This is a genomic window from Comamonas testosteroni (assembly GCF_000761245.1).
GTDB classification, from domain to species: Bacteria; Pseudomonadota; Gammaproteobacteria; order Burkholderiales; family Burkholderiaceae_C; genus Comamonas; species Comamonas testosteroni_C.
Map to the genome: position 1 here is coordinate 1 of NZ_AWOR01000048.1, position 112,621 is coordinate 112,621.

General features: G+C 62.1%; 105 protein-coding genes, 1 pseudogene and 1 riboswitch. Of the genes and pseudogenes, 47 read left to right on the top strand and 59 right to left on the bottom strand.

Annotated features, from left to right (window positions below; translation table 11 throughout):
- Nucleotides 1-194: hypothetical protein (locus tag P353_RS29925; RefSeq protein ID WP_232776501.1), on the top strand; the 194-nt coding region annotated here is incomplete at its 5' end.
- A 599-nt stretch (nt 195-793) separates the two neighbouring features.
- On the opposite strand, the gene P353_RS13885 is transcribed toward P353_RS29925, so the two are convergent.
- On the bottom strand, nt 794-1,012 hold the full coding sequence (locus P353_RS13885; protein WP_003052696.1) for a hypothetical protein: 219 nt from the start codon (nt 1,010-1,012) through the stop codon (nt 794-796).
- A 199-nt stretch (nt 1,013-1,211) separates the two neighbouring features.
- Here P353_RS13885 and P353_RS13890 point away from each other — a divergent pair, with 199 nt between their 5' ends.
- Nucleotides 1,212-1,601: a CidA/LrgA family protein gene (locus P353_RS13890; RefSeq protein ID WP_034370325.1), complete on the top strand. Its 390-nt coding sequence runs from the start codon at nt 1,212-1,214 to the stop codon at nt 1,599-1,601.
- Complete coding sequence (locus P353_RS13895) at nt 1,598-2,338, top strand: LrgB family protein (protein ID WP_034370327.1); 741 nt, start codon at nt 1,598-1,600, stop codon at nt 2,336-2,338. The genes P353_RS13890 and P353_RS13895 overlap by 4 nt, the downstream gene beginning before the upstream one ends.
- Before the next feature lie 49 nt (nt 2,339-2,387).
- Here P353_RS13895 and P353_RS13900 read toward each other — a convergent pair whose 3' ends face one another.
- Nucleotides 2,388-3,329, bottom strand: a complete 942-nt coding sequence (locus P353_RS13900) for a DMT family transporter (RefSeq protein ID WP_232776503.1) — start codon at nt 3,327-3,329, stop codon at nt 2,388-2,390.
- Nucleotides 3,330-3,416: 87 nt separating this feature from the next.
- Here P353_RS13900 and P353_RS13905 point away from each other — a divergent pair, with 87 nt between their 5' ends.
- Nucleotides 3,417-4,361 (top strand): LysR family transcriptional regulator, encoded by a 945-nt coding sequence (locus P353_RS13905; protein WP_034370330.1) that lies wholly within the window; start codon nt 3,417-3,419, stop codon nt 4,359-4,361.
- Between the two features lie 116 nt (nt 4,362-4,477).
- On the opposite strand, the gene P353_RS29930 is transcribed toward P353_RS13905, so the two are convergent.
- Together P353_RS29930 and tenA are read right to left on the bottom strand one after the other, a co-directional pair.
- Nucleotides 4,478-4,681: a hypothetical protein gene (locus P353_RS29930; RefSeq protein ID WP_232776505.1), complete on the bottom strand. Its 204-nt coding sequence runs from the start codon at nt 4,679-4,681 to the stop codon at nt 4,478-4,480.
- Nucleotides 4,682-5,224: 543 nt separating this feature from the next.
- Nucleotides 5,225-5,896 carry a thiaminase II gene (gene tenA / locus P353_RS13920; protein WP_034370336.1) on the bottom strand — a complete coding sequence of 224 codons (672 nt, stop codon included), beginning with the start codon at nt 5,894-5,896 and terminating at the stop codon, nt 5,225-5,227.
- A 315-nt stretch (nt 5,897-6,211) separates the two neighbouring features.
- On the opposite strand from tenA, the gene P353_RS13925 reads away from it, so the two are divergent.
- The 4 genes from P353_RS13925 (at nt 6,212) to P353_RS13935 (ending at nt 8,925) form a co-directional block, all read left to right on the top strand.
- On the top strand, nt 6,212-7,399 hold the full coding sequence (locus P353_RS13925; protein ID WP_034370339.1) for an aromatic ring-hydroxylating oxygenase subunit alpha: 1,188 nt from the start codon (nt 6,212-6,214) through the stop codon (nt 7,397-7,399).
- Nucleotides 7,400-7,543: 144 nt separating this feature from the next.
- Entirely contained in the window at nt 7,544-7,756 is a 213-nt protein-coding gene (locus P353_RS28130) for an AMP-binding protein (protein ID WP_269799965.1), read from the top strand.
- Nucleotides 7,749-8,048 carry a hypothetical protein gene (locus tag P353_RS13930; protein ID WP_034370342.1) on the top strand — a complete coding sequence of 100 codons (300 nt, stop codon included), beginning with the start codon at nt 7,749-7,751 and terminating at the stop codon, nt 8,046-8,048. Before P353_RS28130 ends, P353_RS13930 begins: the two co-directional genes overlap by 8 nt.
- A gap of 40 nt (nt 8,049-8,088) precedes the next feature.
- On the top strand, nt 8,089-8,925 hold the full coding sequence (locus P353_RS13935; RefSeq protein WP_157839594.1) for a TetR/AcrR family transcriptional regulator: 837 nt from the start codon (nt 8,089-8,091) through the stop codon (nt 8,923-8,925).
- A 14-nt stretch (nt 8,926-8,939) separates the two neighbouring features.
- On the opposite strand, the gene P353_RS13940 is transcribed toward P353_RS13935, so the two are convergent.
- A complete protein-coding gene (locus tag P353_RS13940; RefSeq protein WP_034370348.1) occupies nt 8,940-9,896 on the bottom strand; it encodes a LysR family transcriptional regulator in 957 nt (318 codons plus the stop codon).
- A gap of 197 nt (nt 9,897-10,093) precedes the next feature.
- Here P353_RS13940 and P353_RS13945 point away from each other — a divergent pair, with 197 nt between their 5' ends.
- From P353_RS13945 to P353_RS13955, 3 genes are all read left to right on the top strand, one after another.
- The gene (locus tag P353_RS13945; protein ID WP_034370583.1) at nt 10,094-11,287 is read left to right on the top strand and encodes an acyl-CoA dehydrogenase; all 1,194 of its coding nucleotides are present in this window, start codon (nt 10,094-10,096) and stop codon (nt 11,285-11,287) included.
- A gap of 259 nt (nt 11,288-11,546) precedes the next feature.
- The gene (locus tag P353_RS13950) at nt 11,547-12,809 is read left to right on the top strand and encodes a CaiB/BaiF CoA transferase family protein (RefSeq protein WP_034370351.1); all 1,263 of its coding nucleotides are present in this window, start codon (nt 11,547-11,549) and stop codon (nt 12,807-12,809) included.
- Nucleotides 12,810-12,921: 112 nt separating this feature from the next.
- Nucleotides 12,922-13,890: a tripartite tricarboxylate transporter substrate binding protein BugE gene (locus P353_RS13955; protein WP_034370354.1), complete on the top strand. Its 969-nt coding sequence runs from the start codon at nt 12,922-12,924 to the stop codon at nt 13,888-13,890.
- A gap of 118 nt (nt 13,891-14,008) precedes the next feature.
- Here the strand turns inward: P353_RS13955 and P353_RS13960 are convergent, their stop codons facing one another.
- The 4 genes from P353_RS13960 to P353_RS13975 form a co-directional block, all read right to left on the bottom strand.
- Nucleotides 14,009-15,058 (bottom strand): porin, encoded by a 1,050-nt coding sequence (locus P353_RS13960; protein WP_034370357.1) that lies wholly within the window; start codon nt 15,056-15,058, stop codon nt 14,009-14,011.
- 71 nt (nt 15,059-15,129) lie between these two features.
- Nucleotides 15,130-16,350, bottom strand: coding sequence for a sugar transporter (locus P353_RS13965; protein WP_034370360.1), 1,221 nt, complete (start codon nt 16,348-16,350; stop codon nt 15,130-15,132).
- Between the two features lie 77 nt (nt 16,351-16,427).
- Entirely contained in the window at nt 16,428-16,919 is a 492-nt protein-coding gene (locus P353_RS13970; protein WP_034370362.1) for a DUF2127 domain-containing protein, read from the bottom strand.
- Between the two features lie 160 nt (nt 16,920-17,079).
- On the bottom strand, nt 17,080-17,739 hold the full coding sequence (locus P353_RS13975; protein ID WP_034370365.1) for an NAD(P)-dependent oxidoreductase: 660 nt from the start codon (nt 17,737-17,739) through the stop codon (nt 17,080-17,082).
- Nucleotides 17,740-17,847: 108 nt separating this feature from the next.
- Here P353_RS13975 and P353_RS13980 point away from each other — a divergent pair, with 108 nt between their 5' ends.
- Nucleotides 17,848-18,759, top strand: coding sequence for a LysR family transcriptional regulator (locus P353_RS13980; RefSeq protein ID WP_034370368.1), 912 nt, complete (start codon nt 17,848-17,850; stop codon nt 18,757-18,759).
- A 144-nt stretch (nt 18,760-18,903) separates the two neighbouring features.
- Here P353_RS13980 and P353_RS13985 read toward each other — a convergent pair whose 3' ends face one another.
- On the bottom strand, nt 18,904-20,040 hold the full coding sequence (locus P353_RS13985) for a branched-chain amino acid ABC transporter substrate-binding protein (protein WP_034370370.1): 1,137 nt from the start codon (nt 20,038-20,040) through the stop codon (nt 18,904-18,906).
- Nucleotides 20,041-20,280: 240 nt separating this feature from the next.
- The gene (locus P353_RS13990; RefSeq protein WP_034370373.1) at nt 20,281-20,823 is read right to left on the bottom strand and encodes a 6,7-dimethyl-8-ribityllumazine synthase; all 543 of its coding nucleotides are present in this window, start codon (nt 20,821-20,823) and stop codon (nt 20,281-20,283) included.
- Nucleotides 20,824-20,913: 90 nt separating this feature from the next.
- Nucleotides 20,914-21,082: riboswitch (FMN riboswitch) on the bottom strand.
- Between the two features lie 246 nt (nt 21,083-21,328).
- On the opposite strand from P353_RS13990, the gene P353_RS13995 reads away from it, so the two are divergent.
- Entirely contained in the window at nt 21,329-21,964 is a 636-nt protein-coding gene (locus P353_RS13995) for a hypothetical protein (RefSeq protein WP_034370375.1), read from the top strand.
- Nucleotides 21,965-22,051: 87 nt separating this feature from the next.
- Nucleotides 22,052-22,735 carry a DUF4124 domain-containing protein gene (locus P353_RS14000; RefSeq protein WP_034370378.1) on the top strand — a complete coding sequence of 228 codons (684 nt, stop codon included), beginning with the start codon at nt 22,052-22,054 and terminating at the stop codon, nt 22,733-22,735.
- A 118-nt stretch (nt 22,736-22,853) separates the two neighbouring features.
- Here the strand turns inward: P353_RS14000 and P353_RS14005 are convergent, their stop codons facing one another.
- Nucleotides 22,854-23,801, bottom strand: a complete 948-nt coding sequence (locus P353_RS14005; RefSeq protein ID WP_034370381.1) for an NAD-dependent epimerase/dehydratase family protein — start codon at nt 23,799-23,801, stop codon at nt 22,854-22,856.
- A gap of 109 nt (nt 23,802-23,910) precedes the next feature.
- Between P353_RS14005 and P353_RS14010 the strand changes: the two genes are divergently transcribed.
- The gene (locus P353_RS14010) at nt 23,911-24,957 is read left to right on the top strand and encodes a CDP-6-deoxy-delta-3,4-glucoseen reductase (protein ID WP_034370385.1); all 1,047 of its coding nucleotides are present in this window, start codon (nt 23,911-23,913) and stop codon (nt 24,955-24,957) included.
- 120 nt (nt 24,958-25,077) lie between these two features.
- On the top strand, nt 25,078-26,046 hold the full coding sequence (locus P353_RS14015; RefSeq protein ID WP_034370388.1) for a Bug family tripartite tricarboxylate transporter substrate binding protein: 969 nt from the start codon (nt 25,078-25,080) through the stop codon (nt 26,044-26,046).
- A 126-nt stretch (nt 26,047-26,172) separates the two neighbouring features.
- Here the strand turns inward: P353_RS14015 and folK are convergent, their stop codons facing one another.
- Genes folK through hda form a run of 4 tightly spaced genes read right to left on the bottom strand, consistent with a single transcriptional unit; the run spans nt 26,173 to nt 29,688 of the window.
- Entirely contained in the window at nt 26,173-26,676 is a 504-nt protein-coding gene (gene folK / locus P353_RS14020) for a 2-amino-4-hydroxy-6-hydroxymethyldihydropteridine diphosphokinase (protein ID WP_034370586.1), read from the bottom strand.
- The gene (pcnB, locus tag P353_RS14025; protein ID WP_034370390.1) at nt 26,669-28,234 is read right to left on the bottom strand and encodes a polynucleotide adenylyltransferase PcnB; all 1,566 of its coding nucleotides are present in this window, start codon (nt 28,232-28,234) and stop codon (nt 26,669-26,671) included. Before pcnB ends, folK begins: the two co-directional genes overlap by 8 nt.
- Nucleotides 28,231-28,932: an HAD family hydrolase gene (locus P353_RS14030; RefSeq protein ID WP_034370393.1), complete on the bottom strand. Its 702-nt coding sequence runs from the start codon at nt 28,930-28,932 to the stop codon at nt 28,231-28,233. The genes pcnB and P353_RS14030 overlap by 4 nt, the downstream gene beginning before the upstream one ends.
- A gap of 57 nt (nt 28,933-28,989) precedes the next feature.
- Nucleotides 28,990-29,688, bottom strand: coding sequence for a DnaA regulatory inactivator Hda (gene hda, locus P353_RS14035; RefSeq protein WP_003070849.1), 699 nt, complete (start codon nt 29,686-29,688; stop codon nt 28,990-28,992).
- Nucleotides 29,689-30,045: 357 nt separating this feature from the next.
- On the opposite strand from hda, the gene purM reads away from it, so the two are divergent.
- Nucleotides 30,046-31,098: a phosphoribosylformylglycinamidine cyclo-ligase gene (gene purM / locus P353_RS14040; RefSeq protein ID WP_034370396.1), complete on the top strand. Its 1,053-nt coding sequence runs from the start codon at nt 30,046-30,048 to the stop codon at nt 31,096-31,098.
- A gap of 37 nt (nt 31,099-31,135) precedes the next feature.
- Nucleotides 31,136-32,194 (top strand): AI-2E family transporter, encoded by a 1,059-nt coding sequence (locus tag P353_RS14045; protein ID WP_034370400.1) that lies wholly within the window; start codon nt 31,136-31,138, stop codon nt 32,192-32,194.
- A 24-nt stretch (nt 32,195-32,218) separates the two neighbouring features.
- On the opposite strand, the gene P353_RS14050 is transcribed toward P353_RS14045, so the two are convergent.
- Together P353_RS14050 and murJ are read right to left on the bottom strand one after the other, a co-directional pair.
- Complete coding sequence (locus P353_RS14050; RefSeq protein ID WP_034370403.1) at nt 32,219-33,067, bottom strand: SirB1 family protein; 849 nt, start codon at nt 33,065-33,067, stop codon at nt 32,219-32,221.
- Between the two features lie 104 nt (nt 33,068-33,171).
- Nucleotides 33,172-34,737 carry a murein biosynthesis integral membrane protein MurJ gene (gene murJ / locus P353_RS14055; protein ID WP_034370405.1) on the bottom strand — a complete coding sequence of 522 codons (1,566 nt, stop codon included), beginning with the start codon at nt 34,735-34,737 and terminating at the stop codon, nt 33,172-33,174.
- A gap of 233 nt (nt 34,738-34,970) precedes the next feature.
- Between murJ and rpsT the strand changes: the two genes are divergently transcribed.
- The 3 genes from rpsT (at nt 34,971) to P353_RS14070 (ending at nt 38,770) form a co-directional block, all read left to right on the top strand.
- Nucleotides 34,971-35,264: a 30S ribosomal protein S20 gene (gene rpsT, locus P353_RS14060; RefSeq protein WP_003052598.1), complete on the top strand. Its 294-nt coding sequence runs from the start codon at nt 34,971-34,973 to the stop codon at nt 35,262-35,264.
- A 325-nt stretch (nt 35,265-35,589) separates the two neighbouring features.
- Entirely contained in the window at nt 35,590-37,284 is a 1,695-nt protein-coding gene (mqo, locus tag P353_RS14065) for a malate dehydrogenase (quinone) (protein WP_034370408.1), read from the top strand.
- 109 nt (nt 37,285-37,393) lie between these two features.
- Entirely contained in the window at nt 37,394-38,770 is a 1,377-nt protein-coding gene (locus tag P353_RS14070) for an MATE family efflux transporter (protein WP_232776511.1), read from the top strand.
- A gap of 79 nt (nt 38,771-38,849) precedes the next feature.
- Here P353_RS14070 and P353_RS14075 read toward each other — a convergent pair whose 3' ends face one another.
- Nucleotides 38,850-39,176 (bottom strand): DUF3579 domain-containing protein, encoded by a 327-nt coding sequence (locus P353_RS14075; protein WP_003052588.1) that lies wholly within the window; start codon nt 39,174-39,176, stop codon nt 38,850-38,852.
- 236 nt (nt 39,177-39,412) lie between these two features.
- On the opposite strand from P353_RS14075, the gene P353_RS14080 reads away from it, so the two are divergent.
- The 4 genes from P353_RS14080 to P353_RS14095 all read left to right on the top strand — a co-directional run bounded on the left by P353_RS14080 (nt 39,413) and on the right by P353_RS14095 (nt 42,511).
- A complete protein-coding gene (locus P353_RS14080) occupies nt 39,413-40,609 on the top strand; it encodes an aspartate aminotransferase family protein (RefSeq protein ID WP_034370413.1) in 1,197 nt (398 codons plus the stop codon).
- 17 nt (nt 40,610-40,626) lie between these two features.
- The gene (argF, locus tag P353_RS14085; RefSeq protein WP_034370417.1) at nt 40,627-41,547 is read left to right on the top strand and encodes an ornithine carbamoyltransferase; all 921 of its coding nucleotides are present in this window, start codon (nt 40,627-40,629) and stop codon (nt 41,545-41,547) included.
- Nucleotides 41,548-41,761: 214 nt separating this feature from the next.
- Nucleotides 41,762-42,025: a hypothetical protein gene (locus tag P353_RS14090; RefSeq protein ID WP_003067103.1), complete on the top strand. Its 264-nt coding sequence runs from the start codon at nt 41,762-41,764 to the stop codon at nt 42,023-42,025.
- A 120-nt stretch (nt 42,026-42,145) separates the two neighbouring features.
- Nucleotides 42,146-42,511: a YkgJ family cysteine cluster protein gene (locus tag P353_RS14095; RefSeq protein WP_034370419.1), complete on the top strand. Its 366-nt coding sequence runs from the start codon at nt 42,146-42,148 to the stop codon at nt 42,509-42,511.
- 143 nt (nt 42,512-42,654) lie between these two features.
- Here P353_RS14095 and P353_RS14100 read toward each other — a convergent pair whose 3' ends face one another.
- From P353_RS14100 to P353_RS14110, 3 genes are read right to left on the bottom strand one after another with little or no spacing between them, the layout of a single operon-like run.
- A complete protein-coding gene (locus tag P353_RS14100; RefSeq protein ID WP_003067100.1) occupies nt 42,655-42,849 on the bottom strand; it encodes a hypothetical protein in 195 nt (64 codons plus the stop codon).
- A gap of 13 nt (nt 42,850-42,862) precedes the next feature.
- On the bottom strand, nt 42,863-44,797 hold the full coding sequence (feoB, locus tag P353_RS14105; RefSeq protein WP_034370422.1) for a ferrous iron transporter B: 1,935 nt from the start codon (nt 44,795-44,797) through the stop codon (nt 42,863-42,865).
- Complete coding sequence (locus P353_RS14110; protein ID WP_034370425.1) at nt 44,794-45,135, bottom strand: FeoA family protein; 342 nt, start codon at nt 45,133-45,135, stop codon at nt 44,794-44,796. The genes feoB and P353_RS14110 overlap by 4 nt, the downstream gene beginning before the upstream one ends.
- 257 nt (nt 45,136-45,392) lie before the next feature.
- Between P353_RS14110 and P353_RS14115 the strand changes: the two genes are divergently transcribed.
- A complete protein-coding gene (locus P353_RS14115) occupies nt 45,393-45,713 on the top strand; it encodes a YkgJ family cysteine cluster protein (protein ID WP_034370429.1) in 321 nt (106 codons plus the stop codon).
- A gap of 35 nt (nt 45,714-45,748) precedes the next feature.
- On the opposite strand, the gene P353_RS14120 is transcribed toward P353_RS14115, so the two are convergent.
- The gene (locus P353_RS14120) at nt 45,749-46,480 is read right to left on the bottom strand and encodes a Stp1/IreP family PP2C-type Ser/Thr phosphatase (protein ID WP_034370432.1); all 732 of its coding nucleotides are present in this window, start codon (nt 46,478-46,480) and stop codon (nt 45,749-45,751) included.
- Between the two features lie 228 nt (nt 46,481-46,708).
- Here P353_RS14120 and P353_RS14125 point away from each other — a divergent pair, with 228 nt between their 5' ends.
- The 5 genes from P353_RS14125 to kynU all read left to right on the top strand — a co-directional run bounded on the left by P353_RS14125 (nt 46,709) and on the right by kynU (nt 51,853).
- The gene (locus tag P353_RS14125) at nt 46,709-47,335 is read left to right on the top strand and encodes a LysE family translocator (protein ID WP_034370434.1); all 627 of its coding nucleotides are present in this window, start codon (nt 46,709-46,711) and stop codon (nt 47,333-47,335) included.
- A 10-nt stretch (nt 47,336-47,345) separates the two neighbouring features.
- Nucleotides 47,346-48,146, top strand: coding sequence for an AraC family transcriptional regulator (locus P353_RS14130; RefSeq protein WP_034370437.1), 801 nt, complete (start codon nt 47,346-47,348; stop codon nt 48,144-48,146).
- A 101-nt stretch (nt 48,147-48,247) separates the two neighbouring features.
- Nucleotides 48,248-49,627: an amino acid permease gene (locus tag P353_RS14135; protein WP_034370439.1), complete on the top strand. Its 1,380-nt coding sequence runs from the start codon at nt 48,248-48,250 to the stop codon at nt 49,625-49,627.
- 121 nt (nt 49,628-49,748) lie between these two features.
- Nucleotides 49,749-50,381 (top strand): arylformamidase, encoded by a 633-nt coding sequence (kynB, locus tag P353_RS14140; protein ID WP_034370441.1) that lies wholly within the window; start codon nt 49,749-49,751, stop codon nt 50,379-50,381.
- A 164-nt stretch (nt 50,382-50,545) separates the two neighbouring features.
- The gene (kynU, locus tag P353_RS14145; RefSeq protein ID WP_034370444.1) at nt 50,546-51,853 is read left to right on the top strand and encodes a kynureninase; all 1,308 of its coding nucleotides are present in this window, start codon (nt 50,546-50,548) and stop codon (nt 51,851-51,853) included.
- A gap of 40 nt (nt 51,854-51,893) precedes the next feature.
- On the opposite strand, the gene P353_RS14150 is transcribed toward kynU, so the two are convergent.
- Nucleotides 51,894-53,303 (bottom strand): SLC13 family permease, encoded by a 1,410-nt coding sequence (locus P353_RS14150; protein ID WP_034370448.1) that lies wholly within the window; start codon nt 53,301-53,303, stop codon nt 51,894-51,896.
- Nucleotides 53,304-53,400: 97 nt separating this feature from the next.
- Here P353_RS14150 and P353_RS14155 point away from each other — a divergent pair, with 97 nt between their 5' ends.
- Nucleotides 53,401-53,976, top strand: a complete 576-nt coding sequence (locus P353_RS14155) for a helix-turn-helix domain-containing protein (protein ID WP_034370450.1) — start codon at nt 53,401-53,403, stop codon at nt 53,974-53,976.
- Between the two features lie 56 nt (nt 53,977-54,032).
- Here P353_RS14155 and P353_RS14160 read toward each other — a convergent pair whose 3' ends face one another.
- On the bottom strand, nt 54,033-55,022 hold the full coding sequence (locus P353_RS14160; RefSeq protein ID WP_034370453.1) for a DNA-3-methyladenine glycosylase family protein: 990 nt from the start codon (nt 55,020-55,022) through the stop codon (nt 54,033-54,035).
- A 93-nt stretch (nt 55,023-55,115) separates the two neighbouring features.
- Nucleotides 55,116-55,994, bottom strand: a complete 879-nt coding sequence (gene ada / locus P353_RS14165) for a bifunctional DNA-binding transcriptional regulator/O6-methylguanine-DNA methyltransferase Ada (RefSeq protein ID WP_080750540.1) — start codon at nt 55,992-55,994, stop codon at nt 55,116-55,118.
- A 155-nt stretch (nt 55,995-56,149) separates the two neighbouring features.
- Between ada and kynA the strand changes: the two genes are divergently transcribed.
- The gene (gene kynA / locus P353_RS14170; protein WP_034370592.1) at nt 56,150-57,025 is read left to right on the top strand and encodes a tryptophan 2,3-dioxygenase; all 876 of its coding nucleotides are present in this window, start codon (nt 56,150-56,152) and stop codon (nt 57,023-57,025) included.
- A 114-nt stretch (nt 57,026-57,139) separates the two neighbouring features.
- A complete protein-coding gene (locus P353_RS14175; RefSeq protein ID WP_034370456.1) occupies nt 57,140-58,405 on the top strand; it encodes an MFS transporter in 1,266 nt (421 codons plus the stop codon).
- Nucleotides 58,406-58,466: 61 nt separating this feature from the next.
- On the opposite strand, the gene P353_RS14180 is transcribed toward P353_RS14175, so the two are convergent.
- From P353_RS14180 to P353_RS29230, 3 genes are all read right to left on the bottom strand, one after another.
- Nucleotides 58,467-59,657: an FAD-dependent monooxygenase gene (locus tag P353_RS14180; protein WP_034370459.1), complete on the bottom strand. Its 1,191-nt coding sequence runs from the start codon at nt 59,655-59,657 to the stop codon at nt 58,467-58,469.
- A gap of 123 nt (nt 59,658-59,780) precedes the next feature.
- Complete coding sequence (locus tag P353_RS14185) at nt 59,781-60,071, bottom strand: H-NS family nucleoid-associated regulatory protein (RefSeq protein WP_003078576.1); 291 nt, start codon at nt 60,069-60,071, stop codon at nt 59,781-59,783.
- A gap of 926 nt (nt 60,072-60,997) precedes the next feature.
- Complete coding sequence (locus P353_RS29230) at nt 60,998-61,441, bottom strand: hypothetical protein (protein ID WP_157839595.1); 444 nt, start codon at nt 61,439-61,441, stop codon at nt 60,998-61,000.
- Nucleotides 61,442-61,516: 75 nt separating this feature from the next.
- On the opposite strand from P353_RS29230, the gene P353_RS14195 reads away from it, so the two are divergent.
- Nucleotides 61,517-62,371 carry a symmetrical bis(5'-nucleosyl)-tetraphosphatase gene (locus tag P353_RS14195; protein ID WP_034370465.1) on the top strand — a complete coding sequence of 285 codons (855 nt, stop codon included), beginning with the start codon at nt 61,517-61,519 and terminating at the stop codon, nt 62,369-62,371.
- A 56-nt stretch (nt 62,372-62,427) separates the two neighbouring features.
- Here the strand turns inward: P353_RS14195 and P353_RS14200 are convergent, their stop codons facing one another.
- From P353_RS14200 to P353_RS14210, 3 genes are all read right to left on the bottom strand, one after another.
- Nucleotides 62,428-63,849, bottom strand: coding sequence for a DEAD/DEAH box helicase (locus tag P353_RS14200; protein ID WP_034370468.1), 1,422 nt, complete (start codon nt 63,847-63,849; stop codon nt 62,428-62,430).
- 211 nt (nt 63,850-64,060) lie between these two features.
- Entirely contained in the window at nt 64,061-64,933 is an 873-nt protein-coding gene (locus tag P353_RS14205) for a neutral zinc metallopeptidase (protein ID WP_034370471.1), read from the bottom strand.
- Between the two features lie 143 nt (nt 64,934-65,076).
- Entirely contained in the window at nt 65,077-65,406 is a 330-nt protein-coding gene (locus P353_RS14210) for a hypothetical protein (protein WP_034370474.1), read from the bottom strand.
- Between the two features lie 158 nt (nt 65,407-65,564).
- On the opposite strand from P353_RS14210, the gene P353_RS14215 reads away from it, so the two are divergent.
- The 3 genes from P353_RS14215 (at nt 65,565) to nadB (ending at nt 69,413) form a co-directional block, all read left to right on the top strand.
- Complete coding sequence (locus tag P353_RS14215) at nt 65,565-66,524, top strand: delta(1)-pyrroline-2-carboxylate reductase family protein (protein WP_034370477.1); 960 nt, start codon at nt 65,565-65,567, stop codon at nt 66,522-66,524.
- A 213-nt stretch (nt 66,525-66,737) separates the two neighbouring features.
- Nucleotides 66,738-67,871: a quinolinate synthase NadA gene (gene nadA / locus P353_RS14220; RefSeq protein ID WP_034370595.1), complete on the top strand. Its 1,134-nt coding sequence runs from the start codon at nt 66,738-66,740 to the stop codon at nt 67,869-67,871.
- A 15-nt stretch (nt 67,872-67,886) separates the two neighbouring features.
- A complete protein-coding gene (gene nadB / locus P353_RS14225) occupies nt 67,887-69,413 on the top strand; it encodes an L-aspartate oxidase (protein ID WP_034370480.1) in 1,527 nt (508 codons plus the stop codon).
- A 76-nt stretch (nt 69,414-69,489) separates the two neighbouring features.
- On the opposite strand, the gene dcd is transcribed toward nadB, so the two are convergent.
- The 3 genes from dcd to P353_RS14240 all read right to left on the bottom strand — a co-directional run bounded on the left by dcd (nt 69,490) and on the right by P353_RS14240 (nt 72,549).
- Nucleotides 69,490-70,056 (bottom strand): dCTP deaminase, encoded by a 567-nt coding sequence (dcd, locus tag P353_RS14230; protein ID WP_034370483.1) that lies wholly within the window; start codon nt 70,054-70,056, stop codon nt 69,490-69,492.
- Nucleotides 70,057-70,119: 63 nt separating this feature from the next.
- Nucleotides 70,120-71,412: a guanine deaminase gene (gene guaD, locus P353_RS14235; protein WP_034370485.1), complete on the bottom strand. Its 1,293-nt coding sequence runs from the start codon at nt 71,410-71,412 to the stop codon at nt 70,120-70,122.
- Between the two features lie 240 nt (nt 71,413-71,652).
- Nucleotides 71,653-72,549, bottom strand: a complete 897-nt coding sequence (locus tag P353_RS14240; RefSeq protein WP_034370488.1) for a LysR family transcriptional regulator — start codon at nt 72,547-72,549, stop codon at nt 71,653-71,655.
- Nucleotides 72,550-72,654: 105 nt separating this feature from the next.
- Between P353_RS14240 and glaH the strand changes: the two genes are divergently transcribed.
- From glaH to P353_RS14255, 3 genes are all read left to right on the top strand, one after another.
- Complete coding sequence (gene glaH / locus P353_RS14245) at nt 72,655-73,578, top strand: glutarate dioxygenase GlaH (RefSeq protein ID WP_034370491.1); 924 nt, start codon at nt 72,655-72,657, stop codon at nt 73,576-73,578.
- Between the two features lie 100 nt (nt 73,579-73,678).
- A complete protein-coding gene (locus tag P353_RS14250) occupies nt 73,679-74,920 on the top strand; it encodes an alpha-hydroxy acid oxidase (RefSeq protein WP_034370494.1) in 1,242 nt (413 codons plus the stop codon).
- A gap of 52 nt (nt 74,921-74,972) precedes the next feature.
- Nucleotides 74,973-75,413, top strand: a complete 441-nt coding sequence (locus P353_RS14255) for an HIT family protein (RefSeq protein ID WP_034370498.1) — start codon at nt 74,973-74,975, stop codon at nt 75,411-75,413.
- Between the two features lie 76 nt (nt 75,414-75,489).
- On the opposite strand, the gene P353_RS14260 is transcribed toward P353_RS14255, so the two are convergent.
- From P353_RS14260 to P353_RS14270, 3 genes are read right to left on the bottom strand one after another with little or no spacing between them, the layout of a single operon-like run.
- Nucleotides 75,490-76,785: a cytochrome c gene (locus P353_RS14260; protein ID WP_052084866.1), complete on the bottom strand. Its 1,296-nt coding sequence runs from the start codon at nt 76,783-76,785 to the stop codon at nt 75,490-75,492.
- The gene (locus P353_RS14265) at nt 76,778-77,347 is read right to left on the bottom strand and encodes a (2Fe-2S)-binding protein (protein ID WP_034370505.1); all 570 of its coding nucleotides are present in this window, start codon (nt 77,345-77,347) and stop codon (nt 76,778-76,780) included. Before P353_RS14265 ends, P353_RS14260 begins: the two co-directional genes overlap by 8 nt.
- Nucleotides 77,347-80,157 (bottom strand): xanthine dehydrogenase family protein molybdopterin-binding subunit, encoded by a 2,811-nt coding sequence (locus tag P353_RS14270; protein WP_034370509.1) that lies wholly within the window; start codon nt 80,155-80,157, stop codon nt 77,347-77,349. The genes P353_RS14265 and P353_RS14270 overlap by 1 nt, the downstream gene beginning before the upstream one ends.
- Before the next feature lie 306 nt (nt 80,158-80,463).
- Here P353_RS14270 and P353_RS14275 point away from each other — a divergent pair, with 306 nt between their 5' ends.
- Entirely contained in the window at nt 80,464-81,495 is a 1,032-nt protein-coding gene (locus P353_RS14275) for a LacI family DNA-binding transcriptional regulator (protein ID WP_034370513.1), read from the top strand.
- A gap of 86 nt (nt 81,496-81,581) precedes the next feature.
- On the opposite strand, the gene P353_RS14280 is transcribed toward P353_RS14275, so the two are convergent.
- From P353_RS14280 to P353_RS14375, 20 genes are all read right to left on the bottom strand, one after another.
- Nucleotides 81,582-82,628 carry an adenosine deaminase gene (locus P353_RS14280; RefSeq protein WP_034370516.1) on the bottom strand — a complete coding sequence of 349 codons (1,047 nt, stop codon included), beginning with the start codon at nt 82,626-82,628 and terminating at the stop codon, nt 81,582-81,584.
- A gap of 186 nt (nt 82,629-82,814) precedes the next feature.
- Nucleotides 82,815-83,789, bottom strand: coding sequence for an aromatic ring-hydroxylating oxygenase subunit alpha (locus tag P353_RS14285; RefSeq protein WP_034370519.1), 975 nt, complete (start codon nt 83,787-83,789; stop codon nt 82,815-82,817).
- A gap of 183 nt (nt 83,790-83,972) precedes the next feature.
- On the bottom strand, nt 83,973-85,130 hold the full coding sequence (locus P353_RS14290) for a BMP family ABC transporter substrate-binding protein (RefSeq protein ID WP_034370522.1): 1,158 nt from the start codon (nt 85,128-85,130) through the stop codon (nt 83,973-83,975).
- Between the two features lie 194 nt (nt 85,131-85,324).
- Entirely contained in the window at nt 85,325-86,470 is a 1,146-nt protein-coding gene (locus tag P353_RS14295; RefSeq protein ID WP_003073334.1) for a BMP family ABC transporter substrate-binding protein, read from the bottom strand.
- Between the two features lie 52 nt (nt 86,471-86,522).
- Complete coding sequence (locus tag P353_RS14300) at nt 86,523-87,443, bottom strand: ABC transporter permease (protein WP_003073332.1); 921 nt, start codon at nt 87,441-87,443, stop codon at nt 86,523-86,525.
- 3 nt (nt 87,444-87,446) lie between these two features.
- Nucleotides 87,447-88,541: an ABC transporter permease gene (locus tag P353_RS14305; RefSeq protein ID WP_034370526.1), complete on the bottom strand. Its 1,095-nt coding sequence runs from the start codon at nt 88,539-88,541 to the stop codon at nt 87,447-87,449.
- Nucleotides 88,534-90,093, bottom strand: a complete 1,560-nt coding sequence (locus P353_RS14310) for an ABC transporter ATP-binding protein (RefSeq protein ID WP_034370529.1) — start codon at nt 90,091-90,093, stop codon at nt 88,534-88,536. Before P353_RS14310 ends, P353_RS14305 begins: the two co-directional genes overlap by 8 nt.
- A gap of 76 nt (nt 90,094-90,169) precedes the next feature.
- Nucleotides 90,170-91,102 (bottom strand): LysR family transcriptional regulator, encoded by a 933-nt coding sequence (locus P353_RS14315; RefSeq protein ID WP_034370532.1) that lies wholly within the window; start codon nt 91,100-91,102, stop codon nt 90,170-90,172.
- 154 nt (nt 91,103-91,256) lie between these two features.
- Nucleotides 91,257-93,305 (bottom strand): sensor domain-containing diguanylate cyclase, encoded by a 2,049-nt coding sequence (locus P353_RS14320; RefSeq protein ID WP_232776514.1) that lies wholly within the window; start codon nt 93,303-93,305, stop codon nt 91,257-91,259.
- Between the two features lie 275 nt (nt 93,306-93,580).
- On the bottom strand, nt 93,581-94,219 hold the full coding sequence (locus P353_RS14325) for a Crp/Fnr family transcriptional regulator (RefSeq protein WP_034370538.1): 639 nt from the start codon (nt 94,217-94,219) through the stop codon (nt 93,581-93,583).
- A gap of 398 nt (nt 94,220-94,617) precedes the next feature.
- Nucleotides 94,618-97,035, bottom strand: a complete 2,418-nt coding sequence (locus tag P353_RS14330) for a TonB-dependent siderophore receptor (RefSeq protein WP_232776515.1) — start codon at nt 97,033-97,035, stop codon at nt 94,618-94,620.
- A gap of 266 nt (nt 97,036-97,301) precedes the next feature.
- Nucleotides 97,302-98,255 (bottom strand): FecR domain-containing protein, encoded by a 954-nt coding sequence (locus P353_RS14335; protein WP_034370545.1) that lies wholly within the window; start codon nt 98,253-98,255, stop codon nt 97,302-97,304.
- A gap of 1 nt (nt 98,256) precedes the next feature.
- On the bottom strand, nt 98,257-98,736 hold the full coding sequence (locus P353_RS14340) for a sigma-70 family RNA polymerase sigma factor (protein WP_034370598.1): 480 nt from the start codon (nt 98,734-98,736) through the stop codon (nt 98,257-98,259).
- Between the two features lie 329 nt (nt 98,737-99,065).
- Complete coding sequence (locus P353_RS14345; protein WP_034370548.1) at nt 99,066-101,270, bottom strand: TonB-dependent receptor; 2,205 nt, start codon at nt 101,268-101,270, stop codon at nt 99,066-99,068.
- A gap of 99 nt (nt 101,271-101,369) precedes the next feature.
- Nucleotides 101,370-102,311: a siderophore ABC transporter substrate-binding protein gene (locus P353_RS14350; protein WP_034370551.1), complete on the bottom strand. Its 942-nt coding sequence runs from the start codon at nt 102,309-102,311 to the stop codon at nt 101,370-101,372.
- A complete protein-coding gene (locus P353_RS14355; protein WP_034370552.1) occupies nt 102,308-103,084 on the bottom strand; it encodes an ABC transporter ATP-binding protein in 777 nt (258 codons plus the stop codon). The genes P353_RS14350 and P353_RS14355 overlap by 4 nt, the downstream gene beginning before the upstream one ends.
- On the bottom strand, nt 103,081-104,037 hold the full coding sequence (locus P353_RS14360) for an iron chelate uptake ABC transporter family permease subunit (protein WP_034370555.1): 957 nt from the start codon (nt 104,035-104,037) through the stop codon (nt 103,081-103,083). Before P353_RS14360 ends, P353_RS14355 begins: the two co-directional genes overlap by 4 nt.
- Nucleotides 104,037-104,978 (bottom strand): ABC transporter permease, encoded by a 942-nt coding sequence (locus P353_RS14365; protein WP_034370559.1) that lies wholly within the window; start codon nt 104,976-104,978, stop codon nt 104,037-104,039. The genes P353_RS14360 and P353_RS14365 overlap by 1 nt, the downstream gene beginning before the upstream one ends.
- Nucleotides 104,978-106,747 (bottom strand): ABC transporter ATP-binding protein, encoded by a 1,770-nt coding sequence (locus P353_RS14370; protein ID WP_034370562.1) that lies wholly within the window; start codon nt 106,745-106,747, stop codon nt 104,978-104,980. Before P353_RS14370 ends, P353_RS14365 begins: the two co-directional genes overlap by 1 nt.
- Nucleotides 106,741-108,435, bottom strand: coding sequence for an ABC transporter ATP-binding protein (locus P353_RS14375; RefSeq protein ID WP_420093388.1), 1,695 nt, complete (start codon nt 108,433-108,435; stop codon nt 106,741-106,743). Before P353_RS14375 ends, P353_RS14370 begins: the two co-directional genes overlap by 7 nt.
- A gap of 243 nt (nt 108,436-108,678) precedes the next feature.
- Between P353_RS14375 and P353_RS14380 the strand changes: the two genes are divergently transcribed.
- Nucleotides 108,679-109,320 carry a TetR/AcrR family transcriptional regulator gene (locus P353_RS14380; protein WP_034370568.1) on the top strand — a complete coding sequence of 214 codons (642 nt, stop codon included), beginning with the start codon at nt 108,679-108,681 and terminating at the stop codon, nt 109,318-109,320.
- Between the two features lie 67 nt (nt 109,321-109,387).
- On the opposite strand, the gene P353_RS14385 is transcribed toward P353_RS14380, so the two are convergent.
- Nucleotides 109,388-110,155, bottom strand: coding sequence for an MSMEG_1061 family FMN-dependent PPOX-type flavoprotein (locus P353_RS14385; protein WP_080750541.1), 768 nt, complete (start codon nt 110,153-110,155; stop codon nt 109,388-109,390).
- On the opposite strand from P353_RS14385, the gene P353_RS14390 reads away from it, so the two are divergent.
- From P353_RS14390 to P353_RS14405, 4 genes and pseudogenes are all read left to right on the top strand, one after another.
- Nucleotides 110,154-110,951 (top strand): AraC family transcriptional regulator, encoded by a 798-nt coding sequence (locus P353_RS14390; RefSeq protein WP_034370570.1) that lies wholly within the window; start codon nt 110,154-110,156, stop codon nt 110,949-110,951. The two genes, P353_RS14385 and P353_RS14390, sit on opposite strands and share 2 nt — an antisense overlap.
- 130 nt (nt 110,952-111,081) lie before the next feature.
- Nucleotides 111,082-111,516, top strand: a pseudogene (locus P353_RS14395) (tyrosine-type recombinase/integrase); the annotation flags it as partial.
- Nucleotides 111,517-111,752: 236 nt separating this feature from the next.
- Nucleotides 111,753-112,076 carry an ArsR/SmtB family transcription factor gene (locus P353_RS14400; protein ID WP_034370573.1) on the top strand — a complete coding sequence of 108 codons (324 nt, stop codon included), beginning with the start codon at nt 111,753-111,755 and terminating at the stop codon, nt 112,074-112,076.
- Nucleotides 112,077-112,122: 46 nt separating this feature from the next.
- On the top strand, nt 112,123-112,621 hold a 499-nt coding region (locus tag P353_RS14405; protein ID WP_034370576.1), incomplete at its 3' end, for an arsenate reductase ArsC.

Sequence of the window (112,621 nt, forward strand, 5' to 3'; positions counted from 1 at the left end):
GCTCTTCAAATACGCAGCCACTCAGCACTGATAGACACCAAGCAGAGTACCTGCTGACAAAGCGACTCAGCTTCGCCCCCCATGTCGACATCGTGGGCGCAACGCGTTTTGTTCCAAAGGAACGCCACGACAGTTTTTTGCGCCTAAATATCGAATACAATCCGCATCCCTCCAGGGTGAGAGCTGGGAATTGAAATCCCCCACAGCAGGGCGTTCCGGTCCAATCCGGCACTACATACCCAAGCCGAGAAGGCAGCTTCGCTCCATCCAGCCTTCCGTTCTCCACGCGAAAAGCAGGCGCATCAATTACGCCACAGCCGCATGCCTTTCCCTTGCCGGGATAAGGCAGGATCTCTCTTGCTCGCTCATTTTTTCGAAGTTGCACAGTCACTGTGCATAACTTTGCACAATCTGGTGCGGACCTATGTCTTGCAATGCCATGCTTGGCATCGAGAGCATCGCCCCATCTGGCAAACATCCATTCGCTTCAATCCTTTAGCACATAGCAGGTCACCAGGGTCATTTCTCTCTGAGAAATGCCTTTTGAGCATCGCTGTGCTTGTACTGTCAACGAGATCCTTTGCTGTCAATCCGAGCAACCCAGGCTTGAGTCAAGCCACAAAAAAAGCGCTGTCCATGACAGCGCCTTTTTCCACAGATCATGTGGACATTATTGTGGATATCCGGTGAAATCCTGGTGATAACAGCACACAAGCCCTTGTACTTATGGGTTGAAAGGTAGGTTGCCTCCAAATCAGGCAATTGCAACCAAAGGGTTAACCCTTGATGATTTTCAGAGCTGACGCCGGATCACTAGTCGCCCCGACTCGGTGATATGCCAGTGCTTTTCTGCGTCCTGCTCCACCAGCCCCCGCTCCAGCAGGCGCCTGGAGAGATACTCCTTGGCGGCCGACCACAGGGAGACATCCTCGCCCAGCTCCAGCTTCTTGAGCGTTTCCAATTCATCGACCGTAGGTTCATACACAGGTGCGCGATAGACTGCGGTTTGCATGGTGACTTCTCCTAAGCTCGTGCGATGACTGGCCGCTTCGGCTACGAAGCGCCTGAGATCCAAGATAAACCTGTCATCAGCGACACGCAATAGTTACCTGCCTGCTTTACCTTTATTCACCCGAGCTATACCCCACCCTCACAGAGTTGGCAGCCTGGCAACAGGCTGCCAACTCATTATTCAGGAGCTGACCACCTTTATGCTGTATGCGCTTGCTGTACTTTTCGCCTTCCAGCTACTGGGTGAGTTCCTGGCCCGCTTTACGGGCTTGCCTCTGCCCGGTGCGCTGATCGGCACCCTGCTTTTGCTGCTGGGCCTGCTGTTTTACAAACGTCTACCCAAGACACTGGAAGACACGGCTCAGGTGCTGTTGCAGAACATGATGCTGCTTTTCATCCCCGTCATTGCGGGCGTGATGCTGGAATTCGACCATCTGCGCCGCGAATGGCTGCCGTTTGTGCTGGCCTGCATTGCCGGCGCGGCCATCACATTCACCGCAACCGCCCTCACCTTCCGCCTCTGCCTGCAGCGCCAGCGCACTCGCAAGCCGGATGAGGAGTCCGCCGCAAAGCAGGAGGCCAACGTATGAGCACCTCACTGCTTGAGCGTCTGCACACCACCTGGCTGAGCCTTGCCGAAGGCTCGCCCCTGCCCTGGCTGGTGCTGACTATGCTGGTCTATATGGCGGCCATGGCCGTCTACAGAAAAAGCGGTAACCGCCCCCTGTTGATACCGGTGTTTACGGGCGTGGTGGTCATCGTCGCCATTCTGATGATCACGGGCACGCCTTATGCCACCTACCGCAGCGGCGTATCCCTGCTGGGCCTGATGATAGGGCCGGCCACCGTGGCACTGGCCATCCCGCTGTACGCCCAGCGCGAACGCATCAGCCAGCTGTGGCTGCCCATCAGCGTGGCACTGCTGGTGGGCTGTCTGGTCGCACTGTTTTCAGCTCTGGGCATTGCCTGGGCTTTCGGCGGCTCCCAAGCCACGCTGATCGCCGTGGCCCCCAAGTCGGCCACCATTCCCATCGCCCTGCCCATGGCCGAGCGCTTCGGCGGAACACCCTCGCTAGCTGCCGTAGCGGTGGCCATTACCGGCATCAGCGGCACCATGATGGCGCCGCTGCTGTGCCGCGTACTGCGTCTCAAGGATCCGGCGGTGCAGGGCTTTGCCATCGGACTCACGGCCCATGCAATTGGCACGGCACGCGCCATTCAGCTCAACCCCACAGCCGCTGCGTTCTCCGCCCTGGCCATGGGCTTGAACGGCGTGGCCACGGCTGTGCTGATGCCTCTGGTGCTGGCGATTACTCCCTGGATCTAAAACAATAGCTGCTAGTACTTGATTCATAAACGCTGGCAGCTATTTTTGACTAACTTTTACGCTCGCTACGCCTGTAGGCTGCAAGCGCCCCCAGAACCAGTACCATCCCCAGCCACTGCACCGGCTGCGGCTTGGCACCAAACCAGAGCAAGTCCACCAGCAAAGCCATGACGGGGTAAATAAAGGACAGACCGGCGATCGCCTGTGCCTGCAATCTTTGAAATGCCGTGTACATCAGCGTGTACATCCAGGCCGTATGCACCAGGCCCAGCACCAGCACCGCACTCCAGGCCTTGGGACTGAAGAGTGCCTGGGCGCGCAGCTCCCACACCCAGGGCAGCAAGCTCAGCGCCCCCACCAGCATCTGCAGCATCGCGATCTGCGCCGGCGCAAGCCGCCTGAGCCGCTGGGTGGCCAGGGTGGCCATGGCATAAAGACCGGCTGCCAACAGTGCCAGCACAATGCCCAAGGATTGCCCTTGCGACGCCTGCTGCTCAGACAGCCCGACCAGGCCGCTGCTCAAGCCCACGCCGATCAGCGCCAGTACCAGCCAGGGCAGCCGGCTGAGCGGCAGAGGCTCGCCCTGCAACAGAGCGGCCAGCAGCAACAGCAAGAAGGGCTGCACGTGATAGACCACCGTGGCGATGGCAATGCCGCTGTATTCATAGGCACGAAACAGGCACAGCCAATTGACGATGAGCGCCACCGCCCCCAGCAGCAGCCAGCCGCTCTCGCGCCAGCTCGGCCTGGACCACTGGCCCGACCAAAGCACCCAGGCTGCCAGCCCGAGGCCGCCGAGCAGACAACGCAACCACACCACCCACAGCACGGGCAGGCCGCTCTCCAACACCAGCAGGCCGATGGTTCCGGAAAGCGCCATGGCCAGCACCATGCGCCAGTTGCCGCCAGCTGCTGCATTGGATGGCGAGGTGGCGGCCACAACCGGCTTGGAAGCCAGCGCCTGCAAAGAAGAAGAGGTCTGAGAAGTCATGATGGCATCGTCCATCAATCACATTCATGCATCAATAAAGCTTTATTCCACTTACTATTACCCAGAGATCAACAATCAAACTGAACCATGAGCACAGAGCCCGGCCTGCTTCCTGAAATGCTGGTTTTCGCCAAGGTGGTGGATCTGCGCAGCTTTGCCGCCGCCGCGCGGCAACTGGATCTGACCACCTCGGCCGTCAGCCGCAGCGTGGGCCGACTGGAAGCCCATTGGGGCGTGCGGCTGCTGCATCGCACGACCCGCTCCCTGTCCCTGACCGAGCTGGGTGCCGAGATCTATGCCGCCTGCAGCCAGCTGGCTCAGACCGCCAGCGATATCCACGCCATTGCCGGCCATTACAGCGGCGTGCCGCGCGGCACGGTGCGACTGACGGCGCCGACCATCTTTGGGGAAATCTGGCTCAGCGCACAGCTGCCCGCCCTGCGCCGCCAATGGCCCGAGCTCGAGGTCGCCGTCAGCCTCAGCGATCAGATGCAGGACCTGGCTCAGCAAGGCCTGGACCTGGCCATTCGCCTGACCCGGCCCGAACAGCTGCCGCCGCATATGGTGGCGCGCGAGCTGCGCCAAGTGCGCTACATCGCCGTGGCCTCGCCGGCCTACCTCAAGGGCCTGATCAAGCCCCCCAAGCACCCGCAGGAGCTGGGCCGCGAGCATGGCGTGGCATGCATCACGTTGGGCTATGGCGACTTCCAGAACCGGCTGCAATGGGTACACGGCCAAGATCGCAGCTCGGTGCCTGTCGCGACCGAAGTCGCCGTTCACTCTCCTTTGTCCATGGACAGCAGCACCGGAATCATCAATCTGGCGCTGCAGCACCAGGGCATAGGCCTGGTGGCAGACTTTGCCGCCCAGGCTGTGTTGCACAGTGGCGCGCTGGTACAGGTTCTGCCCGACTGGCAACTGACGGGCAATTACGCGCCGCGCACCGCTTATGCACTGTATATGCCCTCGCGCCACCTGCCGCTCAAGGTGAGGGCGCTGATTGATCACCTGGTCGAAGCAGGCAAGCATTAAACCCATGACTCAAACTGACCCAGCCGCAGCGGCCTGATGGCCAGCCGTATCGACAGTCGCTGCGGCGGCTTCCGGCCAGAAAAGAGCACGCACTTCAGCACAGGCATAAGGCAGGATTAAGGCAGGATCAGTGCCATACCGCTCAACATGCTGCCCGCATCAGCGAAGGCGCGGCCCAGCCCCGATTGCAAAACCGGCCCCGTGAAGCAGGAGAGCGCCACGCCGGTCAGTGCTGCAGAAATGGCAAGACTCGGCGCCCAGTTCCTGAAGAACAGCTGGCCGTAAAAAGAGACCCATGCGATCACCGTCAGCACTGCCATGGCCTACCATAGCCCGGGCGGGTAGCGGCTGCTGCCACCGAAGTGCGCCGTGCTGTCATGAATCGACTTCAGACTCGCCGGGAGCAGCGTGAAATAGGAATCCAAGTACAGGCCCATCACAGGAATCGCCATGGAGGCAAGAACTATGGCCCGGTATGTCGACTTTTCAATTTCCTCCCTTTCGCTGGTTGCGCCGCACATCGCATCGGGATATCCCCATTCGACCACGACAAGCTTGTGGACAAAGTCAAGCACTCAACGGGATAAGCCAGTCAAGCCATTGTTCTCAAAAGACTTTTGAAAGCATGCTTAAATTTTAAGCAAATCACACCCCGGGTCGCTCAAAACCTGCCAAATCTGCATTTCATAGCAGCTCAGGCAGGCCTGAATTGGGCTGCAGAGCAGTTCTCCCCAGTAAATCGCTACAAGCTTGTGGACAAACCCCGGCAACGCCTTGAATAAGCGAGCTAAGTCCTTGTCAGCGCAGGACAATCGGGGAGCTGATTATTTTTTAATCAACACCCCATCGGAGCCACCAAGCTCTCAGCGCAGTGGCCCTTGCCAATCGGCCAGGCGATAGGCACTGTCCCAGAACTGCCATTCCAGCCGGGCCGCATCCTTGTAGGCTGCATGCATGGCCGTGCGCGTGGTCTCGGTGGCCTCCTCGGCCAGGCGATCCACCGTGGCGCAGACGCCGCGCACCGCCGCATGAAACTCCTCGCTGGCATAGGTGTCCACCCAGGCCTGATAAGGATTGTCTTTGGCCGAGCGCGCATGAATGTCGCGCCCCACCTCGGCATAGATCCAGAAGCAGGGCAGCAGCGCGGCCACGGCCACCGGGTAAGTGGCGCTCCAGGCCGTGGCCAGCAGATAGCTGGTGTAGTGATGGCAGGCCGGCGTCAGCGGCGTGGCTGCAAACTGCTCGGGCGTCACGCCGAATTCACGCATGAAGCCGCCATGCAAGGCGCGCTCCACCACCACGGCCTCATTGGCAGCATTGGCAAACTGCACCACGCCTTCGGCGTTATCGGATTTGGCCGCCGTCACGGCCAGCGCGCGGCCATACGCAACGAGGTAGTGCGCATCCTGAATCATGTAGTGGCAAAAGCGCTCCCGGCTCAGCGTGCCGGCCGCCAGCTCCTGGTTGAAGGGCAGCTCCAAGGTACTTTGAAACAGCGCCTGGTTGGCATTCCACAGACTTTGGCTGAATGACATGATTCGACTCTCCACTGCAAAAATTCATAGCAGCCAGCGCTTTGCTGGCTGCTCTAGAAGCTGTTTTTACCTGAAATAAGCCATTTGCTATTCATACCGCTACGGCTTTGAGGTCAAAGCTGTATTGCAGCTGATGCGCTCCATTCGCCCCGAACTTGTCCGTTGATTCATACGAGCGCCAAACCAACAGACAGGGCCGAGGAAACCATAGGCTCCAAAGACCTCATTAGCCCCATTGACTGACTGATCAGTCGGTTCATAGACTTGCATCAAGGAATCACCCAAACATCACATGGATTGGAAGGAGCCAGAGGAATGAATACCAATTTTGCAAACGAGCTTCACCGCCGCGCCACACGTGCCATGCAAACCGGACTGGCCGACGCCGACACACAGGGCGGGCAGGTCGCAGTCTCCCAATACACCAGCGACGAGCAGACCACGCAGGAGCTGCGCCTGTTGCGCCAGTTTCCCCAGCCCGTGGCCGGTAGCTCATCCATTCCCACGCCCGGCGCCTGGCTGTCGCTGACTCCATTTGATGTTCCGCTGCTGTTGGTCAGGCAATCCGACGGAGCCGTCCACGCTTTCTTGAACGTCTGTCGCCACCGCGGCGCACGCGTTGTGGCCGAGGGCAGCGGCACCGAAGCACGAGCCTTCATCTGTCCCTACCACGCATGGACTTACCAGCCCGATGGCGACTTGCGAGGTGTTCCCGACTCCTTTGGCTTCCCACGCCTGAAGAAAGAGACGTCCGGTCTCAAAAGGCTGGCTGCCGTAGAGCGAGGCGGCGTCATCTGGGTGGTGCTGGACCCCACATCACCCATCAGAGATATCGGCACACACCTGGGCCCACTCATGGAGAACCTGGAGTCGCTGGACGGGCTCCACTCCCCCGTGTCCTATGCACAGCGCTCGCTCGAAGTCAACGCCAACTGGAAGCTGCTGACAGATGGCATCTTTGAAGCCTATCACTTCAAGGTTGCGCACCGCCAGACCATTGCCCACATGTTCATGAACAACCTGCAACTGGTGGACGAATTTGACCTGCACCGACGCTTGTACCTCATCAAGTCCCGCTTTCCAAAAGAGCAACCCGAGGCAAACGGCTTCGAGCCGCGCAAGTACGGCAACCTGACTTACTACTTCTTTCCCAACACGATGATCCTGGTCCAGCCCGACCACGGGCAGCTCAGCTACCTGGAGCCGCTCAGCGCCTCTCGCACCCGGATTCATGAAATCACGCTGATTCCGTCCGAGCCCGCTACGGACAAGGCTGCGGCGTACTGGAACGCCAACGTGGACCTGTACCGCCGGACTCTGGCCGAAGACTACGCCCTCGCAGAGTCCATACAGGCCGGCTTGGCCTCAGGCGCCAATGACAGTCTCACCTTTGGCTCTTTCGAGTACAGCGCGCCCCGCTTTCACACACAGCTCAAACAACAGCTGGACTCGCTCCAGCCCAGCCCTCAGACCCACAAGCCTGTGAAGACCACCACTAGCTGACCCCTTTTCTCTGCATGTGCCGCTGCGTTAGGTTGAGCCACGACCACCTGCTGAGACCCACACAGCATTTCACGAGGCAAGCCATGAGCGCCCAGAATCTGATCGACTGCTTAATGCAGCAAAGAGCAATCCCTGCAAACCGCCCTGGTCACTGCCGGCCTCCGAGCTATCAGCTTTGCGGAGATGAACCGCCAGACCAACCAGTTGGCGAATGCGCTGAAATCACTGGGGGTGGGATCGCAGGACCGGGTTGCTTTGCTGAGCAAGAGCCAGATTGATTTTGCTCAGCTGATTCTTGCCTGCGTGAAGATCGGCTCCGTTGGCATGCCGATCAGCTGGTCGCTTCAGCGTGGATGAGCTGCGCTTTGTGCTTGAAGATTCAGACGCCCGCGTGCTGATCATCGACACGCAGTTTCTGGACCGTATCGGCGCTCGCAGTACTTCGTCAGGACTGCGCATCTCGACGACAGATGGTGCCGATCCCGAACACCAACGGCTGTCCGAGCAGTCGATCTCGCATGTACTCCCGGCACTTGCCATGATCAGCTTCCTGCTGACCCAGCCAGCCTGCCTGCCAATACTGACCTTGATTTCAGCCAGCTCAAACTCATCGCTTATGGAGCCCCCCATCACCGAACCCGTGCTGTAAGCAGCCATGCAGCGATTTAACTGCGATTTTTCACAGATCTGTGGACCGACTGAAGTTGCAGGCGTCGTCACCAACCTCCCCCGAAGGCCACCGCAAAGCAGATGGACTACCGCGCACGGAATCAGGCAAGCTGCTCAAGCGCCAACTACGCGCACCGTACTGGGCGGGACAAGAGCAGGCCATCAACTCAACGAGCCACAGCACACGCGCCGCCCTCCGGCCTGTGCCCTCCCATTTCTATAATCACCGGATGCCCTGCAAACCGCTCTCTCGTAAAGAACTGATTCTGGATCGTGCCGAACAGCATTTCGCCGACCACGGATTTCAGGGGGCATCACTATCGGCCATTGCGCGGGACTGCCAGATTGGCAACCCCGGCCTTCTACACCACTTTCCCAGCAAGGAAGTGCTGTATCGCACCGTGCTCGAGGCTCAGGCACACGAGCTGATGCAGCGCATGGAGCAAGGCGTCCAGTCCGAGGATCTGCTGCAGCAGCGCTTGCAGGCCTTCATCTTGCTGCAGATCGAATGGATGCAGGCCCGCCCTGCAGGCTTCAAACTCATTACTCGCGAGCTGTTGGATAACTCCGAGCGCATTGAACAGGCTCATACCCGGCCGCTAGAGATCTTTTTGCTTCAGAGCGTGGCCTTGATTGAGGAAGGTCAGGCCGCGGGATTGCTACGTCAAGACATCGCTGCCGTTGCTTTGCTGACCATTATTCTGGGCAGCCTCAATTACGCACAGATTGTGCGCCCCACCTTCGGCAGAGCCTTTACCGAGCCAGCCCTCAAGAGCAGCGACCACTGGATGCGGCGCATCGCTGCCGATGTACTACTACTCATCAGCGCTTCAAGCTTCGCCTTAAAAAAGGCATGACGCAGCCAGTTCACTCACTCTGTTTTTCCACCACGAACATCCTGTGCGCGGCCCTGCAGCCACTGGCTGAACACGCGTAGCGCCGGCGACGGTTGTGCCTCGGTCGCCAGCGCAGGCGTGACCAGGTAATAGGCGCGGTTGCCGCGCAGCGGCTGGGGGCAGGCGACGATGAGATCGCCACGCGCAATCTCCTGCTCGATCAGCATGGGCGGGATCAGCGCCACGCCCAGACCCTGGCTGGCAGCCACGGCCAGCATGGAAAACAGTTCGAGCCGCATGCCGTCGAGCGCCCGCGGCGCATCGACATGCATCGCGTCGAACCACTGGCGCCAGCCCTGGGGGCGCGTGCTTTGCTGCAGCAGCGGCAGGCGCGCAATCACCTCGGGGCCCACCGGCAGCCAAGCGCGGCCCGGATCACGCTGCTGGGCCGTGGCCAGCAGTTGCGGGCTGCACACGGGAACGACCTCTTCGTCCATCAGCCACTGCGCCTGCACGCCGGGCCAGCGCGCCACCTGCTCGGGCGTGCCCGCATACAGGGCCGCGTCAAACACGGTGTCGGCAAACAGAAACGGCCGGGTCTGCACATCGATGTGCACTGTGATGTCAGGATGCTGCTGGGCCAGCTGCGGCAGACGTGGCAGCAACCAGCGTGTGGCAAAGGTGGGGACGGCCGCCAGATTGATGGGGCCCCCCTCGCCCTGATGGCTCATCAGATCCAGCGTGTCACGCTCCAGCCCCTGCAGCCAGCGTCCCACCTGCTTGGCGTAATGCAGGCCCGCATCGGTGAGCAGCACGCCGTGGCGCGTGCGCTTGAACAGGGCCACGCCCACAAACTCCTCCAGCGCAATGATCTGGCGCGAGACGGCACTTTGCGTCAGCGACAGCTCCTGTGCAGCCTTGGTGTAGCTGATATGGCGGGCGGCCGATTCAAAGCAGGCTAGGGCCTGGGTGGAAGGGAGAACTCTGCGCATATCTCTTGTGCTTAGAACGCATCAATCAATCTAAAAACAATGGGAAAACCCTGAATAATTCATTTATACATGCGTTTTACTCATCCGTAGATGATTATTCATCGTTTGCCAGCCCCTGTTCTGCAAACCTAATATGTGTGCAAGCACTCAGGCGGAAATGCGCCTGCAACCCGACACCTTGCATTCAGGAGATGAACATGGCCAATGGCTACCAGTGGGACGACTGCTTCCAGCTCGACCAGCAACTGACCGAAGACGAGCGCATGATCCGCGACGCAGCGCGCGATTACTGCCAGGACAAGCTCAAGCCCCGCGTGCAAGCCATGTTCCGCAATGAGTCGGTGGACATCAGCATCTTCCGCGAGATGGGCGAGTTGGGCCTGCTGGGTCCCACCATCCCCACGCAATACGGTGGCGCGGGCTTGAACTATGTGAGCTACGGTCTGGTGGCGCGCGAGATCGAGCGTGTTGATTCGGGCTATCGTTCCATGGCCTCCGTGCAATCGTCTCTGGTGATGGTACCCATCAACGAGTTCGGCACCGAAGCGCAGAAGATGAAATACCTGCCCAAGCTGGCTTCGGGCGAGTTCATCGGCTGCTTCGGCCTGACCGAGCCCGACCACGGCTCCGACCCTGGCTCCATGGCCACACGCGCCTACAAGGTCGACGGCGGCTATCGCCTCAAGGGCAACAAGATGTGGATCACCAACAGCCCCGTGGCCGACGTGTTCGTGGTCTGGGCCAAGGAAGTCTCCGAGGACGGCACTGTGGGCCAGATCCGCGGCTTTGTGCTGGAAAAGGGCATGAAGGGTCTGTCCGCCCCCGCCATCCACGGCAAGGTGGGCCTGCGCGCCTCCATCACCGGTGAAATCGTGATGGACGATGTGTTCTGCCCCGAAGAAAACGCCTTCCCCGAGGTGCGCGGCCTCAAGGGCCCGTTCACCTGCCTGAACAGCGCCCGCTTCGGCATTGCCTGGGGCGCACTGGGTGCGGCAGAAGACTGCTGGCACACCGCCCGTCAGTACACGCTGGACCGCAAGCAGTTCGGCCGCCCCCTGGCCGCCAACCAGCTGATCCAGAAGAAGCTGGCCGATATGCAGACCGAAATCACGCTGGGCCTGCAAGCCGCGCTGCGCGTGGGCCGCATGAAGGACGAGCACCAGAACGTGATCGAGATCACCTCTCTGGTCAAGCGCAACAACTGCGGCAAGTCGCTGGACATCGCCCGCATGGCGCGCGACATGCTGGGCGGCAACGGCATCAGCGACGAGTTCGGTGTGGCCCGCCACCTGGTGAACCTGGAGGTGGTCAACACCTACGAAGGCACGCACGATGTGCATGCGCTGATCCTGGGCCGTGCCCAGACCGGTATTGCGGCGTTTGCTAATTAACTCCCCCTGAGCGGCTATGCCGCTTCCCCCTCTCTGGCGCTTCGCGCCGGAGGGGGACGGGAACCTCGCTGCGGGACGGCCCTTGCTCGTTCCCCCTTGCGAAAGGGGCGGTGCCGGCCTCCAGCAATAAAAACCCTTCCGCTATCTATTTGTTAGCTTCTACCGCTTGATTCGCATGGGTTGTGAATAGTTTTTCGATCAAAGCCCATGCCAATACAGCGCAAGCAGCTTCTGTTTTCATAGTTCTTAGATTCCCCACATGAACGCATCCGCATCCACTCCCACAGGCGCATTGGCAGGCATCAAGGTGCTGGATCTGTCGCGCGTGCTGGCAGGTCCATGGGCCACGCAGATGCTGGCCGATCTAGGGGCCGATGTGGTCAAGGTGGAGCGCCCGGTTGCTGGCGACGATACGCGCCACTGGGGCCCTCCTTTTCTCAAGGACGATAGGGCCAACGATACGCGCGAGGCCAGCTACTTCACGGCCTGCAACCGCAACAAGCGCAGCCTCACCGTGGACATGGCACACCCCGAAGGCCGGGCACTGCTGCAGCGCATGGCGCAAGAGGCCGATGTGGTGGTGGAGAACTTCAAGACCGGAGGACTCGCGCAATACGGTCTGGACTATGAGAGTCTCAAGGTGTTGAACCCGCGCCTGGTGTACTGCTCCATCACAGGCTTCGGCCAGGACGGCCCTTATGCCGAGCGCGCCGGCTATGACCTCATGGTGCAGGCCATGTGCGGCCTGATGAGCATCACCGGCCATGCCGATGGCGAACCCGGCGGAGGCCCGCTCAAGGTCGGCGTGGCCGTGATCGACGTGTTCACGGGGCTCTATGCCAGCAATGCCATCCTGGCTGCACTCAACGCCCGCGACAATGCGAGAAACGGCACCGGTCAGGGCCAGTACATCGATATGGCGCTACTGGATGTGGGCATGGCTGTGCTGGCCAACCAGGCTGCAGGTTTTCTGGCCACCGGCCAGGCGCCGGGCCGCGCCGGCAATACCCACCCCAGCCTCGCTCCCTATCAAGACTTTGCGACATTGGACGGCAATGTGCTGCTGGCCATCGGCAATGACGGTCAGTTCGCGCGCTTTTGCGCGGCCATCGGGCAAGACGGCTGGGCCCTGGATGCACGCTTTGCCACCAATACAGCCCGTGTACATAACCGTGCGGCACTGCTGGAGTTGATGAAGCCACAGATGCTTCAGCGCAGCACGGCTGACTGGATTGCGCTGCTGGAAGACAAAGCCGTGCCATGCGGCCCCATCAACACCATTGCCCAGGCCTTTGAAGACCCTCAGGTCAAGGCACGCGGCATTCAGAAAAGCTTGCCGCGCAACGCCTGTGACGGCATTGGCCATATCGCCACCGTCGCCAACCCCATACGTCTGTCGGCCACGCCGGTGACTTACCGCAACGCCCCGCCAGCCCTCGGCCAGCACACCGATGAGGTGCTGCGCGAATTCGGACTTGATGACAACGCCATTGCTGCGTTGCATGAGCAAGGAGTGGTTTGAGGCCTTCACGGCCAAAGCAACCTCCTGACAACAAAAGAGGGCCCAAGCCCCAAAAACCGCAGGCGATTTCACCAGAGATGCACTGCCAATCACACTTTCCAAGGAGACATTGATGTTCAAGTTCACAGCCACCGTTCTGGCTGCCATGGCTTTTTGCGGCGCTGCACAGGCACAAGGCACCTATCCCAACAAGCCCATCCGCCTGCTGGTTCCCTTTGCCGCTGGCGGCACGACCGACCTGATCGCCCGCATCATTGCCGAGCCTCTGAGCCGCGAGCTGGGTCAGTCCGTAGTGGTGGAAAACAAGGGCGGCGGCGGCGGCAGCATCGGAGCTTCCGAAACCGCCCGCGCCGCGCCCGATGGCTACAACCTCGGCATTGCCACCGTCTCCACCACGGCGACCAACCCGGCCATCAATCCCAAGATTCCCTACAACGTGGCCACCGACTTCACGCCCATCGTGAACATTGCGGCCACGCCCAACATCATTGCGGCCAATCCCAAGTTTGCAGGCAAGGACTACAAGAGCTTCCTGGCCGAGATCAAGAACCATCCCGCCAAGTACTCCTACGCATCGCCCGGTCTGGGCTCCATCACCCACCTGATGATGGAAATGTTCAAGCTGGAAACCAAGACCGAGATGACCCACGTGCCCTACCGTGGCTCCGGCCCTGCGCTCAACGACACCGTGGCCGGTCAGGTGCCGCTGATTTTTGACAACCTGCCCTCCACCCTGCCCTTTGTGAAGGAAAAGCGCCTCACGGCCCTGGTCGTCGCCGCCCCCCAGCGCGTTGCCGCCCTGCCTGATGTGCCGACCTTCAAGGAAATCGGTCTGCCCCAGGTCAACCGCATGGCGTACTACGGCATCGTCGGCCCCAAGAACCTGCCCAAGGAGGTCGTTGCCAAGATCAACGCCGCCGTGCGCAAGGCCGTGCAGGACCCCAACGTGAAAAAGCGCATCGAGGAAAGCGGCTCCATCATCATGGCCGACACCCCCGAAGCCTTTGCCAAGCAGATGGCCGAAGAGCTGGCCGTCTACAAGAACGTGGTGCAAAAGCAGAACCTGAAGATGGACGAGTAAGCGTCTTCAGCGCATGAAAAAGTCCTCGTCGGCATCTATGCAGGCGAGGACTTTTTTTCTTGTCTCATGCACAAGCCAGGTGCTCATGCATGAAACTGGTGCAACGCAAAGCCCGTTCTCAGAAACGATGACGGATACCCAGCAGGGCGCTGGTGCCGGACTTGTTGGGAATATCCATGCTCACGCGGTCATACATGGCCACGGCATAGACATCGGTGCGCTTGGACAGGAAGTGGTCGTAGCCCAGGCTGACGGTGGTGCGTGTGCCGCTGACGTTGCCCACTTCCGACTTGGTTCGTGCAGCCGCGGCCTTGAAGGTGCCGGGCGTGCCGCTGACGGGGATGTCCAGACCCAGCGAATACGTGGTGTTCTCACGGTCCTGGGCGCTGATCTTGGCCTGGCCATAGGTGGCATAGAGCTTGGCCACGCTGAAGTCATAGCTGCCGCCCAGCATCCAGTTGCTCTTGGTCGGCATCACCGCCAGCGATACTGGGTTGTTGATCTGCGCACGCTCGTAGAACGCGGTCAGGCTCAGCGGGCCACCCGAGTACATCAGGTTCAGGCCCACATTCTTCTTGCCCTTGTTGCCGCTGCTGGTCTGCTCGCCGAACTGGTAATGCACATTGGCCTTGAGGCCGCCGAAGCTGGGCGTGGAGTACAGGATCTGGTTGCTCCAGCCGGTGTTGGAGGCCGTGGTCAGGCTGTCCGTCCCCCAGGCTGAGGTCGTCATATTGGCATGCAGCACCAGCGGCGAGACCGTGAAGGAGTCGCCAAACGGATTGGTCAGCACCGTGGGCAGGAAGTTCGGTGCCAGGCCACGACCCAGGCTCACGCGACCAAAGCTGCCGGCCAGACCCACATTGGCATCACGCGAGAAAAAGGGGTCGGCATCGAAACGGCCGGGGGTACCTGTATCGGCACGGAAAAAGCCGGTGATATTGAAGTCGGCCTTGAGACCGCCGCCCAGATCTTCCACGCCCTTCACCCCCCACCAGGAAGTGGTCAGACCGCCGGAGCCGACCGAGGCCACGCGCTCTTGCCCTGCCAGCTTCATGGAGCCGGCATAGCTGTCGATGGTGCCGGTGAGCTGCACGGAGCTCTGGGCCTGAGCCGACAGACTGACCACAGCCAGGGCAATGGTGGTGAAGGTAGCGGTAAACGCTTTCATGGGTGGTTTCCTCTCTAAAAAGTTTGAGACAAACCACCCATGCAAGAGTCAGGCCAGTTTTGTATACAAAACTAGGACTTCAAACGGAAGCTGTCGGCCAGCTTCAGCATCATGAACAACCAAAGCGCGCCTCCCATGGCAATCAGCAGGCCGCCCACCACACCGATGTGCGTCATGCCCCATTGCTGGCTGACGATGCTGCCCAGCAGTGCGCCGCCGCCAATGCCGATATTGAAAATGCCCGAGAACATGGACATGGCCACATCGGTGGCATCGGGCGCCAGATTCAGCACCTTGGACTGCATGGACAGCGCAAAGCAGATCATGGCAATGCCCCAGACCGAGCTTTGCAGATACAGGCTCCAGACATGCGTGCTACTCATGACCAGCAGCAACAGGCTCAGCGCCAGCACGCCAATGGACGCCAGCAGAAAGCCGCGCGGAAAGCGCATACCGAACCAGCCGAACAGCACACTGCCCACAATGCCCATGCCGCCATACAGCAGCAGCACGGCCGTGGTCACATCACCGGCGTGGCCAGCAGTGTCCTGCACAAAGGGCTCGATATAGCTATAGGCCGTGAACTGGCCAGTAATCACCACCACCAGCAGCACATAGATACCGACCAGGGCCGGGCGCCTGAACAGCATGGGCACACTGGACAGGGAGCCTGCGTTCTCGCTGGGCAGCAGAGGCAAGAGCTTGCCCAGTACCAGCATCACCGCCGCCGCCACCCCACCGATGGCCAGAAACGTCATGCGCCAACCCAGCCATTCGCCCACGATGCGACCCAGCGGAATGCCCAGCACCATGGCCACGGAAGTGCCCGTGGCCAGCAGGCTCAGCGCCATGGCCTTTCTGCCAGGAGGCGCCACCCGCACGGCCAGCGAGGCCGTGATGGACCAGAACACCGCATGCGACAACGCAATGCCTATGCGGCTGATGACCAAAGACGCATAGCTCCAGGCCACACCCGAGAGCAGATGGCTGAGCACGAACACCGCGAACACGCCCATCAGCAGCTTGCGCCGCTCCACCTTGCGCGTGAGCAGCATGAAGGGCAGCGAGGCCAGCGCCACCACCCAGGCATAGATGGTGAGCATCAACCCCACCTGCTCGACTGGCATGTCATAGCTGGCACCGATGCTGCTGAGCAGGCCGACCGGCACGAACTCGCTGGTATTGAAAACAAAAGCCCCCAGCGCCAGCGCAATCACGCTGAGCCAGGCCTGCCCATGGGTTCGGGCAGGGGATGTCGAGGTAGAGATCGGAGAGGCTAAGGGCTCTGTCATGAATTTGCAGCTTGTTGCAACGCAGCATAAAGCCCGAATTGTGCGCGCCCATGCGTCAAACAGGACGTGCGGCCCGCTTATTCCGCAGCCATTGCAGGGATGAGGCCCTGCCTGCGCTTCTGTATGAGCCGGGCCAGCAGCACCATAACCAGTGCAATATTGAAGACCAGCACCAGCATCGCCTGCCAGCTGCTGCGATGCAGCAGATGGAGCAGCTCAAACGGCAGATACACGGTGCTGGCCAATACGCCGAACCACTCGCCCCAGGCCTTGTCCTGCCACAGACCCCAGGCCTCGATGAAGCGCACGGCAGCATAGAGACAGCCGAGCAGCACCAGCGTACTGACCGGCGTGACGTTGAGCGCATCCGCGGCCTGCAGCAGCAGGGCCGGATAGCGTTGCTGAGGCGACAGGCCCATATGGCCGATCAACTCCAGCACCAGCCGGTGGATATCGTGGTGCAGCAGACTCAGCACGCCCCACAGCCCCAATAGCGCCGCCACGCCTTTGGTGGCCTCGAACATGGCCATGGCCCTGACCGCGGTGCGCAGTGACGACTGTGAACTCATGGGCGTTTCCGTCGCTGAAAGCACCACTATAGAAACAACTGCTGGATAGCGCTCGCGCTTATGCAGACACGCACCGCCATCCGCTGCAGCTCAGGTGGCCCTCAGGCGCTTGCGCCCCAAGTGCAGCCGGGCCCACGCTACAGCAGGATCTACAGCGGAATCAATAGGCCACCGTGAAGCGCTCACGCACATGAAGGCCCTGCTCCAGGGCATCGATCAGCGCCACAGCCAGGTCCTGCACCGAAATATCGCCGGGCTGACCGCCGGCCTGCACCAAAGGTTCATCCTTGCCCGTGCGGTACTGACCGGTTCGGCCCCTGGATTGCGCATCGGAGCCGCCATGAAAGCCCACGGCCGGGCTCAGCATGGTCCAGTCCAGAGTGGCTTCCTTTTGCAGCTCGGCAAACATGTCGCGCGCCGCCGAGGCACCAGGCTTGATGAACGCAGGAAAGTCGGGCGAATCCACCAGTTGCTGGCCATTCACATACAGGCTGCCGGCTCCGCCCACGACCAGATAGCGCTTGATGCCCGCAGCCTTGACGCCTTGCACGATGGCACGCGAGCCCTGCATGAAATCGTCATAGATATTGGGATTGCTCCAGCCTGCGTTATAGGCGCTGACCACCGCATCGCAGCCAGTCACTGCGCGCTGCACCTCGTCGGCGTTGAGCACATCGGCCTTGACGAACTGCACATGCTCGCGCGCGGCAGCGGCCTCGGGTTTGCGTACCAGGGCCACGACTTCATGACCGCGATGCAGCAACTCATCCAGCAATCCGGCACCGACAAAACCCGTGGCGCCAATCAATGCGACTTTCATTGGAAAACTCCTTGTATCTTCAACAGAGCTAAAGATTAATCGGCATTAATCGCGAGAAAAACCCCTTTCAGCCACCATGACCTTGAAGCAGCACTTCAAAATAGCCTCATGGAAGATTTCAGACGCATGGCCATTTTTGCCGCCGTGGTGGAGCGCGGCAGCATGAGCGCGGCCGCCCGCCAGCTCGATATGACGCCCTCTGCCGTCAGCCAGCACATCCGTCAGCTGGAGCAGGAGGCCGGCCTGACACTGCTGCACCGCTCCACGCGCCAGCTGACGCTGACCGATGCCGGCCAGCGCTTCTACACCCAGTGCGCCGCCATGTGCGAAGCCGCCAGCCGGGCTCGCGCCGAGCTGGCCGCCGAGCATCAGCGCCCTAGCGGCGAGCTGCGCCTGGCCGCCCCCGCCGGCTTTACCCAGCATGCGGCCCCGGCGCTGGGCCGGTGGCTGGCCATGCATCCTGAGCTGCGGCTGCGCCTGCTGATGGATGACGCCCCCATAGACCTGATCAAGGCGCGCGTGGATCTGGCGCTGCGCTTCGGCGATCTGCAGGATTCCAGCTGGGTGGCCCGCCACCTGGGACGCAGCGCCACCGTGCTCTGCGCCTCGCCGCATTGGATCAAGGCCCACGGCAGCACGCCTCGACACCCGGGCGAGCTGACGCAGCTGCCCTGGCTGGAGATGAGCCGCAGCGACGATGCCCAGGCCGATTTTCTGTGGCGACAGCAGGGCACGACCCAGGAGTACCGGCTGCAGGTGCGACCGCTCATGGTCAGCAACCACCGCAGCGCGGTGCAGCAGTTCTGCGAAGCGGGTCTGGGCCTTGCCCTGCTCTCGGCCCATGACGTGGCGGCCAGTCTGGAGTCGGGCAGCCTGGTGCGCTTGCTGCCCGACTGGAATATGGGCATGTTGGATATCTGGGCCGTCACCGCCAGCCGCGACACCCTGCCCGCCAAGGTGCGCGAGGCCATCGAGGTCCTGCGTGAGTATTTCGCCCAGCTCCAGGGCATGCACAACTAGCGCAATCCTCGCACATTCAACGGCCCAGCCGGCAACCACCCAGGCCTGCCGCCCAAAGGCCGAAAGCAAAAAAGCCTGCAGATGCGAGGCATCTGCAGGCTTTGCAAAACAGGCCACACCACATGGCCCGGCGCACTCAAGCCATCATTTCAGATCGATAGGCGTCTTGTTGCCGCCCACATAGCGGCTCAGCGTATAGCTGGGGTTCTTCATTTCGCCGTTCTTCTCGAACTGGATCTTGGAGGTCACACCCGAGAAGTCGGACTTCTGCAGGAAGGGAATATAGACCTTGGGGTCCCATGAATTGGCACGCTTCATGGCGTCGGCCAGCAGCATGGTGCCGTCATAGAAATAGGGGCTGTAGACCTGGAACTGGCCCGGATACTTGGCGTCATAGCGCTTCTTCCACTCCGTGCCGCCAGGCATCTTGGCAATGGAGGCACCACCGTCGGCGCAGACCACGTTCTCCAGCGGCTTGGCGCCGGCAGCCACCTTGGCCAGCTCGGTCACGCAAATGCCGTCACCGCCGAACATCTTGACGTCGTTCATGCCCAGCTGGGCCATCTGGCGCAGCATGGGGCCGGCCTGTCCATACATGCCGCCGTAGAAGATGGCATCGGGTTTCTTGGCCTTGATGGAGGTCAGAATGGCCATGAAGTCCGTGGCCTTGTCGTTGGTGAACTCGTTGGCAACGATCTTGATGCCCTGTTTTTCGGCATCCTTCTTGAACACATTGGCCAGACCCTGGCCATAGGCCGTGCGGTCGTCGATCACGGCCACGTTCTTGAGCTTGAGATTCTTGGCAGCATAGGTGGCAAGGGCCGCACCCAGGGCGTTGTCGTTGGCAATCACGCGGTACGTGGTGTTCCAGCCGGGCTTGGTCAGATCGGGATTGGTCGCCGCACCCGTGATCATGGGAATGCCGCAGTCCTGGAACACCTTGGAAGAAGGAATCGCCACGCCGGAGTTCACAAAGGCCACGGCCCCGGCCACCTTGTCATCGCACAGTTTTTGCGAAGCCGCCGTACCCTGCTTGGGATCGGCCACATCGTCCTCGGCCACCAGCACGAACTTGACCTTCTTGCCGCCGATTTCCATCCCTTTTGCGTTCAGGTCCTCGATGGCCATGCGCACGCCGTTTTCATCGTCCTTGCCGAAGTGAGCCTGAGGACCGGAGGTCGGGCCGATATGGCCGATCTTGATGATCTGCTCCTGGGCCATCACGCCCCCTGCCATACCTGCTACGACTGTCGCGATACACAACTTGCCAAAATTCTTCATTGCGCACTCCACTCGGTTGAGACAAGACGCAACCTTATGCCTCGCGACAGGCAATTGGCAATGAGGCAATCACATAGGTGCAGCGAGTGCTACACCGGCACAACAATCAGTGTTTTCAGGGATCGGCAAGCGCGCCGGGCTGTGCTGGAAAAACCCGCCGCAAGCCCTTGCTCTCGAAATGGCAGCAGCGCCAAAGAAAAACGCCCCAGACTGGGGCGTTCTTGCATCAACACATTCCGCTCAGGCGGCCTTGGCCTGCAGGAGCGCATCCACCTTGGCATGCTGGTCCAGCGTGCTCAGGCAGGCATGGGCCACTTCCACGCCCTTCTTCACGAAGTGCTGGCGGAAGAACTCCACATGATCGCCATGCTCGTGGAAGTCGCGCGGTGTCAGCACGGCGGAGAACACGGGCACTTCGGTATCCATCTGCACGCGCATCAGGCCGTCGATCACGGCCGTGGTCACGAATTCATGGCGATAGATGCCGCCGTTGACGATCAGTGCCGTGGCGATCACGGCGTCGAAACGACCGCTTTGCGCCAGCTTCTTGGCCAGCAGCGGGATTTCAAAGGCACCGGGTACGCTGAAATGCGTGATGTTGGCGGCCTGCACGCCCTGCGCCTGGAGTTCGGCTTGGGCGGCATCCCGGGCCTGGTAGACCACTTCGGTGTGCCAGCTGGCGCTGATGATGGCAATGCGGCTGCGGCCAGCCACGGCCTTCCAGGGCGTACCTTCGGAAGTCGCGTGAGTGGCGAAATTCATGGAGACAGGGGTCTGATTCATGGTGGTATTTCCAGAAAATTCCAATGAATCAGGGCGTGCGCTGATACACCTGCCCATGCGGCAGCGATAGCTGCATCACGGACCGATGCTGCGCGATCTCTTTCATCCGGACTATGACCGTCGGCTCTGGCATCTCACCAGATCTGCTGACCCTGCAGTCTCTGACGAGACTGCAGGCGCTCGCGGGCTGCTGCAGTCAATGCAAGGCATTGCCACAGATACCGCCGGTGGGGAATTGCACCCCGCCCTGAGAACGCTGCTTTGCGGTGAACCTGGATTCACTGCAAGACGAAGTCATTCTAGCGACGCTTTGGCAGCGCTCCAGGCAAAAGGGTCACTATGGCGTCAACCTGAAAATTCAATAAAAACTGCCTTGATCGCTCAGCAGCCAATCGTAAGTAGCTCTCATTTGATGAGCAGACAGCTTCATGAAGTCAACCCGGAGCAGCCGCCGGACGTTAAGAGCACAAGGCATTGCGCCCACCCACACCTCATCGGACCCGTCATGAAATCATCCCTGCAGGCATTGATGTCCACCTCCACACGCTGGGCCAGCATGGGGGCTTTGGCTGTGCTGTGCACTGCCTGCGCGGTTCCCGGCGAGTTCGACTCCGGATATGGCGGCGGTTACGGCGGCAGCTATGGTGGCAGCTACGGCTCTACCACTATCTACAGCACCCAGCCCGCTTATCCGGCCTACCCGGTGTACCAGGGCCAGGACCGCAATGACTGGGCCTGGCGCGAGCGTGAGCGCCGTCAATGGGAGCGCCAGCGCGAGCTGGAACGCGATCGCGCCCAGAACATGCGCGATCGCGAGCAATGGCAACGTCAGATGGAACGCGACCGCGCTCAGCAACAGCGCGACCGGGACCGGGACCAGCAGCGCCGTGAATGGGATCGTCAGCAGTCCCAGAATCGTCGCGATCAGGACCAGATGCGCCGCCAGCAGGAGCGTGAGCAACAGCAGCAGTCGCAGTCGCAGCAACGCGAGCGTGACCGCATGCAGGCCGAACGTGATCGCCAGCAACAGGCCCGCGACCGCCAACAGCAAGACCGCGAACATGAGCGTGATCAGCGCCAGCAGCAACGCCAGCGCGAAGGCCAGCAACAGGGCTTTCCTCCTCGCGGTGACTGGCGCTGACCGGACTCTGCGGCACGGCACCGCTTCTACTTTTCCTGCCGCCACTTCATAATTTGCAGGCACTCAAACGCCTTTGAAGGAGCGGTCATGCCAGAGCCCCTATCTCCCGCCATCACCATGCGCAAGCTGCCGCTTGGCTTGCTGCTGGGCTGGGTGCTGATCGCCGGCACGGCCCAGGCTCAGGTCATGCGCTGTGTCGATGCCAAGACCGGCGAGGTGACCTATACCAATGGCCGCTGCATCTCGGGCGAAATGAGCACACAGATTCAGGCGGCGCAAAGCGCCGAGGAAATCGCGGCCGAGCGTGTCAATGCCAGCCAGGCGCGCGAGCGCAGCAAGGCCCAGATGGCGCGCGACGATGCCCAGCGCAGCCAGCGTGAAGAGCAGGAGCGCAAGGAACGCGAGGCCGCCGAGAGAGCCCAGGCCCGGGCCGGAGCCAATCTGGAAAACACGCCCGCCTGCCGCCAGGCCCGCGAGCGCTACAACGCCATACTGGCCGAAGCCAGCCCCGACCCAGCCACCTGGGGGGAGCGCAGCCAGGCGGCCCAGGCCCAGATGGAGATGAGCTGCCTGGGCGCTGCCGCCTACCAGCAGCTGCAGCAAAGCCGGGCGCTGCAGCCCAATGCTATCAACCGCCCGCAGTGGGGCTATGGCTATCCCAACCGCTACCCGCCGGCACGTCCCACGCCATCGCAGCCACCGGCCAAGATCGTCAACTGCAATGTCTTCCGCTGCTATGACAACCGCGGCGGCGTTCATCCGGTACCGTAATCCCCCTGAGGCGCTGTGCGCCTTCCCCAGGGAGCGACAGCTTCGCTGCGCGGCGGCGCTTGCCTGCTGCCCATTGCTTGGCCGCGCCAATTTTTGAGGGTCGCGCTCTTTGCTCTGCCTAGCTTTGCAGGCCCTCGGTCACCGTGGGATAGCGCAGCCTGAGTCGCAAGTCACGCTTGAGCCGCTGATTCGACAGCCGCCGCGACTCGCTCATGAAACTCAGCAGACTTGCGGGCAGTTCGGTCTGCGCCTGCTCGCGTGAAATGCGCGGCGGCCTGGCCAGGCCGTAGAGATCGGCCGCCAGATCGAAGTAATCGCCCATCTTCAGCTGCGTGTCGTCGCTGGCGTGATAGATGCGCTGCGGCTTGCCGCGCCACAGCGCAAGCAGGCAGGCACGTGCCAGATCATCGGCATGAATATGGTTGGTATAGACATCGTCCGCGGACTGCAGCACGGCCGTGCCACGCAGCAGCCGGGTGCGTGGCGTACCGCCCTCACGGTCCGGCGCGTAGATGCCGGGAATGCGCAAGATGCTGGCGCGCAGGCCCGAGCGCCCGGCAAAGCGCACGGTGAGTTCGGCATTCACGCGGCGCTGCGCCCTGGCGGTCGTCGGCGCGACGGACCGGGTTTCGCTCACCCACTGCCCCTGGCAGTCGCCATAAACGCCCGAGGTCGATGCATAGACCAGGCTGCGCGGCAGACTGCGCAGGCGCAGTGCCCGCAGCAGCGCCGTGGTGCGAGTGTCCAGCCACCGGTGTTCATCCCCGGCAGCCGGTGCCGGAGGCGGCGCCAGATGCAGCACCCGCGTGGCGATACCGGCCAGTCTGCGCAGGCTGTCCGGATCATCCAGATCCCCCCACAAAGGCCTCACGGCCTGAGCATGCAGCTGCTCGGCCCGCTCCGGATTGCGGCTCAAGGCCAGCACCTGGACTGCCTGCCTGCCGCGGCCGGAAGTGACGAGCAATCGAGACACGCGCTGACCCACATCGCCGTGGCCGACGATCAACAGACGTTCACGACGAAAGCGCGCTGGTAGCGCGCCCAATGGGCTTTGGTTTGAGGGCAAAATCGGGGCCTGCTGCGTACAAGTTCTAAGGAGCCACTGGCGTTGCTGCGACAGCAACAGCGCCGACAAAAAGGCTGCCGGATACGCCTTCAAGGATAACCAAAACGTCATGACCGAGATTGCCCACGCTTCGTTTGAAATTACCGTCCAGCCCAGCGGACGTGCTTTTGCCACTCAGGGCGCTGAAACCATTCTGGCTGCCGCGATTCGTAGCGGCGTCGGCCTGCCCTACGGCTGCAAGGACGGTGCTTGTGGCTCCTGCAAGTGCAAGAAGCTCAGCGGCGAAGTCAGCCACGGCACGCACTCGGACAAGGCTCTGACAGCCGAAGAGGAAGCCGGTGGCTATGTGCTGACCTGCTGCGCCACACCCCACAGCGATGTGGTGCTGGAGTCGCGCCAGGTCACGGACGCCAGCTCCTTCCCCATCAAGAAGATGCCCGTGCGCGTGGCCGCTCTCGAGAAGAAATCGCATGACGTGATGCAGGTGCGCCTGCAACTGCCGGCCAGCGAGAAGTTCCGCTACCACGCCGGCCAGTATGTGGAGTTCATTCTGCGCGACGGAGCCCGCAGGGCCTACTCCATGGCCACCGCGCCCCATGTGCAGGAGACGGCGCCTGGCATCGAGTTGCATATCCGTCACATGCCAGGCGGCAAGTTCACCGACCATGTCTTTGGCGGCATGAAGGAAAAGGAAATCCTGCGTGTGGAGGGCCCGTTCGGCAGCTTCTTCCTGCGCGAGGACTCGGACAAGCCGGTCATCCTGCTGGCCTCGGGCACGGGCTTTGCCCCCATCAAGGCGCTGATCGAGCATATGCGTCACCAGGGCATCGAGCGTGATGTCACGCTGTACTGGGGCGGCCGCCGTCCCAGCGATCTGTATGACGCCAGCTGGATTGCCGAACACACGGCCACCATGCCCCGCTTCAAGTATGTCCCCGTGATCTCCGACGCCCTGGCCGAAGATGCCTGGACGGGCCGCACCGGCTTTGTCCACCAGGCCGTCCTGGAAGACTTTGCCGACCTGTCCGGCTACCAGGTCTATGCCTGCGGTGCCCCCATCGTCGTGGATTCGGCCCGCGCCGCTTATACCAGCGAACGCGCACTGCCTGCCGAAGAGTTCTACGCCGACGCCTTCACCTCCGAAGCGGACAAGTAAGAACGCTGTTTTGCGCAAACCCCGATGCATTCCATGGTGCATCAGGGTTTACGCGCAATTTTCTTGCATGAGTAGCCGCCAGTTCCGGAGCCGCTGCAATTTTTTGCACAATAGAGCTCTATGAACCGTAGAAACAGCCTTCTCTCGGTCATGGCGGCCGTTGCTGCCTTGGCCTCTCCCCTCTCTCAGGCCCAAGAACCCATCCGTCTGATCGTGCCCTATGCGCCCGGTGGTCCACTGGACATCACCTCGCGCGCACTGGCAGAGCGGGTGCGCGACTCCCTGGGCGTCGTCATCATCGACAACAAGGCCGGTGCCGGTGGCAATATCGGCGCCGACGCCATTGCCAAGGCCCAGCCCGACGGCCTGACCATAGGCCTGGCCGCCACGGCCACCCATGCCGTCAACCCCTGGCTCTACACCAAGATGCCCTATGAAGCAGGCAAGGACTTTGCCGGCATCACCCAGATGGTGCGCGTGCCCAATGTGCTGGTGATGAATGCCGCCAAGGCCGAGCAGCTCAAGATCCACAGCGTGGCCGATCTGATCGCCTACGCCAAGAGCCATCCCGGCAAGCTCAACTACGGCAGCGGCGGCAATGGCTCCGCAGGCCATCTGGCAGGCGAGATGCTCAAGCAAAAGGCCGGCATCTTTGCACTGCACGTGCCCTACCGTGGCGCCAACCCCGCCCAGTTGGCCTTGCTGTCTGGCGAGGTGGACTTCAATATCGACAACCTGGCTGCGGCCGCGCCCAATATCAGGAGCGGCAAGCTGGTGGCTCTGGCCGTGACTTCGCTCAATGCCTCGCCGCTGCTGCCCGGCGTGCCCGCGCTGTCCAAGAGCTACCCCGGTTTTGCCATCGACACCTGGTGGGGACTGGTTGCCCCGGCCGGCACCCCAAAGCCCGTGCTGGACAAGCTGAGCAAGGCCTTCAATGATGCCCTGCAAGCACCGGAAACCAAGACCCGCTTCAACGCCCTGATGGCCGAACCCGTGGGCTCCACGCCCGCCGAATTCGACAAGTTCATGGCCGCCGAGCGCGCCAAATACCAGCCCATCGTCAAGGCCTCCGGTGCCAAGGTCGACTGATAGATCGCGACGCTGATTGAAAAAGCCCCGGCAGCCATCAGGCAGCCGGGGCTTTTTCATAGGTAATTTCGGCGCCGGTCGCTTGCCAGGCAAGCGCGAAAAGCTATTCAATCAGAAGCAAGCTGACTACCGCTTCCACCAGCCCTGGGCCAGGCTGCGCTCTATGCCCTGGTCTGCCACGGATTGCAGTTGCTCGGCGCTCACGCAGCCTGGCGCGATTTCGGCCAGCGGCAGCAGCACAAAGGCTCGCTGCCACATGCGCGGGTGGGGAAGAATCAGCTCGGGATCGTCCGACTGACGGCCGCCCCATAGCTCGATATCCAGGTCCAGCGTACGCGGTGCATTGCGGTAGGGACGCTCGCGCCCTGCCTGCAGCTCGATCGCCTGCAGCGCATGCAGCAGATCCAGCGGCTCCCGCCCGGTGCGCAGCAGCGCCACCGCATTCAGATAGTCAGGCCCGGAAGAATCAATGGGTTTGCTGCTGTAGAGCGAGGACACGGCAAGCAGCTCGGTCCGGGCCAGCTTGGCCATCGCCGCCACGGCCCAGGACAGGGTCTGGCGTGCATCACCGAGGTTGGCCCCGAGACCGACCGCAACCGTGTCGGCCGCCAGGGCGGCTGGTTTATTCATCACCACCGGCGACAGGAGCAGCACCAGCGGATGGTTTGCGGCGACGGCGGCGACGCTTTTTGGGAGCGGCTGCATCGCCTTCTGCGGCCACCAGATCCAGCGGAGTGTCCTGTTCGCCTTCGGCTTTCTTCTTGGCCACGCGATGCACCTTGGGCGCCGTCTGCGGCTGGGCACGCTGGCGGGCACGTTGCTCGTCGCGGGCCTGGGCGATCAGGTCGTCGCGCTGAGCATCGTCGGCCTGCTGGAACTCCTGCCACCAGCTGGCCAGACTTTCCTCGACCTCACCGATATCGGCGCGCAGGCGCATGAAGTCAAAACCGGCACGGAAGCGCGGCTGCGCCACCATGGAGTTCGGGGTGGCTCCGGTGCGCTTGTCAAAGCGCGGCTGCATGACCCAGATTTCGCGCATATCGGCAGCCAGCTTGCCCCGGCCCGAGACATCGCCGATGCGCTGATCGAACACCTCGTCGATCGACTCCTGCAGCGCAGGGAAAGGGTGATAGTTCTTGGCCAGACGCTTTTCCCAGCCTTGCTTGACATCCTGCCACAGCACGCAGGCCAGCAAGAAGCTGGGCGCCACGGGCTTGCCTTCAGCCACACGGCGGTCGGTATCCATCAGTGCGGCCTGCACGAAGGGATGGTCGGCGCGCTCCATCACCACGTCCAGCAGCGGATAGATGCCGCGCGACAGGCCCAGTTCCTTGAGCTGAGCCACCGAGGCCAGCGCATGGCCGGTCTGCAGCAGTTTGAGCATTTCGTCGAACAAGCGGCTTTGCGGCACTTCCTGCAGCAGCGGCTCGCACTCGACCAGGGGTTTGGCAGTCTTGGCTTCGAGCTTGAAGCCCTTGCCACTGAGCTTGGCGGCAAAGCGCACGGCACGAATGATGCGCACCGGGTCTTCGCGGTAGCGCGTGGCCGGATCGCCGATCATGCGCAGCACCTTCTTCTTGGCATCCGCTATGCCGCCGTGATAGTCGACCACGATCTGTGTCTCGGGGTCGTAGTACATGGCGTTGATGGTGAAGTCGCGGCGTGTGGCGTCCTGATCCTGCGGGCCCCAGACGTTGTCGCGTAGCACGCGGCCGCTGGCATCCACGGCATGTTTGAGCCCTGCCAGCTGATTCTTGCTGGTGCGTTCGTTGCCGCTGACCTGCTCGGCCGCGCTGTTGTCCAGAAAGGCGCGGAAGGTGGAGACCTCGATGACTTCGTTTTCCCGGCCACGGCCGTAGACCACGTGCACGATGCGAAAACGCTTGCCGATGATGAAGGCGCGGCGAAACAGGTTCTTGACCTGCTCGGGCGTGGCATCGGTGGCCACGTCGAAGTCCTTGGGACGCAGGCCCAGCAGCAGGTCGCGCACGGCGCCGCCGACGATATAGGCCTCGTAGCCCGAGCTCTTGAGGGTCTGCACCACGTCGATGGCGCGACGGTCAACCAGATTCGGGTCTATGCCATGCACCTGAACCGGCACTTCCTCACGCTTGCCGAACTTGGGCTTGCGCGAGCGGGGGGCTGCGGGCGCCTTGCCCAGCAGCTTGTCAATAATGGTCTTGATCATGGTGCTTCGCTAAATAGGTCCACGATGCGCCAGCCGCGTTCCTCGGCCAGGGCACGCAAGCGCGCATCGGGGTTGGTGGCCACAGGGTGATCCACTTTTTCAAGCAGGGGCACATCGTTCATGGAGTCGCTGTAGAAGGTCGCCTCGACGTCCTCCCAACGCAAGCCGCGCTGGGTCAGCCATTCGGTCATGCGCACGACCTTGCCTTCGCGCATATTGGGAATACCGTCAATCTCGCCCGTGAACCAGCCACGGCCGTCACGCACCAGCTCGGTTGCCAGCAGATGCTGCACGCCGAAGGCCTGGGCAATGGGGCGCGTCACAAACTCGTTGGTGGCCGAGGTGATCACCACTGTGTCTCCCGCATCCAGGTGCTGCTGCACCAGGGCCAGAGCGGCAGGCTTGATCGCCGGGCGAATCACCTCGTCCATGAAGCGCTGATGCGCGGCCGTGGCTTCGGCCTCGCCACGCTGCACCACGGCAGCCGTGGCAAAGCGCACATAGTCGGGGATGTTGAGACGGCCGGCCAGATAGTCGTCAAAAAAGGCATCGTTCTGGCGCCCGAACTCCTCGCGGTCGCACCAGCCGATGGCAATGGAGAACTCGCCCCAGCCATGGTCGGAGTCCAGCGGCAGCAGCGTATGGTCCAGGTCAAACAGGGCCAGCCTGGGCTTGATAGCCAATTCAGAAGTCGACATGCAAATCCAACAAAAAGTGCTGTGGCATGGCCAAAGCGGGGAGCGTGAGCAGGTGCCTCACTCGGTTTCCAGCATGGTCTTGAGCAGCGGGATGGTGATGGCGCGCTTGTTGCGCAGGGCAAAACCGTCCAGCATGTCCAGCAGCTGCATCAGCGAGCCCAGGTCACGCGAAAAGCGCCTGAGCATGTAATCCATCACTTCATCGCTCAGGAACACACCACGCGCATCGGCCTCCTGACGCAACACGGCACGCCGTGCCGACTCGTCGAGCAGATGCAGCTGATAGACATGACCCCAGCCAAGACGGGTGCGCAGGTCCTCGCGCATCTTGAGATCGGCCACCGGCAACTGGCCCGCCGCCAGCACCCAGCGCGGCAGGCCGGTGGCGGGACTGGTGGCGTTGACAAACCAGTTGAAGGCACGTGCCTGCTGGAACGGGGTGTAGATGTCCACATCGTCCATCAGCACGGCGGCCCAGCGTTCGTCGAACTCGGGCGGGAACGGAGTGGATGCATCCATCCAGCCCACCATGGCTCCTTGCTCGCGCAGGGCTTCACGCACCGCCTTGAGCAAATGACTCTTGCCGGACCCCGCCTCGCCCCACAGATAAGTAGGCACTGGCGTGCGCGACTGCTGCAACTGGCCATCGCCCACCCAGTGACGCAGGTGATCGATCAAGGCAGCATTGGGGCCGACAAAGAAACGCGCGAGCGTCGGGCCGGGCGCCATGCTGATATCCAGAGCCAGCTGCTTCATCTGCGACATACGCGCAGCGCCCCCTTTCCTGGGCACTCAACAGCCCATGCGGCGAAATCTGGCAGGAGATTCATCAGCATCAATGGTGGAAGAAACAAAGGCCCGGACGCGCATTCAGATCAGGCCCTGCAATATGCCCTAGCGTGATCACTCGGTAACAAAAGCACCAATTTTAGTCTGCACTCGCAGCCCCCGAGCGGCTTCGGGCTGATTTTGCCTACTGCCGTTGTTGTAGTCAGGCCATGAATGCTCCAGCAAAACCCTTTGACGCATGTCCGGGCGCCCCCGCTGCATGGGCAAGCGCCGTAGAATCCCGGGGTTTCCGCCCAGCAGGGCGCCCCCGCACCGGATCCATCGATGAGCTCTTCCGCATCCTCCTCTACCCCCATTTCCTACAAAGACGCCGGTGTTGACATCGACGCAGGCGACGCCCTTGTCGAACGCATCAAGCCCCTGGCCAAGAAAACCATGCGCGAAGGCGTGATGGCCGGCATCGGCGGCTTCGGCGCCCTGTTCGAAGTGCCCAAGCGCTACAAGGAACCCGTGCTGGTGTCCGGCACCGATGGCGTCGGCACCAAGCTCAAGCTGGCCTTCGAGTGGAATATGCACGACACCGTGGGCATCGACCTGGTGGCCATGAGCGTGAACGATGTGCTGGTGCAAGGTGCCGAGCCCCTGTTCTTCCTCGACTATTTCGCCTGCGGCAAGCTGCATGTGGACACCGCTGCTGCCGTGGTGGGCGGTATTGCCAAGGGTTGCGAGCTGTCCGGCTGCGCGCTGATCGGCGGTGAAACCGCCGAGATGCCCGGCATGTACCCCGATGGCGAATACGATCTGGCCGGCTTTGCCGTCGGCGCGGTCGAAAAGTCCAAGATCCTCAGCGGCCAGAACGTCAAGCCCGGCGATGTGGTGCTGGGTCTGGCCTCGCACGGCGTGCACTCCAACGGTTTCTCGCTGGTGCGCAAGTGCATCGAGCGCGCAGAAGCCCAGGGCACCGTGCCCGAAACTCTGGACGGCAAGCCCTTCAAGGCCGCCATCATGGAGCCCACCCGTCTGTATGTGAAGAACGTGCTGGCCGCACTGGACAAGCACCCCATCAAGGCCCTGGCCCACATCACCGGCGGCGGCCTGCTGGAAAACATCCCCCGCGTGCTGCCAGAAGGCACCGCAGCCCACCTGAAGGCCGGCAGCTGGCCTCAGACCGAGCTGTTCGCCTGGCTGCAAAAGACCGCCGGCATTGACGACATCGAGATGAACCGCACGTTCAACAACGGTATCGGCATGGTGGTGGTGGTGGCGGCCGAGGACGCCGGAGCCACGGCAGCCACACTGGCCGAGCTGGGCGAGAAGGTCTACAACATCGGCGCCATCACGGACATCGGCTCCGGCAAGCCCGTTGAAGTGCGCTAAGCAGGTCTTCATCACAGCCCCTCTACCCCGAGCCTGAATGACGCAGCATCTGCCCGCCCCCATCACTACGCAACCGGGTGCCTCACCCAAGGTCATGCTGGCCAGTTACATATTGATGGGAGCAGCACTGCTGCTCGTCATGCATCAGGGGATTCTTCCCGGACTGCTGTGCGTGTGCGTGGGCTTCATGCTGACCCGCGCCCTGTCCCGCCTGCTGTCCCGGCTCAATCCTCGCGCATTTGCGAAGAACCAGCTGCCGCACTGGGCCCAGGTGGTGGCCACCACCATCGTGATTCTGGCGCCACTGGCCCTGCTCAGCGGCGCCCTCTCCCAGACCCGGACCTATATCACCGAAGCCCCTGCCCAGTACAAGGAGCTGCTGGACTACCTGGCGGCCACGGTGCTGGAGCTGCGAGAAAAACTGCCTTCGGACATTGCCGATCAGCTGCCCGACGGCGCCCAGGAAATTCAAAGCAAGCTGGCCGGCTATCTGGCTGCCAAGGCCGGCGTGCTGGCCACTGCGGGCCGCGCCTGGCTTACCGGCCTGCTCTATGCCTATGTGGGCCTGATCATCGGCGCTCTGGCCGCCGTGCGCCCCATCGCCACGCGCCACCCGCCGCTGGTGCAGGCCCTGCAGCAGCGCATCGGCCACTTTGCCCTGGCCTTCAAGCAGATCGTGGCGGCCCAGTTCTGGATCGCCGCCTTCAACACCTTGCTGACGTCCATCTTCCTGCTGGCCATATTGCCGATCTGGAAGCTGCAGCTGCCCTACACCCCCGCGCTGATCACGCTGACTTTCATCGCCGGACTGATCCCCATCGTCGGCAACCTGCTGTGCAATGCCGTGCTGACGCTGGTCGGCCTGTCGGTGTCGCCCGTGGCCGCCGCCGCCTGCCTGGGCTTCCTGATCCTGATCCACAAGGCCGAATACGTGATCAACGCCAAGGTCGTGGGCACACGCACACACATGGGCGTGTGGGAGCTGCTGGCCGTGATGTTTGTGGCCGAGTCCGTCTTCGGTCCCGCAGGTCTGGTGGCAGCGCCGCTGTTCTATGCCTATCTCAAGAAAGAGCTGGAAGCCGCACAACTGGTGTGAGCAAGCTGCCTGCCACCAAGGCGTTCAGCCCGCCCGGCGCAGCCGGGCAATGGTTTTGGCGATGTAATCGGCCTCCTGCCCTTGTGCAAAAGGCGCATAACGCTCCAGATCCGATAGCGCTCTTTCAATCACTCCCCATTGGGCATACGCCATACCGCGGTCCCGGAACAGCTCTTCGCGACCGGGCTGCAGCAAGATCAGGCGATTGAGCACGGCCACCAGCATGGGCCAGTCTTTCTGGACCTGATGAATCTCCTGCAGATTGCGCAGCATGCGCGCCATGACATCGCGCGGATGAGCGGCCTGCAGATACAGCCCCAGCGGCGGCGCATCGTCGGGTGTGATGCCGGCCTGATCGAGAAACGGCTGCAAGCGCTCTGCCAAGGCGCTTGCGGAGTAGGAATCGCCTGTCAACGGATCCTGCACCACCTGGCCCTGCGGCAGCATGGCCTTGACCAGAAAATGCCCTGGAAAGCCTATGCCCTCCACCGTCAGACCGATGCTGGCAGCCAGCTCCAGCCAGATCAGCGCCACGCTGATGGGAATGCCGCGCCTTGTCTGCAGCACATGGTGGATATAGCTGTTGGCGGGGTCGTAATAGTTGTTGAGGTTGCCGGCAAAGCCCAACTCACCATAGAAGAACTTGTTGAGCGCACTGAGCTTGCGCAAACCGTCCTCCTCGCCTGCCAGACGCTGCACCAAGCGCACTTGCAGCCTGTCCAGCTCGGCCAGCACGGCTTGCAGGTCAAGATCAGGTTCGGCATCCTGAGCAATGCTGACGGCAGCCTCCATCAAGGCAAAGTTTTCATCACTCTGCACCAGGGACGCAAAATACTGCAGGGCCGTGGGGTACTCGTCTATCGTCCAGCTCATAGGCTGATTTGTAAGCCGCCTTGGCAGGTCATGCAAGCGAAATCCCCTTGATACGCCTGTAAAACCTGCGCTGACCGCTCACTTTTCCATGAGCAGCGCAAGCTTTAGCGGCGCAGCAACTGGCGCAGATTCAGGCCTGACAACCTCAGCGCGCCAAAGTAGAGCACGGCAGCCCCGGCCATCATGGCGGCCAGCAGCGCTGCACGCAGCAAGCCATTGCTGCGCAGGCCCACCCAGTCGAAGTGCTGACTGCCCCAGAGCAGCAGCACCGCCAGCAAGGCACTGGCCGCGATCACCTGCAGGGTGAACTTCAGCCAGCCCGGCCCGGGCTTGTAGGTGCCGCGGCGCAGCAGTCCGATGAGCAGCCAGCTCGCATTGACCAGTGCGGCCAGACCGATGGACAGGGCCAGCCCCGTGTGCTTGAGCCACGGCACCAGCACCAGATTGAGCAACTGCGTAATCACAAGCACCACGATCGCGATCTTCACGGGTGTGCGGATGTCCTGGCTGGCGTAGTAGCCGGGGGCCAGCACCTTGATGGCCACCAGGCCAAGCAGGCCGGCGCCATAGCCCATCAGCGCCAGGGCAATCTGCCCCACATCGCTGTCATGCAAGGCACCGCGGTGGAACAGCGTGGCCACCAGCGGCGTGGCAAAAGTCAGCAGGCCCACGGCGCAGGGCACAGCCAGCAGCACCACCAGGCGCAGACCCCAGTCCAGCATATTGGAATAGCGCTCGCCGTCACCGGCCGCCTTGGCGGATGCCAGCTGCGGCGTCAGCACCACCCCCAGAGCCACGCCCAGCAATGCCGTGGGAAACTCCATCAGACGGTCGGCATAGAACAACCAGGTCACGCTGCCGGGGGCCATATAGGAGGCGATCTGGGTATTGATCATCAATGAGACCTGGGCCACGCCAACCCCCAGCAATGCCGGCCCCATCAGTGCCAGAATACGGCGCACCCCCGCCTCGTCCCAGGCTGCGCGAATGGCTGCGGGCGAGAAGCCGATGCGCGGCATCAGCCCCATGGAGCGCAGCGCAGGAATCTGCACCGCCAGTTGCAGCACGCCACCCAGCATCACGCCGCCAGCCATGGCATAGATGGGTTCTATGCCCTGCTTCTCGAACCAGGGCGCACCCAGCAGGGCCGCCGCAATCATGCTGAGATTGAGCAGCACGGGCGTGGCGGCCGATACCGCGAACTTCTTCCAGGTATTGAGAATGCCCGCCGACAGAGCCACCAGCGACATGAAGCCGATATAGGGGAACATCCAGCGCGTCATCACCACAGCGGCGTGATAGCCGTCTGGCGACTGACGCATGCCGCTGGCCAGCAGCCAGACCAGCAGCGGAGCGCCAATCACGCCCAGCACGCAGACCACCAGCAGCGCCCAGAACAGCAGGGTCGCGACATGGCTGATCAGGTGGCGCGTGGCCTCTTCTCCATCCCGGGTCTTGCTGGCGGCCAGCACCGGCACAAAGGCCTGGCTGAAAGCCCCTTCGGCAAACAGGCGGCGAAAGAGATTGGGAATTCTGAAGGCGACATTGAAGGCATCGGTCAGCGCATTGGCGCCGAACATGGAGGCCATGAGCAGATCGCGCACCAGCCCCGAAACACGGGAGGCCAGCGTCAGAAGAGATACGGTGGAGGCGGCTTTGAACAGTGACACGCAGCGAAGTGTATGCGTTCACGCCAGCCGCTGCTTGCACAGATCGCGGTGCCTTGCACTCTGTAGCAAACCACACTCTTCGACCAGGCACACCCTCACACCAGGACAGCGAGCAAGAGCCGCCTCGCAGCGAAGCTGTCGTCCCCCTTTGGGGGAAGCAGCAAAGCCGCACAGGGGGTGATACAATCCAGGGTTTTGCTGACATCATCCTCAGACACACAAGGAAATAAATCATGGCAACTAAAGCCAAAAAGAACCCCCGCCTGGCTTCCGGCCGCAAGCGCGCCCGCCAGAACGTCAAGCTGAACGCTGCGAACACTTCGCTGCGTTCCAAGTACCGCACTGCTGTCAAGAATGTCGAGAAGGCTGTTGTGGCCGGCGACAAGACCAAGGCAGCCGAACTGTTTGCCAAGGCTCAGTCCGTGATCGACGCGATCGCTGACAAGGGCATCTTCCACAAGAACAAGGCAGCTCGCGATAAGAGCCGCCTGTCCGCCAAGGTCAAGACCCTGGCTCTGGCTGCTTAATACCAGCCTCCCTCAAGCACGGATGACTTCGGTCATCTGCCGTTTGTAACGGGTGCGCTGTCAGCAAAAACATCAAAACCGCCTTAGGGCGGTTTTTTTGTTGTCCGCGCTCGACAGATGACTGATTGATCAGCGCATGCGCAAACCGCCTCTCCCTCTAGCACAAAGCGCCCTAATACGAATTGATTAGCGTCAGATTTTGACTTCCCTAGGACAATCCCCAGGTCGGGGAGTCTCATGTCTTTTATAGGACTTGCCCCGTATCTTCGCAAAAAGCCTGCTGCCTGCCCGCAGGCTTTTTTGATACTCAAGTCTAGAAAAAGTCATGAAAAAGTCGATCAAAGCAGGACTGGTAGCCGTCGCGGCCCTGGTCCTGGCCGCGCTGTTATTTTTATTTTGGCCAATATTTCCTCGCTCCGTCCCCAAGGCCGAGAACGAGCAGCCCGTCGATGTGGTGATGGTGGGTGCCGGCGTCATGAGCACGACGCTGGCCACCTACCTGCAGGAGCTGCAGCCCGACTGGAAGATCGAGGTTTTCGAGCGCCTGGACGGCGTGGCCCTGGAAAGCTCCAACGGCTGGAACAACGCCGGCACCGGCCACTCGGGCTTTGCCGAACTCAACTACACGCCCCAGCTGCCCGATGGCAGCGTGGAAACCAAGCGTGCCGTAGGCATTGCCGAGCAGTTCGAGGTGACGCGCCAGTTCTGGGCCCACCAGGTCGGCCGCGGCCACCTGCAGTCGCCCGAGACTTTCGTGAACGCCACGCCCCATATGAGCTTCGTCTGGGGTGACGACAACATCGCCTTCCTCAAGAAGCGCCAGCAGGCCCTGGTCCAGAACCCTCTGTTCTACGGCATGGAGTACTCCGAAGACCAGGCACAGATCAAGAAGTGGGCCCCGCTGATGATCGAAGGCCGTGACCCGGCCCAGAAGATCGCCGCCACCTACATGCCCCTGGGCACCGACGTGAACCATGGCGTCTGGACCGAGCAGCTGATGGCCTCGCTCCAGAAGAGCCCCAACTTCCAGCTGCACCTGCAAAGCGAAGTCACGGCCCTGCGCCAGAACGCCGACAAGACCTGGAACGTGACCGTGGCCGATCTGGCCAAGGGCGGCCAGGAAAAGACCGTCAAGACCAAGTTCGTCTTCGTCGGTGCCGGCGGTGCCGCACTCAAGCTGCTGCAGGCCTCGGGCATCCCAGAATCCAAGAACTACGCCGGCTTCCCCGTGGGCGGCCAGTTCCTGGCCATCGAGAACCCCGAGCTGGCCAAGCGACACGACGTCAAGGCCTACGGCATTGCCTCCACCGGCTCGCCCCCCATGTCCGTGCCCCATCTGGACGCCCGCCAGCTCGACGGCAAGCCCGTGGTGCTGTTCGGCCCCTTTGCTCTGGCCACCACCAAGTTCCTCAAGAACGGCTCCTGGTGGGACCTGTTCTCCTCGGTCACCCATGACAATCTGATGGGCATGCTGCGCGTGGGCATCCACAACCTGGACCTGGTCCAGTACCTGATGCAGCAGGCCGAGCTGACCGACGCCGACCGTCAGGCCGTGCTGGCCCAGTACTTCCCCGAAGCCAAGCGCGAGGACTGGAAGCTGGTCACCGCCGGCCAGCGTGTGCAGATCATCAAGCGCGACCCTGAAAAAGGCGCCGTGCTGCAGTTCGGTACCGAAATCGTGGGCTCGGAAGACGGCTCCATTGCCGCCCTGCTGGGTGCCTCGCCCGGCGCCTCGACCGCTCCCCACATCATGCTGAACCTGCTCAAGAAGTCCTTCCCCGAGCAGATGGCCAGCGCCGATTGGAAGGCCCAGATCCAGCAGATCGTGCCCTCCTACGGCCGCAAGATCAACGAGGATGCTGCCTATACCAACGAGATCCGCCGCATGACCAGCTCGGCCCTGAAGCTGCCCTATGTGGATGTCCCTGCCGATCTGGGCAAGAAGGCCGAAGCCGCTCCCGCACCTGCCGCCGCTCCCCAGAACCCCACGCAACTGAACAAGGAAATGCAGGCGCTCTAAGCCCTGCCCTCCCCGCACCGGCCTGCCGGTGCCCGCCCCGCCGGCCTGTGCCGCGCGGGGTTTTTTCTTGCACAGCCCCCGCATGGTGCTCTGCAGCTTCCTTCACCACATGCACCAGCCACTGACTCACGCACCGATAGGCCGCGCCCTGCTGCGTTTTTCCCTGCCTCTATGGGGTGGCTATGTGCTGCAGTCGCTCAATACCTCGGTCAATGCCTTCTGGATAGGACGCCACCTGGGCGAAAGCGCCCTGTCTGCGGCCGTGCACGCCAACAATCTGCTGTTTGCGCTGATTGCCCTGGTCTTCGGCATCAGTCAGGCGGCCAATCTGCTGGTGGCCCAGGCCGTGGGCGCGGGCCGCTGGGCTCTGGCGCGGCGCATCACAGGCAGCAGCGCCAGCCTGTTCCTGGGCATGTCCCTGCTGATGGCCGCCGTGGGCTGGCCGCTGGCCGCCCCCTTGCTGGGTGCCATGGGCGCAGCGCCCGCCACCGCCGCACTGGCCGTTGACTATCTGAGGGTGCTCTTTCTCGCGCTGCCGCCCATGCTGCTGCTGATCTTCGTGGCCGCCGTGCTGCGCGGCACGGGCGACAGTCGCACGCCTTTCGTGGCCCTGCTGGGCGTGGCACTGGGCGATGCCCTGCTCAACCCCTTGTTCATCTTCGGCGCCGGTCCCCTGCCAGGCCTTGGCATGGCGGGCTCGGCACTGGCCACCCTGGTGGCCAACAGCCTCGGCCTCGCGGGCCTGCTGACCTGGCTGCGCTGGAAGCGGCTGCCGCTATGGATAGGCTGGCGCCAGCGCCGCCATCTACGCCCCGAGCCGGCGCTGGTGCGCTGCCTCGTCACCAAGGGCCTGCCCATGGGCCTGCAGATGCTGGTGGTCTCGCTCTCCCTGGTGCTGATGCTGGCCCTGATCAACGCCCATGGTGCCCAGGTTTCGGCCGCCTACGGCGCAGCCCTGCAGCTATGGGCCTATGTGCAGATGCCGGCCATTGCCGTGGCCTCTGCCTGCACCACCATCGCCGCCCAGAACGTGGGTGCCGGCCACTGGCCGCGTGTGGCGCGCACGGCGCATGCCGGAGTGGCCTGCCACCTGTTGCTGACCGGCGCCTGCGTGGCCCTGATACTGGCCTGCGACCGCAGCGTGCTGGCCCTGTTCCTGCCCGAGGACAGCACGGCCCTGGAGCCCGCGCGCCACCTCAACCGAATCGTGCTGGGCTCGTTCATGCTGCTGGGCGTGAGCAGCGTGCTGGCCGGCGTGGTGCGTTCCACGGGCGCGGTGCTGGCCCCTCTGGCCATCCTGACCCTGACGCTGTGGGGCTTGCGCCTGCCCCTGGCCTGGGGGCTGCAGCCGCTGTGGGGGCAAGATGCGCTGTGGTGGAGCTTTCCGCTCAGCGCGCTGGCATCCATGCTGCTGTCCGTCGCCCACTACCGCTGGGGCTCCTGGCGCCGGTCACGGCTGCTGGACAGCACGACCGCACAGAGCTAGAGCCGCAGCGCACAGAGACAAAAAAAGCTTCCCGTGGAAGCCTTTGTCGTTTGCGCGGCACCTCTGGGCACCTGAAAAATCACTTCTTGCCGGCTGGCAGCTTGTCAGGCAGCAGGCAGGCCTCGGCCACTTGCAGATCGTTGTCCTTGGCGAAATTCAGACAGAAGTCCCAGGCCATGGGTTCGTAGTCGCGCAGATCCCGGTTGATGACCACGCATTTGGTGCCATTCATCACCGTGGGCACACACCAGGGAGAGTAGCTCAGATGGCTTCCGGCGCAGGCACCGCCAGGGCGAAACTGACTCATGACCCCGGCCAAGCGCTCGGCCCAGTCGCTGGGTCGAAAGGTTTTTCCGGCATGGGTCATACCCATGATGAACAGTTCTTTGCTGGAAGGGGTAACCATCAAATATTCGCCAAAAAGATCCGGCAACCAGGCGGGATCCCCGCCAACATGCCTAAACGAGCATTCTAACTCTTGTATAAGAGCCATGCTGTCAACCCCACAATGGCGTAGGTTGATTGCATGGCAGCGATGCGCAATCCGCAATGTTGGGGTTATCCGGGCACTCTAGAATCAAAGCTCTCATTTTTCAGGTGCCGCAGTGCGCCACTGACCTTCCTTCTCAGGAGATTCTTGCAATGACCGCTTTCATCGAGGCAGCTTCGCCCCACGTTATGCCCACTTACGGCCGCGTACCCATCGCGCTGGAGCGCGGCCAGGGCTGCCGCGTTTGGGACGTGAACGGCAAGGAATATCTGGACGCGCTGGGCGGCATCGCCGTCAACACCCTGGGGCACAACCACCCCAAGCTGGTGCCCGCGCTGCAGGATCAACTGGCCAAGCTGATCCACACCTCCAACTACTACCATGTGCCCGGCCAGGAAACCCTGGCCAAGCTGCTGACCGAGCGCTCGGGCATGACCAATGTGTTCTTCTGCAACACCGGCCTGGAAGCCAACGAGGCGGCCATCAAAATCGCCCGCAAGTACGGCGTGGACAAGGGCATTGCCAAGCCAGAGATCGTGGTCTACGACCATGCTTTCCATGGCCGCTCCATCGCCACCATGAGCGCCACGGCCAACCCCAAGGTACGCAACGGCTTTGGCGATCTGCTCGCTGGCTTCACCCGCATCGCACCCAATGATTACGAAGCCCTGATCGACGCGACTGAAGGCAATCCCAACATCGTCGCCATCATGATGGAGCCCATCCAGGGCGAAGGCGGCCTGCACCCCATGCGCGCCGACTACCTCAAGAAGGTGCGTGAGCTGTGCGATGCCAAGGGCTGGCTGCTGATGATGGACGAGGTGCAGGCCGGCATGGGCCGCACCGGCAAATGGTTTGCTCATCAGTGGGCCGGCATCACCCCCGATGTGATGACCCTGGCCAAGGGCCTGGGCTCTGGCGTGCCCGTGGGTGCCGTGGTGGCGCACAAGGCCGCTGCCGAAGTGCTCAAGGCCGGCAACCATGGCTCCACCTTTGGTGGCAACCCGCTGTCCATGCGTGCCGGCGTGGAAACCATCCGCATCATGGAAGAAGACGGCCTGCTGGCTCATACCACGGAAGTGGGCGAATATCTGAAAGCTAAACTGCAGGCTGAACTGGGCAGCCTCGAAGGCTTCGTCGAAGTGCGCGGCCAGGGCCTGATGATTGGCGTGGAGCTGACCAAGCCCTGCGGCGAGCTGATTGGCCAGGCCGCAGAGGCCGGCCTGCTGCTGAGCGTGACCGCCGACACCGTGATTCGCCTGGTGCCGCCGCTGATCCTGAGCAAGGCTGAAGCCGACGAAATCGTCGCCAGGCTCAAGCCCCTGGTTCAAGCCATTCTGGCCGCCTGATCCTCAAGGAATACTGCATGAAGCATTACCTGCAATTTAGCGACTTCACCGCCGACGAATACGACTACCTGCTGGAGCGTGCAGCCCTGATCAAGAAGAAATTCAAGGGCTACGAAAAGCACCACACGCTGATCGACCGCACCATGGCCATGATCTTCGAGAAGGCCAGCACGCGCACGCGTGTGAGCTTCGAGGCCGGCATGTACCAGCTCGGCGGCTCCGTGGTGCATCTGACCACGGGCGACAGCCAGCTGGGCCGCTCCGAGCCCATCGAGGACAGCGCACGCGTCATCAGCCGCATGACCGATCTGGTCATGATCCGTACCTTCGGCCAGGACAAGATAGCGCGCTTTGCCGAGTACTCGCGCGTGCCCGTCATCAACGGCCTGACCAACGAATTCCACCCCTGCCAGATCCTGGCCGACATCTTCACCTTCATCGAGCACCGCGGCTCGATCAAGGACAAGGTCGTGGCCTGGGTGGGCGACGGCAACAACATGGCCAACACCTGGCTGCAGGCCGCCGATCTGCTGGGCTTCACAGTTCATGTCAGCACGCCCGGCGGCTATGAGGTGGACGAGCAACTGGCCTTCAACGGCAAGCCCGTCAACCCCGGCTGCTACAAGGTGTTCAAGGACCCCCTCGAAGCCTGCAAGGGCGCCGATCTGGTCACCACCGATGTGTGGACCAGCATGGGCTACGAGGCCGAGAACGAAGCGCGCAAAAAGGCTTTTGCCGACTGGTGCGTGGATGCCGAGATGATGGCATCTGCCAAGGCCGACGCCTTGTTCATGCACTGCCTGCCCGCCCACCGCGGCGAGGAAGTGGAAGCCGAAGTCATCGACGGCCCCCAATCCGTGGTCTGGGACGAGGCCGAGAATCGCATGCATGTGCAAAAGGCACTCATGGAGTACCTTTTGCTGGGTCGCGTGGACTGATGGCGCAGACATCGGTGCACGCGACGGCTCGCCAGAGCAAGCACGCGATTCGGGCGCAGGCTCATACCCGCTTCGCGGGTGTGAAGCGGCAGCATGCCGCGTGCCAAAGCCAAAGTCGCATGCATGTGCAAAAGGCACTCATGGAGTACCTGCTGCTGGGCCGCCAGCCAGGCTGATTCGCCGCGTCCGGGCTCATCTGCATACCTTCACCCCCATGCACCTGAGCCACATCACATCCCCACACCGCCAGCGGGCCCTGCGCCAACTGGCGGTGTTTCTGTTTCCGCTGCGCCCCACCCAGGGCGATGCCCGCTACGGCCAGCGCGGCGGGCTGCTGGCGCTGCGCCAGCCCCATATGGCACGCCACACGCGCGTGCCCTCCTTCTTCGGCCCGCGCAAATCCTTTGCCGCGCGCGTGCGGGCGCTTTATGTGCGCATCCACACCTTCTATCTGAAGTTTCTTCAAGGCCATACCTAGTGGCCCGGCACCGGAGCCGCAGGCAGCCCTGCGCGCCGGCTTCTCCCCTCGACCTCAAACAGCCGTCCTTGCCCAAGGAGGACGGCGCGACCCCGATGCCTGAACCCTTGAAGAAACACGATGTCCGAATCCGTCCACCCCTGCCTGAGCTGTGGCGCCTGCTGCCAGAACTATCGCGTGGAGTTTTCCATTTACGAGCTGCAATCCATGGGCGGCACCGTCCCCGATGAGCTGGCCCATGAAGTGCCCGGCAAGGGCAACCGCGCGCGCATGAACGGCACGGAGCGCCACCCGGTGCGCTGCGTGGCACTGCGCGAGCTGCCCGAGGTCGGCGAGGGCTGCATAGGCTGCGGCATCTACGAGCAGCGCTCGCGCCCCTGCCGCGACTTTCCGTTTGCCTCCTACGGCTGCCACGACACGCGCGAGAGGCTCGGCCTGTCGGCGCTGAGCGAGGAAGAAGTCCAGCCCTGGCTGGAAGCCGCCTGAGCTTTCGACAAACCGGCAAGCGCTATCAAATACAAAGCTGCCTGCGCTTGCCAGTCAAACATTTCAGATACAAAAGTATCTGAAATGTAGAAATAGCAAGCGCAGGCAGCTATGTTTTTTTTACAAGAAGGACGGAGTCCGCTTCAAGCCTTGCGCGTATCCGAGCAGCTGTCGCCGCCACAGGCGCTGCAACCGCCGCAGCTGCCGCTCTTGCCCGCCGGCGCCAGCGAAGGATGAACCCGCGTCAGCTTGCTGCGCAGACCGGCCGGCATGAAACGCCAGGCCAGCGATACGGCGGCCACCAGCACGATGGCGCCCACTATCAGTTCCTGCCACATAGACAATCCTTTCTCAGCCCCAGCCCAGGGCCACGGCGATGCGATAGGTCACAAAGCTGGCCAGATAGGCCAGAGCAAACAGATAGCCGGTCATCAGCAGCGGATAGCGCCAGCCATTGGTTTCGCGCTTGACCATGGCCAGCGTGGAGATGCACTGGGGCGCAAACACGAACCAGACCAGCAGCGACAGCGCGGTCGCCATCGACCAGCTGCTGGCGATCAGCGGGCTCAGCTGCTGGGCCATGGCGTCATCGCCCACGGCCGACAGCGCATACACCGTACCGAGCGCCCCCACCGCCACCTCGCGAGCGGCCATGCCGGGCACCAGCGCAATGGCGATCTGCCAGTTGAAGCCGATGGGCGCCAGCACCACTTCCAGCGCACGGCCGATCTGGCCCGCGAAGCTGTAGCGAATCGCGCCTTCGGTCACACCCTCGGGAGCCCCGGGGTAGCTGGAGAGGAACCACAGCACGATGCTGACGGTCAGGATGATGCCGCCGACGCGGCGCAGGAAGATCATGGCCCGCTCGTACAGGCCCAGCACCAGGCTGCGCAGGCTGGGGATGCGGTAGGAAGGCAGCTCCATCAGCAGCGGCGTGCGGGTCTTGACCCTGGTGGCCAGCTTGCCCACCCAGGCCACGGCCATGGCACTGACGATGCCGCCCACATAGAGGGCAAACAGCACCAGGCCCTGCAGATTGAAGAAGCCGGCCACGGTCTGCTCGGGAATGAAGGCACCGATCAACAGCGTGTACACGGGCAGTCGTGCCGAGCAGGTCATCAGCGGCGCGATCATGATGGTCAGCAGACGGTCGCGCCAGTTGGAGATCGAACGCGTGGCCATGATGCCGGGCACGGCACAGGCAAAGCTGGACAGCAGTGGAATGAAGGAGCGTCCGGACAGCCCCACGCTGCCCATGATGCGGTCCAGCAAAAAGGCGGCGCGCGGCAGATAGCCCGAGTCTTCCAGCACCAGGATGAAGAAGAACAGAATCAGGATCTGCGGCAGAAAGACCACCACCGAGCCGGTGCCGGCGATCACGCCGTCGACCAGCAGACTGCGCAGCACGCCATCGGGCATCACGCCATGCACCCACTGGCCGAAGTCGCTGACCAGCCCTTCGATGCCGTCCATCAGGGGCTGGGCCCAGCTGAACACGGCCTGGAACATCAGAAACAGCGTCGCCACCAGCAGCAGCGTGCCCCACAACGGGTGCAGCACCACGGAGTCGATGCGATCGTCACGCTGCGTCGGAGCCGCGGGCTCCTGCACGGTCAGGCGCATGATCTCGGCCACCTGCTGGTGCAGGGCCAGCAGCTGGGCGCGCGAGTTGCTGCCCGTCACGGGCTTGAACTGGCCTTCAAGCGTCGGAGCCTTGAGCTGCCTGGCTTGATCGCTGTCCAGCCAGGCCAGCAGATCCTTGGCGCCGGACAGATGAACGCCCACGCTCTCCACCACGGGCACGCCCAGCAGCTCGCTGAGCTTGGCCTTGTCGATGAGCAGTCCCTGGCGACGCGCCATATCGCTCATATTGAGCACCACCACCATGGGCAGACCCAGGGCGCGCGCCTCCAGCACCAGACGCAGGTTCAGGCGCAGATGGGTGGCATCGGTCACGCACACCAGCAGCTCGGGCGGCGCTTCGCGCGGATGCTGCCCCTTGACGATGTCGCGCGTGATGCGCTCGTCCTCGCTGTGCGCATCCAGGCTGTAGGTGCCGGGCAGGTCCAGCACGCGCACGCGGCGCTTGCCGGGCGTGCTCAGCCAGCCTTCCTTGCGCTCCACGGTCACGCCCGCGTAGTTGGCCACCTTCTGGCGGGCGCCGGTCAGCAGATTGAACAGCGCCGTCTTGCCGCAATTCGGGTTGCCCAGCAGCGCGGCGCGCAAGGGCGCCTGCTCCGCGGCTTGAGGGCTCATCATGGTGATCTGGGATTCGCGCGCGTTCATGCTGCGGCCTCCAGTTTCACCAGCACCTGGGACGCCTCGTGGCGGCGCAGGGCAAACGTCGCCTGACCTATGCGCACGGCCAGCGGGTCTGGGCCGGGAAAGCCGGTGGCGACGACGCGCACGGACTCGCCGGGCAGAAAGCCGATTTCCATGAGTCTGAGCAGCAGGCTTTCATCCTCGCCTTCGCAGGAGGCCAGATCCACCACCCGGGCTGGCTGGTTCACCGCCAGCTGGTCCAGGCCCATGACCGGCCCGGTCGCGGCTGTAGTCGCTGCAATGGCTGCAGCGCTGGGAGATTGCACGCCGGATTCAGACGCTTGAACAGAAAAAGCATTCATGGACGAAGTAACTGACACTGCCTCAGACCTCGCCGAGGGGGACTGCAAAGAACTCATAGCGCATTATTAATTGATTTTGATTCTCATTTTCCATTTACTGTAGGCGATTGGTGCACAACGGTGGCGAATTGGCACCAGCAGCATGGACTTTTGGGCGGGTATTGAGCGGCGCGGTTGACAAATCTGCGGCCCGGCACAACCAAAGGGTTTGCACAGCTGCGAAAATTGCGGCTCCACGGAAAAATTCCGCCCTTCCCATGACCCATCCCTGTCTTAGCTGCGGCGCCTGCTGCGCGTCCTTTCGTGTCGATTTTTCCGTACACGAGTCTCAGGAGCATGGGGGCAGCGTCCCCGCAGGGCTGATCGAGGAGGTCACCGACTACACCTGCCGCATGCGCGGCACGGACTGGGCCAGGCCGCGCTGCGCAGCCCTGGTGGGCAAGGTGGGAGAGAAGGCGTACTGCGGCATCTATGAATGGCGCCCCTCGCCTTGCCGCGAGTTTGCTGCGGGCTCGGACGCCTGCAACCGCGTGCGCCAGCGCCACCAGCTGCCTGTGCTGGAAAGCGGTCTGATCTAGAAAACCAGGCAGCCAACGTCTGCCATATCAGCAGATCAGGCGTCCTGCTCGATCAGCACCACGCCGATATTGTCCTTGCCGCCTGCAGCATTGGCTGCCTCGATCAGGGCCTCCTGCAAGCGCGCAAGCGGCAGGTTTTCCTCGAACAGGGTTTCAAGACTGGCATCGCTGAGCATATCGGTCAGGCCGTCGGAGCACAGCAAAATGCGGTCTCCCTGCTGCAGCAGCCAGTGACTGAGCTCGGGCTCCACCTGGGGCATCACACCAAGCGCTCTTGTCACCAGATGACCGTAGCGCGAGTTCCTGGCATCTGCCTCGGAGATCAGGCCGGCATCGATATCCTGCTGCACCAGGGAGTGATCGCGCGTCAGCCGCTGCAGCCGGCCAGCGCGCCAGGCATAGGCCCTGGAGTCGCCCAGATGGGCAATCAGCACCTCGCTTGCCAGCACCAGGGCGGCCACCACCGTGGTGCCCATGCCGCTGCAGCCGGGCGTGGACTGCGCAGCGGCATAGATGGCCGTATTGGCCATGTGCAGTGCGTCCGTCAGCTCGCACTGCGCAGCCAGCATGGATTCATCGGCGGCCGGGCCGTGCTGCACGCTGGTCGTGATCAGCTCCACGGCCATGACGCTGGCCACCTCGCCCGCGTTATAGCCGCCCATGCCGTCGGCCAGCACGGCAACCGGCCAGGGCCGGGCCTTCGGCTCCAGGCCTACCGAGTCTTCGTTATTGCTGCGCTGGCGACCCATGTCGGCACGCCCCACCATGCGTACGGCTGGCCAGACTCGGGATGGGCTAGAAGCTGCTGCGGATGACATGGAAGATGGGACGGGGGTCAGGTTCGCGAAAGCATTCAAGCGTAACGCAAGTCAGCTTCGCTCCTTGTCTGAAAAAGACACCGTTTTGCACTTGTTAACCAAGCAAAGGCGCAATTTTGTTCAATACCTGCAAACGCCCAAAGCTCAGACTGGTGGCCTCTTGTTTCAGGTTTGCCCATGCTTTCTTCTGTTCTGGCCATGGCCGGATTTGCACTGGCCGGTGCCATCACGCCAGGACCGGTGAACGTGCTGGCCCTGCGCCATGGCAACGGCCGCGCTGTGGCCGCCTTCTGCTACGTGCTGGGCGCCAGCCTCAGCTATGCCCTCATCGTCTGGCTGATGGGACAGAGCGGGCAGTGGCTTCTCAAGCAGCCCGAGCTGCTGCGCTGGGCGCCGCGCGTCTGCGCTCTCTATCTTCTGTGGCTGGCCTGGCAGCTGGCCAGGGCCCCGGGGGCCCATGGACAGGCGGCCAGGCAAAGCGCCCCCGCATCACTGCCGGCCGGTCCAGGCGGAGCGTTCGTGCAAGGCATTGCCATTCAAAGCCTCAACCCCAAGGCCTGGCTGGTGGCGCTTTCGGGCATCGGCATGTTCGTAGCCCCGCTGGCCGCGCAGCAGGTCTCGCTGCCAAGCGCATTGCTGCTGTTTTGCACCGTCTCCTTGCTGGCCTGCCTGCTCGGCGTAGGCTGCTGGGCCGCTCTGGGCCATGCACTGACCCGGTGGCTGAATACGCCACTGCGGCGCCAGCGGCTGAACCAGGCCCTGGCCATGGTGCTGGTGGCAAGCGTGCTCAGCATGCTGGCATGATGAGGCCGTCATGCCAGCCCCGAGCCACCACTTCCACCGCCACCCGGCCCTGCCCTGGGCCGAGCTGCGCATCAGCCGCCAGTCCTGCTACAGCTACCGGCTGCATGCGCATGCCCAGTACTCCATCGGCATTGTGGATGAGGGCGAGACCCTGTTTCTGCACGACGATGGCCCCGAAACATTGAGCGCGGGCAGCGTGGTGCTGATCGAGCCCGGCCACTGGCATGCCTGCAACCCCGAGACATTGCAGCCATGGTCCTACCGCATGCTGTTCGTGCAGGCCGAGTGGGTTCATGAGCGACTCGGTGTCGGCGCCCTGCACTTTGCCCGGCGCGCACGGCACGAGCCTGAAATCTCGCACTGGGCCGACAGTCTCTGCCAGCCACTTGCCGAAAGCGCCACGGATGCGCAGCTGCGGCAGCACGAGCAATCGCTGGCGGATTTCCTGCAGCTGCTGGGCAGCGCGGCCCACACTCATGCCGCAAAGCCCCAGCCGCCCGATGCCGTCCTTCCTGCGCTGCAGCACATGCACCGCAGCCCCGAAGACGAGACCAGCGTCCAGGCCCTGGCCCAGCGCTGCGGCATGAGCCCCAGCCGCTTCATCCGCCGCTTCAGGGCCGTCACCGGCGTCACGCCCGGGGCCTACCGCCTCAACCTGCGGCTCAATGGCGTGCGCCACCTGCTGGCACAGGGCGAGCCCCTGGCCTCGGTCGCTCAACAGATGGGCTTTGCCGACCAGGCCCATATGCAGCGTGCCTTCAAGGCCCATCATGCGCTGACTCCCGGCAACTACGCCGGGATGCCGCGCTGAGACGGCTGGGCCTGCGCCAAGGACATTCGCCGCCAAGCCGCCGCAGCCGGTCATTCGCGGGATACTTGCCGCTTCGACTTTTTCGCATGCGCAAGTCAGCAATGGCCAACTTTGACAGTATTCAGCAACGCGAGACAGGCTTGCAGCAGCACCTGAACTCCGCCCAGATGACCATGATCGCCATCGGTGGCGCCATCGGTACCGGCCTCTTCATGGGCAGCGCCTTCGCCATCGGCTTTGCCGGCCCCAGCGTGCTCATCAGCTACGCCATCGGCGCATTCATCGGCCTGCTGCTCATGGGATGCCTGGCCGAGATGACCGTGGCCCACCCCACCTCGGGCTCCTTCGGCGCCTACGCCGAGCACTACATCAGTCCGCTGGCCGGCTTTGTGGTGCGCTACGCCTACTGGGGAGCCGTGGTGCTGGCCGTGGGCATGGAGGTCACGGCCGTGGGCAAGTACATGGCCTACTGGTTCCCGGCCGTGGACCCATGGATCTGGGTGGCGCTGTTCTCGGTCCTGCTGGCCGCCGTCAATGCCACCAGCGTCAAGGCCTTCGGCCAGGTCGAGTACTGGTTCTCCATGGTCAAGGTCATTGCCATCGTGGCCTTTATCCTGATCGGTGCCTATGTGGTCTTCGGCACCCGGCCCGAGGGCGTGGGGTTCGACAACTATTTCGTCGATGGCGGCTTCTTCCCCAACGGCTGGTGGGGTACCTGGGTGGGCGTGATCGTGGCCATCTTCAGCTATCTGAGCCTGGAATCCATCGCCATCGCTGCCGGCGAGGCCCAGAACCCCAAGCAGGCCGTGACCCGAGCCTTCCGCACCACGGTGCTGCGCCTGGTGCTGTTCTATCTGCTGTCGCTGGCACTGATGCTGGCCATCGTTCCCTGGAGCCATGCGGGCACGGACAAGAGCCCGTTTGTCAAGGTGATGGAGATTTTGCAGATCCCGGGCGCGGCTGCAGCTCTGAACTTTGTGGTGCTGCTGGCCTCGCTGTCGGCCATGAACAGCCAGCTCTACGTCACCTCGCGCATGATGTTCAGCCTCTCGCGCGGCGGCTATGCCCCCAAGGGTCTGAGCAAGCTCAGCAAAAACGGCGTGCCGCTGGGCGCGATTGCCGTCTCCTGCCTGGGCATGGCCGTGGCCATGGTGCTCAACGTGCTCAAGCCCGAGCAGTCGCTGGAGCTGATGATGTCGATCGCCATGTTTGGCGCCATGTTTGCCTGGTTCATGGTGTTCGTGACCCATCTGTTCTTCCGCCCGCGCTGGCAGCGCGAGCATCCTGGCCAGAAGCTGGAGTTCCGCATGTGGGGCTTTCCCGTGCTGACGCTGGTCGGGGCGCTGCTGATGGCGGGTGTGATCGTCACCACGCTGTTTACCAAGGAGTTCCACACCACCGTGCTGGTGGGCGTGCCGTTTCTGATCGTGCTGGTGCTGGTCTATGCTCTTTGGTATAGGAAGAAGAAGGTGACCCCCTGAGGCGCTAGCGCGCCTTCCTCCAAGGGGGGACGACAGCCTTTGCTGCGGGGCGGCCCTTGCTGGCTGTCCCGCACTCAGGCCTGTTATCGATCAAGAGCGACCAAATCCATTCATACACACCATGACACGCCAGATCTGGGATATTTCTCCTGCCATCCATCCTGCCGCACCGGTGTTTCCGGGCGACACGCCCTATAGCCAGGAATGGGTGGCCAGCATTGGCCCGGGCTGCCCGGTCAATGTCAGCGCCATTCATCTCTCGCCCCATGTGGGCGCGCATGCCGATGCACCGCTGCACTACGATGCGCAGGGCGCGGCCATTGGCGCCGTCGATCTGGATGCCTTTCTGGGCCCCTGCCGCGTAATCCACGCCATAGGCTGCGGGCCGCTGATTGAATGGCGCCACATAGCGCACGCCATCGATGCCGGCCTGCCCGGGCGCGTGCTGGTGCGCACCTACGAGAAAGCGCCCACCGGCTGGGATGCCGACCTCGCCGCCTATGCCCCCGAGACCGTGCAAAAGCTCGCCGACCTGGGCGTGAAGCTGATCGGCATAGACACCGCCAGCATCGACCCCGCCAGCAGCAAGAGCCTGGACAGCCATATGGTGATCCGCCAGCGCGGCCTGCGCGTGCTCGAAAACCTGGTGCTCGACGAGGTCGGCGAAGGCGACTATGAGCTGATCGCCTTGCCGCTCAAGCTCACCGAAGCCGATGCCTCGCCGGTGCGTGCCGTCTTGCGCAGCCTGCTGTGAAGCGCTTGGCGCAAGCAAACCGATGTCCTCGCTGCGAGGCGGCTGGGCCGCCCCGGTCTCAGACACAATGGGCGAATCCGAGTTCAGCCATATTTGAATCAGAACCGGCTCTGACGTAGACACAATCAGCGTCAGCAGCTATCAAAAATGAGAGAAGGAAGACAATGACCACTTTGCAAGACTGCCAGGCTCTGGACGCCCAGGATCCGCTGCGCGCGCTGCGCGAGCGCTTTGCCCTGCCCCAGGGCGTGATCTACCTGGACGGCAACTCCCTGGGCGCCCAGCCCAAGGCCGCCGCCGCGCGCGTGGCCGAAGTGGTGACGCAGGAATGGGGCCAGGACCTCATCACCTCCTGGAACAAGGCCGGCTGGATCACGCTGCCCGAGCGCCTTGGCAACCAGTTCGCCCCCTGGCTGGGCGCGGGCCAGGGCGAGCTGGTGTTCACCGACACCACCTCCATCAATCTCTACAAGGTGCTGAGCGCCGCCGCCCGCATCGCCCGCGAAGATGCGCCCGGCCGCAAAAAGCTGATCAGCGAGCGCAGCAACTTCCCCACTGATCTCTATATCGCCCAGTCCGTCTGCCAGGAATACGGCCTGGAGCTGGTGCTGCTCGAGCCCGAGGAAATCGCCGGCGCGCTGCAGACCGATGTGGCGATCTCCATGCTCACCCATGTCAACTACCGCACGGGGGCCATGCACGATATGGCAGCCGTCACGGCCGCCGCCCATGCCAAAGGCATTCTCTGCGTCTGGGATCTGTGCCACAGCGCAGGTGCCGTGCCCGTGGATCTCAAGGGTGCCGATGCCGACTTTGCCGTGGGCTGCAGCTACAAATACCTCAACGGCGGCCCCGGCGCGCCGGCCTTTGTCTGGGCGCATCCGCGCCTGATCAACCGCTTCTGGCAGCCGCTGTCGGGCTGGTTCGGCCACGCCGAGCCTTTCAAGTTCGTGCCCGACTACCACCCCGCCCAGGGCATACAGCGCTATCTCTGCGGCACCCAGCCCATGATCAGCATGAGCGTGCTGCAGTGCGGCATCGACATCTATACCGAGGCCGAGGCTTTCGGCGGCATGGCCGCGCTGCGCAAGAAATCGCTGGCGCTGACCGATCTGTTCATTCAGCTCGTGCAAGAGCGCTGCCAGGGCCACGGCCTGGGTCTGGCGACACCGCGCGAGCATGCGGCACGCGGCTCCCAGGTCTGCCTGACCCGGGAGGAAGGTCTGGGCGTGAATGGCCAGGGCAGCGGCGCCTACGCCATTGTCCAGGCGCTGATTGCACGCGGCGTGATCGGCGATTTCCGCAAGGGCGACGGCGGCACTGGCAGGCACAAGGACATTCTGCGTTTCGGCTTCACACCGCTGTATGTGGGCTTTGCCGATGTCTGGAATGCCGTCGAGCATCTGCGTCAGGTGCTGGAATCGGGCGAATGGCAACGGCCCGAGTTCAATGCCGTGCACGCCGTGACCTGAGGCAGGCACCGGGGGCGGGGGCGGGCCGGGCGAGCTCCGATCAGGCCCGCGCCCAGCTCCAATTGAGAACGCCCATCAGCGCCACTGCGGCCAGGTCCAGCATCAGCACGCTTTGCTGCACCCAGCGCCGCTGGGCAGCGCCTTGCGCCAGCAGCTGCACGGCCATCTCCACCTTGCCGGGCGAAGCCATGAGCAGCAGCGAGGCACTGACGTTGTGCACGGCCATGAATGGCAGCAGCGGCACGCCCAGCGCCTGGGCGATCTCGGCCTGCGTGGCCGCGAACATGGCATTGGCCCCGGTATTGGAGCCTGTCACGAAGCCACCCAGCGCTCCCACAAAGGGCGCGGCCAGCAGATACAGCGGCCCGCTGCGGGCCAGCGCCTGCGCCAGTTGCGCGGCCATGCCCGAAACCGCCATCAGCACGCCCAGCACAATGAACAGCGCCGTGACCGGAGCCACCTGCAGCCAGGAGCGCCAGACCTTTGCCAGCGATGGGCGCGCCGGCCGGCCTCGCGTGAAAAAAACCGCCGCCACCAGCAGCCACAGCCCCGGCGAAGTCAGCCCATGCCAGGCGGCGGGCAGATCCAGGGCGCGCACCAGCGCTGCCGCCGCCAGCACGCCACCCAGCAGCAGCGCATAGGCCGCCAGCGCACGCCGCCCCGGCACGCTCAGAGGCGGCTTGTCCGCGTCTGAGCGCGACAGGTGCAGGCGCAGCAGATGCCAACCCACCACCAGCAAAGCACCGAGCGCCCCCGCTGGCGCCGTGCCAGCCAGACTATTCATCAAAGCCACGGCCGCCGTCAGCGCCAGACCCGACAGCAGGCCCTGCAGCAAGGCCTGTCGCCGGCGGCCCGGCGCACTCGCCAAAGCCGCCGCCGCCATGCCGGTGATGACAAACGGAATCACGCTGACCAGCGCCGAAGCCTGACCCAGCTCCTTGAAGGGCAGACCGGCCATGGTGGCCGCCACCAGCGTCCCCGGCCCCATGGAGCCCCAGGGCACGGCGCAAAGGCCCAGCAGGCCGATGAGCACCACCTTGCGCGGCGGCAGCCCGTAGTGCGCGAGCAGCGGAATGCCTATGGTCACGCCCACGCCAAAGCCGGTGACCGACTCGGCAAACGGTGTGATGCCATGCACCACCAGCAGCACGGCGCCCGTGCCGCTGCCGGCCCTGGCCAGCAGCCAGTCGGCCAGGGCCTTCTGCGCTCCCGACGCGCGCAGCACCTCGGACAGCAGCAGCCCGCCCCCCACGATCAGCAGCACCTCCAGCAACACCGGCGCCCAGTGCATGCCCGCGGCCAGCCATGTCGAAGCGGGCTGCGCAAAGGCGGCGGCAATCACCAGCAGCGCCACCGCAACGCCCAGCGCTGCGGCATGCAGCGAGCGCCAGCCCGCCAGCAGGACGGCGATGACGGTGGCCACGGGCAAGGCACTGATAAACATGTACATTGCATTCATCCTTGAGAAATAATTTCCTATACGCAAAATTATTTTCTCATAGGAAAATTTTCAATACAAGAACAGACGCCATGACAAGGAGCCAGGCTTGAACTCCACCACTGCATCGCAGGCATCGGAGCAGGATGCGCTTTTCGGCGCCGCCGTCCGTGCGCGCCGCGCCCAGCTGGGCATCACACTCGATCAGTTGGCCCAGGCCAGCGGCGTCTCACCGGGCGCGCTGTCGCGCGTGGAGCGCGGTCTGCTCGCAACCAGCCTGCGCAATGCCATGGCGATTGCACAAGGCCTGGGCTGCGAGCTGAGCGAGCTGGTGCAAAGCGCACCCAGCGCGCAGATCACGCGCGCCGGCGAGAATCTGCGCTTTGTCGACGAGGCCAGCGGCGTGGAGCGCATGGCCCTGGCCAGCCCCAGCGCTGGTGTGAACCTCGTGCATTACCGCTTTCCGCCGCATGCGGTCTCCAGCCATTTCGCGGCCCATCGCGCAGGCACGCGCGAGGTCTTTCACGTGCTCGAAGGCAGCATCGAAGTCTTCACCGCCCAGGAGCAGGTGCTGCTGCATGCGGGCGACACGGCCACGCTGGTGGTGGACAGCGAGCACCGCCTGGCCAATGCCTCGGACCAGCCCGCACGCTTGCTGCTGCTGGTGCTGTCGCCCCCGCTCTGAAGCGCTGCCGCCTGTCGCCTGCCGCCTGTCGCCTGTCGCCTGTCGCCTGTCGCCTCTCAGTAGGCGCTGTCGGCCAGCGAGGCCCACAGGTGCGCGGCCACCAGCGCGCGCCAGGGCCTGAACTGCTCCAGCCAGTCGCTGGCGACACGAGCATCGGGCTTGTCGCTGCCCGTGAGCAGACCGATGGCCCGGCGCACCGCCACATCGCCGTGCAGGCTGCCGTCGGGCCAGCCATAGCCGCGCAGCAAGGTGTAGTTCACCGTCCACGGCCCTATGCCCTTGAGAGCCAGCAATTGCGCAGAGGCAGCGGCCACATCCTCCTCAGCCCAGCAGCCGGCGGCGCTGCGGGCGGCCCAGTCGTCCAGCGGCAGGCGCCCCTCGGCAACGGCCTGGGCCACGGCCAGCAGGGTCTGGGCCTTGGCCTGGGAAAAGCCCGCGCCGCGCAGCGCATCCAGCCCCAAGGCCGCCACGCGCTGTGCATCGGGATAGGCGCGCAGGGCCGGCATGTCCCCGCCTTGCGCCAGCGGCTCGCCCGCCAGCGCTATCAGCTTGCGCCGCAGCGAAACGGCCACGGCCACCGTGATCTGCTGGCCGGTGATGGCCCAGGTCAGCGCCTCGAAGGGCGTGGGCGAGCCGGGCACATGCAGGCCGGCCTGGCGCGAAAGCAGCGCTCCCAGCTCGCGGTGATCGCCATGCGCCAGCTCCAGCTGGCCGGGCGCGTAGATCAGCCCCAGCATGCGTTTCACCATGGCCTGCAGCGCGGCCCGGTCTGCCGCGGCCGGCTCTGCCTGCGGCGCATGCAAGCTGGCCTGCACCTGTCCGGTCTGCCATTGCAGCTGCAGCAAGGCGGGACTGCTCTTCCACATGATGGCCTTGTGCAGGCTGCTAGCACCGGCATCGACTCGCTCGGCCAGTTGCTGCTCGTCGCGATCATGGAAATGCACGAATTCGTCGAAACGGTAACGCGCGGGCAGGGCAAGGGAGACTTCAAGCAGCATGCGGTTTTCTATCACAGGGGGCAGCGCCGTGGCGCGCCTGTGCTTCATTCATTAAATTCATAGCTTCTATCGCATATCAATCAAAGATTTCAGATAGATATATATTCAAAATCATTGAGGAGCATGCGATGACAGCTCTCTTTAAGAGAGCTTGCGTTGGGCCTGCTGGGCCTCGCGCAGCAGCAGCGCACGCTTGCGCTCCACGCCCCAGCGATAGCCCGAGATGCTGCCGTCATTGCGCAGCACACGGTGACAGGGCACGGCCACTGCAATCGGGTTGGCAGCCACCGCGCTGGCCACGGCCCGCGTGGCGCTGGGCTGGCCCAGTTGCCGGGCCAGTTCGCTGTAGCTGACGGTCTGGCCGGCCGGAATGCTCTGCAGCGCCTGCCACACGCGCTGCTGAAATGCCGTGCCCTGAATATCCAGCGGCAGGGCCAGCCCCAGGCGGGGCTGCTCCATCAGGGCCACCACCTGGGCCACGGTCTGTTCATACTGGGCGTCGGCCCCGATCAGTTGCGCCGCCGCAAAACGCTGCTGCAGATCGTCCACCAGCGCATGGGGATCATCGCCCAGCAGCACGCAGCACACGCCCTTGTCGGTGCTGGCCACCAGCAGGCTGCCCAACGAGCATTCAGCCAGGGCAAAGCGGATGCGCTGGTCCTGGCCGCGCCTGCGATAGGAGTGCGGCGCCATGCCCAGCATGGCCGGTGCGTCCTTGTAGAAGCTGCTGCTGGCTTCATAGCCGCTCAGATAGGCCGCATCGGTGACCGACTCGCTGGCCTCCTGCGCCAGCGCGGCACGCACATGCCTGCCGCGATGGGCCTTGGCATAGGCCTTGGGCGTGAGCCCCGTGGCGCGTTTGAAGTTGCGGTGCAACTGCCAGGGACTGAGCCCGAGGCGCTGCGCCAGCTCCTCCAGCGCGGGCATGGGCTCTTCGCTCTCCAGCCAGCGGCAGCACTGGATCATGCGCTCATCTGTTTGCGAATTTGCAGCGGCGGTGGAAGGCAGAGGACTGGGCATGGCGTGAATCTCGGCTAAGTGCGTTTTCTGTCACTGGTCTGTGACTGGCCCGACTTTACGCAAAGCTATGGCAGCTTGCATCCACGTTCTTGCAGGCTTTGTGTGCCCGGATTCGGTTACGCTGCGCGCACTGACCTATCAAAGATGATTTGACCATGACGAATGAATCCTCCGGTTGCCCCCTGCATGGCGGCGCAGCCATCGTCCGCGACGAGAAAGCCCAGCTCGACTTCAGCCGTGACATGAGTTATGGCGACTATCTACATCTGGACCAGATTCTCACGGCCCAGCATCCGCTGTCGCCCGCGCATGACGAGATGCTGTTCATCGTGCAGCACCAGACCAGCGAGCTGTGGATGAAGCTGATGCTGCACGAGGTGCGCGCGGCTACGGCAGCCATTGCCAATGCATCGGGCGAGACCAAGCCCGATGCCTTCAAGATGCTGGCGCGCGTCTCGCGCATCATGGAGCAGCTGGTCAGCGCCTGGACCGTGCTGTCCACCATGACGCCGCCCGAATACACGGCCATGCGCCCCTATCTGGCCAACTCCAGCGGCTTCCAGAGCTATCAGTACCGCTGCATCGAGTTTTCGCTGGGCAACAAGAACGCGGCCATGCTCCAGCCCCACGCCCACCGCACCGATCTGCTGGCCCAGGTGCAGGCCGCCTACGAATCGCCCTCGCTGTACGACGTGGCCCTGCAGTTGCTGGCGCGCGAAGGCCTGGATGTGCCTGCCGACCGCCTGCAGCGCGACTGGACCCAGCCCTATGAGGCCAGCGAGGGTGTGAAACAGGCCTGGATCACCGTCTACCGCGATCCGCACAAGCACTGGGATCTGTACCAGCTGGGAGAAAAGCTGGCCGATATCGAGGATGCCTTCCGCCTCTGGCGCTTCCGCCACCTGACCACGGTGGAGCGCGTCATCGGCTTCAAGCGCGGCACAGGCGGCACCGGAGGCGTGAGCTACCTCAAGAAGATGCTGGACGTGGTGCTGTTCCCCGAGATCTGGAGCCTGCGCACCGAGCTGTAGGCCGGCCATCAAGGCCATCGCCATTCAGGCTGCCCCTGCTGCTCTTTCGTGACAGCGCGGGCAGCCTGAATTATTTAGGCTCCGTGCAAAACCTAACATCGCAACAAACTGCCCATGTCTTCCGATCACAGCGCCGCCAAGGCTGCGCCGAACGCCGGCCCCAAGCCAGACTCCTCCGCCTGGGCCATGCTGGTCTGCCTGCTCACGGGCTTTGCACTGAGCCAGGCCTTCAGAACCATCACCTCCATCATCGCCGACGGTCTGCGCACGGACTTCGGCCTGTCCGCGCAATCGCTTGGCTCGTTTGCCGGGCTGTTTGCACTGTCCTTCGGCGTGGCCCAGCTGCTCATGGGCATAGGCATGGATATCTACGGCCTGCGTCGCACCGTGCTGCTGGCCTTTCCCCTGTCGATTGCGGGGGCTGCGCTGTCCGCACTGGCACCCAGCTATTCCTGGCTGATGCTGGGCCAGCTGCTGATCGGCGTGGGCTGCTCGCCCGCCTTTCTGGCCAGCACCATGTTTATCGCACGCCACTTTCCGGCCGATAAATTTGCCTACCTCTCGGGCATAGGCCTTGGCCTGGGCGGGCTGGGCCTGCTGTTTACCGGCACGCCCATGGCCTGGCTGGTGCAGCATATGGGCTGGCGTGCCGGCTTTGCGCTGCTGGCGGTGCTGAGTGTGCTGTCCTGGCTGCTGATTTTCTTCAAGGTGCACGAGCCCGAGCTGCCCGGCGACTCCCAGCCCAAGCCTGGCTTCATGCAGGCACTGCAAGGTTTTGGCAGCCTGCTGCTGCTGCCCCATACCTGGGGCATTGTGCTGCTGGGCATGGTCAGCTATGCCTCGTTTCTCACCGTGCGCGGCCTCTGGCTCAGTCCCATGCTGATGGATCGCTACCAGTTTTCATTGGTCACGACCGGCAATGTGGCACTGGCCTGCTCCGTCATTTCGCTGTTTGTGCCTTCCATGTTCGGCCGGCTGGACCCCGGTCCGGCCAGGCGCCGCCAGCGCATTGCACGCTTTGCGCTGCTCATGGCCGCCGTTTTTGTAGCACTGGCCCTGGTCCATCAATCCGTAGGCAGCGTGCTGCTGCTGCTGGTCATGAGTGTGCTTTCAGGCTACGGCACGCTGATCTATGCCGATGTGCGCTCCTCCTACCCACCGGCCACGACGGGACGCGCGCTGTCCATCTTCACCATGGCCATGTTTCTCGGAGCCGCGCTCATGCAGTGGCTCTCCGGCCTGGTTGCAGGCGTTGCGGAACGCCAGAATGCCGACATCTATCAGGCAGTGATGCTGATGATTGCCGCCATGCTGGGCAGCGGTGTGCTGGCCTACCAGCTCATCAAGCCTTCACCGCTGCTGCTCAAGGCCAGCCACTGAAGCAATCCACCTGCCAGGCAGGCGCCGGCGCGAGAGCCATCCCGGTTATGGTGAGCTGTCGCTAAAGCGCGCCCTCATAGAGCCAGGGCACATCCATGATGCGCCCGCCCAGAGCGCGCAACGACAGGTCGCGCCCCCAACGGATAGGCCCTGTCGCATGGAAGATCCGGCCATTGCGCAGCGAGCGCTCCTGCACCTTGGCATTGCGCTGCCAGCGGTTCAGCGCATAGCGGCGCAGCCGCAGACTGACATCCAGATCATGCATGGACAAAGCACTTTGCAGCTCGGCCGCATCCTCGATGGCCATGCCCGCACCCTGCGCCAGATAGGGGCGCATGGGATGGGCTGCATCGCCCAGCAGGGCCACAAGGCCTTGCGCCATCTGAGTCTCTGAGGACACCGGCTGCCGGTCGGCCACCGGCCACAAACGCCATTCACCGCCCACATCGGGAACGTGTTGAACCAGATCCTGCAGGTAACCGCATGCGCCCTGAAGATGCTGGAGCAGGTCGGGCAGATTGGCAGAATGGTCCCAGTGGTCGAGATCCTCTGGCGCAGGCCCCTGCACTATGACCACAAGATTTTGCAGCTCGCCCCGGCGCACGGGATACTGAATGGCATGCAATTGCGGCCCCAGCCAGGCCGTGACCTCGTTGGTGCGCAAGCGCTTGGGCAGATTTGCCTGATGCACCATGGCCCGATAGGCCAGCTGCCCGGTCACACGCGGCGGGCCATCGCCCAACATCTGTGCACGCACGGCGCTGCGCACGCCATCAGCGCCGATCAGGGCATCGCCCTCGATGAGCTTGCCGGTACTGGTACGAATGGTGACCACACCGTCCTGCTGGCTATAGCTGCTGACGAACTGGTTGAGGTTGAGGTGAGCCTCCGGCAGAACCTGCAATGCCTCCAGCAGAATCTGGTGCAGGTCGGCGCGATGAATGGTGAGATAGCTGGCTCCATAGCGCTGCACCATATCTGCGCCCAAGGGCAGTCTCCCCAGCTCTTGCCCCGTCACGGCACTGCAGGCTCGCAAGGCCGAAGGGCAGGCCACGACCTGCTGCAACGATCGCTGCAGCCCCCATGCCTGAAGGCGGCGCACCACATTGGGTCCCAGTTGAATGCCGGCTCCGACTTCCGAAAACTGCGTGGCACGCTCGAACAGGCGCACATCCCAATCAGCACGCACCGCCGCAATGGCGGCTGCCAGACCGCCAATACCACCACCCGCAATCAACACCTGCTTGTTCATGGACTCTTATTGTGCCGCTTAGTCACCTGCATCGAAGAGAACTCTGGTTTGCGCTGCCGCAAACCTTGCTGTCATGAAAAAAGCCCGCCAAGGCGGGCTCTTTCAACGTGCGCAAACAGCAGATCAAATGGCGAACTTTTCGCGATCCTGGTCTGCAATCCACTTTGGCGGCTTGCCGCGGCCGGTCCAAGTCTGACCCGTAGCAGGATCACGATACTTGGGAGCCACCTTGGCGCCCGCATTGGCGGAAGAGCGCGCGCGAGCGGGAGGGAAGACATCTTCAGCAGTCAGGCCGTACTCGGCAATCAGGCCGCGAACCTTGCTCACAGCGTCGGCCAGTTCACGCGAACGGGCTTCGTTGATTTGCTGTTCCAGCTCTTCTCTCTGCTTCAGGAGTTCCTTGTAAGTGCTCATGATTTGCGCTTCTTGGTTGATTAAAGTGATTTCATTATAAATGCTGGAATTTCAAATTCATGATTTTCCGAGTAAGCAAAAACCACAATTCAGAATATTTATAAAATGCAACTACGTGTTAATAAATAGCTATTCTGCCTCCGGAGCTGCCAATATCTTGTCGATACGCCTTCATCCAAATCAATCGCCTCAAATATCCAGCCGCCACACAAGACCTTCTCGCCCAGAACGGGCACATGGCTACTTTGGCGAGGAGTAAACCGGCCGGCGCGTTATGGTGCTCCCCGGCCTTCGTCTGGCAATACTCAAATAGCCAGCCCGGCCTTCAATTCCGAATAGGCTCCAGAGCCTTGAGCAGTCAGAATCCATCTTCTTTGCGAGTTGACCAGGCCTCAGCCTCGTCCAAGAAGCAAAGCTCTCTGGCACTGACTTAGTGCCATTCACGCGGTGTCGTGATGCTCTGCTGCGCCCCATATTCCTCGACGACAAACACCACCCCCCCTGTTTTGGCACGCAGCTGATCCAGTCATCTCATCTCGCACGAAGTCTCAGGAAAAATTCCAAAGCCAGCGCCTGCTCTCTCAGAAGGTCTTGTGATTTCTCACCGACCACCTGCCTCTTGGGCGCGCCGATGATGCCCTGCATCTCGTCCAGCCAGCCGCGGCATGCAGGAGCCAGGAATGTCTTCCCATCTCTTCATCCGGGCAACAGCCAGGCACAGGCCCGCAAAACCCGAGGCATCGCCATTTCGCCTTCCAGGCAATACATATCGGCACAAAAAGCATCAAATACGTCAAAAAAATATCGTCTAAATGAAATACCTTTATGCCGCCTGATGTTCATGCACCCCCATCAAACCGACCTGACGCCCCTGCTCCAAACCAGCTGCAACTTCTTCCTCGGTCATTGCAGCGCAGGAAAAATCACTAATCCGCAGCAAAGTCAATATGACATGCGTTGAAAATGACAACAAACTCACAAAGGACTTTGCGATAGACGCAACCCGGGCCATGGAGCGCCTTGCCATGCCGAAACCAGCTCTGGATAGAGCTGGCCGATACGCTTTGAGCAAGCTCTCCAAAGATAATCGTTATAAATGCAATAGCAATTACGACGATAGTCGCTGCCGAAATGGTTGCTATCTTTTCCGATATTCCCGGAGATATCGAGCAAACGGACAATCCATCGCTGCTCGCAACCCCACCCAAATACAGCTGAGCGCCCGCTGGAGGTAATCCAAGCTGCACGGAAGACAGAAACTGCGTGGACTCGCAAGCAACTCCAGCACCGCTTGGGCGTCCTTGCTCACGTGCTTTGCCAAAGCCGGCAATCTTGCCCTGCAGCCGCAAGGCCAATGCCAATTTCGACATTACAAACACCCCACTGAGCAGTGTCAGCAATGCAAACAGCAGAAAATCCCTGACTAGTCCATCAGAAAGAAGACCATGGCACTTTACTGTATCGGAGACATCCAGGGCTGCGATGACGCCTTCGAGCGCTTATTGCAAACCGTGGATTTCTCCGCAAGTCGGGACACACTTTACGTGCTCGGCGACCTTGTCAATCGCGGCCCAAAATCCGCCGAGGTATTGCGCCGCTGCATGCAGGCCGGCGATGCCATGCGCCCTTTGCTCGGCAATCACGACCTGCACCTGCTGGCTGCAGCCCGGGGCCTTCGCCGTCAAAGCAAACGCGACACTCTGGCCCAGGTTCTGAGTGCACCCGATTGCGATGCCCTGCTGCACTGGCTGCGCCAGCAGCCTCTGGCCCGACTGCACACCAATGCACTGGGAGAAAAACTGCTCATGGTGCATGCAGGCGTGCTTCCTCAATGGAGCTTGCACGATGCCATGACCTTGAGCGCCGAAGTTCAGGCCGTGCTCCAGCATGCCGACCATGCGCGCTTTTTGCAAAATATGTACGGTAACCAGCCAGATCGCTGGTCCGCCAACCTGCAAGGCGATGACAGAGTGCGCTGCATTGTCAACGCCTTTACCCGTCTGCGTTTTTGCAGTGCCGAGGGCGTCATGGACTTTGAGAGTGCGGAATCTGCCGATCAGGCGCCCGAAGGGCTGATGCCCTGGTTCGATGTACCGGGCCGGCTCACTGCCGATACGCCCATGGCTTTTGGTCACTGGTCCACGCTGGGCCATATCAACCGGCCCGATCTGATGGCCATGGACACCGGCTGCGTCTGGGGCGGCTGCCTCAGCATGATGAGAATCGGAGAGCGCATGGACGAGCGAGAGCTGATACAGCTGCAGTGCCCGCAGGCTCAGGTGCCTGGCGCCAAGGGATAGACCAAAGAAAAACGCCTGCATCCGGCAGGCGTTTTCCTGGGGCGATCACCCAGTGCTCAGGAGGCCACGACAGGCGCTCTGAACAAGGCAGCGACCTTGCGCTTGGGCTTCATGCTCGCGCTCTTGACCGGAGCGACATGCTTGCTGTCCCAGGATGCGGTCTCGGCCACGCTGCTGGCCTCATAGGGCTTGTCAAAGAAGGGGTCGACGTTGGCAGGGCGCGGGGCCATGCGCGAAGGACGATGCGCATAGCCGCCACGGGGCGCTGCATCGAACTCACGTTCGCGACGTGGACGATATTCCTCATCGCTGCGGCTGCGGCGTGGGGGACGGAAATCCAGCATGGGAGCAGGTTCGACGTCGATCTTCTTCTTGATCAGCTTTTCAATATCGGCCACATTGCGGCTGTCATGATCGGTCACCAAGGTCACGGCCAGGCCAGATGCGCCGGCTCGGCCGGTACGGCCGATGCGGTGCACATAGTCTTCCGCATTGAAAGGCACGTCGTAGTTGAAGACTGCGGGCACATCCTTGATGTCCAGACCGCGCGCGGCCACATCGGTACAGACCAGCAGATCCACCTCACCAGCCTTGAAGGCTTCCAGTGCCTTCAGGCGCTCGTCCTGGCTCTTGTCGCCATGCAGCGCGGCTGCACGCAGACCGTCGCGCTCCAGTGCACGCGTCAGGCGTGCACAGCCCAGCTTGCTGTTGGAGAAGATGAAGGCCTGGCGAATGTCGCGCTCCTTGAGCACGGAACGAATCGCATAGCGCTTGTCGTCATCCGTGACCTTGTAGAAGCGCTGCTCCACCGTGGACGCCGTCTCGTTGGGACGAGCCACCTCGATGGTCACCGGATCCTGCAGATAGCTGCCGGCCAGACGCTTGATCTCGGGCGAGAACGTGGCCGAGAACAGCAGCGTGGTGCGGCTCTTGGGCAGATAGGAGAGGATGCGCTGCAGATCGGGCAGAAAGCCGATATCCAGCATGCGGTCGGCCTCGTCCAGCACCACATACTCCACCTGATTGAGCACCACATTCTTGGCCTCGATATGGTCCAGCAGACGGCCGGGCGTAGCCACCAGTACCTCGACGCCTTTTTTCAGCTCGATGGTCTGGGGCTTCATATCCATGCCGCCAAACACCACGGTGCTGCGCAGCTTGGTGTGCTTGGCGTACAGGGCAATCTGTTGTGCCACCTGATCGGCCAGCTCACGCGTGGGCAGCAGCACCAGGGCACGCACCGGATGGCGGGCAGGCGACGCGGAAGCGTTTTCATGGCGCATCAGGCGTTGCAGCAGGGGCAGGGAGAAAGCCGCCGTCTTGCCAGTGCCGGTCTGGGCTGCGCCCATGACGTCCTTGCCGGTCAATACAACCGGAATGGCCTGCGCCTGAATCGGAGTCATGGACTCATAGCCCATGTCGGCCACTGCGCGTGCCAGGGGCTCAGCCAAGTGAAGATTGGAGAAAGAGCTTGTCATTGAGGGCGTTATTGTCGCACCGAGTGGGTTTTTCGCGTTGGCTTTGTGATTTTCTGCAGACGCAAAGCCTTCGCCCCCTCTGTTTGCGGGCAAAACAAGCCTTGCCAATATCCCGTGCAATCTATCGGGATAACCCGGGTTTTCACATTCTGCCGCCCCAAAAACAAAGGCGTGTGACAGTGCACACGCCTGGTTCAGACCCGCTTGTGGCTCAAAGCGACTGAGCGGCGAAGGTGTCGCAGGCCTTGACGCTGCCGCTCTTGTAGCCCTGGGTGAACCAGCGCACACGCTGGGCGCTGGAGCCGTGGGTAAAGCTGTCGGGACGCACCGTACCCGTGGCTTCACGCTGCAGCTTGTCGTCGCCGATCTGCTGTGCGGCATTCATCGCCGACTCGATATCGCCCTGCTCCAGCCAGCTCTTGGCCTGCTGCGACTTGTTGGCCCAAATGCCGGCCAGGCAGTCGGCCTGCAGCTCCAGGCGCACGGACATGGCATTTTGCTCGCGCTCGCTGACACGGCCCCGCATGCTGTCCACCTTGCCCGAGATGCCGAGCAGGTTCTGCACATGGTGGCCGACCTCGTGGGCCACCACATAGGCGCGCGCGAACTCACCGGGAGCGCCAAGCTGGCGACTCATGGTGTTGAAGAAGTCCATGTCCAGATAGACCTTGTAGTCACCCGGGCAGTAGAACGGCCCCATGGCCGACTGTCCCGTGCCGCAGGCCGTGCGCGTCACGCCGGTGAACAGAACCAGCTTGGGGTTCTGATACTGAGCACCGCCTTCACGGAAGATCTGGGTCCAGACATCCTCGGTCGAGGCCAGCACCGTGGAGACGAACTTGGCCCCCTGGTCATCGCCGGCCGGGCGATGCGCTGGGGCCTGCTGAACCTGGGGCGAGCCACCACCGGAGAGCACGCCAATCGTGGTCAGCGGGTTGATGCCGAACACGCCCCAGCCTATCAGCGCCAGCACCACGGTGCCGATGCCTATGCTGCGACCACCAATGGGGAAACCACCGCCACCACCACCGTCTCCACGGCGATCCTCGACGTTGTCCGACTCGCGGTTACCTTCCCATCTCATGGTGCTTACTCCTTTGCTGTGTTGCACGCGGCCTGCGCCGGGTGGCGATATTAAGGGCTGCGGCTCCGAATGGAGGTATCAAGCTGTGCTTTTGCCACCTCTGTCAAGCTGCAACGCAGCATTGTTGACGTTTGGCCTGGTTTTCAGCGGCCGACGGGAGTGGAGATCGGGCTCACGCCCGGCGTGCCGGGCGTGGACTGAGGCTGGTTGCGGGCTACCTGCTCCTCCACCACATCGACCATGCTCAGAAACAGAAAGGCCACTGCCAGCAGGCCCATCACCGCCAGGACGGCTGATGCCCAGAGCTTGGCCGAAGAGGATTTGCGCGGCACTGCCGCCTGCTGCTGGGTCGGCTCATAACTTGCAGCCGAGCCGCCATCCCGCCAGACAGGCTCGACATGACCACGGCTGGAAGGCGCTTGTGTCCAGGTAGGGTCCTTGCGTTGCCCGGAGCGGGGAGAAAAGCCAAACATGTGTGCGACAGAATCGATGGATAAGACAGTGGCTATTGTGCGCGCTGGCAGCCTTCACCAACAGCGTTCGTGCTGCGACATTCTGTCGGTCAACATCGGGCCGGGCTTGCAATTCTGTAAGCTCAGAGGCTTGTCCTCCGCCACCCATACGACTGCCCATGAATGCCCTGACCCAGCCCTCGACAGCGTCTTTGAACGCCCGCGCCACTGCCGCACTGCTGCCATGGACCGACTTGGCCGATGAGATCGAAGCACTTTTGCGCCAGCTGCAAAACAGTTGCAGTGTCTCGGTTCCACCACGCATCGTCATGCCGACGGCTGCGGGCAATTGCCTGTTTTGCATGCCGGCCACCGATGGCCAGGTAGTCATGACCAAACTCATCAGCTTCACGCCAGGCAATGCCCAGGTGGGCAGACCTACCATTCAGGGCGATATCGTGGTCTTTGACGCCGCCACCGGAGAGCGCCAGCTGATTCTGGACGGCCCCACCGTCACGGCCAGACGCACCGCCGCCGTATCGCTGCTGGCAGCGCGCCGCCTCGCCCCCAAGCCCCAAGGCCCGCTGCTCATCGTCGGCGCTGGCGTGCAGGGCAGCGCCCATCTGCAGGCTTTTGCCCAGGGCCTTGGCACGCAGGAGGTCTGGATTCACTCTCGCAGCACCGCCAGCGCACAGCGGCTTGCAGACCAGGCCCGCGACCTGGGTCTGCATGCGCGCATCGCCGACGACCTGGAAGAAGCCGCCCGGCACTGCCCGCTGATTGTGACCTGCACGCCCGCGCAGGCCGTGGTGCTGCATGAGGCGGCAAGACCCGATGCCTTTGTCTGCGCGGTCGGCGCCTTCACGCCGCAAATGGTAGAGCTGGCTCCCGAGCTGTGCCGGCGCTTTGTGCACCAGGGCCAGATCGTCGTCGACACCGCCGATGCCGCGCACGAGGCCGGCGACCTGTTGCAGGCCGGCATCGAGGTCAACACCCTGCCCACGCTGGCCACCGTGGTGCATCAGGACTGGTCGCGCTCCACGAAGCCTGTGCTCTTCAAATCCTGCGGCTGGGGCGGCTGGGATCTGGCCGCCACCCGCCTGGCCCTGCGCCAGCATCAGCTGGGCTGCCTCGTTTGAGCTGCCTCCACACGCTCATTTATCAGAAGCATCAATCCTTTGATGGATAAGCGTCACAGCGATTTTTCGTAATTCCCTGCTGATCACCGCCCCCGCCAAAAGGCGGCGGCCGACCTCCTGATTTGTCTCTCAGGTGACAAACGTCAAAAAAGCGGTTTTAATAATACTCAGATTGAGTATAAATATTTAACAGCACAACTCAGGATGGAGACGATGTCAATCAAAACCGTGGAATTCGACCAGCCCGCCCTTGGCAGCAACGCCCAGTGCAGCCCAGGCCAGGCCTGGGCCAGGGTGCTGCCGCAGCAGGACAGACAGCAGCAACGCGAAACGGCCCAGCGCATCAAGGCTCTTCTCAAGGAGCGCAATGCCGTCATGGTTGCCCACTACTATGTGGACGGTGCGCTGCAGGATCTGGCACGCGATACCGGCGGCTGCGTGGGCGACTCGCTGGAGATGGCGCGCTTTGGTGCCAACCATCCGGCCAAGACCCTGATCGTGGCCGGCGTGCGCTTCATGGGCGAGACCGCCAAGATACTGAGCCCCGACAAGACCGTGCTCATGCCCGACGGCGATGCCACCTGCTCGCTGGACCTGGGCTGCCCGGCCGATGAATTCAGCCAGTTCTGCGATGCTCACCCCGAGCGCACCGTGGTCGTCTATGCCAACACCAGCGCTGCCGTGAAAGCCCGGGCCGACTGGGTGGTCACCTCTTCGGTAGGGCAGGACATCGTGGCCGCCCTGCACGCACGCGGCGAGAAAATCCTCTGGGCACCCGACCGCCATCTGGGCAGCTACATCCAGCAACAGACCGGTGCCGACATGCTGCTGTGGCAGGGCAGTTGCGTGGTCCACGACGAATTCAAGGCCGACGAGCTGCAGGCCCTGGCCAACGCCCACCCCGAGGCCGCGATTCTGGTTCACCCCGAATCGCCGGCCGCAGTCACGGCACTGGCCGATGTGGTGGGCTCCACCACCCAGCTGATTGCCGCTGTGGGCAAGCTGCCCACGGACACCTTTATCGTCGCCACCGACCAGGGCATTCTTCACGACATGCGCCAGCGCTATCCGGGCAAGCACTTTCTGGCTGCCCCGACGGCTGGCACGGGTGGCAGCTGCAAAAGCTGTGCCTTCTGCCCCTGGATGGCCATGAACAGCCTGCCGGGCGTGGAGCGGACCCTGCTGCAACGCAGCGGTGCCATCGAGCTTGATGCGACGCTGGGCCTGGCCGCCCGCAGGCCCATACAGCGCATGCTGGATTTTGCCGCTGCCCAGCGCCAGCCGGTACGCGCAAGCGGCGAGCTGGAGCGCGATGCAGCCCTGTTCCAGAACTTCGGTCCGGCCTGAGCGAGGACAAGCACCATGCCCCAATCTCAGACTTGCAGCGATGTGCTCATCATCGGCTGCGGACTGGCCGGCCTGACGCTGGCACTCAGCCTGCCCAACACACTGCGCATCACCGTGCTGAGCAAAAGCAGTGCCGACGAATGCGCCAGCGCCTGGGCCCAAGGCGGCGTTGCCGCCGTGCTGGACCCCGGCGACAGCCTGCAAGCCCATGTGCAGGACACGCTGATCGCCGGTGCCGGCCTCTGCGACGAAAGCGCCGTGCGCCGCATCCTGGAGCAAGGCCCCCAGGCTATCGCCTGGCTGCAGGCCCTGGGCGTGCCCTTCAGCACCGATGCCCATGGCCGCCTGCACCTGACGCGCGAAGGCGGCCACAGCGCGCGGCGCATTGTGCATGCGGCCGACCGCACCGGGCAGGCCGTGCACCAGACCTTGCTGCAGGCCTGCCGGCGCCTGAAGCACATCACCTTGCTGCAGCATTGCACTGCCCTGGAACTGCTGCAGGACGTGCAGCAGCGCTGCGTGGGCGCCAGCGTGCGCAATGCCGATGGCCAGCAGCACAATATGCTGGCCAGCCATACCGTGCTGGCCACAGGCGGCATGGGCCAGATCTACCCCAGCACCACCAATCCGGCCACGGCAACCGGCGACGGCATTGCCATGGCCTGGCGTGCTGGCTGTGTCGTGCGCGATCTGGAGTTCATGCAGTTCCACCCCACGGCCTTGCAAGTGGGCGGACGGTCCGTGGGCTTGGTCTCGGAAGCGCTGCGCGGCGAAGGAGCCCTGCTATGCCTGCCAGACCGGCAAGGTGGGCCCGGCGAGCGCTTCATGCTGCGCCACGACCCGCGAGCCGAGCTGGCACCGCGCGACATCGTGGCCCGCGCCATTGATGGCGAGATGCGGACACAGCAGTTGCCCCATGTGCTGCTGGACATCACACACCGCAGCCGCGACTGGCTGGAGCAGCATTTCCCCGGCGTCATGGCACTGTGCGCGGCGCACGGCATAGACATTGCCACCCAGCCCATCCCCGTAGCCCCCTGTGCCCACTATGCCTGCGGCGGCGTGCAGGCCCATGTGGACGGTCGCACCGCCGTGGCCGGGCTGTGGGCAATTGGCGAGGTGGCCCGCACCGGCCTGCATGGCGCCAACCGCCTGGCCAGCAATTCGCTGCTGGAGTGCGTGGTCATGGCCAGGTCTGCCGCGCTGCGCATGGCCGAGCAGCCCCTGCACAAGCCCGCGGCCATTCAAGCCAGGCAGCGCAAGCCCGGCAAGGGCCTGAGCGCTGAAAGCCAGCAGGAGATGCGCCAGTCGCTGCAGCAGCTCATGCTGCACAACGTGGGCATTGTGCGCAGCAACCACAGCCTGATTGCGGCGGCCAAGCAACTGGTGCTGTGGCGTGCCCAATGGCGCGGCGCCGACCCCGCCTTGCGCAACCAGCTGGCGCTGTGCAGCCTGATGGTGGACGCGGCGCTGCAGCGCCATGCCAGCGTGGGCGCACACTGCAATCTGGACTGGCCGGCGCTTGAGGCAGCTGCCGCCTGATCCGGCCCGGCAGCCTCCCAGGAAAGCAAAAAGCCCGCTGCATCCGCGGCGGGCTTTTTTGGCGAAGCAACAGGCCTCAGGCCTTGGGCAGGGTCACGCCATGCTGGCCCTGGTACTTGCCGTTGCGGTCCTTGTAGCTGACTTCGCATTGCTCGTCGCCCTGGAAGAACAGCACCTGGGCGCAGCCTTCGCCTGCATAGATCTTGGCCGGCAAAGGCGTGGTGTTGGAGAACTCCAGCGTCACATAGCCCTCCCACTCGGGCTCGAAGGGCGTCACATTGACGATGATGCCGCAGCGCGCATAAGTGCTCTTGCCCAGGCAGACAGTCAGCACGTCGCGGGGAATGCGGAAGTACTCGACCGTGCGGGCCAGTGCAAAGCTGTTGGGCGGGATGATGCAGTAGTCACCCTCGAAGTCGACAAAGCTCTTCTCGTCAAAATTCTTGGGGTCCACCACCGTGCTGTGGATATTGGTGAAGACCTTGAATTCGCGGGCGCAGCGGATGTCGTAGCCATAGCTCGATGTGCCGTAGCTGATGATCTTCTTGCCGTCGAGCTGGCGCACCTGGCCAGGCTCGAAAGGCTCGATCATGCCGTGCTGCTCCGCCATCTGACGGATCCATTTGTCGCTCTTGATGCTCATTAGAAGTCCTGTATCGCTTGATTTTTCATAGCGTTGTGCGCTCACAAATCAAGCGCAAGACCGCTATTTTGCTTGAGAAACAATGGTTTGCTCAATCAGGCGGTCATCTCCGAGGATGATCATGGCAAACAGCAGCTCGTCCAGATTGCGTGCCTGGGCTGTCTTGCGCGCCAGCAGTGGCGTGCAGCCGGGGTTGATGACGACCAGGTCGGCCTCGCAGCCGGGCTGTAGATTGCCGATCACGCCCTGCAGGCCCAGCGCACGCGCAGCACCTGCCGTGTGCTGCCACCACAGGTTTTGCGGCGACAGGCTCTGGCCCTGCTTGGCATGGCTCTCGCGCCCCACCACATAGGCGGCCTGCATGGTGCGAAACGGCGAAAAGCTCATGCCGCCGCCCACATCGCTGGCCAGGCCGTAGAGCATGCCGGCCTGGTCGGCCTTGAGGTAGTCGAAATAACCGCTGGCCAGAAACTGGTTGCTGGTCGGGCTGATGGCCGCTGCCGAGCGCGTGTCGTGCATGAGCTGGCGGTCGGTTTCATCGAGCCAGATGCTGTGCGCATAGACGGCGCGCTCGCGCATCAGACCGAAGTCGTCGTAGACGGCCAGATAGCTGCGTGACTCGGGGAAGAGCTGCTTGACCCAGGCAACCTCGTCGAGGTTCTCGGCCACATGGGACTGGATCCAGACATCGCCGTACCTGGCGGCCAGCTCGCCCGCACCACGCAGCTGCGCTTCGGTGCTGGTGGGCGCAAAGCGCGGCGTGATCGCATAGCCCAGGCGGTCCACGCCATGCCAGCGCTGGATCAATGTTTCGGTGTCGATCAGGCTTTGCTCGGTGTCGTCGCGCACGCCGTCGGGGCTGTTGCGGTCCTGCAGCACCTTGCCGGAAATCATGCGCATGCTGCGCTTTTGCGCTGCCGTCATGATGGCGTCCACCGATGTCGGGTGCGAGGTCGCAAAGGCCAGCGCCGTGGTCACGCCGTTGCGCAGCAGCTCGTTCATGAAGAAATCGGCCACGCCATCGGCATATTCGCGATCGTGGAAGCGCGACTCGTGCGGGAAGGTGTAGTTCTCCAGCCAGGGCAGCAGGCCCGGGGCCGGCGCACCGATCACATCGGTCTGCGGGTAGTGGATGTGCAGGTCGACAAAGCCCGGCGCCAGCAGCTTGCCGGGCAGGTGAATGACTTGCACGCCTTCGCGCTCAAGATACTGGTCGGCCAGCGCCTGCCAACTGCCCGCAGCCACCACACGCTGCACACCCGCGGCATCGGGAGCAATCGCCAGCAAGGCGTCGGAGTCATAAACCGCTTGGCCGTCATCGGCGAAGCGCAGCAGGGCACTACGATAGATTTTCATGCACCAGAGCTTACGCGCCCGATCTTGCCTGCGGAACACGGCAGCGCTTATAGAGGCTATATGGTTGCGCGCAGGCCTGGGCTTTAGCTATCAATAAAAGAGCTTACTTCGCCTACCATTCCTTGGTTTCAATGCCATCTATAGCCAAAATACAACATCAGTAAACGGTAGAAGCTATCATTTTAGTTAGCTCAAAGGCCTGAACCCGGAGCTGCAACACCCCTTCCCGCAGCCGCGTGGCTACGCGGCGCAGCTTCTGGCCACGGCCAGAAAGGCGCGCACCGCAGGCGAGTTCTCGCGCTCGCGGTAGGCCAGCGCCATGTGCACGTTTTCCTTGAAGTCGCGCAGCGGCCTGAAGGCCACGCCCGGCTGATTGAGCAGGCGGTTCGACTCGGGCAGCACCACAATGCCGTAGCCAGCCGCAGCCAGGCTGGTCGCCGTGACGAAGTCGTTGACGCGATAGGCTTCGCGAGCCGAAAACCCGGCCGTCTCGGCCAGCCGCGCCAGCACCTCGGCAAAGCCTTCGCTTTCGTTGATGAACTGCGGCGCAATAAAGGTCTGGCCGCGCAGATCGGCCACGCTGATGGATTCATGGCGTGCCAGCGGGTGGCTCTCGGCCAGCGCCACCATGAAGGGCTCGCTGTGCACGATGACCGCCTTGACCCCCTCGGGGTAGCGACGGCGCGGCCGCAGCAGACCGGCATCGATCTCGCCCTGCTGCAGCGCCTGCAGCTGGCGCGGCGTCTCCATGGCCAGCACCTGCATGTGCACCTGCTCATGGCCGGGTCGGAACTGCGTGAGCATGCGCGCCAGCACACCCGAGGTCACGGACGAGGAGATGTAGCCCAGCTTGACATGGCCGCTCATGCCCTGGGCCGCCAACAGCCCGATCTGCTGGGCCCGCTCCATATGGCGCAGCACAGCCACGGCTTCGTCATAAAGCAGCTCGCCCGCATCGGTCAGCGTGATGGGCTTGCGCTTGTTGCGCTGCAGCAGGCGCACGCCCAACTGCTGCTCCAGCTGCTGCACCTGCACGCTGACGGCGGACTGGGCCACGCCCAGCTTGTCGGCGGCGCGAGAGAAGTGCAGCTCCTGGGCCACGGCGACGAAGTGCTCTAGTTGGCGGTAGCTGAGCATGGTTTTTAATCTGAATTTCTTATCAAAAAATGCATTTAAACCCATAGATCGTATCAAACAAGAAGTGTTCAATCACACCATTCCTGATTGAAGTACCCACCCACCATGAACGCTACGACCCCTCAGCACCTGATCCAGCCCGCCGCCTACGAGATCAGCACTCATCCCGAGCATCCTCGTTTGCTGAAACTGACGCTGAACACCGAAGCCCTGAACGCCTTCCTGGCCGATGTGCGCGATATCGACGTGCAGAACCTCGAGTACGTGCCCTTCATGCGCTTTCACCTGGCGCGCCGCCTGAAGGCCCACATGGGTGCCGACTTTGGCGAGACCCTGGTGAACATCATCAAGGACCGCAAGCATGGCGGCTTTGTGCTGGGTCTGGAAGGCGTGAGCCAGGATAGCGACGACTACGTGAAGTTCGGCACCGCCATCGGCCACATCCTGGGCCCGGCCAACCACGACTCCATGTCCAACAAGTACTACGCACGTTTCCTGGTCAAGCACACCGACGCCAGCGACTCCTATCTGCGCCAGGCTTACCGTCTGTTCACCATGCACACCGACGGCACCTTCGTGACCGAAGCCACCGACTGGCTGCTGATGATGAAGTTCGACGAGCAAAACGCCGTGGGCGGCGAGTCGCGCTTCCTGCACCTGGACGACTGGAGCGAGCTGCAGCGCTTCGTGCAAGACCCGCTGGGCGCCAGGCCCCTGCTGTACAAGGCTCCGGGCTCCAAGAACGTGAACGAGCGCGTCGAGCGCCCCGTGTTCTTCCACGGCGAGTTCGGCCTGTCCATCTCCTTCATCGACCAGTTCGTGCAGCCTGCCAACGACGCCGAAGCCGAATACCTGCAGAATCTGTCGGAATCGATGGAAAATTCGCCCGGCACCCGCACCGTCAGCCTGCCCGCCGGCGACCTGGTGGTTCTGAACAACTACTTCTATGTGCATGGCCGCGCACCGTTCGAGCGTAACGAGCAACTGCACCGAGAGCTGATGCGTCAGCGCGGTACATTCGCTCAGTAAACCTTGAACACCTGATGTTTCTGTCACGCCCCCGAGCACCGCAAGTGTGCGGGGGCGTAGCCAGTTAAACCCCTGAATTTCGCTCCCGAGGCGCCCTACCATGGCATCGTCACAAGCCCCTGCTGCAAACGCAGCCTCCGCCCCCAAAGCGCAAGCCGCCTACGGCCAACGCGCAGGGCTTCCCCGTCATCTGCAGAACATCCTGTCACTGCATGACTTCGAGGCCGCCGCACGCAAGCACCTGCCCCGCCCTCTGTTTGGCTATGTCTCCGGCGCGGCCGAAGACTGTGTCTCGCTGCAGGCCAACCGTGACAGCTTCCAGCAATACGGCTTCAGCTCCAAGGTCATGGTGGACGTGTCCAAGCGCAACCAGAAGGTCGAGCTGTTCGGCCAGACCTGGGACTCGCCGTTCGGCGTGGCCCCCGTGGGCATCAGCGCCATATCGGCCTATCGCGGCGATCTGGTGCTGGCGCAGACGGCGGCAGCCAACCACATTCCCGCCATCATGAGCGGCACCTCACTGATCCCCATGGAAGAAGTGGCCAAGGCTGCACCGTCGACTTGGTTTCAGGCCTACCTGCCCGGCGACACCACGCGCATCGACGGCCTGATCGAGCGCATCGAAGCCGCAGGCTTCGGCACCCTGGTCATCACCGTGGACATCCCCGTCTGGGCCAACCGCGAAAACAATGTGCGCACCGGTTTCTCGATGCCGCTGCGCCCCTCGCTGCGCCTGGCCTATGACGGCATCACCCGCCCGCGCTGGATGGTGGGCACCATGCTGCGCACGCTGATCAACCACGGCATGCCGCACTTCGAGAACTCTTTTGCCACGCGCGGCGCGCCTTTGCTCTCGGGCACCGCCATCCGCGACACCTCGGGCCGCGACCACCTGAACTGGAAGAACATCGAGCGCATTCGCCAGCGCTGGAAGGGCAACCTCATCATCAAGGGCATCCTCAACGAAGACGATGCCGTGATGGCCGCCGATATCGGTGCGCAAGGCATCGTGGTCTCCAACCACGGCGGCCGTCAGCTCGATGGCGTGGTTGCGCCGCTACAGATGCTGCCCTATGTGGTGGACCGCGTGGGTCACCGCACGGCCGTGATGATGGACAGCGGCATTCGCCGCGGCAGCGATGTGCTCAAGGCCGTGGCCCTGGGCGCGCGCATGGTGTTTCTGGGCCGCCCCTTCATGTACGCCGCCGCAGTTGGTGGTGCACAGGGCGTTCATCACGCCATCACCTTGCTGCGTGACGAGGTGGACCGCAATATGGCCATGCTGGGCGCGACATCCATGGCCGAGATCACCCCAGGCTGCCTGCGCGCGACGCGGGCCTGAAACCGCTCAGCCTCTAAGATAGGACGCTTGAACCATAAAAAAGGAGAGCGTCATGCCCATGTTTGTAGACCACTCGCCCCCTGGCGAGTGCATTTTCTGCAAGCTCGTCAAAGGAGAGATTCCGTCGGCCAAGGTCTATGAGGACGATCTGACCATCGCCTTCATGGACATCGGCCAGGCCACGCGCGGCCATGTGCTGGTGGCCAGCAAGCGCCATGCCGTCAATCTGCTGGAGCTGACGCCCGAGGAAGCCGGCGCCGTGATGCAGACGGCCCAGCGTGTGGCGGCCGCCGTGAACAAGGCCTTCGATCCCGACGGCATCAACATCTTCCAGGCCAACGGCGCGCCGGCAGGGCAGACGGTGTTTCACTTTCACCTGCATGTGCTGCCGCGCTTCGAGGGCGATGGCCTGTCCGTGGTCTGGCAGCGCGAGGAACCGGGCTTTGCCGTGCTGGGCGAGCTGGCCGAGAAGATCAGGGCCGAGCTGTCCTAAGCCGTATCGCTATATGAAAAGAGCTGGCAGGGCTTGTCCATCAAGCGCTGCCAGCTCTTTTGATAGAAACCCCTGCTTAATGGGATTCGGCGGTCTTGATGACATCGGCGACTTGCGCCGGTGTCACATCGCCCTTCTGGCGACCCCAGCGCAGGCGCATGTAGTTCACCAGATCGGCCATGTCTTCGTGGCTGAGCTGATCGGCAAAACCTGGCATCGCCTGCATGCGCTCGCCATGGGCCAGATCACGCTCGGGCAGGCCTTCGCGGATCACACGCACCAGGTTCAGCGGCGTGGGGAACATGGCCGTGGTGTTGGTATCGAGGCGCAGCGAGGAATGCGGCTGGCCCTGGCCATCGACACCGTGGCAGCCTGCGCACAGACCGATGTAGATGCGCTCGCCATTGGCCGAGGTCGGGGTCTGAGGCGCTTCGGCCGCTAGCTTGACTACGGGCTTTTCACTCTGCATCAGATAGGCGGCCATGGCCTTGAGGTCGGCCTCCTCCATATGCGCACTCGAATGCTGCAGCACGGGGAACATGCCCATGGTCATCACGCCCTGGGGCGAGAGACCGGTGCGCAGAAACTGCAGCAGATCCTGCTCGCTCCAGCCACGCTCGGCCATGGCCTTGGGGCGCAGGTCGGGGGCATAGGCGCCTTCGATCACATTGCCTGCCAGCGACTGTTTGAGGTCCATGGCAAAGCTGCTGGTGCGCGGCGTATGGCATTCGCCGCAGTGGCCCAGGGTGTTGACCAGATAGGCGCCACGCTCCAGGGAGTTGCTGGCCTCGGGGGCCGGCGCACCCGCAGGGCGCTCCAGCGCATTCCATAGCGCCAGACCGGGGCGGATGCTGAACGGGAAGTGCATCTCCGGCTCCCGGTTGGGCACTTCCACGGCCGGCTGGGCCTGCAGCCAGACCCAGAGCGCATCGACATCGGCGCGCGTGATGTCGTGGTAGCTCGCATAAGGCATGGCGGGATAGAGGTTCTTGCGCCCCGGTGCCATGCCGCGCGCCACGGCGCGGTACAGATCGTCGGCCGACCACTTGCCTATGCCATGCTCCTTGGAGGGCGAGATATTCGTGCCGTACAGCGTGCCCATGGGCGTGACCATGGCCGTGCCTCCGGCCAGCTCGGCGCCCGTGGTGGGCGAGCTGTGGCAGGCCGCGCAGTCGGCAGCGCGAAACACCTGCAGGCCGCGGTCGAACAGCTTTTGCTTTTGCTCGGCGCTGATATCGGCAAAGTCCACCGTGGCAGGCGGCACGCTGCCGCTTGCACTGCCCGCGATATACATGCCGCCCAGCACCACCACGGCTGCAGCTGCAATACCTGCGGCAATCATGCCCCGCTTGCTGCGTTGGGATTTATCCATGACGGCTGACCTCCCGCGTGCGCTGGCCCGTGGTCAGGCCCGGCGTGGCCAGAATCAGGTCGCGCACGGCGTGGTAGTAGCGCACATAGCCGGTGCAGCGGCAGATATGCTTGTCCAATGCGGCTTCCACGGCTTCTTCCACGGCGTTGGCATCCACGGGCCTGACATGCAGCTGCTCCATCAGCACGGTGGCCGAGTTCACAAAGCCCGGCGTGCAATAGCCGCACTGGAACGAGAAATGCTCGAGGAATGCTTTTTGCACGGCAGAGGCCGTGATCTGGCCGGTGTCATCGGTGCGGGCCGCGCCTTCGATGGTGCGCATGCTTTTGCCGTTGAGCCAGGCCACGCCGGTCACGCAGGCGGGCACGGTGTGCGGGCCCTTGCCGGGCTCGTCCACGATGATGGTGCAGGCGCGGCACACACCCTGGCCGCAGCCAAGGCGCGTGCCGTTCATGCCCGCATATTCCTGCAGGAACTCGATCATCATCAGGTCCTTGGGCAGCTCATGCGGGCCGGTCTTTTGACCGTTGATGGTGGCGGAAAACTGGATATGTTGCTGCATCACAATGCCTTCTTGATTCGTTGCGCGCTCAGCGGCAGTTGATAGAAGCGCTTGCCGGTGGCATGCGCCACGGCATTGGCGCAGGCAGCGACGACGGGAATCATCACCACTTCGGCCATACCCTTGGGCGGGTCGGTGCGCGAGACCGGAGGCAGCACATGGCCCTCTGCCGTCCACACGGCCAGCTCGCTGGCGCGCGGCAGGTGGTAGCGGTTGAAGTTCCAGCTGCCGTTGCCGGGGCCGCTCGGCCCCAGGGGCAGCTCTTCATACAGCGCGTGACCGATACCCATGGCCACGCCGCCCTGCAACTGGCCCGAGACGAGCTCGGGCACGATCTGCGAGCCACATTCCAGCCAGGTCTTGTGACCCAGCAGCGTCACCTTGCCGGTACCCGTGGATACGGCCAGCTCCACCAGCGTGGCGCAAGGCGCGTAGTACACAGCCCCGGCAGCCAGACGGTGCACGGGCGGATAGCTGACCTTGACGCGCGGCTGAAAAGCATAGCCAGCGCTGTCCATCGCGGCCTTTTTGGCGGCATCGGCACCATTGCCAAAGCGCAGGGACAGCGCATCGATCTCGGCAGCAAAGCGCTTGCCGCCCAGCTCGAACTCGGCACTGGCCCAGGAGCGGCGGTTGAAGGTGTGGACGCAGACACCGGTGACCAGACCCAGCTCATGGGCGCGTGCGGCCAGGCGCTCCAGCGTCAAGGGCTCCATGGCACCGGCGACCAGCTTGCCGTCCTTCCACTCGGCCTCGTCGAGCGAGACCGGCATGCCTTGCAACGGGCCGCCAAACGGATTGCCCCAGATGGACAGCGCTGCAGGCCACAGGCCCTGGGCCAGCAGCAGCTTGGCTGCCTGGCGCGTGGTGTGGGTGAAGTAGTAAGCCGAGTTGGAAGCCGATTGCGGCGAAGTGAAGCTAGGCACCCAATAAGGGTCCTGCGACAGGCGATCCTCATCGGCCTGGGGCGTGGAGTTGGGCTGCTCCTGCGTGTGCACGGGCATCTCGGGCCATTTCTGGGCCGAAAACTCCACCTCGTCCACGGGGCGACCGAGAAAAGGCTCTGCCGCCAGCATCTGGGCCGTGGTGGTGCCGGTGCCGATTTCTGCCGTGATGTGCTTCATCTTGAGCTTGCCCTCGGGCGATAGCTCGATCAATGCCAGCGCGGCTTCGCCGGCCGTACCAAAGCTTTTTTGCACCGAGGCGAAGCCCACGCCGTAGCGCATGCCGGGGTGTGCCGCCTCGTACTCGGCCTTGCGCCTGGCGCGGTTGACCCAGACCGGGTCCCTGGCCGCGAGCTCGAGGATTTCGCCGATGCGCAACTGGCCCGCCGGCACAGCGCCCTGGGTGTTGCGCAAACCTGTGCGCAGCATGTTCTTTTGGCGCAGGGCGATGGCGTCCATGCCGATCTGCTCGGCAATTTCATCGACCAGCATCTCGGTGGGGGCCATGGACTGCAGCGTGCCGTAGCCGCGCACCGATCCCGCCGTGACTTCGCTGCTGGGGAAGACGGCCACCGACAGATCGCTCTTGGGAAAGTAGTACACCGACTGCGAGGAAGCGACACCGAGCGTGCCCACCGAAGGGCTGAAGTTCATGGTGCCGCCGCCGTCGCCGCGCATGTCCACCGAGAAGGCCTGGAACTGCCCCTCGGCATCCACGGCAATCGTGGTCTTGAGATCGAAGGGGTGACGCTTGAGTGCGAACTGGAAATGCTGCCAGCGGTCCAGCGCCAGCCGCACCGGGCGACCTTGCGCATACAGCGCCGCCAGGCCCACGTAGAACGGGAAGGAGTGGTGCTCCTTCTGCCCGTAGCCCACGGTGTAGGCGCTCAGATAATCCATTTCCTTGAGCGCAAAGCGGCTGGCCTTGACCATGCTGACCACATGCGCTGCCGTGGCGTAAGGCGCCTGCGTGGCGCCCACCATATGCATCACGCCACTGCCCTCTTCATACCAGGCCAGGCCGTTTTCAGGCTCCAGCGCGGCAGGCTCCATGGACTGGCTGTGGTAGTCGCGGGAAAAGACCTGGGTGCCCTCGGGCGGCTGCTTGAGCAACCGCTGGATCTGGGCCGAATACTGCATGGCCTTGCCATGCTTGGGATCGTCCGCGCCAGGCCATTGCACCTCGGGGCCGGTCAGCTGCGGGCGCACGATGCCGTGGTACAGCGGCGCGTACGGATCGGGCTCGTCATGTCTTTCGGCTCCCATGCGCACATAGCGCGCGGCCACATAGGGCTTGCGCTTGGGCGGCGTGGCGGCTGCACCCCACTGGAAGATGCCCTCGTTAAAGCGCAGCAGGCGCACGGCTTCGCGGTAGCGCTCGTAGTCATGCCAGATGCCCATGGCCACGGGCTGGCCCAGCATGGGCGAGACCTGGCCCTTGGGCAAGAAGTAGCTGCCGTAAAAACCGGGCTCGGGCATGTGAACGCCGTCGGCAGCGGCACGCTCGGCGTCCACCAGCACGTCGGGGGCAAAGTCCTTGCCCAGCACGGACAGGTCCAGACCTTCGTAGATGCGGTCGGCACGCGGAACCATGATCAAGAGTGCATGGGACTGCTTGTCGGGCCAGCCCGCCATGTCGCGCGCGCGCAGATCGATGGCAAACAGCTTCTGGCCCGTGACCTTGGCCATGCCGTCGCGGCGGTAGCGCAGTCGGCCGCCGTCCATCCAGCCAGCGTCCTGACCGTTTGCCGGCTCGACCATCTGCGCCAGCGCCTGCTCCAGCGGGCGCACTCCGGCAACCACCCCCAGGGCGGCTGCGGCCTTCAAAAAGCTGCGACGGCTCAAATCCGATTTGGGCACATTCATTCTCCAGTGAGCAAACCGAAGCGGCGGCAGGCCAGCACCCCGGTCGCAATTGACTCGCAGCGCTGCCCGACAACCGGGGCAGCGCTCGGATATCTGCACGTCGACCGGCACTGCGACCAGCCGGCAAGGCGATATCGTTTTCAAAAAGAAAATCGATTTGGTACTTGTATTGCATCAATCTTCTTTACTAATAATTGATGCAACTCCAAATTAACCAAATCGATTTGGGCAAAGTAAAGTATACAAAAACTTCTGCAACGCCTGCCGTGCGCTTCGCAATGACCGCCCGCACTCTTGAGGAATTCCATGGCCGACACGCCCAGCCAACGCATCACCATCTCCGACGTGGCCCGCGAGGCCGGTGTTTCACGCACCACGGTCTCGCACGCGCTCAATGGCCGCGGTCAGGTCGACCCGGCCACACGCCTGAGGGTGGAGGAAGCTGCGCGCAGCCTTGGCTACCGGCCCAATCGCCATGCGCAGCGCCTGCGCACAGGCGGCGCCAGCATGATTGCGCTGATGTCGTCCATGCCGTTCACGGTCTCGGGCGGGCCGTCGCGATTGGGTTTTTTCATGGAAGTGGCAGCTGTCGCGGCCTCATCGGCGCTTGAGCGCGGCCTGGTCATGGCGCTGGTTCCGCCCCACAAGCCCGGCCAGACTTCGCTGAACCTGCTCGATATCGACGGCGCCCTGGTCATAGAGCCGCAGGCCGGCGACCCCCAACTGGCAGAGCTGCTTCAGCAGGGCCTGCCCGTGGTGTCCATCGGACGCCCGGGCGGCGACCATGTCAACGTGCCCTATGTCGATCTGCTGTCGGGTCCCGCCACGCAGATGCTGCTCACCCATATGCTGGCGGCCGGAGCCAGGCAGATTGGGCTGGTGGTCGGAGCTTCAGAGCGCACGTCCTACAGTCAGGCCGAGCAGGCCTATGCAGCCATGGCAGCCGGCCATGGCATGCGGCCTGTGGTGTTGCGCATGGACGAGGCCGAAGGCGAGGACGGCGGCCATGCCGCAGCCCGGCAACTGCTGAGCGAGCACCCAGAGCTCGATGCCTTGCTGGTCATGGTCGATGCCTTTGCCGTGGGCGCGGCCCGCTACGCCCAGCAGGCAGGCCTGCGCATTCCCGAAGATCTGATGCTGGCCACGCGCTACGATGGTCTGCGTGCGCGCAGCTGCGAGCCGCCGCTGACGGCACTGGACCTGCATCTGGAAGACATCGCCCAGCAGGCGGTCGATCTGCTGTTCGAGCATCTGCGCGGCGACACCACGCGGCGCATGGCCACCGGACCTTTGCCGGCCCTGGCACTGCGCCGCTCCACGCAAAGAAAGCCCGGTTGAATCGCTTCAACCGGGCCTTCAATCGCCGGACCCCAGGCTATCGGTGCCTGTGAAGACGGCCGCTGCGCCGCTCAGAAGTCACTTCGTCAAGCCGAGGCATATTCCCGAAACACTTCGTCCAGGCGTGCAATCCATTCCTGCTTCTGCGCCTCGCTGGCGAAGCTCGCCTCCAGGCTGTTGCGCGCCAGCTGGTAGGCCTCGGGCGCGCCCATGCCCGTGGCGGCAAAGAGCTGGGTGTAGTTCTCGTTGACGTAGCCGCCGAAATAGGCCGGGTCGTCCGAGTTGATCATGACCTTGAGTCCGGCCGCCAGCAACCTCGGCAGATTGTGATCGGCCAGGTCCTTGATCACGCAGAGCTTGAGATTGGACAGAGGGCAGACTGTCAGCGGTATCTGCTCCTTGACCAGCCTCTGCATCAGAAGCGCATCCTGCTCGGACTGCACGCCATGGTCTATGCGCTCCACGTTCAGCACATCAAGAGCACCCCAGATATAGGCGGGCGGCCCCTCCTCCCCGGCATGGGCCACCAGGCGCAGGCCCAGTTGCTTGCAACGTGCAAACACGCGGGCGAACTTCTCGGGTGGATTGCCCAGCTCGCTGCTGTCCAGCCCCACGCCGATGAAGCGATCACGCAGCGGCAGCGCGGCCTCCAGCGTCTGCAGGGCGCTTTCCTCGCTCAGGTGGCGCAGAAAGCTCAGGATCAACGAGGAGGAAATGCCCTGCTCGATCTGCGCGTCACGGCAGGCCCGGTACAGACCGTTGATGACGGTCTCCATGGCCACGCCGCGTTCGGTGTGGGTCTGCGGGTCAAAGAAGATTTCCGTGTGCACCACATTGTCGGCCACGGCACGATCCAGATAGGCGCGCGCCATATCATAGAAATCCTGCTCATGCAGCAGCACGCTGGCACCCGCGTAATAGATGTCCAGAAAGCTCTGCAGATCTGTAAAGGCATAGGCCGCGCGCAGAGCCTCCACGCTGTCATAGGCCAGAGGTATCTGGTTGCGCTGCGCCAGCGCAAAAATCAGTTCGGGCTCCAGCGAGCCCTCGATATGCATATGCAGCTCGGCCTTGGGCATGGCTCGCAGCAGCTCCGGCAGACGGGAAACATCTACGGCAGGCACGGTGTTCATCTTTATTCTCCTTGGCGCCACGCGCCGTTCAATGTCTAGCCTATCAAACCGGCACAGCTCAAGCCATATGGCCAGCCCCGACAGGTCTGCGACTTCGGCCTTGCCGCCGCAAGCCCGTGGCTCAGCCTCCCGGCGAGCCGCATGGACGCCCAGCCGGGGCAGGCGGCAAAGCCTCTCAGGCCTGTCTCAGCAGGTTCCGAAGGCGATCGCCTGAGCCTTCAGGAAACGGCGATAGGCCGACGACATGCGGTCGGCCGCCGAGTGCATTTCTGCGCGCGGATCCAGCGGCAGGGCCTTGGGCAGCTGCGACTCCAGCACCGGCTGGTCCTGCACAAAGATGGTGTGCTGGAAGGTCTGCAACTGCTCATCGGTCGATTCGAAGTCCGCGACTGCCAGACGGAACCAGACGCGGCTGGTTTCGGGAGCGACAGGGCAGATGAACAGGCCGATCTGCTCGCGCCAGCCCTGCTTGGAGCTGCCCTCTTCGGGAATCTTGGTCAGCACGGCGGTGTAGGCAGCGGTCACCTCGTAGGTGTACTCCACCTCGGCTGCCTGGGTGGAATGCAGATTGGATTGCGGCTGCACGGCCTTGCAGCCTGTCGCCAGCACGCCGGTGGGCGTGGTCTCGACCTTGTAGGCGGCAATCGCCGTGGCATCGCGGCTGCCCAGCCAGCCTTCGTGCACAAAGCCGAAGTGGGACATGTCGAGAAAGTTCTCGATGATGCGCGGCGCGCTGGCCGCCACATCGTAGGGCCCGCAGTTCACCTTGCGCAGATGCGCGTCCGTCTCGGCCGCGAACACGGGCAGCTGGCTCTCGGAAGGCTCGAGCCGCACCCAGACCAGGCCATAGGCTTCCTGCACCTCGAAGGCCTGCACACGCTGCGATGCAGGGGGCGTGAAATCGGGCACGGCGGGCACTTTCACACATTGGCCTCCCGAGGAGAATTGCCAGCCGTGATAGGGGCATTCCAGATGTCCGTTTTCCACACGTCCCATGGACAGGCGCGCACCGCGATGCGGGCAGCGGTCCACAAAGGACTGAACCAGTCCCTCGGCATTGCGCCACAGCACCAGCGGCTGTTCCAGCAGCAGCACGGAAAACGGCGCGCTCACCACATCGGAGGATTGGGCAACAGGATGCCAGAGGGTACGTTCAGTCATGGGGAATACTCATCATTATCGAAATACAAAGGGCCGCTCTGCGGCGGCCCTGTCGCTGCAAGTCGTGTCTGGACGACTGCCAACAGCCAACACTACCCGGCAAACCCCGGGGTCTGCCTTGAAGACATGCGCCACAGGCCGCAATCGGTGCGGCGAGGCGGCGCGATGCCTGAGCAGCAGTGCTTACTTGGAGTCGCCACCTGGCACTTTGCCTTCCACGCCCTTGACGTAGAAATTGATGCCTTTGAGGAAACCGTCATCGGCAACCTTGTCGGCAGCGATCAGCTCCTTGCCGTCCTGGCCGGTGATAGGGCCCTTCCAGATGGTGAATGTACCTTCCTTCAGTCCCTTTTTCACGTCCTCAACCTTTGCCTTGAGGTCGGCAGGAATGTCGTCAGCCAGTGAAACGATGTCGATCACACCCTCCTTGACACCCCACCAGGTCTGACGGCTGCTCCACTTTCCCTCCAGCGCGCTGCGGGTGGAATCGATGTAGTAAGGCGCCCAGTTGATGATGGATGAGCCCAGGTGAGCCTTGGGACCGTAGGCCGTCATGTCCGAATCCCAGCCGAAGGCACGCTTGCCCTTTTCCTCGGCCGTCTTCAGCACCGCGGGTGAATCGGTGTTCTGGAACAGGATGTCGGCGCCGCCGTTGATCAGGCTGGTCGCAGCTTCAGTCTCCTTGGGAGGGCTGAACCATTCGTTGACCCAGACCACCTTGGTCTTGATCTTGGGGTTCACGGACTGGGCGCCCAGGGTGAAGCTGTTGATATTGCGGATCACTTCGGGAATAGGCACAGAGCCCACCACGCCCAGGGTGTTGGACTTGGTCATGCCACCGGCAATGATGCCGGCCAGATAGGCACCTTCGTAAGTGCGGCTGTCATAGGTGCTGACATTGGCTGCGGTCTTGTAGCCGGTGGCGTGCTCCCACTTCACGTCGGCGAATTCGGGGGCCAGTTTCTGGATCACGTCCATATAGCCGAAGGTGGTACCGAACACCAGCTTGTTGCCCTGCGAAGCCATGTCGCGCAGCACGCGCTCGGCATCGGCGCCTTCGGGCACGCTCTCCACATAGCTGGTCTTGATCTTGTCACCGAACTCTTTTTCCAGGGCTTTGCGGGCCTGGTCATGGGCAAAGGACCAGCCACCGTCGCCCACCGGGCCGACATAAGCAAAAGCAATCTTCAGAGGTTCCGGAGCAGCGGCTGCAGGAGCGGCAGCGGGGGCTGCTGCCGGCGCAGCTGCTTCTTCCTTCTTGCCACAGCCCACGAGAGCGGCCGAGGCAATAGCCGTCAGTGCGGCGACCTTGATCAATGAACGCTTGTGCAAATCAGTCATTAAAGTTTCCTTGGAACAAAGAGTGAGGTTTGAAACCGATAGGGGCGCAATCCCATGGATACCGGTTACACCTTGGGCAATATATGCATAAACTGCGCCAAATTGCAGATAGGTATCCTGAAAACGACAGCGCAAAAAGAAAGGCCCCTCAGGGCCTTTGATCGGACGCTGGTCAGGCGCCCCGCAAACAGTGCTTATTTGGCACCGGGCACCTTGCCCTCGATACCGTTCACATAGAAGTTGATGCTGCGCAGCCAGGCGTCGTCCGCCACCTTGCCGGCTTCCAGCAATTCCTTGCCGGTGTTGTCCTTGATGGGACCTGTCCAGACGGCGAAGGAGCCGTCCTTCAGGCCGGCGCGAGCCTTCTCAACCTTGTCCTTGATTTCCTGGGGTACGTCGTCAGCGATCTTCTTCAGGTCGATGGCGCCTTCCTTCACACCCCACCAGAAGTTGCCGGTCTGCCACTTGCCGGCCAGCGTGTCCTCCACCACCTTGCTGTAGTAGGGGGTCCAGTCGATCACGGCCGAGCCCAGATGGGCCTTGGGCGCGAAGCCGCTCATGTCGCCATCCTTGCCGAAGGCACGAGCGCCGCGCTCTTCAGCCGTCTTCAGCACGGCGGGAGAGTTGGTGTTCTGGTACATCACGTCCACGCCGCCGTTGATCAGGCTGTTGGCGGCTTCGGATTCCTTGGGAGGAGCAAACCACTCGTTCACCCAGACCACCTTGGCCTTGATGGAGGGGTCGATGCTCTGAGCGCCCAGCACAAAGCTGTTGATGTTACGCACCACTTCGGGGATTGGCACCGAAGCCACCACGCCCACGGTCTTGGTCTTGGTCATGGCACCCGCCACGATGCCTGCCAGATAAGCACCTTCAAAGGTCTTGGTGTCGTACACGGCTGCGTTGTCGGCCGTCTTGTAGCCGGTGGCGTGTTCGAACTTCACATCCTTGACGTCAGCGGCGACCTTTTGCACAAAGTCCTGATAGCCGAAGCTGGTGGCGAAGACCAGCTTGTTGCCCTGACCGATCATGTCGCGCATCACGCGCTCGGCGTCTGCAGACTCTGGCACGCTCTCGACCATGGAAGTCTCGATCTTGTCGCCGAACTTCTCCTGGATGGCCTTGCGGCCCAGCTCGTGCTGGTAGGTCCAGCCGCCGTCGCCGATGGGGCTCACATACATGAAGCCAATCTTGAGCTTGTCGGCAGCAGGCGCTGCCGCAGGTGCGGCGGCAGGAGCTGCAGGTGCTTCTTCCTTCTTGCCGCAAGCGGTCAGCACAGCCATGGAAACAGCCGACAGGCCGATCATCTTGATCAGAGCGCGTTTGCCCAGAGTTGTCATTGAAGTTGTCCTCTCATTATTTTTGAAAAACGGATTGCACCACATTTGGGCATCACGCTCCAGGGTAGAAGGGTTTTCCCAGGGAAGCCGGCATATTGGCGCGAATCCAGGTCGGATTACGCGAGATCAGCACCAGCACCACGATGGTGGCCAGGTACGGCAGCATGGACAGAATCTGGCTGGGCACCTGAACCCCAGTGGCCTGCAGATGGAACTGCAACATGGTCACGCCGCCAAACAGATAGGCGCCCAGCAGGACGCGGGCCGGCCGCCAGGTCGCGAAAGTCGTCAGCGCCAGAGCGATCCAGCCTCGACCCGAAACCATGTTCTCCACCCACAGCGGCGTGTAGACCACCGAGATGAAGGCCCCCGCCAGACCGCACATGGCACCGCCAAACATCACGGCCATCAGACGGATGCGGCGCACGGGGTAACCCAGGGCATGGGCTGACGAGGGCGACTCGCCGACCGAGCGCAGCACCAGGCCCGCACGCGTGCGGTACAGAAACCAGACCATCAAGGCGGCCAGCACAATGGCGCCGTAAACCAGCGGGTGCAGCGTGAACAAGGCCGGGCCCACGAGCGGCAGATCTGCCAGGCCCGGGATGGAGTACTTGGGCAGCTCTGGCAGTTTGGCCTGCACATAGCCCAGGCCCACAAAAGCCGAGAAGCCCGCGCCGAACAGCGAAAGCGCAAGACCGGTTGCATACTGGTTGGTGTTGAACCAGATCACCAATCCTCCGAAGATGGCGGCCAGCAAGGCCCCTGCCAGCATGCCCGCGCCAAAGCCCATCCAGGTGTTGCCGGTGTGCACGGTAGCGGCAAAACCCGCAATGGCAGCGCAGAGCATCATGCCTTCGGCACCGAGATTGACGATGCCCGATTTTTCATTGATCAGCAGGCCCAGGGCCGCCAGCGCCAAAACGGTGCCGGCGCTGAGGGTGGAGCCCAGCAGCAGTGCATAGGATTCCATGGCTCAGGCTCCCTTCACTGCAGAAATGGCGCTGCCGGCTTTTTTCGCCACCCAGCGGATGCGATAGGCCACCAGCGTGTCGCAGGCCAGCAACGCGAACAGCAGCAGCCCCTGGAAGACGCCGGTCAGCGCCTTGGGCAGGCCCAGACGCGACTGCGCCAGCTCGCCACCGATATAAAACATGCTCATGAGAATGGCCGAGAAAATCATGCCCACAGGATGCAGGCGCCCTACAAAGGCCACGATGATGGCCGCAAAGCCGTAGCCGGCGGGCACATAGGGCGTGAGCTGACCCAGAGGGCCAGCGACTTCCAGCGCTCCCGCCAGACCGGCTGTGGCGCCGGAGATCAGCAGCGCCGTCCACAGCGCCTTGCGCGAGGAAAAGCCGGCATAGCGTGCCGCCGACGGCGCCAGGCCGCCCACTTGCAACGCGAAACCTGCACGCGTGCGAAACAGAAATGCCCACAGCAGACCGGCTCCCACCAACGAGATGATGACGCCGATATTCATGCGCATGCCCTGCACCAGCCGCGGAATCTGCGTGACGCGCTCAAAGCTCTTGGTCTGCGGGAAGTTGTATCCCATAGGGTCCTTCCAGGGACCATAGACCAGATAGCCCAGCACCAGCGTGCCCACATAGACCAGCATCAGGCTGACCAGAATTTCGTTGGCATTGAAGCGGTCGCGCAGCAAGGCCACGATGCCCGCCCAGAACATGCCGCCCAGCATGCCCGCGATCAGGATGGCTGGCACGATCCAGGGCCCTGTGGTCTTGTCTGCCAGCAAGGCAATGCCTCCTGCAGCCACCGCCCCGATGACGAACTGGCCTTCGGCACCGATATTCCAGACATTGGAGCGAAAGCATACGGCCAGCCCCAGCGCAATCAGCAGCAGCGGCGTGGCCTTGACAGCCAGCTCGCCCAGGGCATAGCCCGATCTGATGGGCTCCCAGAAAAAGGCCTGCAAGCCCTTGACCGGATCCTTGCCCAGCAGGGCGAACAGGCAGACCCCTACCAGCACGGTGATCAGCAACGCCAGAATCGGCGAGCCATAGGTCCAGAACTTGGACGCCTGGGGACGTTGTTCCAGCTTAAGCATGGACACCTCCCTGCACCGCCGCCGCATCCCACAGGCCACTCATCCATTCACCAATCTGCTGCACAGTGGCAGCTGTTCTATCAACCGAGGGACTCAGGCGGCCCTTGGCCACCACATGCAGGCGGTCACAAATCTCAAACAACTCGTCCAACTCCTCACTGACCACCAGCACGGCGCAACCCTGGTCGCGCAGCTTGAGAATCTCGCCCCGAATCTGCGCTGCAGCCCCCACATCCACCCCCCAGGTGGGCTGAGAGATGATGAGCAGACGCGGCTTGGCATCAATTTCACGACCCACGATGAACTTCTGCAGATTGCCGCCCGACAGCGACTGCGCGGCCGAGTTCGGGCCGCCGGCCTTGACGTTGAAGCGGCCGATGATGTCCCGCGCCTGCGACTGAAGCGCTGCCATGCGAATCCAGCCGCCCTTGCCGACTGCGGTCTTGCGCGTCAGCAACAGGTTGTGGGCCAGGCCCATGCTGGGCACGGCACCGCGCCCCAGGCGCTCTTCAGGCACAAAGTGCAGGCCCATGCCACGGCGCCGACTCGGCCCCATGCGTCCCACGCCCTTGCCCAGCAACTGCACGGCCTCGGCCTCGGCGCGTGTGTCCTCGCCGGACAGCGCATACATCAGCTCTTTCTGACCGTTGCCGGAGACGCCAGCAATACCGACGACTTCGCCCGCACGCACCTGCAGCGCAATGCTCTGCAGATCGACACCGAAGGGGTCCTGACTCCTGAGCGTCAGCCCCTGCACACGCAGCACGGTATCGCCGGTATTGGCCGTGCGGTGCTCCAGCTCCGGCGGCTCCGAGCCGATCATCATGCGCGACAGCGACGCATTGGTCTCGTTGGCCGGGTTGCACTCCCCCGTCACCACACCGCCGCGCAGCACCGTACAGGCCGTGCACAGCGAGCGGATTTCATGCAGCTTGTGGCTGATATAGAGGATGGAGCAGCCTTCCGCGGCTAGGCGGCGCAGCACCACAAACAGCATCTCCACCGCCTGGGGCGTGAGCACCGAGGTGGGTTCGTCCAGAATCAGCACCCGGGGATTGGTCAGCAGGGCACGGATGATTTCCACACGCTGCATCTCGCCGACGGAAAGCGTGTGCACGGGGCGATGCGGGTCCACCTCCAGACCGTAATCGCGGGCCGTGGCCTGAATGTTCTCGATCACCTTGGCCAGTGCAATGCTCTTGTCCAGGCCCAGCCAGACGTTCTCGGCCACGGTCAACGTGTCGAACAGGCTGAAATGCTGGAACACCATGGCAATGCCCAGGGCCCGGGCTTCCTGCGGATTGCGGATCTGCACCGGCTTGCCGTCGACCAGGATGGCTCCCTCGTCAGGCTTGACCGCACCGTAGATGATCTTCATCAGCGTGGACTTGCCAGCGCCGTTTTCGCCCAGGATGGCGTGGATCTCGCCGGGCTTGACTTTCAGCGATACCTTGCTGTTTGCAACCACAGCCGGGTACCGCTTGGTAATACCCTCCAGCTGCAAACGCGCAGGCGCACTCGCAGATGGGGAATGTGTCGGGGGGGGATTCATCGCTGGATTGTCTCTCAATTCAAATAACAAATTGACTCAAACAGGCTCTATGCGCTGAACAGGAATACGATACAAGCTATTGATTTCGCAGCGTTAGTGCAACATTGCGAACCACCTCTCGCAGCCAGCGTGTGGCGGCTCCGGCATGCGAACGCGCATGCCAGAGCTGGTAATAGACCAGCGGAGGGAATTCCACAGGGCAAGGCAGTATGGCCAGGGACAGACGTTCGCTGAAACGCTCACAGAACAATCTGCCCGAGGTCATGACAAGCAAGCTTGATGCCACCATGTCGGGAATCAGACTGAAATGCGCGCAGCGTGCCACCACCTGGCGGCTCAAACCCATGCCTGCCAACTGTTCGTCTATCACGCCCAGGGCACCGGGATAGGCCGGGGTTGGCGCAATGTGCTCGGCCTGCAGCCATTGCTGTACGTCCCAGCCCCTGCGCACTGCCGGATGCTTGGGACTGACCAGACAGACCACCTCGTCCTCGAACAGCTTGGCCATGTGCAGGCCTTCCGGTGGTTGCGGCCAGTTGCCGATGACGACGTCGATCTCGCCATCGGCCAGTTGTCCCTCGTAATGCGCCTCGGCACTCAGCGGCAGGAAGTCCACCGGACAATGCGGGGCCTGGGCCTTCATGGCCGACATCAGCCGCGGCAGGAACTGGGGATCCAGATAGTCGCTGGCCGCAATGCGGAAAGTACGAGTCGAGGTGCGCGGGTCAAAATGCCGCGCATCGCTGAACAGCCCCTCGGCGGCACGCAGAATGTCTGCAGAGGGCTGCACCATGCGCAGCCCCACATCGGTAGGCTGCATCTGCGCCCCGGAACGCACCAACAAAGGGTCGCCAGCGAGCTCGCGCAGACGCCGCAGAGCTGCAGACACCGCCGGCTGATGCATGCCCAGTCGCAGCGCCGCCCTGGAGACGCTGCGCTCCGTCAGCACCGTGTGCAGCACCCTGATCAGGTGCAAATCTATCTTGTCGAACAAGGTCTGGTCGCGCATAGGTCACGGCCATCCGGGCACTTGCACGGCCAGCCTCATCCATTTTTGTATACAAAGCAGCCGCAGAGCGTAACTCAGTCGGCCCCTTTGAGCAGCCAAGGGATTGCCCTCTAGGCTGTCATATCTGCCTTGAATTCAGCATGCGCAATCCGACTCAGACCGCTGCAGTCATCACTTCCACGCGATTGCGCCCTTTGCGCTTGGCGGCATAACAGGCCATGTCGGCTCCCTTGAAGGCGCTGGCCGCCGTGTGGTAGCTGGCATCCAGCAGCAACATGCCGATGCTGGCACTCAACATATAGCGCTGGCCCTGGTAGGAGCCCTCCCAGTCCTGGATGGCCATGCACAGCAGTTGCGCATGGCGCATTCCCTCCTCACGGCTGATTCCGGCCATGAGAATCGCAAATTCATCGCCCCCCACCCTGGCCACCCAGCCATGGGGTCGCACCGTGGACTCGATCAGGCGCGCAATATGGCCGAGCACCTCATCACCCACTTCACGCCCACCCTGGCGATTGACCTGAGAGAAGTGGTCCAGGTCTACATACAGCACGATGCCATGCGCCTTGGGCTCGCTCTGCGAACGGGCGATCACATTCGCGCCTCCCAAGCTCTCCAGATAGTCGGGAGTCGTATATTCGCGCAGCCATTCCTTGAGCCGCAGAGCAAAGGCCGTTCGGTTGGGCAGGCGGGTCAAGGGATCGTGCATGGCTTTCCAGCTCGATTGTTCGCGCAACTGCCGCTGCGTGGTCACATCCTCCAGCTCCCAGACCAGGTATTGACCATCCAGCGCCTTGCCCGACTGCTCCCAGGCCCTGTGCATGCGCTGCATGCTCTGACCGTGAATTCGCACCCATATCGGCCTTGCATCCTTGCGTACCAAGCAGACTTCGCTATCAAATTGTCCATAAGTATCCAGAGCCCGCCGAACCCGCCCCATCAGATCTTCATAGTCGGCATCGCTGGCACACAGATCGCGCACAGCCAGGCCCTGCATTTCCTGAGGCTGATAGCCAAGTACTCTGGCGGCCTGCATGCCCACACGCTGCACCGTTGAGCCATGCGTCACGATCAAACCTACGGGGGCATAGTCCATTAACGTCTGCAACTGCATCTGCAAATCACGCTCCAGCTCGCCATGCGCCTCATATCCACCGCCCAGGGCCTGCAATGCAGTGCGCAGGGTCTGGGCCTCTCCCCAGTCATGATCGGACAGGCCATGCCACCAGTTGCCCCTGCGGCTGGCCAGGTCCACTTCCAGCATCAGCCCGCGCCGAGAAGCCTGCTCTGCCGAGCGGAACAAGGCCGTCAGCGGGTAGGCGATCAGGCAAAGCACCGCCCCAAGCAGTCCAGCCAGTACCAGCAGGGCCGTGGCCAGCCAGCCCATCATCTTGACCGAGACTCCCGGCACCCATTCCTGAACGTTGCTGACTTTCAGCAAAGTCCATTGCGCCCAAGGCAGCGGCATGGCGCTCCAGAGTTGGTTGTTTCTCTGCTCACTGACCGCACCGGTCTGAGCCGTCTTGAGCCAAGCTTGATCCAGCCCGCGAGGCAGCGCAGCATCGCTCAAGGCAGGAGGCAATTGCCACTGCCCTTTGCTGCTGAGAGCCAGCGGACGCAGGTCACGGTCGATCAGCAGCAGCTGGCTCCCCGCTTCGGCAGAGGCAACTTCCAGCGAAAACAACACCGACAAAGGCGTCCGGTAGCTGCCGCCAAGAACGCCCTGCAACTTGCCTTGCAGATCACGCACCGGCACGACATTCTGAAACTCCAGCTGCAGGCCCTCATCACCGGGACGCACCCAGGCTTGAGTGATCGGCTTGCCCTCTGCCAATGACCGCTTGAGCACTTCACGCAGCGGCTCCTCAAGCTGTTCTGCGGCCAGCGCCTGCTCCTGATGCAAATTGACCAGCAACTGCCCTTTTCCATCAGCCAGTTGAAGTTGCTCATATTGCTGTGCCATGGAGGTGGGCTGCTTGAGCATGGCCTCCAGTGACTCCTGAGAATCATGCATATGGCCCGCCAGCACAGAGGACAGACTATGCAGGGGTTTTTGCTGCTGCTCGACTCTGAAGGCCAGCGAACGAACCGCGTATTCCAACGCTTTGGTCTGCGCCGGCAGCGCTCCGTCCATGACCGCCCGGCGCAGGGAATAAGCCACCCAGCCCGCAGCGCCAGCTCCAACCAGCAGCACTGCAATCATGGCAACAAGCACCATGCTGCGCAGCATGGGGCCCGGGCCTCTGCGTATCCGCCCAGACTGTGGCGCGGCAGCAACCTCCTCTGGCTGCGAGGGCGCAACCCATGGCGGCTCTGCTTGCATGGAGAAGACAGCATCTGACATGGGCCTCAATATAGAGAGCCGATGTCTGCAACCCAACGAGAGGAAACCCCGGAGATTGTCGACAAATGCTACGCCGCAAGCTCCTGCTCAGAGCAAAAGCCAAGCGCTGCATGGCCTGCAACCCGGCCCGGTATTTACCCCAGCGCCAGCACCTCCAGTGCGCCGGGCTTGGGTAATTCAATGACATTGCCTCGCCCGGCAATCAGCCCATGCTCTCGCAACTGCCTGAGCACGCGCGAGAATGTTTCCGGCGCAATACCCAGTTGCGCTGCAATCAGGCGTTTGCGTGCCTTGAGGGTGACATGCAGGGCATTGCCATTTCCCCCCGGACTCGCATGGTTCAGCAGCCACTGGGCGCAGCGAGCTTCGGCATCCTGAGCCAGGCGACTGACCGCCAGCTCGGTCTGCGAGCAATAGGCCTTGGCCAGATCTTTGAGCAAGTGCTGCACGGCAGGTGCAAGCTCCGCCACAGAGCTTAGAAAGCGCGCCAGCGGAATGACGTAGATGCGCCCAGCCGTCTGTGCCTGCATATCGAGGCAGGAAGGACGCTCTTGCAGCGCAAAAGCGGCATCCAGCCAGGTCGGCCCTTCCACCTGCCCCAGTTGATGGCGCATGGCCGACTCCTGCCCTACCCCGAGCATCACGCTGCCGCTTTCCAGATACAGCACTGAATCGAGGGGTTGGCGACGTAGCCTGAGCCAAGAGCCTGGAGCGAAGCTCTCAGGCTGCCCAAACGTGGAAGCGATTTGCGACATGGAGGGCATGGTGAACATATGCGCCACACTGTGCCGGGCTTTGCCCCGGCTCATATTGAGCCAAGTCAACAAGCCAGGCCGGCCAGCAAAAAGGGCCGCAACCGAATCTGCGGCCCTTTGGAGCTGACAAGTCGATACTCCAGATCGACGACGTAAGCACAATTCAGCCCCCGGAAACAGACACGTCCAGGCGCCTCATATCGCAGCATCTTTTTGCCCGTCGACCATGGGTTGCCGATAGCTGTCATTCCTTACCGGACGCGGGAGGTCAGCTAAAGGCACCAGACTTTCAGGGAACGCTGTCAAGAATACGGCAAGCAGCAGCCGCAGTGCCTCGACGTCAAAACAGCTCAATCAGATCAGGCGCTGCTGCCGCAAATCATCGCCATTCGTCGATCGACTTGTATGACGCGTATCTACCAAGTGTGCGCATAGCTGACTCGCAGCACAGTGCCCGCTGCAGGGAGGCGGCTGGTGTTGTTGTTATTGCGAAGCAACTGGCTGTATAGCGGGAAGTAGTTGCGGTTGAGCAGGTTTTCCACACCGACCGATACGCGGTTCTTGGAATCGATTTTCCATTGGCTGATCAAGTCCACTGTGGTGTAGCCTCTGGTGTCATAGCGCCCAAAGCTGGTCTTGCCATCCAGGCGGTAATCCTTGGAGGCATATGCGCTTGCCTGGATGCGGTGGCTCCAGCTGGCATTGGGACGGTATTCCACATATGCAGTCAGTTTGAGGGGCGGAATACGATAGCCCGTCATGTCCTGATAAAGGCTTGAGCCCTGCGGCAACTCACGCCCTTTCATCCAGGTAAAGCTCCCACCGCTGCTCCAGCGGTCATCGTCGCTGAAGTAGTCGAGGCCACCTTCGATCCCCCGGATTTTTTCTTTGGTTCGCAGCAGCGTGAGTCCGTTGTTGAAGCTCTGCACGGCACCGAGATCCGAGCGCGATTGAAAGACTCCCAGGTTGGCAATGACATTGGAAAACTTCCCGCGCCAACCGACCTCTACGGTATCTGTTTTGACAGCCTGCAGGTTGGAATTTCCGATATTGAAGCCCGCTGTGGCATTGCGTACCACGACCCCGATATCCGGTAGCTCAAAGCCCTGGCTGTAGGACGCATAGAACTCGTGTCCCTTGGTAGGCGCAAAAACTGTGCCCAGGTTGTAAGTCCATGAACCATATTTAACGGTACCGCCAGCCACGGACTGAGGACTGGGCAATTTCGATTGCGACAAAGGGGTGAAGTCGTTGAAGCTGGCCTGAGCTCGGTCGTAGCGCGCTCCGCCCTCCACAGACCACTGATCGTTGAATTTGTGTTGCAACTGGGCAAAGGCGCCAATGCTTCGGGTCGTGACCTGAGGCATATAGATCAAGCGGCCAATCTTGTTGAACACCAGACCTCCACTGGCGTCATAGGCCTTGGGATCAAAGATATCGATCGGCATGTCGGTGCGCTCGTGATTGAAGTCCGCCCCCCAGATCAGCAAGGTGTTCTTCTCTTGTCCGAGAGGTGTTTTGATGGTCAGGCGACCACCGAACACGTCGGAGTTCTGCATGGACTGATCGACGTTGGCCCCTCGCACAGGAACGGCGCGTGCGTCGAAGGGCGCAAAGCGCGTATAGAAATCCCGGTAATAGAGTTGAGCCGCCAAGGCGCTGCCTGCGAGATCGCGGTTCTCATAGTCAAGACCCAGCATGGTGTTCTTGATCTGGTTTTGATCTGCAAGTACCAAGCCCTTGATAGGCCTGGCTGCAGCCGAGCCTGCTGGCAAGCGGGCCACTGACGCATCCGATGCATAGTCGGTGTCCTGGCTGGCGTTGTAGTGGCTCGCGGAGAATTGGAGCCGTTGATTTGCGTCCAGCTTGAAGCCGATCTTGGCGGACGCGTTGTAGATATCGGAGTCGAACAAGTCTCCCTGGCTAGGCTCGGGTGCAATGCGGCTCCCCTTGGCATCGAAAGAGCCTCCGACATGCTTGGCACCCAGGCTGACGGAATAGTCGACCACATCGCCGCCGCCAGAAAGATAGTGCTGGACTTCGGCTCCAAGCCCGGCGCCTCTGAGTTTGGACAGCGGTGCAGATCCCGTCACGACGGTCTCTGCTTTGGTCTCGCCCGAGGGGCGTTTGGTGCGCACTGAGATGATGCCGCCTGCAGCACCGCTGCCGTAGATGGCGCTGCTGCCGCGAAGCACCTCGATCTGTTCGATGTCCGCAGGGTTGATGTTGGCGAGATTTCTGGATGAGTCGCGATTGGTGTTCAGTGGAACCCCGTCCACAAGGACAAGCATGTTGCGGCCGCGCAGAGTCTGCCCATAGTCGGTGATTGTGTGGCTGGAATCTGCCATACCAGGGACGACTTTGCTGAGCATGGTTGCCAGACTGTCGGAGCCTTGCCGAAGTTGCTGAACTTCTTCACCTTCAAGAATACTGACCTGCCGAGACGGTGCAACGAGATTATTCTGGGTACGTGCCGTCACCGTAACGGCGGCAAGCTCGGGAGAGCCTTGGTCGCTGGCGGGCACGGAAGCACTGCTCTTTTGTTCGTTGGATGCCTTCGTGGTCCCCGGTACTTCCAGTGCATAGTTGCCTTCACTTAGGCGACGTGCACTCAGTCCCGAGCTTTCCAGCAAATGTGCAAAACCACTATCGACGGTATGGAAACCAGACAGGCCGGGAGTGCGCTTGTCCTTGAGCTTGCTCAGATCCATGCTGAGATTGATGCCCGCCTGAGCAGCAAAGTCCATCAGTGCGGGACCGAGCGGGCCAGCAGATACCTGATAGGACTTCTGCGCAGGACTGGTAACCGGATCTGCAGCATAAGCCTCTGGCATGTGCAAACCGATGGCGGCTGTGCCGACGATGGCAACAAAAATTCCTCCGACTGCCGTTGCGACTGGGTGCTGTCGCGTCGCTTTGGCGTTCCTGTTGAGTTTCCGGACGTATTTTTCAGACATCTTCTCAATCCTCTTGGCTGTCAATAAACGGGTCTTGATGCACTTGACAGGCGAGATTGAAAAACAGGACAGCGATTTAACAGAGTCATCGCTCCAGCCTGAATTTCGGAGGGCAGCATGCGAGAACCGGATCCTGAGAAACTTCAGGAACGCGTGACGGTTATCCAGTAACGGGTGCGTTGCTGCCTATGGATTGGCATGGTCCGAGCCAGCAACTCGAGAATACGATCTGTATCGCGCAAATGGAATGTGCCGGACACGAGCAGCTCAGCAGCACTTGGATCGCAGCGCAGGATTCCTTCGCGATAGCGCTGCAGCTCCTCCAGGAAGTCAGCCAAGCGCATGTTCTCGGCATACAACACACCCCGAGTCCAGGCATCGGCGTGGGATGGCAGCGAGGTGAAGGCCCCCGCCTTGTAAGCATCGAAGTTCACTTGCTCGCCAGCCTGCACGACAAGGGATTGCCTGGAATGCGCAGGCATTACCTGCACCGCGCCTTGCAGCACCGACAGCGTCGTGCTTCGCGCATGCTTTCGAACGATGAATTTGGTGCCCAGTGCCTGCAGCCGCCCATCGGCAGTCTGGACAACAAAGGGCAAAGTCTTGTATTCGCTCAGGTGTGCGGTTTCCACCAGAATCTCACCAGCAAGATGCTGGATCAGACGTTCTTTGCCATCGAACTGAACGCTTATTGCAGAAGCCGTATTCAACAGCACCTGACTGTTGTCGGCCAAGGTCAGTTCGCGTCGTTCGCCTGTTGCTGTTCTGAAGTCCGCATTCCAGATGTGCCATGGCAGATAGCGGCATGAGAACCAGCCAAGCATTGGAGTTGCCAGAGCGAGTGCCGATGCGCGCAGAATCTGCCGGCGATTTCCTGCAGCACGTGGACGATCCAGAACGGCCATGCCGACTGCCGAGGGAACACTATCCATTCGGAATTTCAGTTGCTCTATGCGTTGCCAGATTTCCTCGTGAGTTGCACTGCGGCTGCGCCATCGAGCAAGCTCGGCCTGCTCTGCTTCGCTGAAGTCCGATGCATGCCGGCGAGCCAGCCATTGAGCGGCCTCATCGAGAATGCTTGCATCGATTGCACTCATTTCAGGCATCCAGCATCACGCGCAGGCATTGCCGGAAGCCTTGCGCCATATAGCGGGTGACCGTACGCACGCTTACTTGCATCTGCGTGGCAATCTCCTCATAAGCAAGCCCTTCGAGCTGCGAAAGCAGGAATGCAGTGCGAACTTTCGTCGGAAGCTCTCCCAGCAACGCGTCCAGCTCCTCCAGGGTCTCCAGCAAGATGGCTCGAGCCTCTGCGGAGAGCGCGGTGGCTTCAGGCAATAGCTGCAAGGAGGCAAGATATGCCTGTTCGAGCGAGCGGCGTTCCAGGTGATTGATCATCAATCGCCTGGCGACGGTTGTCAGATAAGCCCTGGGCTCTCTGATGTCTTCGATTGCTTGCGTTCTGGAAGTTGTCCAAATGCGCGTGAATGTGTCCTGCGCAATGTCTGCCGCATCGCAGCGGTCACCGAGCTTGCGCTGCAGCCAGGAGATCAGCCAGCGGTTGTGCAGTGTGTACATGCTGCCAAGTGCTTCACTGGCGATGCTGTTGGCGTGGGTGGGCACCGAAGTCTCTCGTGCATTGGAAATGCAACGATTCTACATAAATGATACCCATTCTCACTTATTGGAAAGCCCCACCGTCCAGCGAGAACAGCCCTCTGCCAGGCCAAACTCGGTCCATCCGAGCGTCATTGCAGACATGAAAAGCGGCCGCGCAGATGCATCAGCTGCGCGGCCGTCGTCAAAGGATCTCGGATCCGTATCTGCTCGGAATTAGCAAGAGCGTCGTCCACCTGGAGACCAGAGGCCTGGCTGCAAACTCCAGCACCCCTTCCAGCACACCCGCGTCAGAAGTCAACCGTTGCCGACAGTGCAAACGTACGCGGCGCCCCCAGTGCCAAGCTGGACAGCAGTGGCATGCCCCAATAGGCCTTGTTGGAAACGTTCAGCACCGTCGCGCGAAACGTGACTGGGTTGCCGGCGACCTTGGTTGCATAGCGTGCACCGAGGTCGTAGGTCACACGACCTGCCGCCCAAAGGCTGTTGTCCGCACTGATATATTGCTTGGACACCGCCGTTGCATTACCCGTAACAGTCAGCCCGGCAATGGCAGGAACATCCCATTCAGCACCCAGTTTCCCTTGCAGCTTGGGTACACCCGTGGCGACTTTGCCCTGATTGACGCCGCCTGCGGTCTGCGTCAGCTTGGGGGCGGTGTAGGCAATCCCGCCCATCATGCGTACGCCACGCAGCGGTGATCCCCAGAAGCCCCATTCGATGCCGCGATTGCGCTGCTCTCCGCCGAACGAGAAGATATTGGTGACCGGGTCCGTATAACTGCTGGGGCGTGTGATCTCGAACAGACTGAGCGTGTGCGCGAATTCCCCCAGATCAAGTTTGACACCCACTTCTTTTTGCTTGGTCTTGTAAGGCGCAAATACTTCGCCCGCATTCGCCGCGGTCATTGGTGCGGTTGCGCCCTGGCTCAGGCCTTCGATGTAATTGGCATAGGCCGAAACATGCTCCGTCGCCTTGAACAGCAATGCTGCAGCAGGCGATGTGGCGCTTTGGTCATATCGCGAAGTGCGCGCCCCCGTGGTGATACTGAAGGCGTCGCTGACCACTTGCTGGCGGCGCACACCCAGGGTGAGTTGCACACGATCTTCGGCAAATGACATGGTGTCCGCCAGGCCATAGCTGCTAAGGCGCACCTCGGTGTGCGAGATGTGCGGCGCAACAAAGGGCGCTTCCGGTCCCCAGACCGGGTTGTAGAGGTTGGTGGTCCAGTCTGCACCCGGCACGCTGCGGCGACCATAGTCGTCCTGCTTGTGAGCGTAGTGCGTTGCATTAAGCGCCCATTGATGCTTGATGGCTCCGGTTTGGAGCCTTCCCTTGAGACCAATTTCGGCCGAACGCTTTTTCTGCTCGAAGGCTAGCTGTCCCATGGCGGTCTTGAAATCGCCCGCAGCGTTGAGCACCTGAGCCGACATCGCCCCGTTGTATTCATAGTCGGTTTTGCTGACGCCGAAGGCCGCGTAGGCCATTACCTGATCGTTGACATCGAATTCACCGCGCACCATCGCAGCCTTGTCCTGGTTGTGCACATGCGACCAGTTGGGGTTCAGCAAGGTCTCAGGCTTGGGCGGCCTGGGAATGGCTACGCCCGGAGCCAGACTGATGCCGCGTGTCACGCCGTTCACGCGGTCATCGCTGGTGTAGAAGTCGGCGGAGATCCGGGCTCGATCGCCGCGCCAGTCAAGGCCCAGCGATGCAAGCCTGGATTTCTTGTCCTGCTGGTTTACCGCCCCTTCACCTCCACGGTAAACACCATTGAAGCGGATGCCGAACTGCTTGTCTGCGCCAAACCTGCGCCCCAGATCAATATGGCCGCCAAACTGCGAATCCGACATATAGGTGGTAGTCAGCCGCGTGATGGGATCGCTGGCAGCGCGTTTGGGAACCAGGTTGACGGAGCCCCCCACTGATCCTCCGGGGGGCATGCCATTGAGCAATGCGGACGGTCCTTTGAGGACTTCGATGCGCTCGAACATCTCCGGCGTGGTGCGGTAGTAAGGAGCCATGCCGTAGAGACCGCCCAGCGTCATGTCGGAGCTGCTGGAAGAGAAGCCGCGAATCGAGTAGTTCTCGCTCCATGACGCTGCAACCCCATTGCTGAACACCGTGGGATCGGTGGCAGAGATCACATCGGTAATGGTCTGCGCCTGACGATCCTGCGTGAACTTTTCCGTATAGCTGATGGTGTTGAAGGGCGTCTCCATGAAGTCCTTGTCTCCCAACAGACCGACACGAGCGCCGGAATTGACCTGGCCCCCCGCATAGGGAGCGGTGACGGGAGCGACTTTTTCTTGCACGGTGACCTGTGGCAGCGTGGCCTCGGCCTCGCTGGTTTGCACTTGGGCGTGCGCCGCTCCCGCCAACTGGCTGCCCATGGCCAGTCCCAGCAGCACATAGGGGCACATCACGCTACGCCGGCGCGCAAATGGAGGAGTCGTCAGAGAGTTTTGTGAAATGAGACCTGGGTTCTTGGGCATACCCGATTCCTGTCGATATATGGCATGACGTTTGTGCATCGCATGCTGAATAGAACTGCTGGCTGGGTATGAACCTGGCTACGACAAATAAAGAAGCAATCAGCGCGAATAGCCCTTGAGCACATCGCTAAACAACAGCTTCAGTGAGCTTGGGCTGGCGCCTGTGGTGTACCAGGCATCTGCATCGACAAACACCACGCGCCCGTTCTTCCAGGCCTTGGTCTGGCGCAGCAAGGGATTGGCAATGCCATCGGCATTGATGACGGGGCGGCGCTCCATCACCGCAGTGCGATCCACCACATACAGGATCTCCGGATCCGCCTGCTGGATGAATTCGCTGGAGATGGGTTGCCCGTGCAGACTGGTTTCCAGCGCCGAGCTTGCGGGCTTCACGCCCAGCGCGCTGAACACAAAGCCGTAACGCGATTGCAGACCGAAGGAGCTGAAAGCTCCGTTGTTGTGCAACACGATCATGGCCCGCTCTGGCCGACCTTGCGTGATGCGCCTCACCTGTTGAACCTGTGCATCCAGCTCTGCAGCCTTGGCGCTGGCAAGCCCTTCCCTGTTGAATATGCGGCCCAGGGTCAGCAGATGATTCTTGACGACTTCGATATGTCCCTTCTCGCTGTTCTTGAAGTCCACCTCGTAGTACAAGGCGGGGGCAATTTCAGTCAGCTCCTCGTATTTGCCGGCCTGCAGCGATGTCATCAGGATGAGATCCGGCCGCAGCGCGTGCACACGCTCCAGATTGGGCTGTACGATGGCTCCGAGGTCCTGCACCTTGGCGTCGCCCTTGTACTTGGCGAGGAAATGGGGAACGTAGTCCTTCACCATTCCTGCAACGGGCACGCCAAGCTGGTCGAGGAAGTCCACCTCGTTCATCTCCAGCGCCGCCACACGCTGCGGCAGACGCTTGATAAGCGTAGTGCCCAGTTTGTGACGGATGGAAATAGGTTCATAGGCGTGAGCCATTCCGGGCGCAGAGGACAAAGCCGCCATGCCGGCAACAGAGAGCAGGAGTTGCCTGCGCAACGAATTCATGAGTGATCTTCCCTGGATGTGAAGTAATTGCAGAAACAGCCACGCTGATTGCGCGTGATCTCGAAATCCAGCTCGTACAGATCGGCCATGCGCGTCTCGGTCACCACGTCCTGAGCGGGGCCGCAAAAGCGCAGTGCTCCGTTCTTGAGCGCGACTATGTGGTCCGAGTAATTGACCGCAAAGTTGATGTCGTGAATCACCAGAATCACGGTGCGGCCCTGCTCGTCGCAGAGGCGACGCAGCGCGCGCATGATCTGTACGGCGTGCCTCATGTCGAGGTTGTTGAGTGGCTCGTCAAGCAGCAGCACATCTGTCTGCTGCGCAATCGTCATTGCGAGAAATGCCATCTGCCGCTGGCCGCCACTGATCTCATCGATGAAAGCGTGACGCAGCGACTCCAAAGACAGAAAGGCGATTGCCTCATCCATGGCTTGGCGGTCCTGAACAGTCAGCGCACCACGGCTATGCGGGAAACGTCCAAAAGCGACCAGCTCTTCCACCGTCAGGCGCATATTGAAGCCGGGGGCCTGACGCAGCGTGGCAACATGCCGTGCGTATTCGGCAACGGGAATTCGGCTGACGTCACGTGCTTGCCACTGAATCGCACCGCTGCTGGGCTCCAGCAAGCGCGCCATCAGCATGAGCAGCGTGGACTTGCCCGCACCATTGGGTCCGATCAGCGATGTGACGCGCTGAGCAGGAAACTCCACGCTCACGTCTGACAGCACCGCCCTGCCGCCATATTGTTTGGAAAGATGGTTGACACCCATCATGCTGCACCCCGTTTGCGCACAATCAGTGCCATGAAATACACACCGCACACCAGATTCACCAGAATGCTGACGGTGGTCTTGTAGTTGAAAACATGCTCAACCAGCAGTTGAGCGGCAAGAAAAATGGCAATGGCAACCGCACACCCCAGAGGCAGCGTGACGCGGTGGCGTGCATGCGGCACCAGGGCATAGACGATGTTGGCCACAAAGATGCCCATGAAGGCCGTGGGCCCCACAAGGCTGGTGGACAGCGCCACCAAAATGGCGATCAGTGCCAGGTAGAGCTGCAAATACCTGCCATGCGGCACGCCCAGAGAAATGGCCTGCTCACGCCCCAGAGCCAGCACATCCAGCACCGCCAGCGTCTTGCGGACCACGGCACAGGCGACCGCCACTGCAATGGCGGCATAGAGCAAAGTCTGCGGCTTGGCACGATTGAAGGATGTGTAGCTCACGCCCTGAAACACTGCAAACTCGCCGGGGCTGATGCGCAGCTGCACAAACTGGGTGAACGTCCCGATCACCATGGTCAGCACCAGACCGAGCAGCAGCAGCACATAGACATCATTGCGGCCGCGGCGCAACAGCCACCATTGAAGTGCCCATGAATAGGTCAGCATCAACAACACGGAGACGAGGAAATTCCCGTGTACGCCAAGCATGCTCAAGCCATGTGTACCCAGCAGCAACAGCAGCATGGCCTGCCACAGCAGATACACGGCCTCGTAACCCATGATGGAAGGCGTCAGAATGCGGTTGTTCACCAGCGCCTGAAACACTATGGCCGACACAGCCACGCAGATGCCGCCAATGACAATCGACGCAAGGCGTACAAGGCGCTTGGGGATCACATAATCCATATCCAGTCCGGAGCCCAGCAGCACAAAAGCAAGCGCCAGGAGCGCAATCGACAGCGCGGCGAACCAGCAGGTCTTGGTCAACGACATGCGCATCAGCGAAGCCCCCGCACAATCAGCGCCAGGAACATCACACCGCCCACCGCACCGGCAGTAAGGCCGATAGGCACCTCGAACGGGTACATCACCAAGCGGCCTGCAATGTCGCAGGCCAGCAGCAGGGATGCACCTCCCAAAGCCACCAGTGGCAATGTGCGTCGCAAGTTCTCACCACAGCGCATGGCAACCAGCTGGGGCACAACAAGGCCCACAAACGGAATCGCCCCCACGGCAATCACCGTGGCAGAAATCGTCAATGCCACCAGCACCAAACCGACGACGGCCGTGGCTGCATAACCCAGGCCCAGACTCGTGGCCATGTCTTCGCCCATGCCCAGCACAGTAAAGCGGTGCGCATACAGATAGGCCAGCATCACCACCGGCAAAATGATGTAGAGAATCTCGTAATGGCCTTGCACCACGCGGGAAAAGTCACCCAGCAACCAGCCTTGCATGCTTTGCAGGATGTTGTGGCTGTATGCATAGAACTCGGCAATAGAGGTGAGCACGCTGCCGTACATCAGACCGACAACGGGCACCAGCACCAGATTGCGAAACTGGATGCGTCGGATCACGGCAATGAACAGCAGACTTGCCATCAGGCAGAACACCAGCGCAAACAGCATCCGGCTCAGGGTGCCCGCAGCAGGCATCACGGTAAGCGCCACCAAAATACCGAGCTTGGCCGCATCCAGCCCTCCCGTGGTGCCCGGCTCCACGAACTTGTTGCGCACGATGTGCTGCAGGATCACGCCGCACACCGACAGACCCGCCCCCGTAAGCACCAGCGCCGCCAAACGCGGCAAGCGGCTTGCAGTCAGGGTGAGCCAGGCATCGCCGGAGAATGAGAGCAGATCCGACCACACCATCTGCCGCGCCCCCAGCAGCACGGACGCCACGCACAGCACAGCAAATACCAACAACCAACGCTTGCGCATTACACGGCATCCCCGGACATTTGCACTGCGTCCATGCGCCAGCCTTTGGCAGCGCGGCTCTGCGCAAGAAATTGGGCATAGCGACCCTGCCTTGCCCTTAGCTGCGCAGGTGATCCGCTCTCTACTACGCCGCCGCCTTCCAGCACCACAATCTGATCGGCCATGGCAATGGTGGAGAGCTGGTGTGCGATCACGATGAGCGTGCGCTGCCCCTTCAGCCGTGCAAGTGTTTGAGCGATGATGGACTGGTTTTCTGCGTCCAGCGCAGCAGTGGCTTCGTCCACCAGCAAGATGGGAGACTCCTTGATCAAGGCCCGGGCAATCGCAATGCGCTGGCGTTCGCCACCGGAAAGGCGTGCACCGTTGTCGCCCACCATCGTCTGCACCCCGTCTGGCAATCGCGCAATGACTTCATCAAGCCCGGCCTGCTGCGCAGCTTGCAGAACTTGCGCATCGCTGGCGTCCGATTTGCCAATGCGGATGTTGTCGGCAATGCTGCCGCAAAGCAGATAGCTATCCTGAAAGATCTGACTGATTTTCCCGGCCAGTTGCGCATCACCAATGTCACGGACATCCACGCCTCCGATCAAGACCTCGCCCTGCGTGGAATCGAAGAAACGGGCGATCAATCGCATCACCGTGGACTTGCCGGAACCAGATGCACCTATCAGCGCCGTCATGCTGCGCGGCGGCACATGTAGGCTCACACCGTGCAGCACTTCATCAGCAGACCCCGGATATTGAAACCGCACATCACGCAACTCCACGCAAGAATCGCCAACAAGAGTTGCCTGCTTCGGTTGCGGCAGCGGCTGCACGGCAAATAGCTCCTGTACTGCTTGCAGCTGCGAGCCTGCACTTCTAAGCACTTCTGCGTAGCCGGCGATTTCCTGCAAGGGCTCGATAAAACGCACCACAAGCAATAACGCAACCGTCAAGGCAATGATGTCCGCTGTGGGCAAAGAGCCACCGGACGCTGCATTCAAACCGGATATCGCGACCACCAGCAGCACGGCAAAGATCAGCTGTACGGTCCATACACAGAATACGGAGGACAGCGATGACAACACCACCAGCCGCAGTCCGGATTGACGTTGCTCGGTGATGGCCTGCTCCAGAAAGCGTGTGCTGCGGCCATCGCCGCTGAACGCGCGCAGCACGGATTGGGCCTGTGCGAACTCCACCACACGCTGACTGGCTTGGGCAAAGTCACGCTGGAAAGCTGCGTTGGCGCGCGCCGACATCGACGAGGTCAATGCGAACGATCCTGCAAGCAATGGCAGCGCAATCAACGCTGTGAGCCCCAGGACCGGACTCACAACCACAAGTGCCACCAACACGATCACGGCCGTGGCCGCACCACTGATGAGTGGAGTGAAAACATGCGCTGGCAATTGCGCAATGCCCATCATCCCCTGCGTCACCACATGGCCGATGCGTGCGGTATTTTTGGGCGTATACCAGCCAATGGGCAGGCTCGCCATATGCAGGCCCAGGCGATGGCGTCCGCTTTGCAGAACCGCCACGCCGACACGGATACCCGCCTGCTCCACGACACGCCTGGCAATCCATGACAGCAGCACACCCAGCAGCAGCACGCATAGCCAGCCCATGGCTGCACGCCAGTCACCTTGCAACCAATGCGTCAGCAACGGTTGCAGCGCCGCCATCGTCAGACCACACAGCACACCGTAGGCAACAGCCATCCATGCGTAGCGGCGCAGCAGGCGTGCATCATCACCCAGCAACTTCAAAAAGGTCTTCAGCATGGCAGCTCACTCTTTGGCATCGGGCTGGCATAAGCACCAAGCTGCCACAGCCGCGCATAGAGACCGTCTTGAGCCAGCAGTTGCGCATGTCTGCCTTGCTCGGCAATCTCTCCATCGCGCAGCACCACAATGCGATCCGCATGCACGATGGTGTCGAGCCGGTGTGCAATCACCAGCAAGGTTCGCCCGCGTGCAAAGCGCGAAAGTGCGTCCTGAATGAAAGCTTCGCTTTCCACGTCTGCAGATGCGGTAGCTTCATCCAGCACGAGAATGGGCGGATTCAGCAGCACTGCCCGGGCAATGCTCAGGCGCTGGCGTTCGCCACCGGAGAGCTGCGCATCCTCGCCCACCACGGAGTCGTAGCCACGCGGCAACGCCAGAATGCGATCGTGGATGTGGGCCGCGCGGGCTGCGGCCTCGATTTCCTCAATAGTGGCCGATGGACGGGCCAGCGCAATGTTCTCGCGCACACTGGCGTGAATCAGCTGCACTTCCTGCAGCACAAAGCCAATGCGTTGATACAGGGTTGTGCTGGTGATCTGCCGCAAATCGACTCCACCCAGAGTGATGCGCCCTTGTACGGGATCGAAAAACCGCAACAGCAAACGTGCCAGCGTGGATTTTCCGGAACCCGAAGGGCCGACCACGGCCGTGACGGTGCCGGGCTGCATGTCGAAGCTGATGCTGGACAGCACCTGATGCTCTGCCGCATACGCGTAACCCACTTGCTCGAAACGCACTGCATTGCCTTCAGGATGCGATGGCAGCCCCGGCGCCGGTTGCGGCAGCACCGGAGTGTCCAGCAATGCCAGCACGCGCTGAGCCGCACCGGTAGCACCTTGCAGGTCATGCAGCAAGGTATGCAAAAGCAAAAGCGGCGCACAAATACCAGGCGCAACGAGTGCGAACGGCAATACATCAAGAGGCTGCATCCAGCCCATGGCGACAAACGCAGCGCCACAAGCCAGCACCACACCGAGTACGGTCACAGGCGCAATCAATGCATGCGCACGAGCCATGGAGATCACCAGCGGGCGAGTGAAATCCGTAAATGCACTGGCGAATCCATCCACAGCATCTCTGTAACCGGCGTGGACCGGACTCGCTCCACCAAAGGCCTTGATGACGGGAATCCCGCCCGCGAACTCCACCGTAGCGCTGTTGATCCGCCCCAGCCGTGCAACGAACTCCTGCATGTGCCCATTGCTGGCTTTCATTGCGCGCTTGAGAAAAACGAAGAATCCGGGAAATGGCAGCAACGCAAAGATCGCCATGCGCCAATCCAGCACAAACAGATAAATCACTGTAATCACAATCGCCCCGGCCGCACGCCCCACGGCGGTATAGAAATGCGCCGTCAGGCTGTGCAGCGTCGCGATATCGTCCTGCAGCGCCTGCTTGACCTCCCCCGAAGCGCGGGCAGTAAACCAGCCCAAGGGCACTTGCGACAGCCGCTTGATTACAGCAATGCGCAGATCGTAAGTGAGGCGGTTGTCTGCCAGGTGCGCGATCAGCTCGGCGACGATCACCAAACCCATGCCCACGAACATGCACAGCACTCCGACAGCGATGCTGCCCCATATGCCACTCAAGTCATCAAGCAAGGCTTGCTTGACGATATGTGCGATGACTGCCAGTGGCACCAGCGTGAACATGGTGCCAACCGCAGCGCTCAGACCAGCAATCATCAAGCGCCCGCGAACAGGCGCGAATATCCGAGCGATCGGCTGCGCGGGTTGGGCAGCAACTGCAAGCGATTCAGAGGTAGACATTCGATAGGGAAGAAAGCTATCTCTCACGAAGATGCGAACGAGAAGCTAGATGCGAATTAGTTTCATGATAATAAACTAATTCAAAACGCTTCAAGCAATAGGTCTACGACAAGTAATGTGAATCGCCGACAATCTCGCCCAGAGACTGAGAACAAGCGTATGCCCCACACACCCAAACCCTCGACTCGTGGGAGACCACGCTCCATCACCAGAGAGAAAATTGCAGACGCCGGAATTTCCATCGGCCTTCCTGGCATTACGTTCGTCGGCGTTGCCGCTGCACTGGGCGTCAGCCACATGGCGCTCTACAAGCATGTGCCAAGCCTGGAAGCACTCAAACACCTGATTGCAGAAGAAATCTTCAAGCGCTGGGAGTTGCCGCAGGCAACAAGCCCGCAGCAGATAGGCCTCGAGGAATACCTCATGAGGTTCACTGCGTCCACACGCCAGTTCGTAAAAGCGCACCCCGGCGTCACTCCCTTCGTGATTCGCCGCCTGGTGGCCACACCGGCCATGCTGGAGAAGATCAGCGCCCATCAGGCCCATATTGCACAGGCCTACGGCATCACCAAGGAACAATCACGCTGGCTGCTCTCCACCGTGACCTTCTTTTGCATCTCTGCAGCAGACACGGTGTATTCCGCAGCCCGCCTGGAGCCGCTTGAGGAAGCGGACTGGCAACTGCAAGAGGCAGAAATGGAGGCAGAACTGATTGAGGGAACTCAAGCCTTGATAGCAGGAGCCCTGGGGCTACTCGAAAGCAGGCCAGACCCCAAGATCGGCGCTCGCATAAACAAGTAATTCGAGTCCGGCGAGACCGCAGGGCATGCGTCAGAGATGGGCAGAAATAGAGCGAAGCTGTGAGCGCTCAATAAAGCTCAGTTCTTACGGCACTTGAGTAGCGCTCATTTGCGTGAACGATCTGTTCTGATGTGAATTGAGCGTCACCCTGCAATTGGGCCAGGCCAGCCATCACGTCTCCGACTGTAGGCAGATGATTGGGGTCCAGATGACTCTCGTCGCGCCACAACCGGGCGCGATTGATGGCTCGTCCACAGTGGAACAACACTTCATCGATCCGAATCACTATTGCAGTTTTTGGCACCTTGACCCCTTCTCGCAACTCTTGCATCAAGTCACCATCTGATGAAACTCGACCGCGCCCATTGATTCGCAAAAAGGTTTCCAGACCAGGGAAGAGAAACAGCATCGCCAACCGGTCGTCATTCTGAAGATTGCGCAACGAGGCAATGCGATTGTTGCCGGGCCAGTCCGCAAAAACCAAGGTACGTGCATCCAGTACCCGCACGAAGCCGGGAGGGCCTCCGCGTGGCGATGCATCCAAGCCATTCCCATCTCCCGTGGCAAGACAGAAAAACGTAGCTTTAGCCAAATATTCCTTGTGGAAATCCATCAAATGATCGAGAACCGCTTTTTGAATTCGCTCCGTCGGGCTCGCGTATAGCCGATTCAAATCAACTGCATCTGACTGACTGCTCTTGTGCAACCCTTGATCCGCCGAGTCTTTTGATGAAGGCACGTGAAACTCCTGTGTTTGAGGAAAGTTGCAAGCGTAGGCCCAGGCGATATGGCGGCTGTAGAATTTATCAGCCATTAGATAACTCAAAGCCGCCATGTCTGATCTCATGCATCTGTTGGGCCCATATATGGACTCTCCTGACGGGCCCAGTGTTGTAGCAGCCACTCGGATGCTGGAGAGTGAACTCTCTTCCGAGATGCATCAGCATGCACGCGGTCAATTGTTTGGCTCAATCAAAGGCTTGATCTCCGTGCAGGTCGATGGCGGTCTCTGGGTGGTGCCGGCCATACATGCCGTTTGGCTCCCTCCCCATCATGCTCACGCGGGGCGCTCCTTCGGCCCCTACCATGGCTGGAGCGCCTATGTGGCAGAAGCCGCATGCGCCAATTTGCCGGCACAACCCTGCATCATCAGGGTATCGGGCCTGCTGCGCGAAGCGGTGCTGCGTATTGCCAGCTCCATGCCGCAAGCCTCCGATCTATCGAGTCAAGCACAATCACATATATGCGCTGTGGTTCTGGATGAGATCAGAAGCCTGCCGGTTGAGGAGTTTGGCCTGCCCATACCAGCGGATGCGCGTCTGCAGCGTATTGCCAAAGCGTTGATAGCCAATCCTGCCGACGAGCGCAACATCGATGACTGGGCAAATTTCGGAGCCATCAGCTCGCGCACTCTCAGTCGCAGGTTTGTCAGCGAGACGGGGTTTAATTTCACGGCTTGGCGCCAGCGCGTACGCCTGCTGCGATCACTTGAAATGCTGGCCGAAGGCACAAGCATTACAGCCATCGCACTGGATCTCGGCTATGCCAGTATCAGCGCTTACATCAGCCTGTTTCGCCGGACCTTCGGTGAAACGCCGGCATGTTATCGATCACGCTTGAAAGCCGTTTAGCGGCGATCAGTTGAGCCCCCCTGCCCTAGGCAGACTTCGCACTCTCATTGCCTGCAATCGACTCGCTCAACACCGCATCACCGAAGCTTGAGTGCTGAGTTTCAATAAACGGCGCTCGCAAGGAACGCTTCATGGCGACCAGATGGCGACGTACGCCATCGTCATGCAGCACAAGACGCAGCGTCCGGTCCAGTTCGAGATCACACAGGCAGCGCGGAACGTCTTGCAGGCGTGGATCAAGCAAGCAAGCCCGAAGACCGAGGACTTCCTGTTTCCCAGCCGGCTGCACGAATCACCTTATTGGGGCACCAGAGCGCACGCGCGGATCCTCGGGCACTGGGTTGAAGAGCTCGGCCTTGACCGAGCCAAGTACGGCACCGAGTACGCCACCGAGTACCGCACGCACTCTATGCGCTGGACAAAGGCAACGCCGATCCAGCGGCGCACCAAGAACCTTAGGGCGACTCAACTGCTTCCAGGACACTCCAAGCTTGAGTCGGCCGTGAGATACCTCGGTATTGAGGTCGATGATGCCCAGGAAATCTCGCAGCAGACGGAAATCTGAAGTGCACGATGGCGGCCGCACCAGCGCAAGCTCGGCTCGGCCGCCCTGAACGGCAGCCATCTGATGTCAGGGCAGGCTGGAGATTCCGGCCAGAACAGCGACAGCCGCAAACGGCCAGAAGCAGTCACTTGGTGTTGGACTCCACGAGCTGTCATGGGTAGCCAGCCGTTGTAGTGCAGTGCCCACTTTTTGCGCAACTCTATTCATCAATTCAACAGTTGATGTATTATTTAAGAATGCAAGAAGCAAACGTCATCCGCTCACTCTCCGCTCTGGCCCACGAGGCCAGATTGCGCGTATTTCGCGCCCTTGTTGTGGCTGGTCCTGAAGGCCTGACACCTAGCGCATTAGCTGAGCAGCTAGGCATCGCGCCGAATGCACTGTCGTTTCATTTGAAAGAGCTTTTTCATGCCGACCTGGTCACTCAGGAGCGCCAGGGCCGAAACGTGCTCTATCGCGCGGCCTTCCCCGTGATGAACGATCTGTTGGCATATCTCACGGAGAACTGCTGCCAGGGCACGGTTTGTACCGATGACGCCGTTGCGTCATGCCAGTGCTAAGCGTTGCTGCAACCTTTTTCCATCCCGAAGTCCCACTGCCAAAACCATGTCTGACAACAAAGCTCCCTTGAACGTCCTGTTCCTGTGCACTCACAATTCGGCACGCAGCATCTTGGCCGAGGCCTTGCTCAACGATATGGGCCAAGGCCGTTTTAAAGCCTATTCGGCGGGCAGCAGCCCCCGCGAGAATCAGCAACCCAATCCGCTTGGGCTGCAAGTGCTGCAAAAGGCTGGTGTCTCGGTAGATGGTTTGCGCAGCAAGAGCTGGGACGAATTTGCTGTGCCTGGCGCGCCGCACATGGACCTGATCATCACCGTGTGTGACAACGCCGCTGGTGAAGTGTGTCCGTTTTGGCCTGGTCATCCCGCCACAGCGCATTGGGGCTACCCGGACCCCTCGGAAGGCGAGGCCCCTGACGAAGCAAAGTTGGAAGCCTTCCGGCAGACGATGCACATGATTCGCCGTCGCCTGGAGCTATTGGTGAACCTCCCGGTACAAAAGCTGGAGCAGGCAGTGCTGCAGTCCACGGCGCGTGAACTCTCTT

Coding starts and splice junctions, on each gene's coding strand:
- P353_RS14290 (WP_034370522.1), bottom strand. CDS start 85,130: ATGACTGATTTGCACAAGCGTTCATTGATCAAGGTCGCCGCACTGACG.
- P353_RS14205 (WP_034370471.1), bottom strand. CDS start 64,933: ATGAGATGGGAAGGTAACCGCGAGTCGGACAACGTCGAGGATCGCCGT.
- P353_RS13950 (WP_034370351.1), top strand. CDS start 11,547: ATGAACGCATCCGCATCCACTCCCACAGGCGCATTGGCAGGCATCAAG.
- kynB (WP_034370441.1), top strand. CDS start 49,749: ATGACACGCCAGATCTGGGATATTTCTCCTGCCATCCATCCTGCCGCA.
- P353_RS14320 (WP_232776514.1), bottom strand. CDS start 93,305: ATGATTGCAGTGCTGCTGGTTGGAGCTGGCGCTGCGGGCTGGGTGGCT.
- P353_RS14080 (WP_034370413.1), top strand. CDS start 39,413: ATGACCGCTTTCATCGAGGCAGCTTCGCCCCACGTTATGCCCACTTAC.
- P353_RS13890 (WP_034370325.1), top strand. CDS start 1,212: ATGCTGTATGCGCTTGCTGTACTTTTCGCCTTCCAGCTACTGGGTGAG.
- P353_RS14305 (WP_034370526.1), bottom strand. CDS start 88,541: ATGCTTAAGCTGGAACAACGTCCCCAGGCGTCCAAGTTCTGGACCTAT.
- P353_RS14325 (WP_034370538.1), bottom strand. CDS start 94,219: ATGTTCACCATGCCCTCCATGTCGCAAATCGCTTCCACGTTTGGGCAG.
- P353_RS14355 (WP_034370552.1), bottom strand. CDS start 103,084: ATGATGGGTGTCAACCATCTTTCCAAACAATATGGCGGCAGGGCGGTG.
- P353_RS14210 (WP_034370474.1), bottom strand. CDS start 65,406: ATGTTTGGCTTTTCTCCCCGCTCCGGGCAACGCAAGGACCCTACCTGG.
- P353_RS14215 (WP_034370477.1), top strand. CDS start 65,565: ATGAATGCCCTGACCCAGCCCTCGACAGCGTCTTTGAACGCCCGCGCC.
- P353_RS29930 (WP_232776505.1), bottom strand. CDS start 4,681: ATGGCAGTGCTGACGGTGATCGCATGGGTCTCTTTTTACGGCCAGCTG.
- P353_RS14390 (WP_034370570.1), top strand. CDS start 110,154: ATGTCTGATCTCATGCATCTGTTGGGCCCATATATGGACTCTCCTGAC.
- P353_RS14260 (WP_052084866.1), bottom strand. CDS start 76,785: ATGGATAAATCCCAACGCAGCAAGCGGGGCATGATTGCCGCAGGTATT.
- P353_RS14010 (WP_034370385.1), top strand. CDS start 23,911: ATGACCGAGATTGCCCACGCTTCGTTTGAAATTACCGTCCAGCCCAGC.
- P353_RS14115 (WP_034370429.1), top strand. CDS start 45,393: ATGACCCATCCCTGTCTTAGCTGCGGCGCCTGCTGCGCGTCCTTTCGT.
- P353_RS14370 (WP_034370562.1), bottom strand. CDS start 106,747: ATGCTGAAGACCTTTTTGAAGTTGCTGGGTGATGATGCACGCCTGCTG.
- P353_RS14185 (WP_003078576.1), bottom strand. CDS start 60,071: ATGAGCACTTACAAGGAACTCCTGAAGCAGAGAGAAGAGCTGGAACAG.
- guaD (WP_034370485.1), bottom strand. CDS start 71,412: ATGAAAATCTATCGTAGTGCCCTGCTGCGCTTCGCCGATGACGGCCAA.
- P353_RS13905 (WP_034370330.1), top strand. CDS start 3,417: ATGAGCACAGAGCCCGGCCTGCTTCCTGAAATGCTGGTTTTCGCCAAG.
- nadB (WP_034370480.1), top strand. CDS start 67,887: ATGCCCCAATCTCAGACTTGCAGCGATGTGCTCATCATCGGCTGCGGA.
- P353_RS14045 (WP_034370400.1), top strand. CDS start 31,136: ATGACGCAGCATCTGCCCGCCCCCATCACTACGCAACCGGGTGCCTCA.
- P353_RS13960 (WP_034370357.1), bottom strand. CDS start 15,058: ATGAAAGCGTTTACCGCTACCTTCACCACCATTGCCCTGGCTGTGGTC.
- P353_RS14360 (WP_034370555.1), bottom strand. CDS start 104,037: ATGCGCATGTCGTTGACCAAGACCTGCTGGTTCGCCGCGCTGTCGATT.
- P353_RS14310 (WP_034370529.1), bottom strand. CDS start 90,093: ATGAATCCCCCCCCGACACATTCCCCATCTGCGAGTGCGCCTGCGCGT.
- P353_RS14335 (WP_034370545.1), bottom strand. CDS start 98,255: ATGAGTGCAATCGATGCAAGCATTCTCGATGAGGCCGCTCAATGGCTG.
- P353_RS14180 (WP_034370459.1), bottom strand. CDS start 59,657: ATGAACAAGCAGGTGTTGATTGCGGGTGGTGGTATTGGCGGTCTGGCA.
- P353_RS14070 (WP_232776511.1), top strand. CDS start 37,394: ATGCACCAGCCACTGACTCACGCACCGATAGGCCGCGCCCTGCTGCGT.
- P353_RS13985 (WP_034370370.1), bottom strand. CDS start 20,040: ATGAAGAATTTTGGCAAGTTGTGTATCGCGACAGTCGTAGCAGGTATG.
- P353_RS13995 (WP_034370375.1), top strand. CDS start 21,329: ATGAAATCATCCCTGCAGGCATTGATGTCCACCTCCACACGCTGGGCC.
- P353_RS13990 (WP_034370373.1), bottom strand. CDS start 20,823: ATGAATCAGACCCCTGTCTCCATGAATTTCGCCACTCACGCGACTTCC.
- P353_RS13925 (WP_034370339.1), top strand. CDS start 6,212: ATGAATACCAATTTTGCAAACGAGCTTCACCGCCGCGCCACACGTGCC.
- P353_RS29230 (WP_157839595.1), bottom strand. CDS start 61,441: ATGTCGAAATTGGCATTGGCCTTGCGGCTGCAGGGCAAGATTGCCGGC.
- P353_RS13975 (WP_034370365.1), bottom strand. CDS start 17,739: ATGAAAGTCGCATTGATTGGCGCCACGGGTTTTGTCGGTGCCGGATTG.
- nadA (WP_034370595.1), top strand. CDS start 66,738: ATGTCAATCAAAACCGTGGAATTCGACCAGCCCGCCCTTGGCAGCAAC.
- P353_RS14090 (WP_003067103.1), top strand. CDS start 41,762: ATGCACCTGAGCCACATCACATCCCCACACCGCCAGCGGGCCCTGCGC.
- P353_RS14275 (WP_034370513.1), top strand. CDS start 80,464: ATGGCCGACACGCCCAGCCAACGCATCACCATCTCCGACGTGGCCCGC.
- P353_RS14270 (WP_034370509.1), bottom strand. CDS start 80,157: ATGAATGTGCCCAAATCGGATTTGAGCCGTCGCAGCTTTTTGAAGGCC.
- P353_RS14280 (WP_034370516.1), bottom strand. CDS start 82,628: ATGAACACCGTGCCTGCCGTAGATGTTTCCCGTCTGCCGGAGCTGCTG.
- mqo (WP_034370408.1), top strand. CDS start 35,590: ATGAAAAAGTCGATCAAAGCAGGACTGGTAGCCGTCGCGGCCCTGGTC.
- P353_RS13965 (WP_034370360.1), bottom strand. CDS start 16,350: ATGACAGAGCCCTTAGCCTCTCCGATCTCTACCTCGACATCCCCTGCC.
- P353_RS14120 (WP_034370432.1), bottom strand. CDS start 46,480: ATGGTGGGGCGTGCCGACATGGGTCGCCAGCGCAGCAATAACGAAGAC.
- P353_RS13900 (WP_232776503.1), bottom strand. CDS start 3,329: ATGACTTCTCAGACCTCTTCTTCTTTGCAGGCGCTGGCTTCCAAGCCG.
- P353_RS14095 (WP_034370419.1), top strand. CDS start 42,146: ATGTCCGAATCCGTCCACCCCTGCCTGAGCTGTGGCGCCTGCTGCCAG.
- P353_RS14160 (WP_034370453.1), bottom strand. CDS start 55,022: ATGAAGCACAGGCGCGCCACGGCGCTGCCCCCTGTGATAGAAAACCGC.
- feoB (WP_034370422.1), bottom strand. CDS start 44,797: ATGAACGCGCGCGAATCCCAGATCACCATGATGAGCCCTCAAGCCGCG.
- glaH (WP_034370491.1), top strand. CDS start 72,655: ATGAACGCTACGACCCCTCAGCACCTGATCCAGCCCGCCGCCTACGAG.
- P353_RS14385 (WP_080750541.1), bottom strand. CDS start 110,155: ATGGCGGCTTTGAGTTATCTAATGGCTGATAAATTCTACAGCCGCCAT.
- P353_RS14300 (WP_003073332.1), bottom strand. CDS start 87,443: ATGGAATCCTATGCACTGCTGCTGGGCTCCACCCTCAGCGCCGGCACC.
- dcd (WP_034370483.1), bottom strand. CDS start 70,056: ATGAGCATCAAGAGCGACAAATGGATCCGTCAGATGGCGGAGCAGCAC.
- P353_RS14240 (WP_034370488.1), bottom strand. CDS start 72,549: ATGCTCAGCTACCGCCAACTAGAGCACTTCGTCGCCGTGGCCCAGGAG.
- P353_RS14150 (WP_034370448.1), bottom strand. CDS start 53,303: ATGTACATGTTTATCAGTGCCTTGCCCGTGGCCACCGTCATCGCCGTC.
- P353_RS14175 (WP_034370456.1), top strand. CDS start 57,140: ATGTCTTCCGATCACAGCGCCGCCAAGGCTGCGCCGAACGCCGGCCCC.
- P353_RS13895 (WP_034370327.1), top strand. CDS start 1,598: ATGAGCACCTCACTGCTTGAGCGTCTGCACACCACCTGGCTGAGCCTT.
- P353_RS14135 (WP_034370439.1), top strand. CDS start 48,248: ATGGCCAACTTTGACAGTATTCAGCAACGCGAGACAGGCTTGCAGCAG.
- P353_RS14130 (WP_034370437.1), top strand. CDS start 47,346: ATGCCAGCCCCGAGCCACCACTTCCACCGCCACCCGGCCCTGCCCTGG.
- P353_RS13970 (WP_034370362.1), bottom strand. CDS start 16,919: ATGAGTTCACAGTCGTCACTGCGCACCGCGGTCAGGGCCATGGCCATG.
- P353_RS14285 (WP_034370519.1), bottom strand. CDS start 83,789: ATGACTGAACGTACCCTCTGGCATCCTGTTGCCCAATCCTCCGATGTG.
- P353_RS14365 (WP_034370559.1), bottom strand. CDS start 104,978: ATGCGCAAGCGTTGGTTGTTGGTATTTGCTGTGCTGTGCGTGGCGTCC.
- P353_RS13955 (WP_034370354.1), top strand. CDS start 12,922: ATGTTCAAGTTCACAGCCACCGTTCTGGCTGCCATGGCTTTTTGCGGC.
- P353_RS14015 (WP_034370388.1), top strand. CDS start 25,078: ATGAACCGTAGAAACAGCCTTCTCTCGGTCATGGCGGCCGTTGCTGCC.
- P353_RS14345 (WP_034370548.1), bottom strand. CDS start 101,270: ATGCCCAAGAACCCAGGTCTCATTTCACAAAACTCTCTGACGACTCCT.
- tenA (WP_034370336.1), bottom strand. CDS start 5,896: ATGTCATTCAGCCAAAGTCTGTGGAATGCCAACCAGGCGCTGTTTCAA.
- P353_RS14100 (WP_003067100.1), bottom strand. CDS start 42,849: ATGTGGCAGGAACTGATAGTGGGCGCCATCGTGCTGGTGGCCGCCGTA.
- P353_RS14075 (WP_003052588.1), bottom strand. CDS start 39,176: ATGGTTACCCCTTCCAGCAAAGAACTGTTCATCATGGGTATGACCCAT.
- P353_RS14110 (WP_034370425.1), bottom strand. CDS start 45,135: ATGAATGCTTTTTCTGTTCAAGCGTCTGAATCCGGCGTGCAATCTCCC.
- P353_RS14265 (WP_034370505.1), bottom strand. CDS start 77,347: ATGCAGCAACATATCCAGTTTTCCGCCACCATCAACGGTCAAAAGACC.
- P353_RS14195 (WP_034370465.1), top strand. CDS start 61,517: ATGGCACTTTACTGTATCGGAGACATCCAGGGCTGCGATGACGCCTTC.
- P353_RS14050 (WP_034370403.1), bottom strand. CDS start 33,067: ATGAGCTGGACGATAGACGAGTACCCCACGGCCCTGCAGTATTTTGCG.
- P353_RS14030 (WP_034370393.1), bottom strand. CDS start 28,932: ATGTCGACTTCTGAATTGGCTATCAAGCCCAGGCTGGCCCTGTTTGAC.
- P353_RS14315 (WP_034370532.1), bottom strand. CDS start 91,102: ATGCGCGACCAGACCTTGTTCGACAAGATAGATTTGCACCTGATCAGG.
- P353_RS14330 (WP_232776515.1), bottom strand. CDS start 97,035: ATGCCAGAGGCTTATGCTGCAGATCCGGTTACCAGTCCTGCGCAGAAG.
- P353_RS14295 (WP_003073334.1), bottom strand. CDS start 86,470: ATGACAACTCTGGGCAAACGCGCTCTGATCAAGATGATCGGCCTGTCG.
- P353_RS14125 (WP_034370434.1), top strand. CDS start 46,709: ATGCTTTCTTCTGTTCTGGCCATGGCCGGATTTGCACTGGCCGGTGCC.
- P353_RS14400 (WP_034370573.1), top strand. CDS start 111,753: ATGCAAGAAGCAAACGTCATCCGCTCACTCTCCGCTCTGGCCCACGAG.
- P353_RS14350 (WP_034370551.1), bottom strand. CDS start 102,311: ATGAATTCGTTGCGCAGGCAACTCCTGCTCTCTGTTGCCGGCATGGCG.
- kynU (WP_034370444.1), top strand. CDS start 50,546: ATGACCACTTTGCAAGACTGCCAGGCTCTGGACGCCCAGGATCCGCTG.
- P353_RS14340 (WP_034370598.1), bottom strand. CDS start 98,736: ATGTACACACTGCACAACCGCTGGCTGATCTCCTGGCTGCAGCGCAAG.
- folK (WP_034370586.1), bottom strand. CDS start 26,676: ATGAATAAACCAGCCGCCCTGGCGGCCGACACGGTTGCGGTCGGTCTC.
- rpsT (WP_003052598.1), top strand. CDS start 34,971: ATGGCAACTAAAGCCAAAAAGAACCCCCGCCTGGCTTCCGGCCGCAAG.
- argF (WP_034370417.1), top strand. CDS start 40,627: ATGAAGCATTACCTGCAATTTAGCGACTTCACCGCCGACGAATACGAC.
- ada (WP_080750540.1), bottom strand. CDS start 55,994: ATGCCCAGTCCTCTGCCTTCCACCGCCGCTGCAAATTCGCAAACAGAT.
- P353_RS14000 (WP_034370378.1), top strand. CDS start 22,052: ATGCCAGAGCCCCTATCTCCCGCCATCACCATGCGCAAGCTGCCGCTT.
- P353_RS14200 (WP_034370468.1), bottom strand. CDS start 63,849: ATGACAAGCTCTTTCTCCAATCTTCACTTGGCTGAGCCCCTGGCACGC.
- P353_RS14375 (WP_420093388.1), bottom strand. CDS start 108,435: ATGATTGCTGGTCTGAGCGCTGCGGTTGGCACCATGTTCACGCTGGTG.
- P353_RS14250 (WP_034370494.1), top strand. CDS start 73,679: ATGGCATCGTCACAAGCCCCTGCTGCAAACGCAGCCTCCGCCCCCAAA.
- hda (WP_003070849.1), bottom strand. CDS start 29,688: ATGAAGCAGCTGGCTCTGGATATCAGCATGGCGCCCGGCCCGACGCTC.
- P353_RS13885 (WP_003052696.1), bottom strand. CDS start 1,012: ATGCAAACCGCAGTCTATCGCGCACCTGTGTATGAACCTACGGTCGAT.
- P353_RS14255 (WP_034370498.1), top strand. CDS start 74,973: ATGCCCATGTTTGTAGACCACTCGCCCCCTGGCGAGTGCATTTTCTGC.
- kynA (WP_034370592.1), top strand. CDS start 56,150: ATGACGAATGAATCCTCCGGTTGCCCCCTGCATGGCGGCGCAGCCATC.
- P353_RS13940 (WP_034370348.1), bottom strand. CDS start 9,896: ATGCGCAGAGTTCTCCCTTCCACCCAGGCCCTAGCCTGCTTTGAATCG.
- purM (WP_034370396.1), top strand. CDS start 30,046: ATGAGCTCTTCCGCATCCTCCTCTACCCCCATTTCCTACAAAGACGCC.
- pcnB (WP_034370390.1), bottom strand. CDS start 28,234: ATGATCAAGACCATTATTGACAAGCTGCTGGGCAAGGCGCCCGCAGCC.
- P353_RS13945 (WP_034370583.1), top strand. CDS start 10,094: ATGGCCAATGGCTACCAGTGGGACGACTGCTTCCAGCTCGACCAGCAA.
- P353_RS14380 (WP_034370568.1), top strand. CDS start 108,679: ATGCCCCACACACCCAAACCCTCGACTCGTGGGAGACCACGCTCCATC.
- P353_RS13980 (WP_034370368.1), top strand. CDS start 17,848: ATGGAAGATTTCAGACGCATGGCCATTTTTGCCGCCGTGGTGGAGCGC.